Annotated in this window: 103 protein-coding genes and 5 tRNA genes; 59 read left to right on the top strand and 49 right to left on the bottom strand. The window is 65.9% G+C overall.

The genetic code is table 11. The annotated features are described in order from the left end of the window. The first annotated feature begins 365 nt into the window (after positions 1-365). Complete coding sequence (locus tag V6D91_RS11355; protein ID WP_347320606.1) at positions 366-3,188, top strand: ribonucleoside-diphosphate reductase subunit alpha; 2,823 nt, start codon at positions 366-368, stop codon at positions 3,186-3,188. Positions 3,189-3,214: 26 nt separating this feature from the next. Further along, positions 3,215-4,405 (top strand): ribonucleotide-diphosphate reductase subunit beta, encoded by a 1,191-nt coding sequence (locus V6D91_RS11350; RefSeq protein ID WP_347320594.1) that lies wholly within the window; start codon positions 3,215-3,217, stop codon positions 4,403-4,405. A 183-nt stretch (positions 4,406-4,588) separates the two neighbouring features. Here V6D91_RS11350 and ftsH read toward each other — a convergent pair whose 3' ends face one another. Next, the gene (ftsH, locus tag V6D91_RS11345; RefSeq protein ID WP_347320592.1) at positions 4,589-6,472 is read right to left on the bottom strand and encodes an ATP-dependent zinc metalloprotease FtsH; all 1,884 of its coding nucleotides are present in this window, start codon (positions 6,470-6,472) and stop codon (positions 4,589-4,591) included. Between the two features lie 182 nt (positions 6,473-6,654). On the opposite strand from ftsH, the gene V6D91_RS11340 reads away from it, so the two are divergent. Next, entirely contained in the window at positions 6,655-7,161 is a 507-nt protein-coding gene (locus tag V6D91_RS11340) for an Hsp20/alpha crystallin family protein (protein ID WP_347320590.1), read from the top strand. A 115-nt stretch (positions 7,162-7,276) separates the two neighbouring features. On the opposite strand, the gene V6D91_RS11335 is transcribed toward V6D91_RS11340, so the two are convergent. The 3 genes from V6D91_RS11335 to V6D91_RS11325 form a co-directional block, all read right to left on the bottom strand. Then, the gene (locus V6D91_RS11335) at positions 7,277-7,879 is read right to left on the bottom strand and encodes a YecA family protein (protein WP_347320588.1); all 603 of its coding nucleotides are present in this window, start codon (positions 7,877-7,879) and stop codon (positions 7,277-7,279) included. A 76-nt stretch (positions 7,880-7,955) separates the two neighbouring features. Next, positions 7,956-11,798 carry a methionine synthase gene (gene metH / locus V6D91_RS11330; protein ID WP_347320586.1) on the bottom strand — a complete coding sequence of 1,281 codons (3,843 nt, stop codon included), beginning with the start codon at positions 11,796-11,798 and terminating at the stop codon, positions 7,956-7,958. A gap of 267 nt (positions 11,799-12,065) precedes the next feature. Further along, complete coding sequence (locus V6D91_RS11325) at positions 12,066-13,001, bottom strand: zinc ABC transporter substrate-binding protein (protein WP_347320584.1); 936 nt, start codon at positions 12,999-13,001, stop codon at positions 12,066-12,068. Between the two features lie 79 nt (positions 13,002-13,080). On the opposite strand from V6D91_RS11325, the gene V6D91_RS11320 reads away from it, so the two are divergent. Next, positions 13,081-13,869, top strand: a complete 789-nt coding sequence (locus V6D91_RS11320) for an ATP-binding cassette domain-containing protein (RefSeq protein ID WP_347320582.1) — start codon at positions 13,081-13,083, stop codon at positions 13,867-13,869. Next, a complete protein-coding gene (locus V6D91_RS11315) occupies positions 13,865-14,662 on the top strand; it encodes a metal ABC transporter permease (protein WP_347320604.1) in 798 nt (265 codons plus the stop codon). The genes V6D91_RS11320 and V6D91_RS11315 overlap by 5 nt, the downstream gene beginning before the upstream one ends. An 18-nt stretch (positions 14,663-14,680) precedes the next feature. Here V6D91_RS11315 and V6D91_RS11310 read toward each other — a convergent pair whose 3' ends face one another. The 8 genes from V6D91_RS11310 to V6D91_RS11275 form a co-directional block, all read right to left on the bottom strand. After that, positions 14,681-15,022 (bottom strand): P-II family nitrogen regulator, encoded by a 342-nt coding sequence (locus tag V6D91_RS11310; RefSeq protein WP_347320579.1) that lies wholly within the window; start codon positions 15,020-15,022, stop codon positions 14,681-14,683. Positions 15,023-15,024: 2 nt separating this feature from the next. Beyond that, positions 15,025-18,126 (bottom strand): CusA/CzcA family heavy metal efflux RND transporter, encoded by a 3,102-nt coding sequence (locus V6D91_RS11305; protein ID WP_347320577.1) that lies wholly within the window; start codon positions 18,124-18,126, stop codon positions 15,025-15,027. A 3-nt stretch (positions 18,127-18,129) separates the two neighbouring features. Beyond that, entirely contained in the window at positions 18,130-19,284 is a 1,155-nt protein-coding gene (locus V6D91_RS11300; protein ID WP_347320575.1) for an efflux RND transporter periplasmic adaptor subunit, read from the bottom strand. Next, entirely contained in the window at positions 19,281-20,588 is a 1,308-nt protein-coding gene (locus V6D91_RS11295) for a TolC family protein (protein WP_347320573.1), read from the bottom strand. The genes V6D91_RS11300 and V6D91_RS11295 overlap by 4 nt, the downstream gene beginning before the upstream one ends. Positions 20,589-20,727: 139 nt before the next feature. After that, on the bottom strand, positions 20,728-21,033 hold the full coding sequence (locus V6D91_RS11290; protein WP_347320571.1) for a hypothetical protein: 306 nt from the start codon (positions 21,031-21,033) through the stop codon (positions 20,728-20,730). Positions 21,034-21,082: 49 nt separating this feature from the next. Next, the gene (locus V6D91_RS11285) at positions 21,083-21,532 is read right to left on the bottom strand and encodes a YcgN family cysteine cluster protein (protein ID WP_347320569.1); all 450 of its coding nucleotides are present in this window, start codon (positions 21,530-21,532) and stop codon (positions 21,083-21,085) included. Beyond that, positions 21,529-22,284 carry a lysophospholipid acyltransferase family protein gene (locus V6D91_RS11280; RefSeq protein ID WP_347320567.1) on the bottom strand — a complete coding sequence of 252 codons (756 nt, stop codon included), beginning with the start codon at positions 22,282-22,284 and terminating at the stop codon, positions 21,529-21,531. The genes V6D91_RS11285 and V6D91_RS11280 overlap by 4 nt, the downstream gene beginning before the upstream one ends. Continuing rightward, the gene (locus tag V6D91_RS11275; RefSeq protein WP_347320565.1) at positions 22,250-23,035 is read right to left on the bottom strand and encodes a GNAT family N-acyltransferase; all 786 of its coding nucleotides are present in this window, start codon (positions 23,033-23,035) and stop codon (positions 22,250-22,252) included. Before V6D91_RS11275 ends, V6D91_RS11280 begins: the two co-directional genes overlap by 35 nt. Before the next feature lie 166 nt (positions 23,036-23,201). Here V6D91_RS11275 and V6D91_RS11270 point away from each other — a divergent pair, with 166 nt between their 5' ends. From V6D91_RS11270 to V6D91_RS11250, 5 genes are read left to right on the top strand one after another with little or no spacing between them, the layout of a single operon-like run. Continuing rightward, positions 23,202-24,416, top strand: a complete 1,215-nt coding sequence (locus tag V6D91_RS11270) for a class I SAM-dependent rRNA methyltransferase (protein ID WP_347320564.1) — start codon at positions 23,202-23,204, stop codon at positions 24,414-24,416. A 14-nt stretch (positions 24,417-24,430) separates the two neighbouring features. Beyond that, positions 24,431-25,213: a prolipoprotein diacylglyceryl transferase gene (gene lgt / locus V6D91_RS11265; RefSeq protein ID WP_347320562.1), complete on the top strand. Its 783-nt coding sequence runs from the start codon at positions 24,431-24,433 to the stop codon at positions 25,211-25,213. Beyond that, positions 25,210-26,004 (top strand): thymidylate synthase, encoded by a 795-nt coding sequence (locus V6D91_RS11260; RefSeq protein ID WP_347320560.1) that lies wholly within the window; start codon positions 25,210-25,212, stop codon positions 26,002-26,004. Before lgt ends, V6D91_RS11260 begins: the two co-directional genes overlap by 4 nt. Positions 26,005-26,019: 15 nt before the next feature. Next, complete coding sequence (locus tag V6D91_RS11255) at positions 26,020-26,448, top strand: phosphate-starvation-inducible PsiE family protein (protein WP_347320558.1); 429 nt, start codon at positions 26,020-26,022, stop codon at positions 26,446-26,448. Between the two features lie 3 nt (positions 26,449-26,451). Continuing rightward, positions 26,452-26,994, top strand: coding sequence for a dihydrofolate reductase (locus V6D91_RS11250; RefSeq protein ID WP_347320556.1), 543 nt, complete (start codon positions 26,452-26,454; stop codon positions 26,992-26,994). Between the two features lie 79 nt (positions 26,995-27,073). Here V6D91_RS11250 and V6D91_RS11245 read toward each other — a convergent pair whose 3' ends face one another. Genes V6D91_RS11245 through V6D91_RS11205 form a run of 9 tightly spaced genes read right to left on the bottom strand, consistent with a single transcriptional unit; the run spans position 27,074 to position 35,753 of the window. After that, the gene (locus V6D91_RS11245) at positions 27,074-27,901 is read right to left on the bottom strand and encodes a symmetrical bis(5'-nucleosyl)-tetraphosphatase (RefSeq protein ID WP_347320554.1); all 828 of its coding nucleotides are present in this window, start codon (positions 27,899-27,901) and stop codon (positions 27,074-27,076) included. Between the two features lie 4 nt (positions 27,902-27,905). After that, entirely contained in the window at positions 27,906-28,538 is a 633-nt protein-coding gene (locus V6D91_RS11240) for a methyltransferase domain-containing protein (protein ID WP_347320552.1), read from the bottom strand. Continuing rightward, positions 28,538-28,924 carry a Co2+/Mg2+ efflux protein ApaG gene (apaG, locus tag V6D91_RS11235; RefSeq protein WP_347320602.1) on the bottom strand — a complete coding sequence of 129 codons (387 nt, stop codon included), beginning with the start codon at positions 28,922-28,924 and terminating at the stop codon, positions 28,538-28,540. The genes V6D91_RS11240 and apaG overlap by 1 nt, the downstream gene beginning before the upstream one ends. Positions 28,925-28,955: 31 nt before the next feature. Next, a complete protein-coding gene (gene pgl / locus V6D91_RS11230) occupies positions 28,956-29,690 on the bottom strand; it encodes a 6-phosphogluconolactonase (RefSeq protein ID WP_347320550.1) in 735 nt (244 codons plus the stop codon). A gap of 22 nt (positions 29,691-29,712) precedes the next feature. Next, the gene (gene rsmA, locus V6D91_RS11225; RefSeq protein WP_347320548.1) at positions 29,713-30,507 is read right to left on the bottom strand and encodes a 16S rRNA (adenine(1518)-N(6)/adenine(1519)-N(6))-dimethyltransferase RsmA; all 795 of its coding nucleotides are present in this window, start codon (positions 30,505-30,507) and stop codon (positions 29,713-29,715) included. A 5-nt stretch (positions 30,508-30,512) separates the two neighbouring features. Beyond that, positions 30,513-31,568 carry a 4-hydroxythreonine-4-phosphate dehydrogenase PdxA gene (gene pdxA, locus V6D91_RS11220; RefSeq protein WP_347320600.1) on the bottom strand — a complete coding sequence of 352 codons (1,056 nt, stop codon included), beginning with the start codon at positions 31,566-31,568 and terminating at the stop codon, positions 30,513-30,515. After that, positions 31,502-32,872 (bottom strand): peptidylprolyl isomerase, encoded by a 1,371-nt coding sequence (locus V6D91_RS11215; RefSeq protein ID WP_347320546.1) that lies wholly within the window; start codon positions 32,870-32,872, stop codon positions 31,502-31,504. Before V6D91_RS11215 ends, pdxA begins: the two co-directional genes overlap by 67 nt. A 13-nt stretch (positions 32,873-32,885) precedes the next feature. After that, complete coding sequence (gene lptD / locus V6D91_RS11210; RefSeq protein ID WP_347320544.1) at positions 32,886-35,093, bottom strand: LPS assembly protein LptD; 2,208 nt, start codon at positions 35,091-35,093, stop codon at positions 32,886-32,888. Positions 35,094-35,102: 9 nt separating this feature from the next. After that, positions 35,103-35,753: an adenylate kinase gene (locus tag V6D91_RS11205; protein ID WP_347320542.1), complete on the bottom strand. Its 651-nt coding sequence runs from the start codon at positions 35,751-35,753 to the stop codon at positions 35,103-35,105. Positions 35,754-35,849: 96 nt separating this feature from the next. On the opposite strand from V6D91_RS11205, the gene ppa reads away from it, so the two are divergent. The 9 genes from ppa (at position 35,850) to V6D91_RS11160 (ending at position 48,382) form a co-directional block, all read left to right on the top strand. Further along, positions 35,850-36,389, top strand: coding sequence for an inorganic diphosphatase (gene ppa, locus V6D91_RS11200; RefSeq protein WP_347320540.1), 540 nt, complete (start codon positions 35,850-35,852; stop codon positions 36,387-36,389). 222 nt (positions 36,390-36,611) lie between these two features. Next, entirely contained in the window at positions 36,612-38,429 is a 1,818-nt protein-coding gene (gene mrdA / locus V6D91_RS11195; RefSeq protein WP_347320538.1) for a penicillin-binding protein 2, read from the top strand. Further along, entirely contained in the window at positions 38,429-39,574 is a 1,146-nt protein-coding gene (gene rodA, locus V6D91_RS11190; RefSeq protein ID WP_347320536.1) for a rod shape-determining protein RodA, read from the top strand. The genes mrdA and rodA overlap by 1 nt, the downstream gene beginning before the upstream one ends. A 2-nt stretch (positions 39,575-39,576) precedes the next feature. Then, positions 39,577-40,596, top strand: coding sequence for a lytic murein transglycosylase B (gene mltB / locus V6D91_RS11185; protein ID WP_347320534.1), 1,020 nt, complete (start codon positions 39,577-39,579; stop codon positions 40,594-40,596). Beyond that, positions 40,593-41,372 (top strand): septal ring lytic transglycosylase RlpA family protein, encoded by a 780-nt coding sequence (locus V6D91_RS11180; protein WP_347320532.1) that lies wholly within the window; start codon positions 40,593-40,595, stop codon positions 41,370-41,372. The genes mltB and V6D91_RS11180 overlap by 4 nt, the downstream gene beginning before the upstream one ends. Positions 41,373-41,588: 216 nt before the next feature. After that, on the top strand, positions 41,589-42,977 hold the full coding sequence (locus V6D91_RS11175) for a TolC family protein (RefSeq protein ID WP_347320531.1): 1,389 nt from the start codon (positions 41,589-41,591) through the stop codon (positions 42,975-42,977). 10 nt (positions 42,978-42,987) lie between these two features. Continuing rightward, positions 42,988-44,076 carry an efflux RND transporter periplasmic adaptor subunit gene (locus tag V6D91_RS11170; protein WP_347320529.1) on the top strand — a complete coding sequence of 363 codons (1,089 nt, stop codon included), beginning with the start codon at positions 42,988-42,990 and terminating at the stop codon, positions 44,074-44,076. 11 nt (positions 44,077-44,087) lie between these two features. Then, a complete protein-coding gene (locus V6D91_RS11165; RefSeq protein WP_347320527.1) occupies positions 44,088-47,417 on the top strand; it encodes an efflux RND transporter permease subunit in 3,330 nt (1,109 codons plus the stop codon). A gap of 68 nt (positions 47,418-47,485) precedes the next feature. Beyond that, positions 47,486-48,382 (top strand): LysR family transcriptional regulator, encoded by an 897-nt coding sequence (locus V6D91_RS11160; RefSeq protein ID WP_347320525.1) that lies wholly within the window; start codon positions 47,486-47,488, stop codon positions 48,380-48,382. A 270-nt stretch (positions 48,383-48,652) separates the two neighbouring features. Here V6D91_RS11160 and V6D91_RS11155 read toward each other — a convergent pair. The 13 genes from V6D91_RS11155 to V6D91_RS11095 form a co-directional block, all read right to left on the bottom strand. Then, positions 48,653-48,728: transfer RNA gene (locus tag V6D91_RS11155), tRNA-His, on the bottom strand. Between the two features lie 11 nt (positions 48,729-48,739). Continuing rightward, positions 48,740-48,816 (bottom strand) — tRNA-Arg (locus V6D91_RS11150). 26 nt (positions 48,817-48,842) lie between these two features. Then, positions 48,843-48,919, bottom strand: a tRNA-Pro gene (locus tag V6D91_RS11145). A gap of 63 nt (positions 48,920-48,982) precedes the next feature. After that, positions 48,983-49,360, bottom strand: a complete 378-nt coding sequence (locus tag V6D91_RS11140; RefSeq protein ID WP_347320523.1) for a MerR family transcriptional regulator — start codon at positions 49,358-49,360, stop codon at positions 48,983-48,985. Further along, positions 49,338-49,640, bottom strand: coding sequence for an integration host factor subunit alpha (locus V6D91_RS11135; RefSeq protein WP_347320521.1), 303 nt, complete (start codon positions 49,638-49,640; stop codon positions 49,338-49,340). The genes V6D91_RS11140 and V6D91_RS11135 overlap by 23 nt, the downstream gene beginning before the upstream one ends. A gap of 4 nt (positions 49,641-49,644) precedes the next feature. Beyond that, positions 49,645-52,023, bottom strand: a complete 2,379-nt coding sequence (gene pheT / locus V6D91_RS11130) for a phenylalanine--tRNA ligase subunit beta (protein WP_347320519.1) — start codon at positions 52,021-52,023, stop codon at positions 49,645-49,647. Positions 52,024-52,034: 11 nt separating this feature from the next. Further along, complete coding sequence (pheS, locus tag V6D91_RS11125) at positions 52,035-53,042, bottom strand: phenylalanine--tRNA ligase subunit alpha (protein ID WP_347320517.1); 1,008 nt, start codon at positions 53,040-53,042, stop codon at positions 52,035-52,037. A 135-nt stretch (positions 53,043-53,177) separates the two neighbouring features. Next, positions 53,178-53,537, bottom strand: coding sequence for a 50S ribosomal protein L20 (rplT, locus tag V6D91_RS11120; protein WP_347320515.1), 360 nt, complete (start codon positions 53,535-53,537; stop codon positions 53,178-53,180). A 29-nt stretch (positions 53,538-53,566) separates the two neighbouring features. Beyond that, positions 53,567-53,761 carry a 50S ribosomal protein L35 gene (gene rpmI, locus V6D91_RS11115; RefSeq protein ID WP_347320513.1) on the bottom strand — a complete coding sequence of 65 codons (195 nt, stop codon included), beginning with the start codon at positions 53,759-53,761 and terminating at the stop codon, positions 53,567-53,569. A gap of 223 nt (positions 53,762-53,984) precedes the next feature. Further along, positions 53,985-54,527 (bottom strand): translation initiation factor IF-3, encoded by a 543-nt coding sequence (gene infC / locus V6D91_RS11110; RefSeq protein WP_347320598.1) that lies wholly within the window; start codon positions 54,525-54,527, stop codon positions 53,985-53,987. Positions 54,528-54,565: 38 nt separating this feature from the next. Next, positions 54,566-56,473, bottom strand: coding sequence for a threonine--tRNA ligase (gene thrS, locus V6D91_RS11105; RefSeq protein ID WP_347320511.1), 1,908 nt, complete (start codon positions 56,471-56,473; stop codon positions 54,566-54,568). A 118-nt stretch (positions 56,474-56,591) separates the two neighbouring features. Further along, positions 56,592-56,668 (bottom strand) — tRNA-Val (locus tag V6D91_RS11100). Between the two features lie 71 nt (positions 56,669-56,739). Beyond that, positions 56,740-56,824 (bottom strand) — tRNA-Leu (locus V6D91_RS11095). Between the two features lie 124 nt (positions 56,825-56,948). Here V6D91_RS11095 and V6D91_RS11090 point away from each other — a divergent pair. Beyond that, complete coding sequence (locus tag V6D91_RS11090; protein WP_347320509.1) at positions 56,949-57,305, top strand: dihydroneopterin aldolase; 357 nt, start codon at positions 56,949-56,951, stop codon at positions 57,303-57,305. Positions 57,306-57,340: 35 nt separating this feature from the next. Then, positions 57,341-58,507: an SAM-dependent methyltransferase gene (locus V6D91_RS11085; RefSeq protein ID WP_347320507.1), complete on the top strand. Its 1,167-nt coding sequence runs from the start codon at positions 57,341-57,343 to the stop codon at positions 58,505-58,507. Between the two features lie 16 nt (positions 58,508-58,523). On the opposite strand, the gene V6D91_RS11080 is transcribed toward V6D91_RS11085, so the two are convergent. The 4 genes from V6D91_RS11080 to V6D91_RS11065 form a co-directional block, all read right to left on the bottom strand. Beyond that, positions 58,524-59,603 carry a PA0069 family radical SAM protein gene (locus tag V6D91_RS11080; protein ID WP_347320505.1) on the bottom strand — a complete coding sequence of 360 codons (1,080 nt, stop codon included), beginning with the start codon at positions 59,601-59,603 and terminating at the stop codon, positions 58,524-58,526. Between the two features lie 59 nt (positions 59,604-59,662). Continuing rightward, on the bottom strand, positions 59,663-62,785 hold the full coding sequence (locus tag V6D91_RS11075) for an efflux RND transporter permease subunit (protein WP_347320503.1): 3,123 nt from the start codon (positions 62,783-62,785) through the stop codon (positions 59,663-59,665). After that, positions 62,782-63,873 (bottom strand): efflux RND transporter periplasmic adaptor subunit, encoded by a 1,092-nt coding sequence (locus V6D91_RS11070; RefSeq protein WP_347320501.1) that lies wholly within the window; start codon positions 63,871-63,873, stop codon positions 62,782-62,784. The genes V6D91_RS11075 and V6D91_RS11070 overlap by 4 nt, the downstream gene beginning before the upstream one ends. A 241-nt stretch (positions 63,874-64,114) precedes the next feature. Next, positions 64,115-64,594 carry a nucleoside deaminase gene (locus V6D91_RS11065; RefSeq protein ID WP_347320499.1) on the bottom strand — a complete coding sequence of 160 codons (480 nt, stop codon included), beginning with the start codon at positions 64,592-64,594 and terminating at the stop codon, positions 64,115-64,117. Between the two features lie 73 nt (positions 64,595-64,667). Here V6D91_RS11065 and V6D91_RS11060 point away from each other — a divergent pair, with 73 nt between their 5' ends. The 3 genes from V6D91_RS11060 (at position 64,668) to V6D91_RS11050 (ending at position 65,809) form a co-directional block, all read left to right on the top strand. Next, positions 64,668-65,222 (top strand): XdhC family protein, encoded by a 555-nt coding sequence (locus tag V6D91_RS11060; RefSeq protein WP_347320497.1) that lies wholly within the window; start codon positions 64,668-64,670, stop codon positions 65,220-65,222. Beyond that, positions 65,219-65,536, top strand: coding sequence for a multidrug efflux SMR transporter (locus V6D91_RS11055; RefSeq protein WP_347320495.1), 318 nt, complete (start codon positions 65,219-65,221; stop codon positions 65,534-65,536). The genes V6D91_RS11060 and V6D91_RS11055 overlap by 4 nt, the downstream gene beginning before the upstream one ends. Positions 65,537-65,608: 72 nt before the next feature. Continuing rightward, the gene (locus V6D91_RS11050; protein WP_347320493.1) at positions 65,609-65,809 is read left to right on the top strand and encodes a YjfB family protein; all 201 of its coding nucleotides are present in this window, start codon (positions 65,609-65,611) and stop codon (positions 65,807-65,809) included. A 91-nt stretch (positions 65,810-65,900) separates the two neighbouring features. On the opposite strand, the gene V6D91_RS11045 is transcribed toward V6D91_RS11050, so the two are convergent. Next, positions 65,901-67,127: a multifunctional CCA addition/repair protein gene (locus V6D91_RS11045; RefSeq protein ID WP_347320491.1), complete on the bottom strand. Its 1,227-nt coding sequence runs from the start codon at positions 67,125-67,127 to the stop codon at positions 65,901-65,903. 109 nt (positions 67,128-67,236) lie between these two features. Here V6D91_RS11045 and V6D91_RS11040 point away from each other — a divergent pair, with 109 nt between their 5' ends. From V6D91_RS11040 to V6D91_RS10995, 10 genes are all read left to right on the top strand, one after another. After that, the gene (locus V6D91_RS11040) at positions 67,237-68,193 is read left to right on the top strand and encodes a sigma-54 dependent transcriptional regulator (protein ID WP_347320490.1); all 957 of its coding nucleotides are present in this window, start codon (positions 67,237-67,239) and stop codon (positions 68,191-68,193) included. A 130-nt stretch (positions 68,194-68,323) separates the two neighbouring features. After that, the gene (locus tag V6D91_RS11035) at positions 68,324-68,683 is read left to right on the top strand and encodes a PilZ domain-containing protein (RefSeq protein WP_347320488.1); all 360 of its coding nucleotides are present in this window, start codon (positions 68,324-68,326) and stop codon (positions 68,681-68,683) included. Beyond that, positions 68,680-70,005, top strand: coding sequence for a peptide-methionine (S)-S-oxide reductase MsrA (gene msrA, locus V6D91_RS11030; protein ID WP_347320486.1), 1,326 nt, complete (start codon positions 68,680-68,682; stop codon positions 70,003-70,005). The genes V6D91_RS11035 and msrA overlap by 4 nt, the downstream gene beginning before the upstream one ends. 235 nt (positions 70,006-70,240) lie before the next feature. Continuing rightward, positions 70,241-71,644: a c-type cytochrome gene (locus V6D91_RS11025; RefSeq protein ID WP_347320484.1), complete on the top strand. Its 1,404-nt coding sequence runs from the start codon at positions 70,241-70,243 to the stop codon at positions 71,642-71,644. Positions 71,645-71,647: 3 nt separating this feature from the next. Continuing rightward, positions 71,648-72,892, top strand: a complete 1,245-nt coding sequence (locus V6D91_RS11020) for a hypothetical protein (RefSeq protein WP_347320482.1) — start codon at positions 71,648-71,650, stop codon at positions 72,890-72,892. Between the two features lie 120 nt (positions 72,893-73,012). After that, positions 73,013-73,318 carry a cytochrome C gene (locus V6D91_RS11015; protein ID WP_347320480.1) on the top strand — a complete coding sequence of 102 codons (306 nt, stop codon included), beginning with the start codon at positions 73,013-73,015 and terminating at the stop codon, positions 73,316-73,318. Between the two features lie 13 nt (positions 73,319-73,331). After that, a complete protein-coding gene (locus V6D91_RS11010; protein ID WP_347320478.1) occupies positions 73,332-74,747 on the top strand; it encodes an NAD(P)/FAD-dependent oxidoreductase in 1,416 nt (471 codons plus the stop codon). 8 nt (positions 74,748-74,755) lie between these two features. Then, complete coding sequence (locus V6D91_RS11005) at positions 74,756-75,451, top strand: c-type cytochrome (protein ID WP_347320476.1); 696 nt, start codon at positions 74,756-74,758, stop codon at positions 75,449-75,451. A gap of 73 nt (positions 75,452-75,524) precedes the next feature. After that, complete coding sequence (locus tag V6D91_RS11000) at positions 75,525-76,355, top strand: MBL fold metallo-hydrolase (protein ID WP_347320474.1); 831 nt, start codon at positions 75,525-75,527, stop codon at positions 76,353-76,355. Further along, positions 76,352-76,759, top strand: coding sequence for a NifB/NifX family molybdenum-iron cluster-binding protein (locus V6D91_RS10995; protein ID WP_347320472.1), 408 nt, complete (start codon positions 76,352-76,354; stop codon positions 76,757-76,759). The genes V6D91_RS11000 and V6D91_RS10995 overlap by 4 nt, the downstream gene beginning before the upstream one ends. Before the next feature lie 97 nt (positions 76,760-76,856). On the opposite strand, the gene V6D91_RS10990 is transcribed toward V6D91_RS10995, so the two are convergent. Both V6D91_RS10990 and V6D91_RS10985 read right to left on the bottom strand, forming a co-directional pair. Then, the gene (locus V6D91_RS10990; RefSeq protein ID WP_347320470.1) at positions 76,857-77,273 is read right to left on the bottom strand and encodes a hypothetical protein; all 417 of its coding nucleotides are present in this window, start codon (positions 77,271-77,273) and stop codon (positions 76,857-76,859) included. 89 nt (positions 77,274-77,362) lie between these two features. Continuing rightward, the gene (locus V6D91_RS10985) at positions 77,363-79,417 is read right to left on the bottom strand and encodes a TonB-dependent copper receptor (protein WP_347320468.1); all 2,055 of its coding nucleotides are present in this window, start codon (positions 79,415-79,417) and stop codon (positions 77,363-77,365) included. Between the two features lie 302 nt (positions 79,418-79,719). Between V6D91_RS10985 and gcvH the strand changes: the two genes are divergently transcribed. Next, positions 79,720-80,100, top strand: coding sequence for a glycine cleavage system protein GcvH (gcvH, locus tag V6D91_RS10980; protein ID WP_347320466.1), 381 nt, complete (start codon positions 79,720-79,722; stop codon positions 80,098-80,100). 3 nt (positions 80,101-80,103) lie between these two features. Continuing rightward, positions 80,104-80,463: a diacylglycerol kinase gene (locus tag V6D91_RS10975; RefSeq protein ID WP_347320464.1), complete on the top strand. Its 360-nt coding sequence runs from the start codon at positions 80,104-80,106 to the stop codon at positions 80,461-80,463. 6 nt (positions 80,464-80,469) lie between these two features. Here the strand turns inward: V6D91_RS10975 and mreD are convergent, their stop codons facing one another. From mreD to V6D91_RS10960, 3 genes are read right to left on the bottom strand one after another with little or no spacing between them, the layout of a single operon-like run. Beyond that, positions 80,470-80,949: a rod shape-determining protein MreD gene (mreD, locus tag V6D91_RS10970; RefSeq protein ID WP_347320462.1), complete on the bottom strand. Its 480-nt coding sequence runs from the start codon at positions 80,947-80,949 to the stop codon at positions 80,470-80,472. After that, positions 80,939-81,793, bottom strand: coding sequence for a rod shape-determining protein MreC (mreC, locus tag V6D91_RS10965; RefSeq protein ID WP_347320460.1), 855 nt, complete (start codon positions 81,791-81,793; stop codon positions 80,939-80,941). The genes mreD and mreC overlap by 11 nt, the downstream gene beginning before the upstream one ends. A 15-nt stretch (positions 81,794-81,808) precedes the next feature. Beyond that, positions 81,809-82,846, bottom strand: a complete 1,038-nt coding sequence (locus V6D91_RS10960; protein WP_347320458.1) for a rod shape-determining protein — start codon at positions 82,844-82,846, stop codon at positions 81,809-81,811. A 278-nt stretch (positions 82,847-83,124) separates the two neighbouring features. On the opposite strand from V6D91_RS10960, the gene gatC reads away from it, so the two are divergent. From gatC to V6D91_RS10910, 10 genes are all read left to right on the top strand, one after another. Next, the gene (gene gatC / locus V6D91_RS10955) at positions 83,125-83,412 is read left to right on the top strand and encodes an Asp-tRNA(Asn)/Glu-tRNA(Gln) amidotransferase subunit GatC (protein ID WP_347320456.1); all 288 of its coding nucleotides are present in this window, start codon (positions 83,125-83,127) and stop codon (positions 83,410-83,412) included. Positions 83,413-83,417: 5 nt separating this feature from the next. Beyond that, entirely contained in the window at positions 83,418-84,872 is a 1,455-nt protein-coding gene (gene gatA, locus V6D91_RS10950; RefSeq protein ID WP_347320596.1) for an Asp-tRNA(Asn)/Glu-tRNA(Gln) amidotransferase subunit GatA, read from the top strand. A 12-nt stretch (positions 84,873-84,884) separates the two neighbouring features. After that, positions 84,885-86,321, top strand: a complete 1,437-nt coding sequence (gatB, locus tag V6D91_RS10945) for an Asp-tRNA(Asn)/Glu-tRNA(Gln) amidotransferase subunit GatB (RefSeq protein ID WP_347320454.1) — start codon at positions 84,885-84,887, stop codon at positions 86,319-86,321. A gap of 1 nt (position 86,322) precedes the next feature. Continuing rightward, positions 86,323-87,258: an Hsp33 family molecular chaperone HslO gene (hslO, locus tag V6D91_RS10940; RefSeq protein WP_347320452.1), complete on the top strand. Its 936-nt coding sequence runs from the start codon at positions 86,323-86,325 to the stop codon at positions 87,256-87,258. Positions 87,259-87,272: 14 nt separating this feature from the next. Continuing rightward, complete coding sequence (locus V6D91_RS10935; RefSeq protein ID WP_347320450.1) at positions 87,273-90,659, top strand: glycoside hydrolase family 15 protein; 3,387 nt, start codon at positions 87,273-87,275, stop codon at positions 90,657-90,659. 12 nt (positions 90,660-90,671) lie between these two features. Then, positions 90,672-91,652, top strand: coding sequence for a glucokinase (glk, locus tag V6D91_RS10930; RefSeq protein ID WP_347320448.1), 981 nt, complete (start codon positions 90,672-90,674; stop codon positions 91,650-91,652). Continuing rightward, complete coding sequence (thiE, locus tag V6D91_RS10925) at positions 91,649-92,287, top strand: thiamine phosphate synthase (RefSeq protein WP_347320447.1); 639 nt, start codon at positions 91,649-91,651, stop codon at positions 92,285-92,287. Before glk ends, thiE begins: the two co-directional genes overlap by 4 nt. Positions 92,288-93,087: 800 nt before the next feature. Continuing rightward, complete coding sequence (hemL, locus tag V6D91_RS10920; RefSeq protein ID WP_347320445.1) at positions 93,088-94,368, top strand: glutamate-1-semialdehyde 2,1-aminomutase; 1,281 nt, start codon at positions 93,088-93,090, stop codon at positions 94,366-94,368. A gap of 109 nt (positions 94,369-94,477) precedes the next feature. After that, complete coding sequence (locus V6D91_RS10915; protein ID WP_347320443.1) at positions 94,478-95,044, top strand: hypothetical protein; 567 nt, start codon at positions 94,478-94,480, stop codon at positions 95,042-95,044. Between the two features lie 88 nt (positions 95,045-95,132). After that, on the top strand, positions 95,133-95,348 hold the full coding sequence (locus tag V6D91_RS10910; RefSeq protein ID WP_347320441.1) for a YMGG-like glycine zipper-containing protein: 216 nt from the start codon (positions 95,133-95,135) through the stop codon (positions 95,346-95,348). A 77-nt stretch (positions 95,349-95,425) separates the two neighbouring features. Here the strand turns inward: V6D91_RS10910 and soxB are convergent, their stop codons facing one another. The 4 genes from soxB to V6D91_RS10890 all read right to left on the bottom strand — a co-directional run bounded on the left by soxB (position 95,426) and on the right by V6D91_RS10890 (position 100,328). Continuing rightward, entirely contained in the window at positions 95,426-97,237 is a 1,812-nt protein-coding gene (gene soxB / locus V6D91_RS10905) for a thiosulfohydrolase SoxB (protein WP_347320439.1), read from the bottom strand. Between the two features lie 208 nt (positions 97,238-97,445). Beyond that, positions 97,446-98,291, bottom strand: coding sequence for a sulfur oxidation c-type cytochrome SoxA (gene soxA, locus V6D91_RS10900; protein WP_347320437.1), 846 nt, complete (start codon positions 98,289-98,291; stop codon positions 97,446-97,448). A 23-nt stretch (positions 98,292-98,314) separates the two neighbouring features. Further along, positions 98,315-98,695, bottom strand: a complete 381-nt coding sequence (gene soxX / locus V6D91_RS10895; RefSeq protein ID WP_347320435.1) for a sulfur oxidation c-type cytochrome SoxX — start codon at positions 98,693-98,695, stop codon at positions 98,315-98,317. Between the two features lie 181 nt (positions 98,696-98,876). Next, on the bottom strand, positions 98,877-100,328 hold the full coding sequence (locus V6D91_RS10890; protein ID WP_347320433.1) for a M48 family metalloprotease: 1,452 nt from the start codon (positions 100,326-100,328) through the stop codon (positions 98,877-98,879). Between the two features lie 28 nt (positions 100,329-100,356). On the opposite strand from V6D91_RS10890, the gene V6D91_RS10885 reads away from it, so the two are divergent. The 12 genes from V6D91_RS10885 to rimI all read left to right on the top strand — a co-directional run bounded on the left by V6D91_RS10885 (position 100,357) and on the right by rimI (position 111,514). Beyond that, positions 100,357-100,698, top strand: coding sequence for a rhodanese-like domain-containing protein (locus V6D91_RS10885; protein ID WP_347320431.1), 342 nt, complete (start codon positions 100,357-100,359; stop codon positions 100,696-100,698). Continuing rightward, positions 100,698-100,937: a sulfurtransferase TusA family protein gene (locus tag V6D91_RS10880; protein ID WP_347320429.1), complete on the top strand. Its 240-nt coding sequence runs from the start codon at positions 100,698-100,700 to the stop codon at positions 100,935-100,937. Before V6D91_RS10885 ends, V6D91_RS10880 begins: the two co-directional genes overlap by 1 nt. Before the next feature lie 67 nt (positions 100,938-101,004). Continuing rightward, positions 101,005-101,376, top strand: coding sequence for a DsrE/DsrF/DrsH-like family protein (locus V6D91_RS10875; RefSeq protein WP_347320427.1), 372 nt, complete (start codon positions 101,005-101,007; stop codon positions 101,374-101,376). Positions 101,377-101,754: 378 nt separating this feature from the next. Continuing rightward, entirely contained in the window at positions 101,755-103,032 is a 1,278-nt protein-coding gene (locus V6D91_RS10870; protein ID WP_347320425.1) for an outer membrane protein transport protein, read from the top strand. Between the two features lie 95 nt (positions 103,033-103,127). Further along, positions 103,128-104,081 (top strand): hypothetical protein, encoded by a 954-nt coding sequence (locus V6D91_RS10865; protein ID WP_347320423.1) that lies wholly within the window; start codon positions 103,128-103,130, stop codon positions 104,079-104,081. A gap of 394 nt (positions 104,082-104,475) precedes the next feature. After that, positions 104,476-106,179 carry an acetolactate synthase 3 large subunit gene (locus V6D91_RS10860; protein ID WP_347320421.1) on the top strand — a complete coding sequence of 568 codons (1,704 nt, stop codon included), beginning with the start codon at positions 104,476-104,478 and terminating at the stop codon, positions 106,177-106,179. 3 nt (positions 106,180-106,182) lie between these two features. Continuing rightward, positions 106,183-106,674 carry an acetolactate synthase small subunit gene (gene ilvN / locus V6D91_RS10855; RefSeq protein ID WP_347320419.1) on the top strand — a complete coding sequence of 164 codons (492 nt, stop codon included), beginning with the start codon at positions 106,183-106,185 and terminating at the stop codon, positions 106,672-106,674. Between the two features lie 228 nt (positions 106,675-106,902). Then, positions 106,903-107,919 carry a ketol-acid reductoisomerase gene (ilvC, locus tag V6D91_RS10850; protein ID WP_347320417.1) on the top strand — a complete coding sequence of 339 codons (1,017 nt, stop codon included), beginning with the start codon at positions 106,903-106,905 and terminating at the stop codon, positions 107,917-107,919. A gap of 130 nt (positions 107,920-108,049) precedes the next feature. Then, the gene (pssA, locus tag V6D91_RS10845; protein ID WP_347320415.1) at positions 108,050-108,790 is read left to right on the top strand and encodes a CDP-diacylglycerol--serine O-phosphatidyltransferase; all 741 of its coding nucleotides are present in this window, start codon (positions 108,050-108,052) and stop codon (positions 108,788-108,790) included. A 250-nt stretch (positions 108,791-109,040) separates the two neighbouring features. After that, the gene (locus V6D91_RS10840; RefSeq protein ID WP_347320413.1) at positions 109,041-110,585 is read left to right on the top strand and encodes a 2-isopropylmalate synthase; all 1,545 of its coding nucleotides are present in this window, start codon (positions 109,041-109,043) and stop codon (positions 110,583-110,585) included. Between the two features lie 12 nt (positions 110,586-110,597). Then, a complete protein-coding gene (locus tag V6D91_RS10835; protein WP_347320411.1) occupies positions 110,598-111,050 on the top strand; it encodes a hypothetical protein in 453 nt (150 codons plus the stop codon). Beyond that, a complete protein-coding gene (gene rimI, locus V6D91_RS10830; protein ID WP_347320409.1) occupies positions 111,047-111,514 on the top strand; it encodes a ribosomal protein S18-alanine N-acetyltransferase in 468 nt (155 codons plus the stop codon). The genes V6D91_RS10835 and rimI overlap by 4 nt, the downstream gene beginning before the upstream one ends. A gap of 68 nt (positions 111,515-111,582) precedes the next feature. Here the strand turns inward: rimI and V6D91_RS10825 are convergent, their stop codons facing one another. Continuing rightward, positions 111,583-112,152, bottom strand: coding sequence for a DUF302 domain-containing protein (locus V6D91_RS10825; protein ID WP_347320407.1), 570 nt, complete (start codon positions 112,150-112,152; stop codon positions 111,583-111,585). A 293-nt stretch (positions 112,153-112,445) separates the two neighbouring features. On the opposite strand from V6D91_RS10825, the gene V6D91_RS10820 reads away from it, so the two are divergent. After that, on the top strand, positions 112,446-113,108 hold the full coding sequence (locus tag V6D91_RS10820; RefSeq protein ID WP_347320405.1) for a DUF302 domain-containing protein: 663 nt from the start codon (positions 112,446-112,448) through the stop codon (positions 113,106-113,108). Positions 113,109-113,383: the final 275 nt, after the last annotated feature.

Raw genomic sequence — 113,383 nt, 5'->3', positions numbered from 1 at the left:
CCGATGATAGTGTGGGGCTTCCCCATGTGAAAGTAGGTCACCGCCAAGCACCTATCCCATAAACCCCCAGTCCTTAGACTGGGGGTTTTTCTTTTCTTTATCCAAAAATTTTATGGCTGCCCGACGCCTCTCCACCGGACTGTGCAGCCGTTGGCCATGCGACCTGTCCCGACGCCGTTCCCGCCTTTTTCCCCTGTCTTTTCCACGTTTATCTACAGGCTTGTGCACAGGTCTATGCACAGTATGTAGTGCTTGACGATGTGCATTGACACTATATGATGTGTTTTGTGGTTTCGTTTGGAGATGACGTGATGACCCCTGGCGCTTCGACTTCCAGCCCCGATCAAAAGACCCCTTCTGCCCTTGTGGCGACCGCGTCTGCGGTCGAGGCCGTGCTGCCTGCGCCGGGTCAGTTCCGCGTGATCCGCCGTAACGGCAAGGTCACGAGCTTTGACGCGAGCAAGATCAGTGTGGCGGTGACCAAGGCCTTCCTGGCCGTTGAGGGGGGCTCGGCGGCAGCCTCCATGCGTATTCACGAAACCGTGGCAGCGCTGACCGAGACGGTGGTCGCCGCGCTCAAGCGTCGCTCCCCGGGCGGTGGCACCTTTCATATCGAAGACATCCAGGACCAGGTCGAACTGGCCCTGATGCGTGAAGGCCATCATAAGGTTGCACGGGCCTACGTGCTTTACCGTGAGGCCCGTGCGCGCGAGCGTGCCGAGGAAATGGGGCAGGAGGCTGAAGCGGCTCCGGACGCTCGCGCCCTCAACGTGACCCTGCTCGACGGCACCATGGTGCCGCTGGACATGGAGCGGATGCGCACCCTGGCCCGCGAGGCCTGTGCCGGCCTGGAGGGTACGGAGGCTGCCCTGGTGCTCGAGGAAACCCTGCGCAACTTGTACGACGGGGTATCCGAGAAGGAAGTGAGTGCCGCCTTGGTCATGAGCGCGCGCACCCTGATCGAGAAGGAGCCGAACTACTCCTTCGTCGCCGCCCGCCTGCTGATGGATCAGCTGCGCACCGAGGCATTGACCTACCTCAACCTGACTCCCAGTCATGCCACCCAGGCCGAGATGGGGCAGCGCTACGGCGAGGCTTTCCGTGCCTTCATCCTCCGGGGGGTGGAGCACGAGCTGCTCGATCCGGAGTTGCGTAGCTATGACCTTGAGCGCCTGGGCAAGGCGCTGGATGCGTCGCGCGATCTGCAGTTCACCTACCTTGGCCTGCAGACTCTGTACGACCGCTACTTCATTCACCACCAGGGCCACCGTATCGAGTTGCCGCAGGTCTTCTTCATGCGCGTGGCGATGGGCCTGGCGATCAACGAGATCGACCGCGAGGCGCGTGCGATCGAGTTCTACCAGCTGCTGTCTTCCTTCGACTTCATGGGCAGCACCCCGACCCTGTTCAACTCCGGTACCCTGCGTCCGCAGCTCTCCAGCTGCTACCTGACCACGGTGCCCGACGACCTCGACGGCATCTTCGGTGCCATCAAGGACAATGCGCTCCTGTCGAAGTTTGCTGGCGGCCTGGGCAACGACTGGTCTCGCGTTCGCGCCCTCGGCTCTCACATCAAGGGCACCAACGGCAAGTCGCAGGGCGTGGTGCCCTTCCTCAAGGTGGCCAACGACACCGCCGTGGCGGTCAACCAAGGGGGCAAGCGCAAGGGGGCGGTCTGCGCCTACCTTGAGACCTGGCACCTGGACATCGAGGAATTCCTCGACCTGCGTAAGAACACGGGGGACGACCGCCGCCGTACCCACGACATGAACACCGCCAACTGGATCCCGGACCTGTTCATGAAGCGCGTGGTCGAGGAGCAGGATTGGACCCTGTTCTCCCCGGCCGACTGTCCGGATCTGCACGATTTGACCGGTCAGGCCTTCGAGAAGCGCTACGTCGAGTACGAGCGTATGGCGGACGAGGGGCGCATCAAGCTGTTCAAGCGCATCCCGGCGGTGCAGCTGTGGCGCAAGATGCTCTCGATGCTGTTCGAGACCGGGCATCCGTGGATCACCTTCAAGGATCCCTGCAACCTGCGTTACACCAACCAGCACGCGGGCGTGGTGCACTCCTCCAACCTGTGCACCGAGATCACCCTGCACACCAACGACCATGAGATCGCGGTGTGCAACCTCGGTTCGATCAACCTCGCCCAGCACGTGGACGAGGATGGCCTCGACATGCAGAAGCTGGAGCGCACCATTCGCACCGCCATGCGCATGCTCGACAACGTGATCGAGTACAACTACTACGCCGTGCCGCAGGCGCGTAACTCCAACCTGCGTCACCGCCCGGTCGGGCTCGGCATCATGGGCTTCCAGGACGCGCTCTACAAGTTGCGGCTGCCCTATGCCTCGCAGGATGCGGTCGAGTTCGCCGACACCTCGATGGAGGCCGTCAGTTACTTCGCCATCCAGGCCTCCTCCGAGCTCGCCGAGGAGCGCGGCAAGTACCACAGCTACGACGGCTCCCTGTGGAGCAAGGGCATTCTGCCGATCGACTCCATCGACCTCGTGGAGCAGGGGCGCGGCGGCTATCTCGAGCAGGACCGCAGCCAGACCCTCGATTGGGCCGGTCTGCGCCAGCGTGTGAAGAAGCACGGCATGCGCAACTCCAACGTCATGGCGATCGCGCCGACCGCGACCATCTCCAATATCTGCGGGGTGAGCCAGTCGATCGAGCCGACCTACCAGAACCTGTTCGTCAAATCGAACCTGTCGGGCGATTTCACCGTGGTCAACCCCTATCTTGCGGCGGACCTCAAGAAGCTCGGCCTGTGGGACGAGGTCATGGTCAATGACCTCAAGTACTTCGACGGCAGCGTGCAGCCGATCGACCGCGTGCCCGAGAAGCTCAAGCAGCTCTATGCCACCGCGTTCGAGATCGACCCGCGCTGGCTGGTCGAGGCCGGCTCCCGTCGGCAGAAGTGGATCGATCAGGCCCAGTCCCTGAACCTGTACATGGCCGAGCCGTCCGGGCCCAAGCTCGACAACCTCTACAAGCTTGCCTGGGTGCGTGGCCTGAAGACCACCTACTACCTGCGCGCCATGGGCAAGACCCACGTCGAGAAGACCACCCTGACCAAGCTCGACGGCAAGCTGCGCGGGGTGAGTGCCGATGCCGCCGAACCGGCCATGCCGAAGGCCTGCTCGATTCTCGACCCCACTTGTGAGGCCTGCCAGTAAGGCGGGCTGGATTGGAGGATATCATCATGCTGAACTGGGACGATCCCATTCCGAGCAAAAACCTCACCCCGGCGGAGCCTTCCGCCGCTCCGGTCCCCCCGGCCGTGGTCGAGGCCGCGCTGCGGATGCACGACTTCGATGAGCCGGCTCACGGTGAACAGCATGCCGCGAGCGGCCTTGACGCCATCGCCACCGGCGCTGCACGCGTCAGCGTCTCCGAGAAGCGCATCATCAACGCCACGGCGGACGTCAACCAGCTGTTGCCGATGAAGTACACCTGGGCGTGGGAGAAGTACCTCGCCGCGTGCAACAACCACTGGATGCCGACCGAGGTTTCCATGCAGGCCGACATCGCCTTGTGGAAGAGCAGGGATGGCCTCACCCCGGACGAGCGTGCCATGGTGCTGCGCAACCTCGGCTTCTTCGCCACCGCGGAGAGCCTGGTCGCCAACAACATCGTGCTCGCCATCTACAAGAACATTACCAACCCCGAGTGCCGCCAGTACCTGCTGCGCCAGGCCTTTGAGGAGGCGATCCACACCCACACCTTCCAGTACATCGTCGACAGCCTCGGCCTGTCGGAGGGCGAGGTGTTCAACATGTACCGCGAGGTGCCCTCCATCACCGCCAAGGATGCGTGGGCGCTCAAGTACACCAAGGGGCTGATGAATGGCGACTTCGACACCAGCACCACCGAGGGCGCGCAGAACTTCCTGCGCGATCTGGTCGCGTTCTACGTGGTGTTCGAAGGCATGTGGTTCTACACCGGTTTTGCCCAGATCCTGAGCCTTGGGCGGCGCAACAAACTCACCGGCATCGCCGAGCAGTACCAGTACATCATGCGCGACGAGTCGATCCACCTGAACTTTGGCATCGACGTCATCAACACCATCCGTCTGGAGAATCCGCAGCTGTGGACCGCCGCGTTCCAGGCCGAGGTGCTGGAGATGTTGCGCACCGCCTGCGAGCTTGAGGTCGCCTATGCCCGTGACACCATGCCGCGCGGCCTCTTGGGGCTGAACGCGGAGATGTGCGAGGAGTACATGCACTTCATCACCAACCGCCGTTGCAACCAGCTCGGCCTGCCGGAGCTGTATCCCGGGGCGACCAACCCCTTCCCGTGGATGAGCGAGGTCATCGACCTGAAGAAGGAAAAGAACTTCTTCGAGACCCGGGTGACGGAGTACCAGACGGGGGGGGCGTTGAGCTGGGATTGACGCCGAGGAGAGCAAAGAGAAGGCCGGGGAAACCCGGCCTTCGTTTTTTCTTGGAAGGTTGGAAGGGGCGACATGCTCGTCCGCGTGCAGGTGCGGGTGCCGGAGCGCCTCTCGCCCAAGGAGCGGAAACTCTACGAGGAACTGCTTGCCCTCGGTCGCCGGAGATGAAGGGGCATACAGGGCTCAGGTCGCTGCCTCGTCCGCCTGCTGTCCTGGCCTGCCGCCGAGACAGGCCTCGATCTCGCTGCGCACCAGGGTCTCCTTCTCCTCCAGTGCCGCGACCAACTGGTCCAGCTCGCCTCGGTGGGCGCGGATGACCTCGCGCGCGGTCTCCTCGGCCTTCTTCAGCAGGGCCTGCACCGCCTCGTCCACCGCCTGGGCGGCGTGTTCGCTGTAGCGCCGGGGCTGGGCGATCTCGAGGCCGAGGAAGGGATGCTCGTCGCTCTCGCGCAGGTCCACGGGGCCGATCTCGCGCGACATGCCCCAGCGCCCAACCATGGCGCGGGCGAGCTGGGTGGCCTGGTGGATGTCGTCGTCCGCCCCGGAGCTGACGTTGCCGAGCACGGCCTCCTCGGCCGCACGCCCGGCAAGGATCACCGCCAGGCGGTCGAACAGGTAGTCCTCGGGCAGGGTGTGGCGCTCGGTCTCGGGCAGCTGGTGGGTGCCGCCAAGGGCTCGTCCACGCGGGATGATGGTCACCTTGTAGAGCGGGTCGGCGTGAGGCAGGAAGTGGGCCACGAGGGTGTGGCCGGCCTCGTGCACCGCCAGGCGGTGGCGCTCATCGGGCTGGATCACGAGCGAGCGCACCCCGCCGAGCAGGATCTTGTCACGCGCCTCGTCGAAGTGCTTCATGCGCACCTGGAATTCATTGTCCCGTGCGGCGAGGATGGCGGCCTCGTTGACCAGGTTCTTGAGATCCGCGCCGGAGAAGCCGGGGGTGCCCGCAGCGATTCGGTCGAGATCCACGTCCCCGGCGACCGGGATCTTGCGCAGGTGCACCCTGAGGATGGCCACGCGGTCCTTGCGGTCCGGCAGCTCCAGGGTGACGTGGCGGTCGAAGCGGCCCGGGCGCAGCAGGGCAGGATCGAGGATGTCGGGGCGGTTGGTCGCGGCCAGCACGATGACCGCCTCGCGGCCGGTGAAGCCGTCCAGTTCGGCGAGGATCTGGTTGAGGGTCTGCTCGCGCTCGTCGTGCCCGCCGCCGAGGCCCGTGCCGCGGGTGCGGCCGATGCTGTCCAGCTCGTCGATGAAGACGATGGCAGGGGCGTTTTCCTTGGCGGCCTTGAACAGGCGGCGCACCCGCGAGGCGCCGACGCCGACGAAGATCTCAATGAACTCGGAGGCCGAGATGCTGTAGAACGGCACGCCGGCCTCACCGGCGAGGGCCTTGGCGAGCAGGGTCTTGCCGGTGCCGGGGGCGCCCATCAGCAGTACGCCCTTGGGCACCTCGGCCCCCAGACGGCGGAAGCGCTCGGGATCACGCAGGTACTCCACCAGTTCCGCCACTTCGCGCTTGGCGTTGTCCTGGCCGGCGACGTCCTCGAAGTTCACCTCGGGTACCTCGGCCTTCTTCACCGCCCCCTCGAGGAAGCCCTTCAGGTCGCCGGCGCCGCCGATGCCGGAGAGCGTGCGCTGGGTGCGCTGGTAGACCCAGTAGAAGAACAGGAACAGCAACACCCAGGGGAGGAAGACCGCCGCCAGGGCCAGCAGACCGCCCTGCGGGTCGTCCGCCTCGACGCTGACGGTCACGCCCTTCTCTTCCAGCAAGGGCAACAGCGTGTCGTCGCCTAGGTCGGGCAGGCGGGTGGAGACTTTCTGGATGAGGGCGCCCTGCGGGCCGAGAGGGCGGGGTGCGACGAGCCGACCTTGTGCCACCTTGCCGCGTAGTGAAACCTCGGCCATGGTCCCCTCGCGCACCAGCGCCTTGAAGTGCGAGTAGGGCACCGGCTGCACCGGCTCTAGGGGGGGCGGGCGCATGATGAGCCAGGCGAGGGCTAGCAGGAGCAGGGCGAGCGCGAGGTAGTTCATCCAGCGCGGCGGGGCACTCGTGGGCAGGGTTTCGCTCATCTCTGCGGGCGTTATCCGATGGGAGAAATTGGAGTCTAGTCGATGCTTCGTCCAGTCTCAGGACATCCTGCGGGGGCGTGTGGCGGAACCCAAGTACCTTTGCTAAATAAAGATGGGGTTCCAAGTCGTTCCCCCGCATTGAGCATTCGTTCGATCATCCACTGCATGTTGAGGATGTGACCATGGCTAAAGAAGAGAAGCAGAAGGGCACGGAAGTCGCAGTGCGCAAGGAGCCTTCCGTCCGGGCCCTTACCCCGTTCGAAGAGATGGAACAGCTGTTCGAGTCCTTTTTCCCGCGTCGTGGCTGGATGCGTCCGCTGTGGGAGCGGCCGATGTGGGGCGAGATGATGGCCACCATGGAAGCGCGCTTCCCGAAGATGGACGTCGTCGACCGGGAGAGCGAGATCGTGGTGCGTGCGGAGATTCCCGGTCTGAGCAAGGATGAGATCGAGGTGTCCCTGATGGGCGAGGATCTCGTCATCAAGGGGGCCAGCCGGCATGAGAAGGTCGCGGACGAGAAGGGCCGTTACCACCGGCGCGAAATCAGCAGCCAGTCGTTCGAGCGCTGCATCACCCTGCCCGCCGCGGTGGACGCGGAGAAGGCGACCTCCAGCTTCAAGGACGGCGTGCTCGAACTGATCCTGCCCAAGCGGGAGAAGGTCAAGCAGCACAAGATCGCCATCGGCTGATCGAGAGGCGCTTCGCCCCGACAGGTTTCGTGGGCGAGGATGAGAAGGCCCGGCAGCGTTTGTCTGCCGGGCCTTTCTTTATCGGGACGTCCTTACGGTCCTGGTCGCCGGAGTCTCAGTGCAGGTTGCCGGGGGCGGCCGGCTTGCGGCGCTCGGCCCAGTAGTCGCGGATGTCCAGGGCTGAGCCGCTGATCATGTCGAGGAACTCCTCGTAGTCCTCGGGGGAGTTCTGGATTTCGGCGAACTCGGGCAGCTGGCGGCCACCGCCGGCGATCATCGCGATCGGGTCGAGCAACTCGCCGTCCTCGGAGTCGAGCAGCGGCTTCCATGCGTCCTCGCGCAGCATGACGCCCTGCATGAAGCCCCAGCACCAGCCATCCGGGGTCATCAGCTCGGAACCGTCGTCCTGGACCTCGATGTTGAACATCGGCGCAAGCTCGTCCTGCTGGATGCCTTCGACGATGCGGGCGTTGAGGGCGAGGATCAGCCCCAGTACGCGCTCGACCTCGGCGGGGCTGTCGAAGACCGGGCCTTCGCCCTGCCAGACCACCGGCAGCCATTCACTCGGCGGCACGACCTCGGGGCCAACCGCTAGGGCGGTGAGGAAGCCGTCCAGCTCGGACAGGCTCATGCTCTCCTCGGGAACCTGTTCGGAGAGCAGGAAGTTCTCGAGTTCCTCGAGTTCGGCGTCGGTGATGGGGGCGGGGGTGTAGTTCATGCTGAGATCCACGGGGAGGGAGGGGGAGGGCGCGGCACGGGGAGGTCATGCCACGCCGTGGTATGGAGAATAGGGCTTAATCCGGATCGTAACCCAAAATCGGCGCGAGCCAGCGCTCGGCCTCGGCGAGACTCCAGTCCTTGCGGCGGGCGTAGTCCTCGACCTGGTCGCGGCCGATCTTGCCCACCCCGAAGTACTGCGCCTGCGGGTGGGCGAAGTACCAGCCGGAGACCGCGGCAGTGGGGTACATGGCATAGCTTTCGGTGAGTTTCAGACCAATGCGCGCGTCGGGTTGGAGCAGGCCCCACATCGTCCCCTTCTCGGTGTGGTCGGGGCAGGCCGGGTAGCCGGGGGCGGGGCGGATGCCGCGGTAGGCCTCCTTGATCAGCTCCTCGTTGCTGTAGTTCTCGTTCGGCGCATAGCCCCAGAATTCCTTGCGCACGCGCTCGTGCATGCGCTCGGCGAAGGCCTCGGCCAGGCGGTCGGCCAGGGCCTTGAGCAGGATGGCGTGGTAGTCGTCGTGCTGGGCCTCGAACTCGGCGAGTTTCGCGTCGATGCCGATCCCGGCGGTGACCGCAAAGCCGCCAAGATAATCCGGCACACCGCTCTCCTTGGGGGCGATGAAGTCAGACAGGCACAGGTTGGGCTTGCCCGCCTGGCGCTCCATCTGCTGGCGAATGTGGTGGAGCCTCGTGAGCACCTGGCTGCGGGTGTCGTCCGTGTACAGCTCGATGTCATCGAAGTCCACGCTGTTGGCCGGCCAGAAGCCGATCACGGCGGCGGCCTTGAGCCATTTCTCGCGCACGATCCGCTCCAGCATCGCCTGGGCGTCGGCGTAGAGCTTGCGCGCCTCGATGCCGACAATTTCGTCGTCGAGGATGGCCGGGAAGCGGCCGGCCAGCTCCCAGGCCTGGAAGAAGGGTGTCCAGTCGATGCGCTCCACCAGGTCTTCGAGCGGGTAGTCCTCGAACACCCGGGTGCCAAGGAAGCTCGGTTTGGGCGGCAGGTAGCCCGGGGTGGGCGGGGTGCAGCAGCCGGCTTGGCAGGTGGCCGCCCCCCTCTCCCCAACCCCTCCCCCGCCAGGGGGGAGGGGCTTGTCCTCCCCTCGCCCTTGAGGGGAGAGGGGGTGAGGGTGGGAGGCGGCGAAGCCAAACGCCAGCTTGAGCCGGTTCTGCCGCGCGGCCTCCAGGCTCACCCGCTTGCCCTCACGCCGGTTGGCCGCGCGTTGCTCGGCCAGCAGGCGGTATTCCTCGCGGATCTCGGCGGCGTACTGCTCGCGGTTGGCGCCCAAGAGGTTGGAGGCCACCCCCACCGCGCGCGAGGCATCCACCACGTAGACCACCGGATGGTCACAGACCGGGGCGATCTTGACCGCGGTGTGGATCTTGGAGGTGGTGGCCCCGCCGATCATCAGCGGGGTCTTGATGCCGAGGCGCTGCATCTCCTTCGCCACGTGCACCATCTCATCGAGTGAGGGGGTGATCAGGCCGGAGAGGCCGATGAGGTCGCAGTTCTCCTTCACCGCCGTGTCGAGGATGGTCTGTGCCGGCACCATGACCCCGAGGTCGATGACCTCGAAGCCGTTGCACTGCAGTACCACCCCGACGATGTTCTTGCCGATGTCGTGCACATCGCCCTTGACCGTGGCCATCAGCACCTTGCCGGCGGAGGTGGTCTGGCAGGTGCCCTTCTCGGCCTCCATGTAGGGCATGAGGTAGGCGACCGCCTTCTTCATCACCCGCGCGGATTTGACCACCTGCGGCAGGAACATCTTGCCGGCGCCGAACAGGTCGCCCACCACGTTCATGCCGTCCATCAGCGGGCCTTCGATCACGTGCAGCGGGCGCTCGAAGGCCTGGCGGGCCTCCTCGACATCCTGCTCGACAAAGGCGTCGATGCCCTTGACCAGGGCGTGTTCCAGGCGCTTGGCCACCGGCCAGCTGCGCCATTCCAGGTCCTCCTTGACCTCCGCGCCGGCACCGTGACCGCGGTACTTTTCGGCGATCTCCAGCATCCGTTCGGTGGCATCCGGGCGGCGGTCGAGCACCACGTCCTCGACCCGCTCGCGCAGCTCGGCGGGCAGCTCATCGACAATCGCAAGCTGGCCGGCGTTGACGATGCCCATGGTCATCCCGGCCTTGATGGCGTGGTAGAGGAAGACCGCGTGGATCGCCTCGCGCACCGGCTCATTGCCGCGGAAGCTGAAGGAGACGTTGGACACCCCACCGGAGACCATGGCGTGCGGCAGGTTTTGTTTGATCCAGGCGGTGGCCTCGATGAAGTCCACCGCGTAGTGGTTGTGCTCCTCGATGCCGGTGGCGATGGCAAAGATGTTGGGGTCGAAGATGATGTCCTCGGCCGGGAAGCCGACCTCATCCACCAGCACGCGGTAGGAGCGCGCGCAGATCTCGATCTTGCGCTGGTAGGTGTCCGCCTGGCCGACCTCGTCGAAGGCCATCACCACCACCGCCGCGCCATAGCGGCGCAACAGGCGGGCCTGCTCGATGAACTTCGCCTCGCCCTCCTTGAGCGAGATGGAGTTGACGATGCCCTTGCCCTGGATGCACTTGAGCCCCGCCTCCAGGATCTCCCATTTGGAGGAGTCGATCATGATCGGGACGCGGGCGATGTCCGGCTCGGCGGCGATCAGGTTCAAAAAGCGCACCATGGCCTCCTGGCCGTCGATCATCCCCTCGTCCATGTTGATGTCGATGATCTGCGCCCCGGCCTCCACCTGCTGGCGCGCCACCTCCAGTGCGGTGGTGTAGTCGCCCTCCTTGATCAGGCGGCGGAAGCGCGCCGAGCCGGTGACGTTGGTGCGCTCGCCGACGTTGACGAATAGCGACTCGGCGGTGATGTTGAACGGCTCCAGACCCGACAGGCGGCAGGCGGGTTCGGGCTTGGGCGGCACGCGCGGCGGCTTGCCGGCCACCGCCTGGGCGATGGCGCGGATGTGCTCCGGGGTGGTGCCGCAGCAGCCGCCGACGATATTGAGGAAGCCTGAATCCGCCCATTCGGCAATCTGCGCGGCCATCGGATCGGCGTCGAGGTCGTACTCGCCCATCTCGTTCGGCAGGCCGGCGTTGGGGTGGGCGGAGACGTAGAACTCGGAGACCCGCGCCATCTCCTCCACGTACTGGCGCAATAGGTCCGGGCCGAGGGCGCAGTTGAGGCCCATGGACAGCGGCTTTGCATGGCGCAGGCTGTTGTAGAACGCCTCGGTGGTCTGCCCGGAGAGGGTGCGGCCAGAGGCGTCGGTGATGGTGCCGGAGATCATCACCGGAAGTCGCAGGCCATCCTCGTCGAACACCTTCTCCACTGCGAACACCGCCGCCTTGGCGTTGAGGGTGTCGAAGATGGTCTCGATCAGGATGATGTCCGCGCCGCCCTCGATCAGGCCGCGGGTGGACTCGGTGTACGCTTCCACCAGCTGGTCGAAGCTGACGTTGCGAAAGCCCGGGTCATTGACGTCCGGCGAGATGCTGGCGGTGCGGTTGGTGGGGCCGAGCACGCCGGCGACGAAGCGGGGGCGGTCGGGCGTCTTGGCGGTCATCGCATCCGCCGCCTCACGCGCCAGGCGGGCCGCCGCGACGTTGATCTCGTAGGACAACTCCTCCATGGCGTAGTCCGCCATGGCAATGCGGGTGGCATTGAAGCTGTTGGTCTCGAGGATGTCCGCCCCGGCCTCGAGGTAGGCTTGGTGGATCTCGCGGATGATCGCAGGCTGGGTCAGCACCAGCAGGTCGTTGTTGCCCTTCAGGTCATGGCCCCAATCCTTGAAGCGATCCCCGCGGTAGGCTGCCTCGTCGAGCTTGTAGCGCTGGATCATGGTGCCCATGGCGCCGTCGAGGATGACGATGCGCTCGCGCAAAGCGGCGTGGAGCGCGGCGAGGCGCTGGTCGCGGGTGAGAGGGGACATGCCGGAAACCTGCCAGGATCGGTGGAGGGTCAAAACAGGTGGGCGATTGTAACAGGTCGGGCCCGGTGTGCCTTGGGGTTGGCGAGGGGAAAGTGCTGGGGGTGAGTGAGCGGGATAGGGCGTTGCCCCCTCTCCCTAACCCTCCCCCCGAGGTGGGGAGGGAACGTGCTATGTTCGGGCTGAGTGCTGCCGGAGGGGGCACGCCTTTCTCCCCTCCCCCTTGAGGGGGGAGGGGCCGGGGGAGAGGGTGAAACGCATATTGCCCGGTTAACGCGCCGCTGCCAGACAGGCCGTCAGGTTGTCGGCCAGCTGGCGCAGCAGTTGCTCGTAGCCTTCAAGCCCCGGCGGGAGCTGGGCGCCCAGGGGGTCGAGTACGCCGGTGCGGGCCGGGGTGCCCTCGATCAGGGTCTGCACCAGCTTGGGTTCGAACTGCGGCTCGCTGAACACGCATACCGCGCCGAGCTGTTTGATCTTCTCCCGCATGGCCTGCACCCGGCCGGCGGAGGCCATGGCCTCGGGGCTCACCAGGATGGAGCCAGCGGCACGCAGGCCGTAGGCGTGTTCGAAATACTGGTAGGCGTCGTGGAAGACGATAAAGGGCTTGTCGGCCACCGGCTCAAGCTTGCGCTCCAGTTCATCGTTGAGGGCGGCAAGGCGGCGGATGGCCTTCTCGGCATTGGCGGCATACTGAGGGGCGTGCTCGGGGTCGGCGGCGGACAGGGTGGCGCTGGCGGCGCGCACGATCATGCTGGCATTGGCCGGGGCGAGCCAGAGATGGCCATCGAAGCTGCCGCCGTGGTGGTGCTCGTCGTGCTCGTCACGCTTGGGGGCGGGGTGCTTTCTTTCCCAGTCGCCGCCGGTGCGGGCGGGGAGAAGCTCGATGTCCGGCAGGGTCGAGAGGGTGATGATGCGGGCGCTGGGGCGCAGGGTCTTGCTGGCCTTGGCCAGCGCGGTCTCGACCTCCGGACCGATCCAGAACAGCACGTCCGCCTTGTCCAGCGCCAGCCGTTCGGAAGGCTTGAGGGCGTAGGTATGGGGCGAGCTGCCGGGGGGAATAAGACGGATGGGTTCGCCGACGCCCTCCATCACCGCGCGCACCAGGTCGTCGATGGGTTTGATGCTGGTGGCGACCTGTGGGGCAGCCGCGAGCGGTGCACTGATGGCCAGGGCGAGGATGGGCAGTAGATGGCGGATGAATCGCATGGGGACACCTGTGTGTGCAACAATGACGTTACTTTATAACGCCACATCATAGCGCCAAAACGTGGCGATGGAGGCATGCATGGCGGATACCTCTTCTCTGATCCAGGCGGAAGGCGTGACTGTCGAGCGTGACGGAACACGCTTGCTCGACGGGGTTGGGCTTTCGGTCGCCCCGCGCCAGATCGTCACCCTGGTGGGGCCCAATGGGGCGGGCAAGACCACGCTGGTGCGTGTGCTGCTTGGGCTGATGAAGGCCGATGCGGGGCGGATCGAACGCCGCGAGGGGCTGGTGGTGGGCTACGTGCCGCAGCGCTTTCAGCCGCCCCCCTCCTTGCCGATGGACGTGGATGCCTTCCTGCGCCTGGCGGGGGCGAGCAGCGCCGGGCATCGGAGCGAGGTGCTTGACGGGTTGGGCGCGGGATACCTGCGGCAGCGGCAGCTGCGCGCGCTGTCCGGCGGCGAGATGCAGCGCATCCTGCTGGCGCGCGCCCTGCTGCGCCGACCGGACCTGTTGGTGCTGGATGAGCCCGCGCAGGGGCTGGACGTGCACGGCCAGCAGGAGCTGTATGCCCTGATTGCCCGCCTGCGGGATGAAACGGGCTGCGGTGTGTTGATGATCTCGCACGACCTGCACCTGGTCATGGCGGCGACCGACGAGGTGGTGTGTCTGGAGCGCCATGTCTGCTGCGTTGGCACGCCCGAGTCGATCAGCCGCCATCCCGAGTACCTGCGCCTGTTCGGCCCGGACTGGGAGGGGTTTGCGCTCTACCAGCATCGGCACGACCACCACCACGACCTCCACGGCAACGTGATTCCACACGGACAGCGGCATGGCCCGGAGTGTGGCAAGGAGTGCAGGCATGATTGAGTTCCCGGTTCCCGATTTCCTCGGCTATGCCCTGCTCGGTGGCGTGGGTGTGGCGCTGCTGGCCGGGCCGCTCGGCTGCTTCGTGGTCTGGCGGCGGATGGCCTATTTCGGCGAAACCCTGGCCCATTCGGCCTTCCTTGGGGTCGGCCTCGGCCTGCTCCTTCATCTTGAACCGATGATTGGCGTAGCGGCGGTGGGGGCGGTGATCGCCATCGTCCTGGCGCGCCGGCATCCGGCGGAGGGGCTGGCGGAGGACACCCTCCTCGGCCTGTTGGCTCATGCCAGCCTCGCCCTCGGTCTCGTCGTGCTGGCCTTCATGGAGGAGGTGCGGGTCGACCTGTTCGCCTACCTGTTCGGCGACATCCTCGCCCTGCGCCCGCAGGAGCTGCTGTGGATCGCTGTGGCCGACCTGCTGGGCCTCGCGCTGCTGGCCTGGCTGTGGCAGGGGCTGCTCAGCCTGACGGTGCACGAGGAGCTGGCCGCGGTGGAGGGGCGGCGGGTGATGGTCCTGCGCCTGGCCTTCATGCTGGTGCTGGCGGTGTTCGTTGCGCTGGCGATGAAGCTGGTCGGCATCCTTCTGACCGTGTCCATGCTGATCATTCCCGCCGCCGCTGCGCGGCGGCTGGCGCGCACGCCGGTGCAGATGGCCCTGGGGGCGGCCGGGATCGGCGCGCTGGCGGTTGCCCTGGGGCTCATGGCCTCCCTGCACTACGACACCCCTGCCGGGCCGTCCATCGTGGTGGCCGCAGCGGGGGTGTTCCTGGCCTTGCGCCTTATGCCGGCGCGGGGGTGAGGCGGCCCGTGATCGGGCTTAATGCGGGATATCCACCACCTCGATCTTCTCGGTGAGCTTGATCATGCGCTCGACCGAGGTCACCCACACCACCCCATCCCCGCGGTTGCCGGTATGCCCCACCTCCACCAGCACCTGGAGGATGCCCTCCACCAGCTCGTTGGGGCAGAGGATCTCGATCCGCACCTTGGGGGAGTATTCCGCCAGCTCGTCCTTGATGCTGCGCACCTCCCGCCGCTCGTTGGCCCCGGCGCCCTCAACGCGGGTGACGGTCATGCCGGGAAAGTCCTTGATGTGGCGGAAGGCCGCGCGGATCTTGGGCAGCCGGTGCGGCTGGACGATGGCTTTGATCTCTTTCATGCTCAGGCCTCCACGCGGCGCTCTTCAAAGAAACGATACAGGGTGGGTAGCACCACCAGGGTCAGCAGGGTGGAAGTGATCAACCCGCCGATCACGACGATCGCGAGCGGCTTTTGCACCTCCGAGCCAGGCCCTGAGGCAAACAGGAAGGGGATAAGTCCCAGCATGGCCACGGTCGCAGTCATCATCACTGGCCGGAAGCGCTGCTGGCAGGCCTGACGCAGGGCGTCCTTCTGCGCCAGGCCCTCGTCGCGCAGGCTGCGCACATAGGAGATCAGCACCACGCCATTGAGCACGGCAATCCCCCACAGGGCAATGAAGCCCACCGAGGCCGGTACCGAGAGGTACTCGCCGGTGATCAAGAGGGCAATGACCCCGCCGATGGAGGCGAAGGGCAAGACCAACATGATCAGGGTGGCCATGCGCACCGAGTTGAAGAGCATGAACAACAGGAAGAAGATCGCCGCCACGGTCGCGGGGATGATGATCATCAGATGCTTCATCGCCCGGTCCATGTTCTGGAACTGCCCGCCCCATTCGAGGTAATAGCCCTCCGGCAGGCTGATCTTGGCCGCCGTGGCGGCCTGCAGCTCGGCGACGAAGCCGCCGAGATCGCGCCCCTGCACGTTGACCCCGACCACGATCCGCCGCTTGGCATTCTCCCGGCTGATCTGCGCCGGTCCGTCCAGGACCTCGATGCGCGCCACATCCTCCAGCGGCACCCGCTCCCCGCCCGGGGCGATCAGCTGCAGACGGCGGATGCCGGCGATGTTGTCGCGGTACATCTCCGGGTAGCGCAGCAGCACGCCAAAGCGACGCTCGCCCTCGTACAGCTCGGTGGCAATCCGCCCGCCGATGGCGGTCTCGATCATGTCATTGACCTCGGCCACGTTCAGCCCGTGGCGGGCCAGGGCCTGGCGGTCGATGTCGATGTTCAGGTACTGCTGACCGGTGATGCGCTCGACGCGGATGTCGCGCGCGCCGGGGATGGTGCCGGCGAGGCGGGCGATCTCCTCGGCCTTGGCCTTGAGCAGCTCCAGATCATCGCCAAACACCTTGACCGCCACGTCCGAGCGCACCCCGGTGACCATCTCATCCACCCGGTCGGAGATCGGCTGGGCCATGACGATCTGCGCCCCGGGCAGCACCGCGAGCTTCTCGCGGATCGCCTCGGCGATGTCGTCCTGGGTCCAGCCTTCCGGCCATTGGTCACGCGGCAGCAGCGAGACGATCGGGGTGGACTCGTTCTGCCCCTGCGGGTCGGCCGGGCTCTCGCCGCGGCCCAGGCCCGAGATGGCCGATTTGACCCCCGGCACCTCGCTCACCCGCTTCATCGCCTCCATTTCCATCTTGATCGACTCGTCCAGGCTGATATTGGGCACGCGGATGATGTTCGGCACCAGCGACCCTTCCTTCATCTCGGGGATGAACGAGGTGCCGAGCATGCCAAACAGCCCGAGGGTGAGGGCCAAAAGCCCGGCCGCCGCGCCAATCACCGTGCGCTCATGCCCCAGGGCCCAGTCGAGCAGGGCCAGATACGGGCGCTTGAGCAGGGCAATGAGGCGCGTGTCGTGCTCCTTGCCGCCCTTGAGGATGTAGGAGGCGAGCACCGGGGTGAGGGTGAGGGCCAGCACCAGCGCCACCGCCAGGGCAATGGCGATGGTGTAGGCGAGCGGGGCGAACATCTTGCCCTCCATGCCCTGCAGGGTCATCAGGGGGAGGAAGACGAGGATGATGATCCCCACTCCGAACACCACCGGCGTGCTGACCTCGCGTGCGGCGCCGAGGATGACCCGCAGGCGGCTCTCGCCGCGGTTCTCCGGGCGGCCAAGGTGGGCATAGGCGTTCTCCACCATCACCACCGCGCCATCCACCATCAGGCCAATGGCAATCGCCAGACCCCCAAGCGACATCAGGTTGGCCGACAGCCCCACCTCGTTCATCACCATGAAGGTGACCAGCGGGGTGAGGATGAGGGTGGCGACCACGATCAGCGAGGAGCGCCAGTCGCCGAGGAAGACCACCAGCACGATGATGACGAATACCACCGCCTCCAGCAGCACCTTGACCACGGTGAACAGGGCGGCGTCCACCAGTTCGCTGCGATCATAGTAGGGAACGATCTTCAGCCCGCCCGGCAGCATGCCGCGCGCGTTGATCTCCGCCACGCGCTGCTGGATGCGGCTGACCACCTCCTTGGCATTGCCGCCGCGGATCATCATGACGATGCCACCGACGGCCTCGGTGTCGCCATTCTTGATCACCGCCCCGTGGCGCACCATGTGACCGATGCGCACGCTCGCCACATCGCGGATGTACACCGGGATGCCGTTGACCTCCTTGAGCACGATCATCTCGATGTCGCGCGCATCGCGCAGAAGGCCGACCCCACGCACCAGGTACTGCTCCGGCCCCTGCGGCAGGATGCCGCCCCCGGCGTTGGCATTGTTGCGCTGCAGGGCCTCCATCACATCCTGCAGGGTCAGCCCGTAGTGGCGCAGCAGCGAGGGCTGGGTCAGCACCTCGTACTGCTTGACGTAGCCGCCCTGGGAGTTGATCTCCGCCACCCCGGGGATGCCGCGCAGCAGGGGGCGGACCACCCAGTCCTGCACGATGCGCCGCTCCATCAGCTCCTGCTCGCTGAGGGCGCGCTGGCCGTCACTGGGATGCTCCAGGGTGTACTGGTACACCTCGCCAAGACCCGTGGAGACCGGCCCCAAGACGGGGGTGATGCCGGCTGGCAGGCGCTCGCCGACCTCCAACAGCCGCTCCATCACCAACTGGCGGGCGAAATAGACATCCGTGTCGTCGGTGAACACCAGGGTGATCAGCGACAGCCCGTTCTTGTTGAGCGAGCGCAGCTCGGTCAGCCCCGGCAGGCCGGTCATGGCAATCTCCAGCGGTACGGTGACCAGCCGCTCCACCTCATCCGGCGAGCGGCCGGGGGCCTCGGTGGCGATCTGCACTTGCACGTTGGTCACATCGGGGAAGGCATCCACCGACAGCTTCTGCACCGCGAACAGGCCGAAGGCCAACAGCACCAGGGCCAGCGCGGCGATGACGATGCGCTGCTCGAGCGCAAAGCGGATCAGACCATTGACCATGGCTTACTCCAGCTCCTGGCGGCGACGCTCGTTGTTGAGGTGGAAGGCCCCGTCGGTGACGATGCGCACCCCGGCCTCCAGTCCGCCGAGCACCGGGCGCCGGCCCTCCCGCTCGGGGCCTAGGGTGACCGGGGTGAGGCGGAAACTGCCATCCGTCTGTTCGACGAACACGTAGTCAAGGTTGTTCTCACGCACCACGGCGCGCGCGTCGATGACAGGCACGCGCTGTGCGCGGCCATGGATCTCCATGATCGCCAGCATGTCGGGCTTGAGGCGGCCATCGGCGTTGTCCACGTCCGAGCGCACGGAGATGGTGCGGGTCTCGGGATTGACCGTGGCGCTGATGTGGATTAGCTCGCCCACCCGCGGGGCATCCTCGTCCAGGGCCGGGAAGCGCAGTCGTACCTGCTGGCCCACGCCCAGGTCAGAGGCGGCCTGCTCCGGCACCTCCGCCACCACCCACACATGCGAAAGATCGGCGATGACGAAGGCATCGTCGGTGGCCTGCAACACCTGCCCTGGGGCGATGCTGCGGGAGATCACCGTCCCCGCAAGGCCCGCGGTCAAGGGGGCGCTGGAGTTGATCTTGCGGCTCTTGGCCAGTTGTTCGATGGCCTGCGGCGTCATGCCGAGCACCCGCAGCTGGTCGGCCAGGGCGCTGACCTCGAAGCTCACCTCGTCGTAATCGGTCTCGCGCCGCTGCAATTCAGCCTCGCTGATCGCGCCGATGTTCACCAGCGCGCGGGCGCGCTGCACCTCGCGTGCCTTGAGCTGACGGTTGGAGAGGGCCTTGAGGTAGGCCAGCTGGGCCTCGGCCAGCTCGGTGCTGTTGAGGATGGCGAGCACATCCCCGCGCTCGACCTTGTCGCCAGGCTGCACCAGGATGCTGCTGACCCGGCCGCTGACCGCCGAGCCGATGCGCGCCATGCGCCGCTCATCCAGCCGCACCGAACCCGGCACGCGCTCGATTTCACGCCACTCGCCGATCTCCACCGTAGCCAGGGTCAGGCGCTCGCGCAGACTGGCCGCTGGGGTGATGCGGTAGGGGTCCTGGGGGGCCGAGGCGGTGGGGGTGGCCGGGGGCGGCGGGGCGTCCTGGCAACCGGCGAGGATCAGGCTCAGGGTCAATACCAGCAGGGAGGACGGAAAGGCTTTCATTCGGCAGTCTCGGCAAGCAGGGGGCGGGTGGTCAGGCGTTCGAGCTCGACCAGGGCGGCATAGGTATCAAACAGGGCATGGACGCCATCCACGCGCACGGCGCGCAGGGTGCGGCGGGCATCGAGCACGTCCAGGATGACGCGCTCACCGGCGCGGAAGGCCTCCTCGGCCACCGTCAGGGCAGCCTTGGCCTCGGTCAGAAGGCCCCCTTCCAGGGCCTGCCACTGGGTCCGCGCCCGACGGTACTGGTAGAAGGCCTGCTCCAGGGCGCGTTCGAGTTGCAACAGCTCCAACCGCCCTTCCGCCAGGCTGCGGTCCAGGCGGGCCTCGGCCGCGGCCACCACCCCTTGCCGTTGATCGAACAGCGGCACGGGCAGCGCTAGGCCGATCAGCCAGGCATCACTGTCCGGGGCGCGTTCGAACTGGGCCTTCAGGGTGGGCGGCGGGAGGCGATCAGCACGCGCCTCCTCCACCCCCGCGCGGGCCGCGGCTACGCGTGCACGCGCCTGGGCGTACCGCGGATTGCCCTGCACCATGGCCTGATGCAGCTCGGCGAGCTCCAGCTTTTCCGGCGGCAGGCTTTTCAGCGGGCTGAGCGCACTACTCGCACGCCCGGTGAGATGGGCCAAGAGGGCCTGGCTGGCGCGCAGCTGGTCCTTCGCCGCCTCCACCTGGCGGGCGGCGGTCAGGGCCTCGGCCTCCGCCTTCACCGCCTCGTAGCGGGGGGACTCCCCCACCTGCACCTTGGCCTTGATCCGGTCGCGCACCCCGAGGATGTGCTGGTAATCCTCCTCCGCCAGGCGCAGCAGGTTCTGTGCGCGCAGAACCTCCAGGTAGGCGAGCTTGACCTGATGAGCAAGCTCCAGGCGGATGCGCTCGTAGTCCATCTTCGCCACCTCCACCTCCTGGCGGCCCGCCTCGAACCGCGCGGCACGGGCGGCGGGCCAGACCAAAGGTTGGGTCAGGCCGAGGTTGTGGCGCGCCCCCTCGGGCACGTCGTCGCGGCGGCCCTGCAACCGGCCGGTCAGCAGCTCCAGCTCGGGGTTAGGCAGTCGCTGGGTTTGCTCCAAGCGGGCCGTGGCCTCGTCCAGGGCGGCACGTGCCGCATCCAGGTCGGGGTAGCGGTCAAGGGTCAGGTTGATGGCACCAATGAGACTCAAGGTATTCAGCGCGGCGAGCGACGGTGGCTCAGTGAGGCCTGCGGGCTGGGCCAGAGCAGGGCTGGCAGACAGGGAGAGCAGCAGCAAGGTCGGGGCCAGTCGCGCTGCCGTCGGCAGGGCGCGGCCCGGGGAACGGAGGGTCATGTGTCCACCTGGTCGTCGTGGTCTTTATCTGGACTCGAGCGGATCAGACACGCTGTTGGCCGCCAGAGCACGGGGCAACATCAGGGTGCGGGACACCTGCGAGCGCGGCGTGCAGGCCGAGCTCCTGGAAGCACCCGGATCAGACCCGTCGGGGGGGAGGGGTGTCCAGGGCGATGGTGGTGGGCTGGAAGGGAGGGGCGAGAAGGGGCGAGGGGGGGCTGCACAGGCGGTCAGCCGCCGCCGCGAGGCCCAGGGGGAAAGGGTCATGATCCGGAGCATCGGGCAGCTCGATGCTGCCCAGCCCGGAGATGGTCTGCACCGAGTCCACCGTTTCCTCGACCAGCTCGACCTGACTCGTCAGGGTCGAGAGCAAGGCCACGCACAGCGCCAGCCACAGGGCGAGCAGGCGACGTGAGGTCTTGATGGGGGATGGGGGTGTGCGCATGACCATGGATTGTCCATGGCCGCAGCGTGGCAGGCAAGACCAACCGGAATCACTCGGTGGGCATCGGCCAATCCACGATGTGATCCTCCAGGGCATCGAGGGGGATGTCCCGTGCGGATAGGCAGCGGCCGGCCACCGAATGGCCGGTCTTGCGGGTGGAGTCCGGGTCGCCGCTGAGCAGCGGATGCCAGGCGGGCAGGGGACGGCCTTCGGCGAGGCAACGGTAGGCACAGGTGGACGGCAGCCAGTGGAAGCGCGCCACGTCCTGTGGGCGCAGCACGGTGCAGCCTGGCACGCGCCGCTGGCGGTTGGGGTAGTCCGTACAGCGCGCGCTGGCACAGTCCAACAGTTCACAGGCCACGTTGGTGGTGTACACCGTGCCGTCGTCCTCGTCCTCCAGCTTGTGCAGGCAGCACAGGCCGCAGCCGTCGCACAGGCTCTCCCACTCCTGCGGGCTCATCTCATCCAGTGTCTTGGTCGCCCACCACCGCGTGCTCATGTCCCCGCCTCGGCATGGTGGGCGAAGCCCAGCGCCTCGGCCACGCGGGTGTGGGCGAGAGAGGCGAGCTGGCTGCGCGAGTGGTCGGCGGGGTGGATGGGGGGCAGGAAATGCACCTCAACACGGATGCCGTCTTCGGCCACCACGCGGCGCAGGGTGTCCGTGACACTGTCGTTGCCGGTGTAGGCGGCACGGGGGTTGGGCTGCCCCTCGGCATCGAGGTAGCGGATGGCGACCGGCTGGATGGGGGAGCCTGCTTCCACCGCGGCCTGCAACAGGCGGGGATGGAAGCGTTTGAGGTGCAGGCCGTTGGTGGTGGTGGCCTCGGGGAAGAGCATCACCCCCTGCCCTTGGCGCAGGGCCCCGGCGATCTGCTGCGTGGCGTCCTGCTGGCCGTTGCCGCGCTGGATGAACAGGGTGCCGGCGCGGCGCGCGAGAAAGCCGATGAGCGGCCAGCCACCCACCTCGGCTTTCGACAGGAAGCGGGATCGATCGATCTGGCTCGCGAGCACCGGGATGTCCAGCCAGGAGACATGGTTGCTGGCATACAGCGCACCGGGCAGCGGCTGGCCATGGACCACCACGTCAAGGCCCAGGGCTCGGCACACCGCCGCATGCCAGGCGCGGATGACGCGGGCGTTGCGCGGGGCGAAGGGATCGCGGATGAAGAGGATGCGCAGGACGCCCCACACAAGCTGCAGGGCGACCCTGAGGGTCTTAAGCCACCTCGCGGGCGGCCGGGCGGGCTTCATGCTGGATGGGGGCCTGACGGAGGACGAAGTGGCGATGATAGCGTGCCTGCAGGCGATCGACATCGAGCAGGATGAAGATGTCGGCGCAGCCGAATTCGGGGTCCCAGCAGGGCTCGCCGCAGATCTGCGCGCCCAGGCGCATGTAGGCCTTGAGCAGCGGCGGCATGCGCACCTTGCCATCGGCCTGCACGGCGGCGTCGATCCTCGGCAGCGGCAGGCGGGGGACCACGCGCTGGTCTTCGGGGCTCAGGTGCTTTTCGCGCAGCTCGTCCAAGATCTGGCGTGCTGCGAGGCCCCCGTCATGCATCGGGATGCTGGCGCAGCCGAACAGGTGGCCGATGTGGTGGATCTCCATGAAGCGGGCCAGCCCCTGCCACAGCATGCCGATGGTGGCGCCGTTGCGATGTTCGGGGTGCACGCAGGTGCGGCCGATCTCCATCACCCGGCCGGGCAGGTGGTGGATCATGTCCATGTCGAATTCGTTGGCGGAGTAGAAACCGCCGGCGGCCCGGGCCTGGGTGTCGGTGAGGATGCGGGTGCTGGCGACCACGGTGTCGCTGTCTTGATCGATCACCAGCAGGTGATGGCAGAAGGGGTCATAGCGGTCGAATTCCAGGCCGTTTTCGACCTGGGCCTTGCAGCCCATTTCCTCAACGAAGACCTGATGGCGCAGACGCTGGCTGCGCTGAATGTCATCCGCATGCGCGGCGAGTTGGACCTTCAGGCGGGACTCATGGGCGTTCGTGGTCATGGCGCGGACCTCCGGATACAACTTGACAGGGCATGCTAGGCATCCCGCGTTGCACTTCCGTGGCAGACGGATGAAGGCCCGATGAAGGCGGTGGCCGGGGCATGGCGGGCCATCGCCCCGGGACGCATGCACGGGGTATGATGCAAAGTCGTAAGGAGCGACATGCATGACCTCACTGAACGCCGATGTCCCCAACCTGGCCCTGCTGCGGTTGAAGAAAAACGAGGACCGCCGCCTGCGTGCCGGTCATCCCTGGATCTACAGCAACGAGGTCGACACCCAGGCGACCCCGCTGACCGGCTTCGCCCCGGGTCAGCAGGTGGTGGTGGTGGCCAACAACGGCAAGGCGATGGGGCTGGCCTACGTCAATCCGCACTCCCTGATCGCCGCGCGCATGTTTGGCCGCGGCGAGCATCTGCTCGACCGTTCGCTGATCGTGCACCGGCTGAAGATCGCCCTGTCCCTGCGCGAGCGCCTGTTCCCGACGCCGCACTACCGCCTGGTGCACGGCGAGGCCGACGGCCTGCCGGGCCTCGTGGTCGACCGCTACGGCGACGTGCTGGTGGCGCAGGTCACGACGGCTGGCATGGAGGCGGTGCGCGAGGCCATCATCGAGGCGCTGGTCAAGGTGCTGCGGCCCACCGGCATCCTGCTGCGCAACGACACCCCCAGCCGCGAGCTTGAGGGGCTGGAGAAGGGCATCGAGCTGGCCTACGGCGAGGTGCCGGAGGAGGTCGATCTGATCGAGAACGGCGCGACCTTCCGCGTGCGCCCGTGGGATGGGCAGAAGACCGGCTGGTTTTTCGATCAGGCCGACAACCGCGTGCGCCTTGCGCGCTACGTCAAGGGCGCGCGCGTGCTGGACCTCTTTTCCTACATGGGCGGCTGGGGCGTGCAGGCCCTGCGCCACGGCGCGAGCGAGGCGGTGTGCGTGGATGCCTCTGCACTCGCCCTCACGCAGGCGCGCGTCAATGCCGGGCTGAATGGGGTGGGCGAGGGGCTGCGCACACTCGAGGGCGACGTGTTCGAGGTCCTGCGCGGCCTGCGTGAGGAGCGCGAGCGCTTCGACGTGGTCGTGTGCGACCCGCCGGCCTTCATCAAGCGGCGCAAGGACGTCGAGGCGGGGCTCGCCGCCTACCGCCGGGTCAACCAGCTGGCCATGCAGGTGCTGGCGCGCGACGGCATCCTGATCTCCTGCTCCTGCTCGCACCACCTGCAGCGCGACAAGCTGCCGGAGCTGATGTGGGCCGCGGCGCGGCATGTCGATCGCTCCATGCAGATCCTCGAATTCGGTCGCCAAGGGGCCGACCATCCGGTGCACCCGGCCATTCCCGAGACGGACTACCTGAAGGCCGTCTACACCCGCATCCTTCCCGCCTGACCACCGACTCCGCCATGCTCGTCTACCCGCACATCGACCCCGTCGCCCTCCAGCTCGGCCCGCTCAAGATCCACTGGTATGGGTTGATGTACCTGGTCGGCTTTGCCCTGGCCTGGGGCCTGGGCCGCCTGCGTGCCGAGGCCAAGGGCTTTGGCAAGGAGGAGCCGGGGGACATGCTGTTCTACATCGCGCTCGGGGTGATCCTCGGCGGACGGATCGGCTATGTCCTGTTCTACAAGTTCCAGAGCTTCCTTGCCGACCCGCTGATGCTGCTGCGGGTGTGGGAGGGCGGGATGTCCTTCCACGGCGGCCTGCTGGGCGTGATCCTGGCGATGGCCTGGTATGCTCGCCGGACGGACCGCCATTTCTTCACCGTGGCTGATTTCGTCGCCCCATTGGTGCCGCCAGCCTTGCTGGCCGGAAGGCTGGGCAATTTCATCAATGGCGAGCTGTGGGGGCGGCCGACCGAGCTGCCCTGGGGCATGGTGTTCCCGCATGTGGACAGCCTGCCGCGCCACCCCTCCATGCTCTATGAGGGCTTCCTCGAGGGCATCGTGCTGTTCGCCCTGCTGTGGTGGTTCTCGGCCAGGCCCCGCCCGCGGATGGCCGTCTCCGGTCTCTTTTTGCTGCTCTACGGTTGCTTCCGCTTTGCCGTGGAGCAGGTCCGGGAGCCGGATGCCCATCTCGGCTTCATCTTCGGGGGCTGGCTGTCCATGGGCATGTTGTTATCCTTGCCGATGATCCTTGTCGGGGCATCCTTCCTCATCATGGCTTACCGCAAGCGGCAGCACGCATGAAGCAGTACCTTGAACTGATGCGCCACGTGCGCGATCACGGCATCGAGAAGCACGACCGCACTGGCACCGGCACGCGCAGCGTGTTCGGTTACCAGATGCGCTTCGACCTCTCCGCGGGGTTTCCGCTGGTCACCACCAAGAAGCTGCATCTCAAGTCCATCATTCACGAGCTGCTGTGGTTTCTGCGGGGGGACAGCAACATCGCCTACCTCAAGGAGCACGGCGTCAGCATCTGGGACGAGTGGGCAGACGAAGCCGGCGAGCTCGGGCCGGTGTACGGCGTGCAGTGGCGCAGCTGGCCCGCGCCGGACGGCCGTCACATCGACCAGATCAGCCAGGTCATCGAGCAGATCAAAACCAACCCGGACTCGCGCCGCCTGATCGTCTCCGCCTGGAATGTGGGGGAGATCGACAAGATGGCCCTGCCGCCCTGCCATGCCTTTTTCCAGTTCTATGTCGCGGACGGCCGGCTCTCCTGCCAGCTCTACCAGCGCAGCGCGGACATCTTCCTCGGCGTGCCGTTCAACATCGCGAGCTACGCCTTGCTGACCATGATGGTGGCGCAGGTGACCGGCCTTCAGCCCGGCGAGTTCATCTGGACCGGTGGCGACTGCCACCTCTACCTGAACCATCTGGAACAGGCCGACCTGCAGCTCTCGCGCGAGCCGCTCCCCCTCCCGCGCATGCGGCTGAATCCAGCGGTGAAGGACATCTTCGCCTTCCGCTTCGAGGACTTCAGCCTCGAGGATTACCAGTTCCATCCCCACATCAAGGCCCCGGTGGCCGTCTGACGGAGCATTGAAGCCATGGCTGAGTCCGGTACGCGTATCCACAACAGCAGGGTGGTCGACCGCGTCGGCAACTTCATCACCTCCTTCCTGCATAACCTGATGCTGTTTGCCATCGCCGTCGCCACCGTCTGGTCGGCCTTCGGCGAGTTCGGCCATATCTTCATGGGTGAAGCGGCGCCGACGCTGAAGGACATCCTGCTGCTGTTCATCTACCTCGAAGTGCTGGCCATGGTGGGGATCTACTTCCGCACCCACCGCCTGCCGGTGCGCTTCCTCGTCTACATCGCCATCACCGCGCTGACCCGCGTGCTCGTGGTGGACATGAAGGCGATGAGCATGGAGGAAATCCTCGTCTATTCGGGTAGCATCCTTATCCTGACTGCAGCGGTGCTGGCGCTGAAATTCGGCTCCGCCCGCTACCCGAGCCAACCTCCGATCGAATAAGCCATGCGTGTCACCATCATCGCCGCCATGGACAGCCAGCGCCTGATCGGCAAGGGCGACGGCCTGCCCTGGCGCCTGCCTGCCGACCTGCGGCACTTCAAGGCCATGACTCTGGGCAAGCCGGTCATCATGGGGCGTAAGACCTTCGAGTCGATCGGCCGCCCCCTGCCGGGCCGCACCACCATCGTGATCACCCGCGATACGAACTACCATCCTGAGGGCGTGATCGTGGCGCACACCATCAATGATGCACTGGAGGCCGCGCGCGAAGTGGCGGGCGATGCGGGGGAGGCCATGGTGGCGGGTGGGGCGAACGTCTACTTCCAATTCCTGCCGCGCGCAGACCGCATGATTCTGACCCTGGTGCACGGCAGCTTCGAGGGGGACACCTGGTTCCCGGCCTATGATCGGCGTGACTGGGGCGTGATCCACGAGGAGCAGCACCCCGCGGATGACGAGAACAGCGTGCCCTATAGCTTCATCACCCTGCAGCGCCGTTATCCCCACGAGCGCGGGACGGGCACCGTCAGCTTCGGGCGCTGGTAACCCCTGGAGTGGTCAGTGAGTGGCCGGTCGTCAGGGAGCAGCGATCAACGGTTTGTTTCTCTGATCACTGACCGCCGGCTCAGCCCGGCTTCTGGTAGCCCGTGCAGTCCTCATGGGCCAGCGGCAGGCCTTCCTCGTCCAGTCGCACCGCGGTCAGCCTCCCGCCCCACAGGCAGCCGGTGTCCAGGCCGATGGCCCCAGGCAGGCGGATGCGGCCGAGGGTCGACCAGTGGCCGAACACCACCGTCGCGCCGAGCGGCGCACGTGGGGCGGCATACCAAGGGATCAACCCGTCCGGCGCCTGTTCCGGCGCGCACTTGTACTTGAATTCCAGCCGCCCGTCCGGGGTGAGGTAGCGCATGCGGGTGAGGGCGTTGACCGTGTAGCGCAGGCGCTCCAGTCCATCCAGGCCGGCATCCCAGCGGTCGGGGTGATCGCCGTACATCTCGGCCAGGAAGTCCCGTACCTCATCGCCCGCGAGCACCGCCTCCACCTCCCGCGCACAGGCCGCGGCGGTGGGGATGTCCCAGTCCGGTGGGATGCCCGCATGCGCCAGGACCGCCCGCAGGTCCGGCTCGTGGTGCAGCAGGGGCTGGCGGCGCAGCCAGTCGATGAGTTCGTCCCGGTCGGGGGCGGCGAGGATGGGGGTGAGGGTATCCTTGCCCTTGGTCTTCTTGCCCGCCAGGGCCACGGCCAGCAGGTGCAGGTCGTGGTTGCCGAGGACGGTGAGTGCTGCCTCGCCCAGGTCGCGCACGAAGCGCAGCGCTTCGAGGGATTGCGGGCCGCGGTTGACCAGGTCGCCGACCAGCCACAGGCGGTCGCGGGCCGGGTCGAAGGCGAGCCGCTCCAGCAGCCGCCGCAGCGGATCCAGGCAACCCTGCAGGTCACCTACGGCATACACGGCCATGTCCTTACTCCTTGCGCAGGATGATGTGGCGGAACCAGCCGCCGAGGAAGGCCGGTTCGTCATGCACGAGGGTAAGGCCGGGACATTGCGCCAGGATGTCTTCGAACACCACGTCCGTGCGGGTGGCGAGGTGACGGGTGAGGACGTTCAGGGCGCGGCGGAAGGGTGCGCGCTGGCCGGGGCGGAGGAACTTGTCGAGGATCAGGATCTCACCGCCCGGCCTGAGCACCCGCGCGGCCTCGCACAGTGCGCGAGCTGGGTCCGGCACCACGGCCAGAATCAGGTGCATGACGATGCGGTCGAATTCGCCGTCGTCGAACGGCAGGCTCATGGCATTGCCGCTCATCAGCCGGATCGGGCAGCCGCAGCGCTGCGCCCGGCGCCGGGCGCGCTCAAGCATGGCCGGGGTGATGTCGATGCCGGTGTAAGTCCCATCATGAGGCAGGAAAGGCAGGTCCAATCCGCTGCCCACCCCGACCAAAAGCACCCGCTTGCCTCCCCAGTCACGCAAAAGTTCGATGCTGCGCTGGCGGACGCGGCGGGTGGCGCGACTGTCGATCAGGGCGTCGTAGATCGGTGCCCAGAAGGTGTAGGCGCGTCGCAGGGGGAGCGTCGAAGGGGATTGCTCGTCGGCCATCAGTGCAGCACCCGGGGGATGGAGAGGGTGAAGCGCGGGATGGGCACCAGGAACCGCTCGCCCTCGTCGGTGACGAACAGGTAGTCGCCCTGCATGGTGCCGACCGGGGTGTCCAGCACGGCGCCGCTGGAGTAGGTGTAGCTCTCTCCCGGTTCGAGGCGCGGCTGGGCGCCCACCACGCCGGGGCCGCGCACCTCCTCGATGCGTCCGTCGGCGTGGGTGATGAGCCAGTGCCTCTCGAGCAGCTGGGCGGGCACATCGCCCACATTGCGCAGGGTGATGGTGTAGGAGAACACGTAGCGATGCTGCGCCGGGTCGGAGTGTTGCTCGAGGAAGGCGGGTTCGGGCGAGACCTCGATCTTGGCGGGGGATTCGGTGGTGTTCATGGTGTTCTGGGCTGGAATGACGACGATCATTCTAAACGCCCGCGGCCGGCTTGGCAGGGTAGGCCGCCTGGTCGACATGCCATTCGAGCGATGCCTGACGCTGCAGGCGGGCGATGGGCAGCAGGGAGCCGGGCTCGTGCAGGGCCTCGGCCAGGGCGGCCCGCTTGTCCGCCCCCGTGACCATGACGATGCGTCGGCGGGCGGCGGCGATGACCCGGCGGCCGAGCGAGATGCGACGATGGCCGACTTGCTCCTCCCGCAGCGCTAGGGCGAAGGCCTCGCGGTCTTCGAGCGCCGTGGTGCCCGGGAACAGGGAGGCGAAATGGCCGTCCGCGCCCATGCCGAGCAGAATCAGGTCGAAGGTCGGGATCGGCGCATCGCCCAGACGCTCCCGCAGCAGGCTGGCGTAGTGCGCGGCGTCCTGCTCGGGGCGCATCGGATCGCTCACCATCGGAAAGAAGAGGGGGGGATGGGGCAGACGGTCGAGCAGGGCCTCGCGCACCATCCGCGCATTGCTGTCCGCATGGTCGGCGGGGACGCAGCGTTCATCGCCCAGGTACAACTCGGTCTGGCCCCAGGGGAGGCGGTCGCGCCATGCCGGGCTGGCCAGTAGTTCATAGAGGATGCGCGGGGTGCGCCCGCCCGAGAGGGCAACGGTAAAGCGGCCGTGCTCCGCGATGGCCTCCTCTGCGAGCGTGGCCCAGCGCCGGGCTACGGCGGCGGCGAGTGCTTCAGGGCCGGGGTGGACGTGCAGTTCAGCGTGCATGGTGCCTGTCCGCCCGCGCCGCTCAGCCCTGGACGGCGGCGCTGGCTACCCGGCTGAGCGCCGCGAATTCAGTGAGGCTCAGGGTTTCCGGTCGGCGTTGCGGGTCGATGCCCGCGCTGGCGAAGCCGGCCTCGTCGACGAAGCCCTTCAGGCCGTTGCGCAGGGTCTTGCGGCGCATGTTGAAGGCCTGGGCGACCATGCGGCTGAAGATGTCCGGATGGCCCACCTCCACCGGCGGCTCAAGGTGGGGGGTGAGGCGGACGATGCCCGACTCGACCTTGGGTGGCGGGTTGAACGCGCCACGCCCGACGTGGAAGAGGTATTCGACCTTGGCATGGTACTGGGCCATCACCGACAGGCGGCCGTAGTGCTCGCTGTTCGGCGCCGCAGCCAGACGTTCGCACACCTCGAGCTGGAGCATGAAGGTCATGTCCTGTACCACCGGCCCCTGGGCGAACAGGTGGAACAGCAGCGGGGTGGAGATGTTGTAGGGCAGGTTGCCGATGATCCTGAGCCGCTCGCCCGGTGGGGCAAGATCGGCGAAGCGGAACTGCAACGCATCGGCCTGGTGGATGATGAGCTCGCCCTTGCCTTGGCAGGCGGCGGTCAGGTGCGGGATGACATCGCGATCCAGCTCGACCACCTCCAGCCTCTGGCAGCGCTCCAGCACCGGCACGGTGAGGGCACCGAGGCCGGGACCGATCTCGACGATGCGCTGGCCAGGCCGGGGGTCGATGGCCTGGACGATGCGGGCAATCACGCCGCGATCGTGGAGGAAGTGCTGGCCGAAGCGCTTGCGGGGGATGTGCGTGGTCATGCGATCTATGAGGCGGCCGAGGCCGAAACCATGGTGTGGGCCATGAGCACGGCCTGGCGCAGGCTGTCGATACGCGCGCGGCCGGTGCCGGCCAGTTCCAGCGCGGTGCCGTGGTCGACCGAGGTGCGCAGCAAGGGCAGGCCGAGGGTGATGTTGACCGCCTCACCGAAGCCCGCGTACTTGAGCACCGGCAGCCCCTGGTCGTGGTACATGGCGAGCACGGCGTCCGCATGCTGCAGACGGTCGCGGGTGAACAGGGTATCGGCGGGCAGGGGGCCGATAAGCTGCATGCCTTCGCTACGCAGGCGCTCGAGCACCGGCGCGATGATGTCGATCTCCTCGCGTCCCAGGTGCCCGCCTTCGCCCGCGTGCGGGTTGAGGCCAGCGACCAGGATACGCGGGCGGGCGAGGCCGAAGCGGGCGCGCAGGTCATGATCGAGGATGCGGCAGACCTGCTCCAGCAGGGCGGGGGTGATGGCATCCGCGACTTCACGCAGGGGCAGATGGGTGGTCGCCAGGGCAACGCGCAGATGCCCCGTGGCCAGCATCATCACCGGGTGCCCGCCGGTAAGATCGGCGAGGAATTCGGTGTGGCCGGTGAAGGGGATGCCGGCCTCGTTGATCACCCCCTTGTGCACCGGCCCGGTGACCAGCCCGGCCATCTCGCCCGCCAGGCAGGCGCGGGTGGCGGCGCGCAGGGTGTCGAGCACGTATTCCGCATTGGCCGGATCCAGCCGCCCCGCCACGGCGGGGGTGCGCAGGGGGACTGTGGCGATGCTCAGCTCCCCTGCATTCGGCAGGCGGGGCGGACGATGGGGGTCATGGGGGAGGAGGGTCAGCGGCAGGCCGAGACGGGCGGCGCGCTCGCGCAGAAGCCCGGGGTCGGCGAAGGCCACCAGTTCGACCGGCAGGGGCTGCTGGACGAGCTGGATGGCAAGATCCGGCCCGATCCCGGCGGGCTCGCCAGGGGTGAGGGCCAATTTCAGCGTGGTGGTCACTTGCCGGCGCCGTTGCCGATGAGGATCTCGGTGTAGGCCTCGTCCTTCAGGCGGCGCTGCCAGCGCTCGAGTTCTTCTTCGGCCTTGCGCCGGCCGATGGCCTCGCGCGCCTGCTGGCGCAGGAACTCGGCATTGCCGCTGGCGTCGCGGCGCTCGAGCACCTGCACGATGTGCCAGCCGAAGGGAGAGCGGAACGGTTCGCTCACCTGGCCGGGCGCGGTGGCGTTCATGACCTGCTCGAAGGCCTCGACCATCATGCCAGGGCGAGCCCAGCCCAGATCGCCGCCGCGCTCGGCGGAGCCCTTGTCATCGGAGTAGGTGCGCGCCAGGGCGGCGAAGTCCTCGCCCTTGAGGATGCGCTCGCGCAGCTCGGCGAGGCGACGACGGGCCTCGTCGTCGGAGACGTTCTCGCGTGGCTGGATCAGGATATGGCGGGCGTGGGTCTCGGTCAGCGTCGCGGCCTGGCCCTGCGCACCGCGCACCTCCGCCAGCTGGATGATGTGGAAGCCGCTCGGGCTGCGTAAAAGTTCGGACAGCTGGCCGGCCTTGAGGCCCTGCGCGGCCTCGGCATAGACGGTGGGCAGGCGGTCGAGCGGGCGCCAGCCGAGGTCGCCGCCCTCCAGCGCGTCGCGCGCGTCGGAGAAGCGGGCGGCCACGCCGGCGAACTCGGCCCCGCCCTGCAGCTCCTTCAGCGCCGCCTCGGCCTTGGCCCGTGCCTTGGCAATCTCGGCCGGGCCCGCGTTTTCGGGCAGGGCGACGAGGATGTGGCGCACATGGAATTCGCGCGCCTCGCCGGACTTGACCTGCCTGCTGGCGAGGAAGTCGTCGATCTCCTTGTCGGAGATCTGCATGCGATCGAAGACCTCGCGCTTGTGCAGGCGGCCCAGGATGATCTCCTGGCGTACCTGCTCGCGGAATCCCGCCCAGTCGGTACCCTCCTTCGCCAGGGCGGCACGGAACTGCTCGATGCTCATGCCATTGTCATTGGCGATGCCGCGCACGGCGTTGTCCAGGCTCAGGTCGTCGACCGTGATGCCGGTCAGCTTGGCGTATTGCAGCTCGGCGCGCTGGATCATCATGCGCTCGAGCACCTGCGGCAGCAGCACCTCGGTGGGCGGCACAGCGCGGCCGCTGGCGCGCAGGCGGTTGGTGATGCGGGCCATCTCGGCTGCCAGCTCGCGTTCGGTGATCGCCTCGTTGTTGACGATGGCGACGACGCGATCAAGGGGGATCAGTTCACCCTGGTCCTGCGCCTTCGGCGCGGCGACGGCGGCTGTGGAAGACTGGGGGGCGGCGTGCAGCGGGCCGCCGAGGGCGAGCAGGATGCCGGCCAGGCAGAGGGGCCGTGCGATCGGGAAGCGGGGCATGAATGGCGTCCGTTCAGGGGTGGAACGTAGAGAAGCCAAGAATATCACGTTCGAACTGCCTGTCAGCCTGCGAGCCGAGACCGCCCAGCCCCTTCAGTTCGAGCTGGATCAGCATGGCGCTGTCGAGCTTGATCTGGGTGGGGTCAGGGGTGTCGACCGCCCAGCGGCGAGCCCCCAGGCGCAGCCTCCAGCAGCAGCTGTCATATTCCACCCCGGCCAGCGCCTGGATGACCGCCTCGCCCTTGAGGTCATGCACCAGGCTGCCGAGCAGGCGCCACTGGCGGTTGATGGGCCAGGCGAAGGAGAGGCCGGCCTGTTCCAGATCGGGCAGGCCGGGGTCATCCTTGTGCTTCGCGTAGTGCAGGTTGAGCAGGCGCTGATCCGCCCCACGGTAACCGAGCAGGGCATAGGTCTGGGTGAGCTTGTCGAGTGCGGGGTCGGTCGCAGCAGTCAGGCGCAGGCGCCAGCTGCGGCTGAAGCCAAGGCCCAGTTCGCCCATGACCTCCCCAGCCCCGGCAGCGTAGCCTGTGCCCCCCGGAAGGGTGACCCGTTCATCCGCAAAGCGGTAGCGCTGGCCCAGGGCAAGGCTCATCCGCTCATAGCCCTCGCGGGTATCCAGGGCGCGCCAGGTCAGGGCGTAGCTGAGTGCATTGGCGTCGCCCAGCCGGTCGCGCCCAAGGAAGCGGTTGGGGGCAAAGAGGCGGGATAGGCTGGGGGTGGCCAGGCTCGTGTCGAACAGCGGGCCGTCCTGTTCGCGGTACGGGACGTAGAGGTAATACAGGCGCGGCTCGAGTTGCTGGTGGGTTTGTTCGCCGTAGCGATCGAAGAACAGCCGCGCGTCAAAGCTCGCGATGGGGGCCGTGCGGGTTTGCTGGGTGTCCTCGAGCTGGTAGCGCAGCGCATCGAATGCGAGGCGCGGGGTGATGCTGTACCAGCGCCCCTCGACGGGCAGGCTGATCGCCGGTACGAGAGCATAGCGCTCGCCTTGCGGCTTGAGCTCGAATTCGTGGGCAAATCGCACAGCCTCGCTCTCCAAGGTCAGGCGCAGCGGGCCTGCGTCTTCATGGCCGGTGAGCAGGAGTTGCGGCAGACGCCGGTAGGGGCGGCCGGCCTCGGTCACGTTGTAGGTGAGGGTCTGCCAGGCTTGGGCATTCAGCAGCAGGTTCCAGTGGCCGAAGCTGCGGGCGAGGCTGGCATGCGATTCAAGGTAGTCGGTGATGCTGCCCCAAGGGGTGAGGCTGAAGTCGCGCATGAAGTCCATGTCGGAGGCGCGGCGTACCGCCAGCGAGCCGTTCCAGTCGCCCAACCGGCTGTCGGCCCGGGCGTTCAGCAGGTAGCGGTGGTCGCTGCCGCGCTCGTCGTCGTGCGGCAGCCAGTCGAGGTTGAGCTGGCCGCGCCCTTCCCGCCACAGCTCGCGGTACTCGCCCTGGAGCATGAGGCCGCGCTTGCTCATCGGGCGCAGGGTGAAGGTGGCGTCGCGCTCGGGGGCGATGTTCCAGTACCAGGGCACCGCGACCTCGAAGCCCCGCTTGCTGGAAAAGCCGAGGTTGGGGTAGAGGAAGCCGCTGGCACGGCGGTCGTCGAGTGGGAAGTCGAGCCAGGGCGAGTAGAACAGTGGCACGCCCAGAAAGCGCAGGGTGGTGTCGCGTGCGACGCCGCGTCCGCGCTCATGGTCGAGCTCCATCCGGCGCGCGGAAAGTTCCCAGTCGCGCTTGGACTCGGGGCAGCTGGAGAGGGTGACGTCCTCGAGCCGGTCGTGCTGGGCATCCAGGCGGGTGATGGCGGTGCTGCGGCCGGAGAGGTGCCCCTGGGTGAGCCAGAAGCGGGCCCCCGTGAGCTCACCGCGATCCTCGCCGGGCCAGAAGCGGGCCTCGCGGGCGAACAGGATGCGGGTCGGGTCCCAGTAGCGCAGCTCCCCGCCCGCCGGGGCCTTGGCCTCGATCTGCTCGGGGTTCAGGGTGTAACGCACCCGCTCGGCCAGCAGGCGCTGGTCGGCGCGCTGCAGGCGAACATCCCCTTCGAGGGTGGCGACCTTGCCATCGTGGTGAGCGTAGTCGGCCTCCGCTGCTGCGGGGGCGCCAGGGGCTAGGGCAGGAAGGTCGGGCAGGGTGGGGGCAAATGGCGGACAAAGCCGGTACGGGTCATAGGCCCGTGCCGCCGGCATCAGGGTCAGCGCCAGCAGCAGGGCGAGGGGCAGGTTTCTCGGGCGCCCCGGGATCATCGGGGGGCGTCAGGCCAGGCGGTCGATGATGGCGCGGAAGTCCGCGAAGATGGCCTCCATGGAACGGCGGCCATCCACGGTGTGGAGCTTGCCCTCGGCCTTGTAGAAGTTGACCAGCGGAGCGGTCTGCGCCTCGAAGACCTGCAGGCGCTTGCCTACCGTCTCCTCGTTGTCGTCCGCGCGCTGGGTCAGTTCGCCGCCGCAGACATCGCACACGCCGGCCTTGCGTGGGGCATGGGTGTACTTGTTGTACACCGCGCCGCACTTGGCGCAGGTCATGCGGCCGGTTAGGCGCTGCATCAGATCCTCGAACGGCACATCCAGCAGGATGGCGGCTTGCAGCGGCTTGCCAAGGTCCGCCAGCAGGGCGTCCAGGGCGCTGGCCTGGGCGAGGTTGCGCGGGAAGCCGTCGAGGATGAAGCCGTTTTGGGTGTCGTCCTCGGCCAGGCGCTCGCGGATCATGCCGAGCACGATGTCGTCCGATACCAGCTGGCCATGGTCCATGGCCTCCTTGGCCTTGCGGCCGAGCGGGGTGCCGGCCGCCACCTGGGCGCGCAAAAGGTCGCCGGTGGAGATCTGCGGCACCTTGTAGTGCTCGACCAGGAACTTGGATTGCGTGCCCTTGCCAGAGCCGGGGGCGCCGAGGAGAACGATGCGCATGTCGAGAGTCCTGTGTTGGATCGGTCTGCCGCATGGTCGGCAGCTATTCAAACCGCTTATAATACACGCCTGATCCAACATCACGAGGCATTTGGCATGCAGATCGAGCACATCCCGGCGGGCAAGAGCGTTCCCGAGGACATCAACGTCATCATCGAGATCCCTGCCCAGGGCGCCCCGGTCAAGTATGAGATCGACAAGGAGAGCGGCGCGCTGGTGGTGGACCGCTTCATGGCCACCGCCATGTTCTATCCCTGCAACTACGGCTTCATCCCGCACACCCTGTCCGACGACGGCGATCCGGTCGACGTGCTGGTGGTGACCCCGACCCCGCTGATGCCCGGTGCCGTGATCCGCTGCCGCCCGGTGGGCATGCTGAAGATGAGCGATGAGGCCGGAGTGGACGCCAAGCTGGTGGCCGTGCCGTTCGGCAAGCTGACCCCGCTCTACGACCACGTGCAGGAGGTCACCGACCTGCCAGAGCTGCTGCGCGGCCAGATTGCCCACTTCTTCGAGCAGTACAAGGCGCTTGAGAAAGGTAAGTGGGTCAAGGTCGAGGGCTGGGCGGACGCCGCTGCCGCGCGCGCCGAGATCCTCGCCTCGGTCGAGCGCTACAAGGCCGGGGTGCTTGGTTAAGATGGCATTGGCCGGATGCCGCCCCTCCGGGGGCGGCACCCTTCGGGGGGCGGTCGTCCCTCGGGGGCGCCTTGCGGCGAATCCCGATGAGCGCCTGATCCCTCGCTCATGACCGATTCGTCCTGGGCGAATCAGGGAGGGGCCTGGCGGGGGCGATCCGCGGGGCGACGTTCATGGAGGGGCGGAGACCGATCTCCCAGGCCGATGGAGGACGGGGGGCACATGCGGGGCCTCGTCCTGCAGCGTGCCGTCATCGCCGGCCTCATCTGCTTTCTTCTGCTCGGCGCGGTGATCGCGCGCGTGGCCTGGCTGCAGGTCACCGCGCACGAGCGTTTCGCCAGCCTGGCCGAGCAAAACCGGACGCGCATCGAACCCATCCCGCCCGCGCGCGGCCTGATCTACGACCGCAATGGCGTGGTGCTGGCCGACAATGCCCCTGCCTTCCAGGTCGAGCTCGTCCCCGAGCAGGTGCCGGACATGGAGGCCACCCTCCAGCGTCTGGCCACCTTGCTCGAGCTGGATGAATCCGAGCTCGGGCGTTTCCGCAAGACCCTCAAGGCCAGCCGTTCCTTTGACAGCATCCCCCTCAAGCTCAACCTCACCGAGGAAGAGGTGGCCCGGCTGGCCGTCGAGCGCCCGCGCCTGCCGGGGGTGGAGGTGCAGGCCCGTCTGACCCGCGTCTACCCCCAGCGGGAGAAGGTGGCGCACGTGGTCGGCTATGTTGGCCGGATCAACGAGCGTGACCTTGCGACCATCGACCAGGAGGCCTACCGCGGCACCTCGCATATCGGCAAGACCGGGCTGGAGCGGTTTTACGAGGACCGCCTGCACGGCGAGGTCGGTTACCGCAAGCTCGAGGTCGATGCCCACGGTCGTACCCTGCGAGTGCTGGAGGAGGTGCCGGCCACGCCGGGCGAGGATATCCACCTGACCCTCGATCTGCGCCTGCAGGAGGTGGCCGAGGCTGCGCTCGGTGACTTCCTCGGCGCCGTCGTCGCCCTCGATCCGCGCAATGGGGAGGTGTTGGCCTTCGTCAGCAAGCCCGGTTTCGACCCCAATCTGTTCGTCAATGGCATCCGCGGCGGGGACTACAAGGCGCTGGTCGAGAATCCCGACCGGCCCCTGTTCAATCGGGCCCTTGCGGCGGCCTATCCGCCGGGGTCGACGGTCAAGCCGCTGATGGGGCTGGCGGGCCTCGAGCACGGCCTGATCACGCCCGAGTTCCGCATGTTCGCCGGTCCTTACTACCAGCTGCCGAACGACAGCCACCGTTACCGCGACTGGAAGAAGAGCGGGCACGGCTGGGTCGACCTCGACCGGGCCATCGCTCAGTCCTGCGATGTGTATTTCTACGACCTGGCGCATCGCATGGGCATCGATCGCATGCACGAGTTTTTTACCCGCTTCGGCCTCGGCCGGCCGACTGGCATCGACCTGCCGGGCGAGGTTTCCGGGCTCGTACCCTCGCGCGCCTGGAAGAGGGCGGCGAGAGGACAGTCGTGGTATCCGGGGGAGACCCTGATCGCAGGCATTGGGCAGGGGTACATGCTGGCGACGCCGCTGCAGCTCGCGCAGATGGTGGCGACCCTGGCCCAGCGCGGCCAGCCGGTGCGGCCGCATCTTGCCAAGGATGCCGTGGTCGAGCCCCTGGAGCCCATCGTGGTGCGCAAGGCGGCCCATTGGGATGCGGTGCTGGCGGGCATGGATCATGTGATCAATTCCGACTACGGCACGGCCAAGGTCATCCGCGGTGCTCCCTACCGCATCGCCGGTAAGAGCGGGACCGCGCAGGTCTTCACCGTGAAGCAGAGCGAGACCTATGATGAAAAGAAACTCTCGCGCAAGCTGCATGACCATGCGGTGTTCATCGGCTACGCTCCGGTGGAGGCACCGGCGATCGCGGTGGCGGCCTTTGTCGAGAACGGCCAGCACGGTTCGGGCACGGCCGGGCCGATCGTGCGCCGGGTCATGGATGCCTGGTTGTTGGGGGATTTCGCCCTCAAGGCGGCGGCGACCGATGAGCAGGGGGAGGCCGACTGATGTCGATACTGCGTGAAGGCTGGAACCGCGCGCAGCAGCCCTACCGCGAGGAGGAGGGGGTACTGTTCCGCTGGCTGCACCTGGACCCCTGGTTGCTGTTCGCCCTGCTCCTTTTGCTCGGGGTCAGTGTGGTGACGGTGTACAGCGCCTCGCATCAAAGCCTGCAGCAGCTCACCAGCCTGGGTATGCGCATCGGCCTCGGCCTTGCGTTGATGCTGATCATGGCGCGCATCCCGCCGCGCATCTACCAGTTCTGGTCGCCTTGGTTGTTCGGGGTGGGGCTCGTCCTGCTGTTCGCGGTCGAACTGTTCGGCCACATTGGCAAGGGGGCTCAGCGCTGGCTGGACCTCGGTTTTATCCGTTTCCAGCCGTCCGAGATCATGAAGCTCGCGGTGCCGATGATGGCGGCCTGGTACCTGGCGCACCGGCCGCTGCCGCCGCGTCCTCTCGATGTGCTGGTGACCCTGGTGCTGGTGCTGGTGCCGATGGGGCTGATCGTGCTCCAGCCCGATCTCGGCACCGCCCTGCTGGTGGGGGCGGCGGGCATCTTCGTGCTGCTGCTCGCGGGCCTGTCCTGGCGCTATATCGCCGGCGGGCTGGTGGCCCTCGCCGCGATCATCCCGGTGATGTGGAACTTCGTCATGCACGACTACCAGCGCCAGCGGGTGCTGACCCTGCTGGACCCGGACGCCGATCCGCTCGGCACCGGCTACCACATCATCCAGTCGAAGATCGCCATTGGCTCCGGCGGCGTGTTCGGCAAGGGCTGGCTGAACAGCACCCAGGCCAACCTGAGCTTCCTGCCTGAGGGGCACACCGACTTCATCTTCGCGGTGTTCGCCGAGGAGTTCGGTCTGATCGGCGTCTTGCTGCTGCTCTCGCTGTACCTGTTCATCGTCCTGCGTGGCCTGGTCATCGCCGTCAACGCCCCGAGCATCTACGGGCGCTTGCTCGCAGGCAGCCTGAGCCTCAGTTTCTTCGTCTACGTATTCGTCAATACCGGCATGGTGACCGGCCTCCTGCCCGTCGTTGGCGTGCCGCTGCCGTTGGTCAGCTACGGAGGGACGGCCATGGTGACCCTCATGGCGGGTTTCGGTATGCTCATGTCCATCCACAGTCATCGACCCTTCCTCGCCAGGCGCTGACCATGCATCGACTGCTTCCGACCGTGCTGATCCCCGCCGTCATGACGAGCTTGCTGGCGAGCTGCGCCACGCTGGCGTCCCAGGGGTTCGCCGGGCGTGACGACGTGCAGGCCTTTGCGCGTGAGATCAGCGAGCGCAACGGCCTGGACGAGGCGGGGGTGCGCGCGGCCCTGGCCTTGGTGCGCCCACAACCTTCCATCATCGAGGCCATGAGCCGGCCGGCCGAGGCCAAGCCGTGGTACCAGTACCGGCCGATCTTTCTCACCGAGAAACGCATTGCGGACGGGACTGAGTTCTGGCGTGAGCATGCCGACAGGCTCGCGCAGCTTGAGCGGCAGTATGGCGTGCCGGCCGAGATCCTGGTCGCCATCGTCGGCGTGGAGACCGGCTACGGGCGCAATGTGGGCCGCTATGCCGTGCTCGATGCGCTCGCCACCCTGGCCTTCGACTATCCGCCGCGCGCCCCCTTCTTCCGCAAGGAGCTGGAACAGTTCTTCCTCCTGGCCCGGGATGAAAAGGTGTCGCTCACCGAGGTGAAAGGCTCCTATGCCGGCGCGATGGGAATGCCGCAGTTCATGCCCTCGAGTTACCGCAACTTCGCGGTCGACGGCGATGGCGATGGTCGCCGCGACCTCTGGTCGAGTGCCGATGATGTGCTGGCGAGCGTCGCCAACTACTTCGTGCGCCACGGCTGGCAGCCGGGTGGCGAGGTGGCCTGGCCGGTCGAACTGGCCGAGCCGGCGCGCCTGGAGGGGGTGATGAACCGTGGACGCGATCTTGCCGCCAAGACCAGCCTGGGCGAGTTGCGCAAGGCCGGCGTGTCGCTGCCGCCGGGCGACGATGCCACACCCGCCATGCTGATCCCCTTCCGGGAGGAGGCGGGTGAGACCTTCTGGGTCGGTCTGCCCAACTTCTACGTCATCACCCGTTACAACCACAGCGCGCACTACGCCATGGCCGTCTGGCAGTTGGGGCAGGCGATCCGTGAGCGCATGAAGGGCGCCGAGGCTCGGGCGTCATGAACGCGGGGAGCAGGGTGGCGGTGCGTTCCCTGGCGCTGGCGCTCCTGGGGGGCATGCTTGGCCTGTCGGGCTGCTCCTCCACACCGACGACCCGCGATGCGGTGCCGCGCGCGGAGGCCTACAGCAAGTACGGCAATCCGGCCTCCTACGAGGTGCTTGGCCAGCGCTACGAGGTGATGAAGGATAATCGCGGCTACCGCGAGACCGGCATCGCCTCGTGGTACGGCCCCGGTTTCCACGGCAAGCGTGCCTCGGCGGGGGAGGAGTACGACATGTACGCCATGACCGCCGCACACAAGACCCTGCGCATTCCCTGCTACGTCGAGGTGACGAACCTCCAGAACGGCAAGCGCGCCGTGGTGCGGGTGAACGATCGAGGCCCCTTCCACGACAACCGCATCATCGACCTCTCCTTCGCTGCGGCCCAGAAGCTCGGGGTGGTCGGTACCGGCACGGCCCTGGTCGAGGTGCGCCACTTGGACGTGGATCAGGCGCCGCCGCCGCAAGAAAGCGCCCCCGTCCAGCTGGCTACGCCAGTGCCGGAGTGGGGACGTAACGTGTTCCTCCAGGTCGGGGCGTTCTCCGATGCGACCAACGCCGAGCGCCTGCGCCTCCGTCTCGCCTCCGCCCGCATCGACCAGGTCGACGTGGCCCGCCGCCCCGACGGTCTGCACCGCGTGCGGATCGGTCCGCTGGGTTCGGTGGAGCAAGCCGACGAACTCGCGCGTCAGCTGGATGCGCTGGGGGTGAGCAGCCGGCACATCGTGCTCGATTGAGGTGCCCTCTTCGTGGATCGGTCCCGGTCCGCCCTCCTGTCTTCGCAGGATCTGCCCGGCTGCGGCATGTGTTCCTCCACAGTGGGCTTCCATGTGCTTTAAACATGGAGGACACACCGGCGGGGCATAATATTGTTGCCTGTCTCCATAGATTTTAAGTATATTAGCCGTCACTAATTTACCGGAGCCGCGCAGGCGGTGCGAGAAGGACCCGACATGATTGAGAAACAAGCCCTCCGGCCCCTGGTTCTCGGCGTGATGTTCGCCATGCTGGGGCAAGCCGCTCAGGCCGAAACGCTGAGCTTCCAGCAGTGTGTCGAGCGCGCGCTGAGCCAGAATCCGGACATCGAGGTCAGCCAGGCGCAGATCAACCAGGCTCAGGCCGCCGTGCGCCAGGCCGAGGCCAACCACATGCCGAAGGTGAACCTGTCGATGACGGGGACCTACACCAACGACGCCCTCAACGCTTTCGGCCTCAAGCTCAGTCAGCGCCAAGCCACCTTTGGCGACTTTGGTGCCGGTGAATTCAATCCGGCCGATCCGAACGTCCTCAAGATCGCCCCGCGCGATCTCAATCACCCCGGCGGTACCGGCAATATCAACACCCGCATCGAGGTGCTGGTGCCGGTCTACAACGGCGGCATGGTCGAAAGCTACGTGCGCCAGGCACGCGCCTACACCCGCGCGGCCCAGGCGGGCGATGCCCATGCCCGGCAAATGTTGATCAAGAATGTCTTGATGGCCTACCAGGGGGTGCATACGGCACGTGCCTATGTGAAGGTGGGCGAGCAGGCGCAGGCGGCCTCCGAGGAGTACGTGCGCATCACTGAGCGCCTGCTGCAGCAGGGCATGGCGGTCAAGAGCGACGTCCTGACCGCCAAGGTTCATCTGGATGATGTGAAGCTGCAGCTTGCCCGCGCACGTAACGCGGAGGCTGCTGCCCTCGACCAGCTGCACCTGCTGCTCGGCATGCCGCTGGAAGCCCCGCTTGATGTCGGTCCGGAGCTCGCGCCGCTGCCGCTGCAGGGGGGGCTGCCCGAGCTGCAGCAAAAGGCGAAGGACGGTCATCCCGCCCTGCAGGCCATGCGCCATCAGCTCGAGGGCGTGACCGCCAACGTCGACGTCGCCCGTGCCGGCCTGCTGCCGCAGTTCAACGTCATGCTGCGCCAGGACTGGAACGACCAAGCCCTCGGCTTCGAGTCATCCTCCTACACCGTGGCTGGCGTGCTGTCCTGGAATGCTTTCGATGCCGGCGGCACCAGCGCGGCCGTTGACCGTGCCCAGGCCGCGCGCATCGAGACCGCGGCCAAACTGCGCCAGGCGGAGGAGGGCATCCAGTTCCAGGTGCGCGAGGCGCTGCGCAAGTCGCGCGAGGCCGACGAGGCGGTGGTCGCCCGCGAGCTCGCGGCCGAACAGGCCGATGAAGCCCAGCGTCTGGTGAAGAAACGTTACGAGAACGGGCTCGCGACCATGGTCGAGTTGCTGGCCGCGCAGACCCAGCTCGACAAGGCCCAGGCCGACTTGGTCGCCGCCCGTTACGAGCAGGTGGTCCAGCGCGCCGAACTCAAGCGCGCGGTGGGCCTGCTCTCGGTCGAACAACTCTAAGGACTGTCCCATGCGCATGTCATCGACTCTTGCTCTCACATCTCTCGTCCTGCCGCTGGCCCTGCTGATGGGGGGCTGCTCGTCCGACGAAAAGGCCGCTGCACCGACCCAGGTGGTGCGCGATATTCCCGCCTCGATTGAGACCGCCCGCCTGGTCGATATGCCGATCCTGGCCCCCACGGCCGGTACCGTGGTGCCCCTCGAGGCGGTGCAGCTGTCCTCGCGGGTGATGGGCTACATCCGTGCGCTCAAGGTCGTCGAGGGGCAGCTCGTTCGGCAGGGTGAGCTTTTGTTCGAGATCGACCCGGTCGACGTGCAGGGCGCGGTGGCCCAGGCCCAGCAGGGTCTGCTGCAGGCCGAGGCGGCGCTGAAGGATGCAAAGGCCGACTACGAGCGCTTCGAGAAGCTGTACAAGGATGAGGTGATCAACCGCCAGCAGTTCGAGAAGATGAAGCTCAACTACGATGTGGCGCAGAGTCGCGTAGCCCAGGCCCGCGCCGGTCTTGCCCAGGCGCGCGGCCAGTTCGAGTACACCCGCGTCACCTCGCCGATCAATGGCGTGGTCACTGCCAAGTTCGCCAACGAGGGCGACATGGCCGCGCCCGGCCACCCGGTGGTCGCGTTGGAGGACGCCTCTCGCCTGCAGGTGCAGACCGCAGTGCCGGAGGCGATCTTCCGTCAGCTCAAGCTGGGCGATGCGGTGCAGGTCGAGGTGGAGGGCTACCCCCAACCGCTGCGCGCCAGCGTGGCCCGTTTGAGCCCTGCGGCTGATCCCGTGGCGCGTACCTACCCGGTCAAGCTGGACATCACTGCCGAGGGGCTCAAGAGCGGCAGTTTCGCCCGCGTGCTGTTTGCCACTGGCAGCCGCCAGGCCCTGGCCGTGCCCGCCGAGGCGGTGGTTGACCGGGCCGGGATCCGCGGGGTGTTCGTGGTGGATGCCCAGGGCCTCGCCCAGTTCCGCATGGTGCGCACCGGCAGCCGCGTGGATGGTCTGGTCGAGATCGTGGCCGGGCTGATGGCTGGCGAGCGGGTGGTCACCGATGGGGTGAAGCAGCTCCAGAACGGCGACCGGGTCATCGCAGGTAAGGCCAAGGACTGACGGGGTAAGCCATGCACAACACCATGCCTACCGCGGTGCCCGCTGAGGGGGCCGAGCCGCTGAACATCGCGGGCAAGCTCGCCCGCATGTTCTTGCACTCCAAGATCACCCTCCTGATCATCATTGCGCTCTTTCTTACCGGCCTGCTGGCGCTGGCGGTGACCCCGCGCGAATACAACCCGAAGATCGTCGTGCCGGCGGCCAACATCATCGTCGCCAAGCCGGGGGCCAGCCCCGACGAGGTGCGCCGGCTGATCGTGCGCCCCTTGGGCGCGATCATGAACGCCATGTCGGGGGTGGACCACACTTACGGCTATGCGACCCAGGACATGGGCCTTGTGACCGTCCAGTTCAAGGTCGGTGAGGACCAGGAGGACAGCCTGGTCAAGCTCTACAACCAGCTGATGCAGAACATGGACCGCATGCCGGCCGGCACGCTGCAGCCGCTGGTCAAGCCGATCAACGTGGATGACGTGCCCATCCTCACCATCGCCCTGGGCTCCGCGCAGTATGACGACATGCAGCTGCGCGAGATCGGCTCCCGCCTGATCGAGCATCTGCGCAATGTGCCGGGCGTATCCTTCACCGAGGTGGTCGGCGGCCGGCCGCGGGCGGTCAATGTGTGGCTCGACCCGCAGCGGCTGGAGGCGCGTGGCCTGACCCTCGACCAGGTCAGCATGATGCTGCAGGGGACCAATGTCTCCGCCCCCCTGGGCGAGCTGGACATGGACAACCGTGCCATCCCCCTGCGTCTTGAGGGCTTCCTGCGTACGGCCGAGGAGGCGGGCGACATCGTGGTTGGCGTCTCCAAGCAGGGGCGGCCGATCTATCTCAAGGACGTGGCACGCATCGAGGACGGCCCGGCGGAGGTCGAGCAAGTGCACCGCCTGGCCTACGGCCCGGCGCACCCGCAGGCCGAGGGCGACCGGCGCGCCGGCAGCGAGATGCCGGCCGTGACCCTGGTGATTGCCAAGAAGGCCGGCACCAATGCCGTGGTGGTGGCCGAGGCCGTGCTCGCCAAGCTCGAAGAGCTCAAGCGCCAGGCCCTGCCGGCCGGGGTGGACGTGGTGGTCACCCGTAACGACGGCGCCAAGGCGGATGAGGCGGTGAACACCCTGATCGAGCACCTCGGCATCGCCGTCGGCTCGGTGATCCTGATCCTCATCCTGTTCCTCGGCTGGCGCGAGGCGGGCATCGTCACCCTGACCGTGCCGCTGATCCTGTTCGTGGTGCTGGCGGTCGGCCTGGTGTTTGGCCAGACCATCAACCGCATCACCCTGTTCGCCCTGATCCTCTCGCTGGGCCTGTTGGTGGACGCAGCGATCGTGGTGATCGAGAACATCCACCGCCACATGCACTCGGGCCAGATCACCGACTTCTCGGCGACCCTCATCCGTGCCACCAACGAGATCGGCAACCCCACCAACATCGCCACCATCGCGGTCATCCTCGCCTTCATCCCCATGGCCTTCGTGACCGGCATGATGGGGCCGTTCATGCGTCCCATCCCGTTCAATGTCCCGGTGGCGATGATCGCGTCCCTGGTGATCGCCTACATGGTGGTGCCCTGGGCCACCCGCCTCTGGCTGGGCAAGAAGGTCGCCACCATGCAGGCGCTGGCGGCCACGCCGAGCCTGGAAGAGCGTGGGCATGATAAGAAGGACGTGCTGCATCGCCTCTACGTCGGCGTGATCACCCCGCTGCTGAACCGGCGTGCCCTGCGCTGGATCACCATGCTGGTGGTCATCGCCCTGCTGTTCGGTGCCATGCTGATGCCCGCCTGGCAGTTCATCCGCCCCGCAGGCATGAATGGCCCGCTCTCGCCGCTCGGCGTCGAGCTGAAGATGCTGCCGAACGACAACACCAGCACCCTGCTGCTGCAGGTGGACATGCCGGCGGGGACCTCGCTGGCGGCCACCGATCAGGTGGCGCGCGCGGTGGGCCAGGTGCTGGCCCGGCAGCCGCATGTGACCGACTACAGCACCTTCACCGGTATGACTGCGCCGATCGACTTTGCCGCCCTGGTGCGCGGGGACATGATCAAGCGCGGCAGCAATCTCGCCCAGATCCGCGTCAACCTGGTCGGCAAGCACGAGCGTTCCGAGAGCTCGCACACCATCGCCGAGCAGCTCGACGTGGCGCTCAATGAGGTGCGTGCTGCCTTTCCGCAGGCCAAGCTGAAGATCTACGAAACCCCGCCGGGGCCCCCGGTGCAGGCGCAGATCCTCGCCGAGCTCTATGGCCCGGACTACGACAAGCTGCGCGAGGCGGCGCCCCATGTCGATGCGGCCTTCGCGCAAATCTTCGGCATGATCAATGTGGACGATTCGGTCACCGCGCATGCCGAGAGTCTCCACATCCATGTCGATGCCGAGAAGGCCATGCTCTCCGGCATCGCGCCGGGGCAGGTGGCGAAGCTGTTGCGCGACTACGTCAGTGGGCTTTCCATCGGTACCCTGCATGTCGAGGGTGCGCGCGAGCCGGTGGACATCACCCTGCGTCTGCCGCGCGAGCTGCGCACCGATCCGGCGAGCCTGCTGACCCTGCGTATCAGCAACCCGCAGGGCGTGCAGGTGCCGCTGTCGGCCATTGCCACCGTCGAGCGTGTCACCCAGGCCAAGCCCTACTACGGCCGTGACCAGCATTCGATGGTGATGGTGGGCGGTGAGCTTTTGCGTTCGAGCCCGGTCTATGCCGTCCTGAGCCTGGACAAGATGCTCGATGGGGTGGAGCTGCCGAACGGGGTGAAGTTCACCACCGGCAACCTCGGCTTCGTCCAGGCCCAGCCGAAGGACGTGATGGAGTACACCCTGCTGTGGGGTGGCGAGATGCGCCTGACCCTGGACGTGTTCCGCGACCTTGGTTCGGCCTTCATCGTCGCCATCATCCTGATCTACCTGATGCTGGTGGCGTACTACAAGTCGTTCATGTTGCCGTTCATCGTCATGGGCGCCATCCCGCTGACCATGGTCGGGATCTTTCCGGGCCACTGGTTCACCGGGCAGGCGTTCACCGCGACCTCGATGATCGGCCTCATCGCCCTGGCGGGGATCGTGGTGCGCAACTCGCTGCTGCTGATCGACTTCATCCTCGACTACCGCAGGCAGGGCTACAGCCTGGAGGCGGCGGTGATCGAGGCGGGTGCGGTGCGCTTCCGCCCGATCCTGCTGACGGCGCTGGCGATCATCCTCGGCTCCTTGATCATGATCACCGATCCGGTGTTTGGCGGTCTGGCCGTGTCGCTGATCTTCGGCACCTTCGCCTCCACCCTGCTGACCCTGGTGGTGATCCCGCTGATGTACTGGTGGTGGCAGCGTCCTTCCCGAAAAGTGACTGGATAAACACGCCTTATCTTGGGGCGTGAAATTCGATACACTCATGGTCGTCTCACTCATCCGTGGAAGAAAAGATGGCGGATCGCAGACTTAAGGTCTTCTACACGGTCGCCCGGCTGCTCAGCTTTACCAAGGCGGCCGAGTCCCTGCACATGACCCAGCCGGCGGTCACCTTCCAGGTGCGCCAGCTCGAGGAACACTTCGATACCCGCCTGTTCGATCGCACGCACAACCGCGTGACGCTGACGGATGTGGGGCAGGTGGTGTATGAGGTGGCCGAGCGCATCTTCGAGCTCTACGATGAGATGGAGCGGCGGGTGCGGGAGATGACTGGCGAGATGGGCGGTTCGCTCAACATCGGTGCCAGCATGACCATTGCCGAGAACATGCTTCCGTCCCTGCTGGGGCAGTTCAGGAAGAAGCACCCTGATCTCAACGTGCGCCTGAAGGTGGGCAACACCGAGTCCATCGTCTCCATGGTCGAACACAACGTGATCGATCTTGCCATCGTCGAGGGGACGGTCACCAACAAGAACCTGCTGGTCGAGCACTGCCGCAGTGACGAACTGGTCGTCATCATGCCGCCGGATCACCCCTTGGCGAAGCACAAGAGCCTGACCGTCGACCAGCTGATGCCCTACCAGTTCATCTGCCGCGAAGAGGGCTCGGGCACGCGTGAGGCCATCCTGAACTACCTGAACGAGCAGGGGTATCCGGAGGGCTGGACCGTGTGCATGGAGCTCGGCAGCCCCGAGGCGATCAAGGGCGCGGTCGAGGCGGGTATGGGGCTGTCGGTGATGTCCAAAGCCGGTATCACCAAGGAGCTCAAACTCGACATGCTCACCGCCGTGCCGCTCGACCCGCCGTTGCTGCGCGACTTCTCCTTCGTCCGGCAGCGCCACAAGTTCCGCCTGCCGGCGATGGAGGAACTGCTCGAGTTCTCGCGCCACTTCTGCCAGAAGGAAGGCTGAGGCGAGGGCGGATCGTTCGCTCTCCCAAGGGGCTGGAAAGGCAGCCAAGAGCGGCTGAGTCAAAATCAGCCTAACGAGTCCTGGATAAGGACAATGCCCGCATCGCAAGATGCGGGCATTGTTATGTATGGGCCTTCTGCAGGTTCTTCGCGAAAGTTCGGGTTATCCTGGACCTTCGCGTGGCTGGAGACGTCGGCGAAGAAACAGGCAGGGTATGGCATGCATCGTCACCTTCGATGAAGGGCGGTGCGGGATAGTGGGGGGAAGGGGTGGGGTGATCGATGGGATTCGAACCCACGACAACCGGAATCACAATCCGGGGCTCTACCAACTGAGCTACGACCACCATAGAGAACATGGCGCACCCGGCAGGGCTCGAACCTGCAACCCTCGGCTTAGAAGGCCGATGCTCTATCCAGTTGAGCTACGGGCGCAGTAGAGACGGTAAGTATTTCCAATGTGGTCGGGGTGGAGGGATTTGAACCCCCGACAGCCTGCTCCCAAAGCAGGTGCGCTACCGGGCTGCGCTACACCCCGGATCAGATCTACTTGCCGAGTTTGCGTTTGAGCTGCGCATTATAGTGACTCATGCACAGGGCGTCAATCTTTGCGCTGCAATCCCTCGCGCAGCAGGGTGAGCACGGACTCCACGCGCAGGATCATGTCGCGCAGCGAGCCGGGTGAGGCGTGTCCTTCGCTCTCGGCACCATCGAGCTGCTGGCGCGCCCCGCTGATGGTGAAGCCCTGGTCGTAGAGCAGGGTGCGGATGCGGCGGATCAGCTCGATGTCTTCACGCTGGTAATAGCGCCGGTTGCCGCGCCGCTTGACTGGGCTGAGCTTGGGGAACTCCTGTTCCCAGTAGCGCAGCACATGCGGTTTCACGGCGCACAGCTCGCTGGCCTCGCCGATGGTGAAATAGCGCTTGCCCGGGATGGCGGGCAGCTCGTCGGTATCCTCAGGCCGTTTCCGTGCTTGCATGTTCCTCGACCAGCGACTTGAGTTTCTGACCGGCGCGGAAGGTCACCACGCGGCGCGCGGAAACCGGAATCATCTCGCCGGTCTTCGGGTTGCGACCGGGGCGCTCGTTCTTGTCGCGCAGGTGAAAGTTGCCGAAGCCGGACAGCTTCACGTCCTCGCCCTCGGCGAGGGCATTGCGGATCTCCTCGAAGAACATCTCGACCAGGTCCTTGGCCTCGCGCTTGTTGAGACCGAGTTCCTCGTAGAGGCGTTCGACCATGTCGGCCTTGGTCAGGGCCATAGCGTTACGTCCTCAGGGTGATGCCAAAACGGGACTGCAGCCGGGCGAGCATCGCCGCGATCAGATGGTCCACGTCGATGTCGCCAAGAGTGCGCTCATTGTCCTGCAAAATCAAGCGGATAGCGATGCTTGCGAAAGTATTGGGTACGCCTTGGCCACGGTAGACGTCGAACACCTCGACCTCGCGCAGGAAGACCGGTGCCTCCTCGCGCAGGCAGGTCAGCACCTCGGCTGAGCTCACCGCCTCCGGCACCAACAGGGCAAGGTCGCGACGGATGACCGGGAAACGCGACACGGCCTGGTAGCGCGGTACGCGGCGCTGCAGCAGGAGGGCCTGGTGCAGTTCGAACAGCAGGACCTGGCCGGGAAGATCGAGCGCCTTCTCCAGGCTCGGATGCAGCACGCCCGCCCAACCGAGCTCCTCGCCATCGAGCAGGAGGCGGGCGGACAAGCCCGGGTGCAGGGCAGGGTGGTTGGCGCGGGTCCATTGCACCCGGCGCTGCAGCCCGCCGAATTCGAGCAGGGCCTCGAGGTCGCCCTTGAGGTCGAAGAAGTCGGCCCGGCGCGCTTTCTCGCCCCACTGCTCCGGCAGTGCATCACCGTACACGAGGCCGGCGAACATCGGCTCCTGCTTGAGCCCGTCCTCGCCCTGCACGAAGCGCAGGCCGCTCTCGAAGATGCGCACGCGCTCCTGCTGGCGGTTGAGGTTGTGGCGCAGGGTGTGGATCAGCCCGGCCCACAGGGTGGTGCGCATGGCCGCCATCTCGCTGGAGATGGGATTGGCCAGCACCAGCGGGGGCTGGTGCGGGGTCAGCTTCTCGAGCAGCGGGGTGTCGACGAAGCTGTAGGTGATCACCTCGCGGTAGCCGAGGGTCACCAGGCGCTCGCGCAGCGCATCCAGCCCCAGGCGCTGCTCCGGACGGGGCTGGATGGCCAACTCGGCGCTGGGCAGGCGGGCCGGCAGCTTGTCGTAGCCGTGCAGACGGGCCAACTCCTCGATCAGGTCGACCTCGATGGCGATGTCGTGGCGGTGGCTGGGGGCGATCACGCTCCAGCCTTCTCCAACCGGCGTGAGCTGCATGCCGAGGCGGGTGAGGATGCCCTCCACCTCGGCATCGGTCAGGGTGAAGCCGAGCAGGCGCTCGATACGGGCACGCCGCAGCAGGATCGGGCGGCGCGTGGGCAGGTGCTCGGGGTGGCTAACCTCGACCACCGGGCCCGGGGTGCCACCGAACAGCTCGCAGAGCAGTTCCGTGGCCCGCTCGATGGCGGTGCGCGGGAGTTCCGGGTCGGTGCCGCGCTCGAAGCGGTGCGCGGCATCGGTGTGCAGGCCCAGGCGGCGGGCGCGGCCGGCCAGGGCCTCGGGGCTGAAGTAGGCGCTCTCCAGTACGATGCGGGTGGTGCCGGCTCGCACCCCGGAATCCTTGCCGCCGATGATGCCGGCGAGGGCGACCGGGCCTTGGCCATCGGCGATCACCAGCATGTCAGCTTCGAGGTTCAGGGTTTTGCCATCCAGTGCGGTCAGGCTCTCACCCGCGCGGGCCAGACGGACCTCAAGACCGCCCTGCAGGCGGTCGAGGTCGAAGGCGTGCAGCGGCTGGCCGAGTTCCAGCATGACGTAGTTGGTCACGTCCACGATCGGGTGGATCGGACGCAGGCCACAGCGGCGCAGGCGCTCGCTCATCCACAGCGGGGTGGTCGCGTCCGTCGCCAGGCCCTCGATGACGCGGGCGCAGTAGCGCGGACAGGCCGCAGGGGCGCTGAGGGTCACGCGCACGGCGGCGTCACTGCGAGCCGGCACGGGGGCCAGGGTGGGGCCCCCCAAGGGCAGGCCGTTCTGCGCCGCCGTCTCGCGCGCAAGGCCGAGGATGCTCAGGCAGTCCCCACGGTTGGGGGTCATGCCGAGCTCGATGACATGGTCATCGAGGTCGAGGTAGGTGCGCAGATCCTCGCCCACCGGGGCGTCCGCCGGCAGTTCGAGCAGGCCATCGGGGTAGCCGGCCAGGCCGAGCTCGTCCGCGCCGCACAACATGCCGAAGGACTCGACGCCACGCAGCTTGGCCTGCTTGATGGCCAGCCCTCCCGGCAGCTGGGCGCCCACGCGGGCGAAGGCGGCCATCAGGCCGGCGCGCGCATTCGGCGCGCCACACACGACCTGCACGGGCTGGCCTGAGCCGTCATCGACCTGGCAGACGCGCAGCTTGTCGGCGTCCGGATGCGGCTCGGCCTTGAGGATGCGGGCCACCACCACGCCCGAGAAGGGGGGGGCGGCGGGTTCCAGGGCATCCAGCTCCAGGCCGGCCATGGTCAGCTGGGCGCCGAGTTGTTCGGCGGAGAGCGCGGGGTTGACCCACGCGCGCAGCCAGTGTTCGGAAAAACGCATGGTGGGGTCTCTTAGGCGAACTGTTCGAGGAAGCGCAGGTCGTTCTCGAAGAACAGGCGCAGATCGTCGATGCCGTAGCGCAGCATGGTCAGGCGTTCGATGCCCAGGCCGAAGGCGAAGCCCTGGTAACGCTCGGCATCGATCCCGACCGCGGCCAGCACGTTGGGATGCACCATGCCGCAGCCGCCGATCTCCAGCCAGCCGTCACCCCAGCTCATGTCCATCTCGGCCGAGGGCTCGGTGAAGGGGAAGAAGGAGGGGCGGAAGCGCACGGTCAAATCATCGCGCTCGAAGAAGCGGCGCAGAAACTCCTGCACCACCCCCTTCAGGTGGGCGAAGGTGATGCTCTCATCCACCCACAGCCCCTCGATCTGGTGGAACATGGGCGAGTGGGTGGCATCGGAGTCGCAGCGGTAGACCCGGCCGGGGGCGATGATCCGCAGCGGCGGTTGCTGCTGCTCCATCGCCCGGATCTGCACCGGCGAGGTGTGGGTGCGCAGCAGGGTGTGGGCGTCGAAGTAGAAGGTGTCGTGCATCGCCCGCGCCGGGTGGCTCTCGGGGATGTTGAGCGCGGTGAAGTTGTGGAAGTCATCCTCCACCTCCGGGCCCTCGGCCACGGTAAAGCCAAGCTGGCCAAGCAGGGCCTCGATGCGGCGCAGGGTAAGGGTGACCGGGTGCAGGCTGCCCATGGCCTGACGGCGGCCGGGCAGGGTGATGTCCACCGCCTCGCTGGCCAGGCGCTGGGTCAGCTGTTCCGCCTCGAGCGCCTGCCTGCGCGCCTCGAGCGCCTGCTCGATTTTTTGGCGCAGGGCGTGGAGGGCCGCCCCCTGGGTGCGCTTCTCCTCGGGGGGCAGCTTGCCCAGGCCCTTCATGGCCTCGGTGAGCAGGCCCTTCTTGCCGAGGAAACGGACGCGGATGGCATCCAGCGTGGCGAGCTCCGTGCTCGCTTCGATCTCGGGCAGCGCGGTGTCGATGGCCGCGTGAAGTGTGTTCGGATCAATACTCGTATCGACGGTCATGCAGGCGACCTTCAGCAGGCATGGATTGATGGAAAACGCCAAGGTGAACCGGAGTTTTTCATCAACCCACGAGGGACAGACAAAAAAGGGGAGGCCCTAAGGCCGCCCCCTCTTGCATGCGAACGTGTGCCGGGCTCAGGCGGCGAGGGCTGCCTTGGCCTGCTCGGCCAGGGCCGCAAAGGCCGCCTTGTCGTGCACGGCGATGTCCGCCAGGACCTTGCGGTCGATCTCGATGGACGCCTTCTTCAGGCCGTTCATCAGGCGGCTGTAGGACAGGCCGTTGTTGCGGGCCTCGGCATTGATGCGCACGATCCACAGGCTGCGGAACTGGCGCTTCTTTTGACGGCGGTCGCGGTAGGCGTACTGGCCGGCCTTGATGACGGCCTGCTTGGCGACGCGGAACGTACGCGAGCGGGCGCCGTAGTAGCCTTTGGCCTTGGCGAGGATCTTCTTGTGCTTGGCGCGGGCGATGACGCCACGTTTGACTCGTGCCATGGTGTGGTCTCCTTAACTAAGGCCAGTAATCAGGCGTAGGGCAGCATGCGAACGAGCTGCTTGACGTCGCTCTCGTGGACGTAGACCGGGGCGCCGAGCTGGCGCTTGGTCTTGCTGCTCTTCTTGGTCAGGATGTGGCGCTTGAAGGCGGACTTGCGCTTGAAGCCGCAGGCGGTCTTCTTGAAGCGCTTGGCCGCGCCGCTGTTGCTCTTGATCTTGGGCATCGTTTACGACTCCAGTTTCAGTGTTTCAAAATCCCGTGGCGCCGGAGCGTCAGCGCTGCAGGGCTGGGCCAAAGGCCCGGGGTGTCCGCAGGGCGGAGCACCGGGTCGGCCGGGGTTCACCGGCCTGACGAGATCCGGATGGCCGTCAAACGGCGTTCCGGGTCATCCAAAAATGAGACGCCCCTCGGGAGGGGCGTCGGGGGCATCGCCTCGGCCTGCACGATCAATGCTTGCGCGGGGCGACCACCATCACCATCTGCCGCCCCTCGAGCTTGGGGCGCTGCTCGACAATGGCTAGGTCGCCGAGGTCCTTCTCGATGCGGTCATACATCTGCATGCCGATGTCCTGGTGGGCCATCTCGCGCCCGCGGAAGCGGAGGGTGATCTTGGCCTTGTTGCCTTCTTCCAGGAAACGCACCACGTTGCGCATCTTGACCTGGTAGTCAGCTTCTTCGGTGCCAGGACGGAACTTGACTTCCTTGACCTCGATCACCTTCTGCTTCTTCTTGGCCTCGGAAGCCTTCTTCTGCTGCTGATAGCGGAACTTGCCGAAGTCCATGATCTTGCACACGGGCGGCTGGGCCTGCGGCGAAATCTCGACCAGGTCAAGCTCTGCCTCTTCCGCCATGCGCAGTGCTTCATAGCGGGAGACAATGCCCACCTGGTTGCCTTCGGCATCGATCAGGCGGACTTCACGGGCAGTAATTTCCGAGTTCAGGCGTGGTTCGTCGTCTTTTTTCTCACGCCCAGGAGGTGCAAAAGCGATGTCGGTATCCTCAAGTCATTGATCAAGCCAGCGTCGCATCAATGGCGCCGGTCGACTTCCTCACGCAGTCTGGCAATGAAGTCATCCAGGCCCATGCTGCCGAGATCCTCGCCGCTACGCGTGCGGACAGAGACCTGACGCTGTTCCACTTCGCGATCCCCAATTACTACGAGGTAGGGGATGCGCTGCAAAGTTAATTCGCGGATTTTAAAGCCGATCTTCTCGTTGCGCAAATCCGCGCGGGCGCGGAAGCCTGCGGCGCGCAGGGTCTTCTCGACTTCCTGCACGAACGGGGCCTGCCGGTCGGTGATGCCCATGACCGCCACCTGCTCGGGAGCAAGCCAGAGCGGGAACTGGCCTGCGTAGTGCTCGATCAGGATGCCCACAAACCGCTCCAGGCTGCCGAGGATGGCGCGGTGCACCATGACCGGGGTCTTCTTGCTGCCGTCCTCGGCCACGTATTCGGCGCCCAGGCGACCGGGCATGGAGAAGTCGACCTGGATGGTGCCGCACTGCCAGTTGCGGCCGATGCAGTCTTTGAGGGTGAACTCGATCTTCGGGCCGTAGAAGGCGCCCTCGCCCGGCTGCAGGCGGTAGTCCAGACCCTTGGCCTCGAGCGACTTGGCCAGGGCGTCCTCGGCCTTGTCCCACAGCTCATCCGCGCCTACGCGCTGCTCCGGGCGGGTGGAGAGGGCCATGGTGATGTCGGTGAAGCCGAACGTGCTGTAGACGTCGAAGGTCTGCTCGATCAGCGAGGCGACCTCGGTCTGCAGCTGGTCCTCGGTGCAGAACACGTGCGCATCGTCCTGGGTGAAGCGGCGCGCGCGCATCAGCCCGTGCAGGGTGCCGGACGGCTCGTTGCGGTGCACGGTGCCGAACTCCGCGATGCGGAAGGGCAGGTCGCGGTAGCTCTTCAGGCCCTGGTTGTACACCTGCACATGGCCGGGGCAGTTCATCGGCTTGATCGCGTAGTCGCGCCCCTCGGTGTGGGTGGCGAAGATCATGTGGCCGAACTTGTCCCAGTGGCCGGATTTCTCCCACAGTGAGCGGTCGAGCACCTGCGGGGTGTTGACCTCGAGGTAGTCGTACCTGGCAAGGTGGTTGCGCATGAAGCCTTCCACCTGGCGGAACAGACGCCAGCCCTTGTCGTGCCAGAACACCATGCCCGGCGCCTCTTCCTGGAAGTGGAACAGGTCGAGCTGCTTGCCGATGCGGCGATGGTCGCGCTTCTCGGCCTCCTCCATGCGGTGCAGGTACTCGTCCAGCTCCTTCTTGCTGGCGAAGGCGACGCCGTAGATGCGGGAGAGCATGGCGTTCTTGGAGTCGCCCCGCCAGTAGGCGCCGGCGACCTTGGTCAGCTTGAAGGCACCAAGATGGCCGGTGGAGGGCACATGCGGGCCGCGGCACAGGTCGGTGAAATCACCCTGGGTGTAGAGCGAGAGCTCCTCGTTGGCCGGGATGGACTCGATGATCTCCGCCTTGTAGTGCTCACCGAGGCCCTTGAAGTACGCCACGGCCTCGTCGCGGCTCATCACCTGGCGCGACAGGGGCTGATCGGCCTTCGCCAGTTCGTGCATGCGGGCCTCGATCTTCTCGAGGTCGTCGGTGGTGAAGGGCGGCTCGATGGCGAAATCGTAGTAAAAGCCGTTCTCGATCACCGGGCCGATGGTCACCTGCGCCTGAGGGTAGAGCTGCTTGACCGCCTGCGCCAGCAGGTGGGCGGTGGAGTGGCGGATCACATCCACCCCTTCCGCATCCTTGGGGGTGAGGAAGCGCACCGTGGCGTCGTGGCTGATGACGCGGCTCATGTCCATCAGGCGGCCATCCACCTCGGCTGCCACGCAGGCCTTGGCCAGACGCGGGCCGATGCTTACGGCAATGTCCATCAGGCTGATGGGGTGGTCGAACTGGCGCTGGGAGCCATCGGGAAGGGTGATGTTCGGCATGTCGAGTTCCTCGGTTCAGTGGCGACCCCTACCACGGGCCGCGTAACACACAAAGGACGCCTGCGCGGCAGGCATGCCGCACAAACGAAAAGGGCGCAGCCTTGGCTGCGCCCGGAATTGGTAGGCGCGATTGGAATCGAACCAACGACCCCCACCATGTCAAGGTGGTGCTCTAACCAGCTGAGCTACGCGCCTGAAATCGAAACCCGGCAGGGCCGGGTCGTCTGGTCATTTGGGAAACCGATCAGATCGCTTTCCGAAATCTTTGGTGCCTAGGAGAGGACTCGAACCTCCACGGTGTTACCCGCTAGTACCTGAAACTAGTGCGTCTACCAATTTCGCCACCTAGGCAATCAGTGGATGCGCATTTTAGAGGGTTCCGCGGGGGTGTCAAGGGGGCTCCGGCAAACAGTGATCTATTTTTTTGCGGCCGGTATAGTGAGCCGCGTCGTCAAGACCCGAGCAAGGCCAACGCATGGACATCGTCTTCATCTCCGATCTGCGCATCGAAACCATCATCGGCATCTATGACTGGGAGCGGGTGACCCCGCAGACCGTGCGCCTGGACCTGGACATGGCCTGGGACAATCGTGCCCCGGCCGAGCATGACGACATTGCCCGCGCGCTGGACTACAAGCAAGTCTCCAAGCGCCTGATCCAGTTCGTCGGTGAGAGTCGCTTCCTGCTGGTCGAGACCTTGGCCGAGCAGGTCGCCGCGATCGTGCGGGACGAATTCGGCAGCCCCTGGGTTCGCGTGCGCGTGACCAAGCCGGGGGCGGTGAAGGGCGCAGCCGGGGTGGGCGTACAGATCGAGCGGGGCAGCCGGCTGTGAGGTGCGAGACTCCGCGTGCGCGGCGGAACGATGGGTTGCCCCCCCTCCCGCCCGAGGTCTTGGCGCACGGCGAGCAGGTGCTCAAGCACCTGCAAGGCCGCATCGAGGCGGCAGGAGGGGCGCTGGATTTCGCCGACTTCATGCGCGAGGCGCTGTACGCGCCGGGGCTGGGGTACTACGCGGCGGGACTGCCGAAGTTCGGCGCGGCAGGGGACTTCGTTACCGCTCCCGAGGTCTCGCCGCTGTTCGGCCGAGCCCTGGCGCGGCAGGTGGCGGAGGTGCTGGAGCGGCTTGGAGCAGGCGACGTGCTGGAGTTCGGCGCCGGGTCCGGAAGGCTTGCGGTCGAGCTTCTGCTCGAGCTGGAGCGGCTCGGTTGCCTGCCTGCGCGCTACCTGATCCTGGATCTCTCTGCGAGCCTGCGTACGGTGCAGCGCGAGCGCCTTGAGGCGTCAGCCCCGCACCTGCTCGAACGGGTGGAGTGGCTCGAGGCCTGGCCCGAGGACTTCACCGGCGTCATCGTCGGCAACGAGGTGCTCGACGCCCTGCCGGTGCGCATCCTCGAGGTCGGCGGGGAGGGGCCGGTGCGCCTGGGCGTGACGCTGGAGGAGGGCAGGCTGGCCTGGACCCGCCTGCCGGCGCTGGACGCGGACCGTGCCGTGCTGGCCGAGATCGAGGCCAGCCGCGGCGAGTCCTTCCCACCCGGTTACCGGGTCGAGTTCCATCCGGAGCTGCCGGGCTGGGTCGCGGGCCTCGCCCATACCCTGCGGCAGGGCGTCGCCTTGCTGTTCGACTACGGCGGTAGTCGGAGCGAGCTGTACGCCCGGGAGCGCTGGATGGGCACCCTGCGCTGCCACCTGCGCCACCATGCGCATGACGACCCGCTGCTCCACCCGGGGCTGCAGGACATCACCGCCTGGGTGGACTTCTCCCGCGTCGCGGCTGCAGCACAGGATGCAGGGCTCGCGGTGCTCGGCTACACCATGCAGGCGCATTTCCTGCTCGGCTGCGGCCTGGCCGAGGTCTACGAGCAGGCCTTCGCCAAGGCTGGGGGTGAGGCCGAGCAGCTGCGTCTGGCGCAGGGCTTCAAGACCCTGATGATGCCGGGCGAGATGGGCGAGCGCTTCAAGGTCATCGCCCTGGGCCAAGGCGTGGACGGCCCGCTTGCGGGCTTCACCCTGCGGGACTTCCGCGACCGGTTGTAAGGCCGCCTTGCCAGTCTTATTCGAACAGCCCCATCTGTCCTGTCGTGTCCGGCACCCTGAAGTGTGAGACGTCCAGCGGCGGCAGGTGCCCGAAGCCGAGCCGGCGGCGGGCGATGTCGAAGCGCTTGCGCAACAGCTCCGCCCACAGTCCACGGCCGGCCATGCGTTCGCCGAACGCGGACTGATAGGCCTTTCCGCCGCGCATCTCACGCAGGCGTGACCAGACATGCTCCGCGCGCAGCGGGGCGTGCGTCTGCAACCACTCCGCGAACAGCCCCTCCAAGTCGTGCGGCAGGCGCAGCAGGACATAGCCTGCGCTCTCGGCGCCCGCCTCGCGGCTGCGTTCGAGGATGGCCTCCAGCTCGTGGTCGGTCAGCGCGGGGATGACGGGCGCCACCAGCACCCCGACCGGCACTCCAGCCTCGCGCAGGCGGGCGATGGCCGCGAGTCGGCGCTCCGGGCGCGCCGCGCGCGGTTCCATGCGCCGGCACAGCTCGTCATCCAGGGTGGTGATCGACAGCATCACCTGCACCAGGTTGCGCTGCGCCATGCGGGCGAGGATGTCGAGATCACGCTCGATCAGTGCGGACTTGGTGACGATCGACACCGGATGACCGAAATCCTCCAGCACCTCCAGCACGCGGCGCGTCAGTTGGGTGCGGCGCTCGACCGGCTGCCAGCCGTCGGTGTTGATGCCAAGCGCGAGTGGCTGGCAGCGGTAGCCAGGTTTCGACAGCTCCTTGCGCAGCAGCATGGGCGAGTCCGGCTTGTGGAACAGGCGGGTCTCGAAATCGAGGCCGGGCGATAGGCCAAGATAGGCATGGGTTGGGCGGGCGAAACAGTACACGCAGCCATGCTCGCAGCCGCGGTAGGGGTTCACCGAGCGGTCGAAGCCGACGTCGGGCGACTGGTTGAAGCTGATCACGCTGCGCGCGGTGTCGATCCCAAGCGTGGTGGTCGGTCCGGGTTCTTCGCTCAGGGCGTCGAGCAGCCCCCAGCCGTCGTCTTCCAGCGTGCTGGAGTACGCGCTGTAGCGGTTGTCCGGGTTGGAGAGGGCGCCGCGCCCGCGCGGCGGCTTGGGAGGGATGATTGCCATGCCATCAGGATCGGTTGAATGCCCATTGGACGGTCCGCCTCCCTCCGGGTTCCAGACGATCAGGCCGTCTCGCCGGCAAACGCCGCGCGCCCCTTCACCGTCCTGAACCAGACCGTGTACAGCGCCGGCAGGAACAGCAGGGTCAGCACGGTGGCGACGAACAGGCCGCCCATGATCGCCACCGCCATGGGGCCGAAGAACACGCTCTGCGAGAGCGGGATCATGGCCAGGATGGCGGTCAGGGCGGTGAGCATGATGGGCCGGAAGCGACGCACGGCGGCCTCGATCACCGCCTGCTGAGGCACCAAGCCCTCGCGGATATTGCGCTCGATCTGGTCCACCAGGATCACCGAGTTGCGCATGATCATGCCCGAGAGGGCGATGGTGCCGAGCATGGCGACAAAGCCGAACGGGCGGTCGAACACAAGCAGGAACAGCGCCACGCCGATCAGGCCGAAGGGCGCGGTCACCAGCACCATGGCGGTGCGCGACAGGCTTTGCAGCTGGATCATCAGCAGGGTCAGCATGGCGACGATGAACACCGGGAAACTCGCGCCGATGGAGGCGTTGCCCTTGGCGCTCTCCTCCACCGTGCCGCCGGTCTCGATGCGGAAACCGGGCGGCAGACGGGCGCGGATCGGTTCGAGCAGGGGCTCGATCTCGGCGGTCACGGTCGGGGCCTGGATGTGGGTGTAGATGTCGCCGCGCACGGTGATGGTCGGGACGCGGTTGCGGTGCCAGACGATGCCCTCCTCCGGCACGTACTCGATACGCGCGACCTGGGAGAGTGGCACGCGGGTGCCCTGGGTGGTCGGCAGGTTCAGGCCGGCGAGGAGGCTTAGGCGCTCGCGCTCCTCCATGCCCCCGCGCAGCAGGATGGGGATGGTCTGGTCGCGCTCGCGGAACTCGCCGACGGGGATGCCGTTGAGGGCCTGCTGCACGGCCTGGGCGATCTGCGCGCGGGTGAGGCCGAGACTGATGGCCTGGGGCGTGTCGATCTTCAGCACGATGCCCTTCACCCGTTCGGTCCAGTCCAGATGCACATTCACCAGGTGAGGGTGGGCGCGCATCACCGCCGCCACCTCTTCGGCGATCTTGCGCAGCTGCCCAAGGTCGTCGCCCGAGACGCGGAACTGCACCGGGTAGCCGACCGGGGGGCCGTTCTCCAGACGGATCACCCGCCCGCGCACCGCGGCAAACTCGCTGCCCTCATCGAGCAGGGTGATCAGCTTGCCGCGCAGGGCCTCCCGGTCGGGAATGCTCTTGGTGGTGATGACGAACTGGGCGAAGCCGATGTCGGGCAGCTGCTGGTCAAGCGGCAGGTAGAAGCGCGGCGAGCCTTCACCCACGTAGGCCACGTAGTTGTCGATGTGCTGGCGCTGGGTGGCAAGGAAGCCTTCGAGCTTGTGGCTGACCGCCTGGGTGGCCGCCAGCGACGCGCCCTCCGGCAGCTTGAGGTCGACGATCAGCTCCAGCCGGGTGGCGTCGGGGAAGAATTGCTTCTCGACCAGGCCAAACAGGCCGATGGAGCCGATAAAGGCGGCCACGGTAAGCACGATCACCCGCACAGGGTGCCGCACACAGGCCTCGATCAGGCGGCGGAAGCGGGCGAGGAAGCGCTCGGCGAGGGCGTGCTGGGCCGTGGTGATGGGCGCAAGCCAACGGCCGATGGGGCCGGGCGGGCGCCTGGCCGCGCCGCGCTCCGCCAGCAGATGGTAGCCAAGGTAGGGGATGACGATGACCGCGGCCAGCCAGGAGAGCAGCAGGGCGATGGTCACCACCTGGAAGATCGAGCGGGTGAACTCGCCCACCGAGGACTGCGCCAGGGCGATCGGCAGAAAGCCCGCCGCGGTGATCAGGGTGCCGGTCAGCATCGGGAAGGCGGTGGTGGTGTAGGCGAAGCTCGCCGCCTTCATCCGCTCCATGCCCTCGTGCATCTTCACCGCCATCATCTCCACCGCGATGATCGCATCGTCCACCAACAACCCCAGGGCGAGGATCAGGGAGCCGAGCGAGATCTTGTGCAGGCCGATGTCGAACAGGTGCATGACCAGGAAGGTGCCGGCCAGCACCAGCGGGATGGACAGGGCCACCACCAGCCCTGCGCGCAGGCCGAGGCTCAGAAAGCTCACCGCCAGCACGATCACCACGGCCTCGGCGACCACCTTGAGGAACTCGTTGATCGAGCGCTTGACGGCCGCCGGCTGGTCGTTGACCCGATGCAGCGCCATGCCCACCGGCAGCTGCTGTTCGATCCGCGCCATGGCCGCCTCCAGGGCGCGGCCAAGGGCGATCACATCCCCGCCCTTGCGCATGGCCACGCCGATGCCGAGGGCCGGCTCGCCCATGAAGCGGAACAGGGCGGGGGGCGGATCCTCGTAGCCGCGTTTGATCTCGGCCACCTCGCCCAGGCGCAGGGTGTGGCCGTCGATGCGGATCGGCAGCTCGCGCAGGTCATCGAGGGTGCGGAACGCCCCGTCGGGGCGCACGAAGATGCGGTCGGTCGGGGTGTGGTAGGCCCCCGTGGCGGCGATGACGTTCTGCCCACGCAGCACCTCGATGAGCTGCGGCACGGAGAAGCCGAGGTTGGCGAGCCGGCTGTTGGAGAGCTCGATGAACACCCGCTCCTTCTGCTCGCCCAGGATCAGCACCTTGGCCACATCCGGGACGCGCAGCAGTTCCTTGCGGATGGCGTCGGCCGCATCCCGCAGCTGGGCGGGGCTGAAGCCATCGCCGGTGAGGGCGAAGATGTTGCCAAAGGTGTCGCCGAACTCGTCGTTGAAGAATGGCCCCTGCACCCCCTCCGGCAGGCTCGCGCGGAGGTCGCCGACCCGTTTGCGGATGTCGTAGAACATCCCCGGCATGGCCATTGAGGGGGCGCTGTCCTTGGCCATGACGAAGATGTTGGCCTCGCCGGGGCGGGAGAAGCTGCGCACGATGTCCACGTGCTCGGTCTCGAGGATGACCTTCTCGATCCGATCCACCACCTGCTGTTCCATCTCGCGCGCCGTGGCCCCGGGCCAGGCGACCTTGACCAGCATGACCTTGAAGGTAAACGGCGGGTCTTCCGACTGGCCGAGCTTGCCGTAACTGAACACCCCCAATGCCAGGGTCAACAGCATCAGGTAGAGCACGAAGCTCGGGTGACGCAGCGCCCAGTCGGAGAGGTTGAAGCCCTTCATGGGGTGCGACCTTTGAACGGGCCATCGTAGGGCACCGGGCGGACGGTCTGGCCCTCACTCAGCCTATGCACCCCGGCGGCTACGACGCGCGCACCTTCGGTCAGGCCGCGCACCAGGAGGCCGTCCTCGCGAAAGGCCAAGACCTCGATCGCGTGCAGGGTCACCCGCTCGTTCGCGTCCAGTACCCAGACGGCGGTGGAGGTCCCCTGCTGGAACAGGGCCGAGGCGGGCAGCCAGTGGGTGGCCTCACCCCGCGCAGCGGGCAGGAGGACTTCGGCAGTGAGGCCAAGGCGCAGATCCTGTGGCGCACCGGGTAGGGCCACCTTCACCAGCACGCTGCGTGTGGCGTCCAGGGCGGGGGCGATCTCGCGCACCTGGCCGTCGCGCAGCGGCTCGGGCGCGGACCCGAGCCGTACCTGGAGCGGTGTGCCCACCGGCATGGCCTGGGCCGTGGCCTCGCCGACCCGCACATGCACCTCGCGCTCGCCATCGTAGGCCACGCTGAACACCGGCTGCCCTGCGGCCACCACCTGGCCGACCTCGGCCGCGACGCGGGTGATGATGCCCGGCCGGTCGGCCAGAAGCTGGGTGTACTGCGCCTGGTTTTCGGCCAGGCTGACTTGGGCACGGGCGGAGCTCACCCGCGCGGTGGCGGCATCGAAGGCGGCCTGGGCCTGGTCGAGGGCCGATTTGCCGATGAACTTCTGCGCGTACAACGGCTTCAGGCGCGCCAGTTCGTTGCGGGCCTGGGTGAGTTCAGCCTCCGCCGCCGCAAGGTTTGCGCGGTGGCTTGCGAGTTGCAGATCGAGGTCGCGGGTGTCCAGCCGCGCCAGCACCTGCTCGGCCTGCACATGGCTGCCAAGCTCGACCCGGCGCTCACTGACCTTGCCTGGGATGCGAAAGCCAAGCGCAGCCTCATGCCGGGCCTGCACGGTGCCGGAGTAGGCCGTGGCCGCAGCCGCGGCCTGTCCGCTCACGGTCCAGACCTGGGCCGGGCGGATGACCTCGCGGGGGGCTTCAGGCTCTTTGCAGGCGGCCAGCGCGGTGAGGAGAATCAAGGCCAGGGCCTTGCGGGCCGGGGAGATCATGTTGGGCGCTCCATAGGGAGGTTAGGTGATGGCTTGGGGAGGTTGAGTTCTCATCAGACCCTTATCGCGGCGACACGTCGCTCCCACCCGCAGCAGTTTCGTAGGAGGCCCGTCCTCGGGCCGATCTGCCGACCAGGTCGCGCCGAGGGCGGCGCTCCTACGACGCCTCGCGTGACCCGTGGGAGCCGCGTGTCGCGGCGATGAGCCATGGAGTCAAGGCTGCAGTGGACGGGGGTGAGCGTCAATAGGGCACGCGGTCCTGCTTCGCCAGCCAGGCATCGAAGGGCTGGGCGGCTTCGGGCAGAGGATGGTGGTGCAGGCAGGTGCAGGCGGCGGGGGAGGGAGCGCCGTAGAGGGTAAGGGCGATGGGGGTGTCGTCGAAGCCGGCGCGGGTGGCCTCTTCGTGGCTGGCGGCGTAGACGATGCGCGGGATATGCGCCCACAGGCTGGTGGCCAGGCACATGGGACAGGGCTCGCAGCTGGTATACAGCACGCAGTCGTCGAGGTGGGGGCGAGCAAGGGTGCGTGCGGCCGCGCGGATGGCGTTCACCTCGGCGTGGGCGCTGGGGTCGCAGTCGCGGGTGACCGTATTCTGTCCGCGCCCGACCACCTGCCCCTGGCGCACGATGACGGCGCCAAACGGCCCGCCGCCCGCCGCGACCGAGGCGGTGGCAAGCTGGATGGCCTCGCGCAGGAAGGATGCATCGTCAGGCGGCGTCATGGTCTTTTCCTCGGGCGGGCTTGTTGAGAGGATAGGCGGCCTGCGATCTTTCTTCACGTCACTGGAGCCGTTCGTGAGCGAACCCGTTGTCCCCCAGGTGGTGATTCTCGGCAGCCGGGCCGTGGCCCGCACGCTTGCGGCCTTCGTCGCGGCCATGGGCTGGCCGCTGACGGTGTGGGAGCGGGACGTGGGCGAGCACGCCTGGCCCGCGGGTACGCGCACGGTGGCCCGGGTGTTCAGCGAAGCGCCCGAACCCTTGCCTGCCCACACCTTTGCCGTCATCGCACGTGGACATGAGGGCGACCCGGAGTCGGTCGAGGCCCTGCTACGTGCCGGCGCAGAGCGGGTCTTTCTGGTGGCCTCGGCCCGGCGGGCCGAGGGCGTGCTCGAGCAGGTGGCCCGGCGGCTGGAAGATTCCGCCCTGCTTGCGCGCGTGTCAGCCCCGGCTGGGCTTGACCTGGGTGGGCAGGAGACGGCGGCCATCGCCCTCTCTCTGGTGGCCGAGATGCAGTGGCGTGCCGCAGGCGGCCTGGGTGAGCTGCGCCCGCTGACCGAGCTGCGCGCCGCGCGCCTCGAGCGCAGCCGTACTGGCCAGCGCGATCTTGCCTGCCCGGGACAGCGCGCATGAGCTGGGCCTACCTCTTGATTGCCGCCCTGTTCGAGATCGGCTGGCCGGTCGGCTACAAGCTCTCCACCCTGCCCGGCCTGCGCTGGATCGGGCTGGGTGTGGCCCTGGTGTGCATTATCCTGAGTGGCATCTTTCTCTGGCTGGCGCAGCGTGAGATCCCGATCGGCACGGCCTACGCGGTGTGGACCGGCCTGGGCGCGGCGGGGACCTTCCTCGTGGGCATGGCGTTCTTTGGCGAGCCGGCCAGCCTTATGCGTTATCTCGGGGTGATCCTGATCCTCTCCGGGGTGATCGTGCTCAAGCTGGCGGGTTGAGGGGATCACTGGTTTCTCGGCCCCTGAACTACGCTATGCTCTAATTAATTCAGCTCTTGATGGAGAGAAACCGTGGAGACCAACAACCTCACCGCTTACGCCACGGATGTCTCGACCGCCCGCATGCTGCAGTCCGTGGACATCGCCATGCAGAAAAAGGCCATGGAGATTCAGGAGCAGACCGCAGCCCAATTGATCCAGGCGATCCCGCCGCAGCCGAACCCGGCGGCCAATCCGCCGAACCTTGGCCAGAACGTGGACTACTTCGCCTGAGAAAGCCCTGAATAAAGGGTTCTTACCTCCCCCTTGAGGGGGAGGGGTAGGGGAGAGGGTGGTCACCTGTTGAAGTTCTAATCCCCTCTGCTTACACATGCTCGCCCTTTAGCTGCTTCAGAGCTTTGATCCGTTCCTGCGCCAGGGCCCGCCCCAGCGCCTCCCCACGCAAGCCCTTCTCCAACAGCGGCTGAACCGCCACCCTCTTGACCACCGCGAGTGCCTGGCGCAGGAACGCCGCCTGCGGGTAGGGGCGATCCTCGAAGCCCGTCCGCCCTCGGGCATCGGCCTCGCAGGCGAGCAGGAAGTGCGCGAAGCGCTCCGGGCGGCGCAGGGCATCCAGACCTTCGAGCAGCTTGAGCAGGGTGGAGGGGCGCAGCTCGAAGGCCTTGTGCGCATGGGTGTGCCAGCGCGCGGTCATGATCGCCAGGTCGCGGTCATGCGCCGGCAGGCGCAGGCGCTCGGCCAGGCGCTCCACAAGCTGCGCGCCACGGCGCTCATGGCCGTAGTGATGGGGCCAAAGCTCGCGGGGCGTGCTGCCCTTGCCCAGATCGTGCAGCAGGGCGGCAAGGCGGGTGGGGCCATCCGCGCCCAGGCGCACCGCCTGCTGCAGCACCATCAGGCTGTGCAGGCCGGTGTCGATCTCTGGGTGATGCTGCTCAGGCTGGGGCACGCCGAACAGGGCATCGAGCTCCGGCAGCAGGCGCGCCAGTGCCCCGGTCGCGCGCAGTACCTCGAAGAAGCGGGCGGGATGATCGGTGGCCAGCGCCTTGACGATCTCCTGCCACACCCGTTCTGGCACCAGGGCATCGATCTCGCCGTTTTCGACCATTTGGCGCAGCAGGGCGAGGGTCTCATCTGCCACGCGAAAGCCTAAGGGGGCGAAGCGCGCGGCGAAGCGGGCCACGCGCAACAGGCGTACCGGGTCCTCGACGAAGGCGGGGGAGACATGGCGCAGCAGGCGGGCCTCGAGATCCTTGCGCCCGCCGAAGGGGTCGATCAGCTGGCCATCCTCGGCCTGGGCGATGGCATTGATGGTCAGATCGCGGCGAGCCAGGTCTTCCTCCAGGGTCACATCCGGCGCGGCATGCACGGTAAAGCCATGGTAACCCCGCCCGGACTTCCGTTCGGTGCGGGCCAGGGCGTATTCTTCCTGGGTGTCGGGATGGAGGAACACGGGGAAGTCCTTGCCGACCGGGCGGAAGCCTTGTGCCAGCATCGCCTCCGGGGAGGCGCCCACCACGACGTAGTCGCGCTCCCGCACGGGCAGGCCGAGCAAGGCGTCGCGTACCGCGCCGCCGACCAGATAGATCTTCATTCCCCGAATAGTCTCCAATGAAAACACACGGTTGTGGTATAAAATTGAGTTATATCGCTCAGTCGCATGGCATACTGTGCCCAACAGTTTGCTTGATGTGGAGGCTCGCATGAACTCCTTTGCACGCATCGTCACCCAGTCCCCGCTGCTGGAAACCGTCATCCGTTCCGCGCAGATCGTCGCCCGCACGGATGTGACCGTGCTGTTAACCGGCGAGACCGGCACCGGCAAGGATCTGATGGCCCGCGCCCTGCATGAAGCCAGCCCGCGGGCGGATGGCCCCTTCGTCGCGCTCAACTGCGCCGCCCTGCCGGAGTCGCTGGTCGAGTCCGAACTGTTCGGCCACAAGCGCGGTGCCTTCACCGGTGCGCTGGAGGATCGCCCGGGTCATGTGCGCAGCGCGCACGGTGGCACCCTCTTCCTCGACGAGGTGGGCGAACTGCCGCTGGCCGCACAGGCCAAGCTGCTGCGTTTCCTCGAGTCGGGCGAGTGCATGCCGGTGGGCGACAGCCGGGTGGTGAATGTGGATGTGCGGGTGATCGCCGCCACCCACCAGGATCTTGCCGCGCTGGTGCGCGAAGGGCGTTTCCGCGAGGACCTCTACTACCGCCTGCAGGTGGTGCCGCTGGAACTGCCCGCCCTGCGCGAGCGTAGCGGTGATATCGACATGCTGCTCAACCGTTTCCTGCTGCACTTCGCCGGCGAGCATGGAGTGCCGATGCCGCAGCTTTCCCAGGAGGTGCGCGCCGTTCTGCGTCGCCACCGCTGGCCGGGCAACGTGCGCGAGCTCCGCAACCTGGCCGAGCGCCTGGTGGTCCTGTTCCACGGCCGCACCGTGGAGCTGGGCAACCTGCCGCGCGACATCACCCAGGCCGCGGCCAAGGTGACCATGGGGGGCAATGGCTTCCTCCTGCCGGAGGAGGGGGTCGACCTTGAATGGCTGGAGTCGGAGATGATCCGCCAGGCTCTGGAGCGTTCGCGCGGCAACAAGAGCCGTGCTGCCCGCCTGCTCGGCATCACCCGCGACACGCTGCTCTACCGCCTCAAGAAATTCTCCCTGGCCTGACGGGCCGCGCCGGGCATGGTCTTCCATGCCCGTTTTCACCATGCCTGCCACCAAAAGCCTTCTGGGCTGCTAAGGTATCTTCTGTACCCACCTCGAAGACCGGGCCATGCGGCCTGGAAGGATGGCGCGGATGGTCGAACAGGCTCATGACGCACATCGAGATGCGCGTCGGCGTCATTGGGTCACCGCTGTTCAGGTGATCGATCTTGCCACGCACACGGCGGTGCAGTGCCGATCGCTCGATGTCTCCGAAACGGGCGTGCGGCTGGTGAGCCCAACGCCCTTCACCCCTGAAGCCTTCGTCCTTTTGACCTTGCACCTTCCCGGGGTGCCGGGCCTGTTTGACCTGCATGGTCAGATCCGCTGGTGCGAAAAGCGGGCCGAGGATTATCTCGTCGGCGTGGTGGTCGATCTTGCCACGGCCGAGATTTCCCATGTCCCCCGTCCGGGGTTCTGGGCGCGCCTGAAAAAGCGCCTGGGTTGGAGATGACCGGGAACATTGGCAGGGTGCCATGGTCTCCCGTGAAATGGCACAGGGGCATGATCATGGGCTCAATGATTCTTTTCTTGATCGGTTTTTTAGGCATGAGCGCTTCGATGCAGATACAGGCGGCAAGCTCGGAATCCATCGTTCTGGGGATGGGGTGCTTCTGGGGGGCGGAGAAGCGCATGTCCGAGATCCCGGGGGTGCTGGATGTCGAGTCCGGTTATGCCGGCGGCGACGCGGAAAAGGCGGGCTACTACGACGTGCTCGGCCTTGAGAAGGAACTCCGGCGAGGCGCAGCCCGGATGCGGAACCACGCCGAGGTGGTGAAGGTGACCTTCGATCCGGCCCGGGTGAGCCTTGAAACCATCCTCGCCCGCTTTTGGGAGAACCATGACCCGACCCAGGGCGACCGGCAGGGCAACGACGTCGGCAGCAATTACCGCAGCGCCATCTACTACACCTCCGAGGCGCAGAAGGCAGTGGCGCTGAAGACGCGCGAGGTCTACCAAGCGGCGCTCACTCAGGCCGGATTCGGACGCATCACCACCGAAATCGCCCCGCTGCGCAACTACAACCGCGCCGAGGACGAGCATCAGGACTACCTGAAGAAGCATCCCCAGGGCTATTGCGGCCTGGGCGGGACCGGCGTGGCCTATCCGGGCGGTTCGACCAGGACCGCGCCGCCCCCGTTGGATGCGGCCAAGCTGAATTTCGACCGCCAGCTGATCGTGTTCGAGGCGGAAGCCTGCCCGTTCTGCAAGCAGTTCCATGCCGAGGTCCTGGACGGATGGAAGGCCGCAACGCCGGTGGTTGCGACCCTCAATTCGAACCCGCCCAAGGGGTGGAGGCTCGAGAAGGCGCTGTTCGCCACCCCCACCATCGTGCTGTTTGAAAAGGGCAGGGAGGTCTCGCGCTATACCGGCTACAACGGCGACAAGGAGCGCTTCTGGAAGTGGCTCGGCTTCCAGCTGCTGTCGCCGGAGCAGCAGCGGATCGCCTTCGAGCAGGGGACCGAGCGCCCCTTCACCGGCTCGCACCTGGACGAAAAGCGCCCGGGGACCTTCGTCGACCCCATCACCGGCGCGCCGCTGTTCCGCTCGGATGCCAAGTTTGACAGCGGCACGGGCTGGCCGAGTTTCTTCAACCCCGTCGAGGGGGCGATCACGCTGCACGAGGATCTTTCGCACGGCATGCGCCGCGTCGAGGTGCGTAGCGCAAGCTCGGGCATCCATCTTGGCCATGTGTTCGACGATGGTCCGCCACCGACCCACAAGCGCTACTGCATCAATGGCAATGTGCTGAAGTTTGTCCCGGATCAGGACTGACGCAGGCCCAGGTTTCTGGCTGACGCGAGGCGACCTTCAGGTCGCCTTTCTGATGTGTGCGCCCGCGGATGTGTGAAATGACACAGCTTTGCTTGCGTCATATGCCGCAGTCATAGGGAAGTTTGCGCGGCATATCGATTAAAAATCAGTGGCTTAGGTTTTGGCATAAAGGATGCTTTTGGGTTTGTTGACCGGCTTATGGCCGGGTACATCCCATACAACCTAGGAGTCACGCATGGACCTGATCGGTCTTTATCCCACCTGGTACGAGCCGGGGATCGGGAGCGGCTGGGTGGTCGGCCTCATCGCCACCGTCCACGTGCTGTTCTCGCACACCTCGGTCGGTGCTGCGCTGTTCTTCATGGCCCTCGCGACCATCGCCTACCGGCAGAACAGGCCGGAGCTTCTTGACTTCATCAAGAAGTACGGCCTGTTCCTGCTGGTGTTCTCGTACGTCTTGGGCTCCATCACCGGCCCCGGCATCTGGTACTCCACCACGGTGGCTAGCCCGCGCGGCATTTCGGCCCTGATCCACAGCTTCGTGTGGAAGTGGGCGACCGAGTGGGTGTTCTTCGTCATCGAGGTGGTCGGGGTCTACATGGTCACCTACCTGGTCGGTAAGGTCGATCAGAAAACCCACCTGCGTCTGACCATCATCCTGGGCCTGGCTTCCTACACCACGATGATGATCATCCTCGGGATCCTGAGCTTCATGATGTGGCCGGGCAAGGAGGCGTGGTTCGCCGAGGGCGGCTACCTGAAGGGCTTCTATGGCAGCAACACCTTCGCCCAGCTGGCCATGCGCACGGCCTTCATGTTCGCCATCACCGCCGTGGTGGGCAGCATCATCACCGCAGGCTTCAAGGATCAGGCCTTCCGTGCCCAGATGAACCGCTGGCTGGCCATCATGGGCATCGTAGCGACCGTGATCGGTGCATCCCTGTTTGGCTGGTACCTGGACACCCTGCCCGAAACCGCCCATCTGGTGATGGAAAACCGTCTGCCCGCGTGGTTCTCCACCAGCCTGTATGCCGTGCTCGGCGGTATGTTGGCCTACTTCGCCTTCATGCTGCTGACCCCGCGCATGATCACCACCGCCGTGGCCGGGGTGGCCACCGTGGCCATGCTGGTGTTCGGCCTGTGGCCGGAGGAAGTGGCGCGCGAGTCCATCCGCAAGCCCTATGTCGCCGGTCAGTACGTGTACTCCAACCAAGTCATCGCACGCGATGTGCCGGGCATGGGCATCAAGAGCGAAATCCCGGTACTGGAGGCGCATGGCTGGTTGAAGACCGATGTGTTCATGCCGGTGGAATTGCGTGAGGTCACCCCCCACAACGCCGCGCGCGTGGGCGAGGCGCTGGCCATTACCATGTGCTCCAACTGCCATTCGCTCTCTGAGACTGGCATCCGTCCGCTCAAGAACTACCTGGGTGGCAATACCGACGTGGGGGCGATCAAGACCTATCTGCAGGCTGCCCTCACCACGGGCAACACCCTGTACATGCCGAAGATGCCGATGAAGGACGAGGAGGCTGAGGCCTTGGCCGTATACCTCGCCACCCTCACCGACAAGACCGTGGCCAGCCGCTACGCCGCCGAGAAAGGCGCCGTGGCCCAGGCCGTATCCACCAAGGAGTAACCCGTGGACGCACAAGCCCTGTATGCCCTGCGGGACGTCGCCGGCGTCCCCACCCACCCGGTGGTCTTTCTGATCCTCGGGGTGGTGACCTTTGCCCTGCACATTGCCGCTGTGCAGATCATGCTCGGCGCCTCCGGCCTCACCATCTGGGGCGCGCTGAGCCAGGATGCGCACAAGCGCCGTCTGGCCCAGTCCATGGTCATGGTGGCCAAGTTCATGCTCTCGGTCGCCATCCTGGTCGGGGTCGCGCCACTGCTGTTCGTGCAGGTGATCTACGACCCCTTCTGGTACACCTCCAACGTGCTCTCCGCCTGGTGGGTGATCGGTTTCATCATCATCCTCACCGTGGCGGCCTTGCTGTGGTTCTTCTTCAATGCCAAGAACTACAAGCTTGGGGATGCCTCCCAGAAGGTCTTCTGCCCCGGTTCGGCCATCCTCGCCGTGGCCCTGCTGCTGGTGGTGGGCTTCATCATGCACGTGCTGACCAACCAGATGCTCTCGCCGGAGAAGTGGCTGGAGTGGTATGCACCGGGTGGGGTGATCGACTCTTCCGGCCGCAGCCTGCATGACTTCAACCTGGCGCGTTTCCTGTTCTTCATCAGCCTGAGCGTGCCGGTCATCGGCGCGGTGCTGGTGGGCTATCGTCGCTTCTACCTGCCGCGCCTGGGCGATGAATCCCTGAAGATGAGCCGTGAATACCTCGACTGGACGGGGCGCCTCGGGCAAAGCCTGATCCTGTTCGGCGGGGTGGTCAGCGTGGTCATCGGCGCCTGGTGGATGGCCACCCTCCCGGAAAAGGCTGCGGGCTTCGCCCTCTCCCCGTGGGTCATCGTCTCCCTGGCCATGCTGCTTGCGACCGTCGGCTTTGCCCAATGGGTGCGCATGGGGCGCATGGATACCCTCTGGGCCTATGCCGTGTTGCCCGTGGGTGCCGTGGCCCTGATTGTGGTCGCCGCGGCGCGTGAGGCCCTGCGCTGGAGCATCCTGATGGGTGTGCATGGCTACAACGCCATGGATTACCCCATCAACATGGACTGGTACAGCACCATCCTGTTCTTCGTCACCTTCCTGATTGTCGGTGGCGGAGCGCTGGCCTACATGGTGACCGTGGCTTGGAAGGCCGGGCAGACCGCAGGAGTCTACACCCCCAGCCCCTTCATCACCCGGATGGGCAATATCGCCATCGGCCTGATCGTGCTGTGGATCGTCCAGTACTTTGCTGTGGGTTTCTATACCTGGCTGAGTTAATAAAACTTATCCATGTATAAATAAATAAATACCCATAAGACTTGATCCCCGTGGGCGCAGATAGAAAAATGCGCCCGCATTTATGCACCCATTAAAAACCCAAACGAAACGGGGTATTGAATGTTCAAAAAAATAACCCTCGGCCTGGTTCTGGCCGGTTCGATGACGGGGGGCTTGGCTTCAGCCGAGCCCAGTGGCGAGATGTTGGCGCAGACCTGCGCGGGCTGCCATGGAACGCAGGGGAGGCTGCAGCACGCCTCGGCGTTCATGCCGCTGGCGGGGATGAGTGAGGCGAGCTTTGTGAAGGCCATGCAGGACTTTCAGAGCGGTGCGCGGCCGAACACGCTGATGGGCCCGATTGCGAAGGGTTTCAGTGAAGCCGAGATTCGGTCGATGGCATCGTACTTTGCCAAGCAGCCGAAGTGAGGGAGGGGAGAAGATGAACAACACTGTGAACGCCTTGGAGCGTCGTCACTTCCTCAAGCTTCTGGGCGCCTCGGCGCTGGCGGGGGCTGGGATCTCGGGCAAGAGCGCCTTTGCGGGTACGCAACCGCACGTGGTGGTGATTGGCGGCGGGGTAGGCGGGGCGACCTTTGCCAAATACCTCAAGCTTGCGGACAAGGGCATCAAGGTCACCATTGTCGAGAAGGAACGCCAGTACCTGCGTCCGTACGGCTCCTCGGAAGTGATCACCGGCCACCTCACGATGCAGGACATCACCATCAGCTATGACGCCCTGCAGAAGAACTACGGCATTGAATTCGTGTTCGACACCGTGACCGGGATCGACTTTGAAGGCAAGGTGGTCAAGACCGCGGGCGGCGTGAACCTCAGCTACGACCGCCTGGTGGTCTCCCCCGGCATCAGCTTCAACTACGCGGCGATCGAAGGTCACAGCGAAGAAGTGGCCAACACCGTCATGCCGCACGCCTGGATCCCGGGCAAGCAGACCGAACTGTTGGCCAAGCAACTCAAGGAACTGCCCAAGGGCGGCACCGTCCTGCTGAGCGTGCCGCAGAACCCCTACCGCTGCCCGCCGGGGCCGTACGAGCGCGCCGGGCTGATTGCCCAGTACCTCAAAGAGCACAACCCGACCGCCAAGGTCATCATCCTCGACGCCAAAGACGGCTTCACCACCGACCTCACCATGCTCCAGGCGTGGAACCGTCTGTACGGCTTCAACATCCCGGAAGGCTTCAAGGGCTACAGCGTGGAAGGCCTGAAGGCGGCCGGCTTCACCGAAGACGAAGCCAAGCGCCAGCTGGCGGCATGGAAACCCATCAAGCACGACAAGCCGGGCATGATCGAATGGGTCATGGGCAGCCAGGGTGGTCGCGTGATCAAGGTCGACCCGTCGACCAAGACCGTCTACACCGAGAGCGGCGAATACAAGGGCGACATGATCAACATCATCCCGCCGCTGAAGGCCGGCAAGCTCGCGCTGGACACCGGCCTTGCGGACAGCACCGGCTGGTGCCCGGTGGACCGCAAGGCCTTCGAGAGCACGCTCCACAAGGGCGTGCACGTGCTTGGCGACTCCAGCATTGCGGATGTGATGCCGAAGTCGGGCTACTCGGCGAACAGCCAGGCCAAGGTCTGCGCGCTGCAGGTCAAGGCGCTGCTGGCGGGTCAGGAGCCTGCGGAGCCGGTGTGGCAGAACACCTGCTACGCCCTGGCGGGGAACCAGACCTACGGCCAGTTCGTGGCGGACGTGTTCCGGATCAAGGACGGCAAGATTGCGCGCATGGCGAACCCGCGCTACCTGCCGCTGGACGCGACCCCGGTGCAGAACAGCCTGGCGGCGCTCTACACCCACGCCTGGATGAAAACCTTCACCGACGATTGCTTTGCATGAGGCCCCTGATGCGCAAGACCCCTCTGATCCTGGGCGGCATGCTGGCCGCCACCCTGAGCTTGCCTGTGCTGGCAGGCGAACATCAAGCCAAGGCTGAACCCTGGAGTCCCGCGACCCTCATGCAGGCCCTGCAGTCCATGCCCAAAGGCGATGCTGCGCGTGGTCAGAAGCTGCACGAAGGGCAGTTCTGTGCCTCCTGTCACGGAACGAAGGGCGAGTCGACCACGGCCAACTGGCCGTCGCTGGTCGGCCAGCGGGCTGAGTACACCTACAAGATGCTGCTCGACTACAAGAGCCATCGCCGTGCCGAAGATGAGCGTGGGCAGCTCATGACGCATGTGGCGCAATTCCTGAGCGAGCAGGACATGGCTGATCTCGCCGCCTTCTATGCGGGCCAGGCGCTGCCTGCCATGCACGGCGGTAAGGACAACGCCGTGGCGGAGAAGCTGGTGCGTCAAGGTGATCCGACTCGTCTGGTGACCCCCTGCGCGGCCTGCCATGGCCTGCAAGGGCAGGGCGGGGTGAATGAGACTCCGGCCCTGGCCGGTATGACGCCGGAGTACTTCGAGCGCACCATGAAGCTGTACCGCGATGGTCAGCGTCACAACGACTCCATGCAGGCCATGCGCGCCTTCGCCAAACCGCTCACCGATGCGGAGATCAGTGCCCTAGCGCGTTACTACGCCAGCCCGGCATCCCATTGATGCATCATCATAAAAATTTATGAGATGATCACAAGGCCCCTCGAGGGCCTTGTGTGTTTCTGGAGGTTCGATGATGGACAGGCTTGAAATCACGGTGCTGGTTGAGAACCAGCCCGCCGGGCGTGGGCTGTTGGGCGAGCATGGCATCGCCTTTCATGTGCAGGCGGATGGGCGGGCCCTGCTGTTCGATACCGGTCAGGGGTTGACGCTGACCCACAATGCCGCAGCGCTTGATCTCGATCTTGCAAGGCTTGAGGCCATTGTGCTCAGTCACGGGCATTACGATCACACGGGCGGCCTGTCCGCCGTCTTTGAGCGTTGTGGCGCGGTCGATGTCTATCTGCATCCCGAAGCGCTGCAGCCGAAGTTCAATCGCGAGGGGAAGGACATCGGCGCCCCGCTGGAGGCTTTGACGGCCCTTGGGCGGGCGCGGGCCGTGCGTGCCACGGACAAACCCACCGAGATCCTGCCGGGCGTGTTCGCAACCGGCCCCATTCCGCGGCGCAACGCCTTCGAGGACACCGGAGGCCCGTTTTTCTGCGATGCCGGGCGTTCGCAGGAGGATACCTTGCCGGATGACCAGGCCATGTATGCCTTCACCCCGCAGGGCGTGGTCGTCCTTCTTGGCTGCTGTCATGCCGGCGTGGTGAACACCCTTGAGTACATCGTCGAGCTGACGGGCGGGGCGCCCATCCATGCCGTGATCGGTGGAACCCACCTGTTGCGGGCGAATCAGGAACGGCTCGAGCACACGGCGGGCTTGCTGGAGCTTCTGGGGGTGAAGCTGATCGCGCCCAATCACTGCACGGGCCTGAATGCCCAATGCTTCCTGCGCACCCGTTTTCCAGAGCGTTTCCACGAGGCTCCGGCGGGGCAGCGTTTTATTTTCGGAGTGAATCCATGATGACAGAGACGACCCAGCTCATTGCCGTCACCAGCCAGAATCGCCGCACCGTCACCGGTCATGCGGGGCGCTGCCGCAAGTTCTGGCTCTATCCCGTCACGGAGGGTGGGGTGGGTGAGCGGCGATTGGTCGAACTGGGGTTGGAGGAGAGCTTCCACGCCACCCCGGGTGGCTTGCCCAAGGCCCTGGAGGGGATTACGGCGCTGATCAGCCAGGGGATGGGGCAGGGGATGGTCATGCGCCTGGAGCGGCTTGGTATTCGGGCGTGGATCACGGGCATCGAGGATCCGGATCTTGCCGTACAGGCCTTTCTGCGTGGCGAGCCGGGGCTTTCTCCCGAAGACCATGCCTCTGGGCACGATGCGCATGACCATGAGGAAGGGGATTGCGGCTGCGGTCATTGACCACCGGGCCGGTCAAGTTTCCTCTTCCACCAAGAAATAAAAAAGGCGTCAGACGCACTGACGCCTCGATGTCCTCGGCTTACGCCGCAACGCTCCCTTACTTGGCCCGGTAGGCGGCCACCACCTTGTCGAACTGCTCGGCCGTCAGCAGCTGGCGCAGGAAGTCGGCGCATTTGCTGCGCATGGTCAGCAGCTGGGTTTCACTGGCAGCGATCTTTTCGATCAGGGCCATGCGCTCGTCCTCCGGCTTGCCGGCCAGGATGGCCTCACGCAGTTGGGTGCGCAGTTGGACTTGCTCGTTCTCCAGGGCCTTGCGCTTGGCTGGGGCCTCTTTGATCCAGGCCTCCAGTCTGGCGCGCTGCTCCTCGGAAAGACCGAGGTCCATGCCTTTGGCGAGGCCGACCAACTCCACCACGGGGCTCGCGAGGCTGATGGCCGGCTCGGCCAAAACGGACGGTGCGCTGGCCAAAAGACTGGCGGTCAGCAGGAGGGAGGGGATGAGGTGTTTTTTCACGAGACTCTCCTTGAGAAACATAAGGCCCTGACTGTCAGGTCAGGGCCTTGGGGGCTGCAGGAATGGCCCGCAGGCCATTCAGCAGGGGGTTAGAAGCGGGTATCCAGCCGCGCCCAGACAATGCGGCCGGGCTCATAGATGCGGTCGCTCGGGTTGCCGAACACCCCGGCATAGGCGCGGTTGACGTGCTCGGCGTACAGACGGTCGAACACGTTGTCGATGCCGATCTTCAGCCGGGTGGTGCGGGTGAAGTCGTAGCCGCCGTAGAGATCGAGCACGGCATATTCCGGGGTCTGGATGGTGTCCAGCCCGCTGGCGGTGTCGATCTCGTGCTGCTGGGCGGCAAAGCGCACCCGCCCGCCGGCATGCCAGTTGGCGCCGGTGTAGTCCGCGCCGACGCGGCCGTTGAGCGGCGGGATCTGGGCGATGCTGCGCCCGTCGGTGTCGTTCTGCCCGTTCACGTAGGCCAGCGCGCCGTAGGCATGCCAGCCGGGGGCGAACATCCACTGGCCGGCGAGTTCAGCGCCGAACAGGGTGGCATCGACATTGCGGTAGATGGTGGCGGTGTTGGCCACGCCGGCGACCTTGCCGTTGTTGATGTCACGCAGCACGTAGTTGCTGACATCGTCATAGAACACCACAGCCTCCCACTTGATGCCGTGGGCCTTGCCGGAGAGGCCGACATCCAGCTGGTGGTGCACCTCGGGGTCGAGCGCGGGGTTGCCGAGCCAGCTGATACCTGTGGGGCTGGCCTTGAGCACATAGCGCTCGGTGGCATCCGGCTGGCGTACGCTGCGGCTGACCCCGGCGAAGGCGGTCAGGCTCTTCGAGAGGTCATGCTCGTAGCGCAGCAGGCCGCCGATGGCGGTATTGTCCTGGTCCTTCTTGGCCTCTTCGCGGATGTTCACCGGAACCATCATGTGGGTGGCGATGGTGTTGGCGAGGTTGTTGTCGATGTTGGCGGTCACGCTATCCACGCGCAGGCCGGCCTTCAGGCGCTGATGGGGGCTGATGCCATACAGTCCTTCGACGAAGCCGCCCATGCTCGAGAGCTCGGCCGCAGGCCAGAGCCAGAACAGCTTGTTGGCCGGGGTGGCGGGGTTCATCACCCAGCCCTCGCGGTCCACCTTCTGCATGTCCAGGCCGTAGTCGAGCTTGAGGTTGCCGGCCGGCTTGGAGGTGAGGGTCAGGCGCGCACCGTCGGTGGTGACCTCGGAGGGGGCGGCGCGGTACATGGCCGGGTTTGAGTTGGTGCGCAGGCTGTAGTTGTCCATCAGGTGCTCGACCTTGGCGTGCCAGGCCTCCGCCTTCACCCCATCGATGGCCCCGCCCAGGTTCTGGTTCCAGTACTTGAGGCGGTAGGCGTTCATGTCGTCCTTGGGGGAGTCCATGTCCGCACCGGCATAGAGGGTGTCGTCCTGGCGGCTGGCCTCGAAGGTGCCTTCCACGCCCGCGTGGTCACTGATGCGGTAACCTGCGACCACGCCACCGCTGGTCTTGGTGGTGGCGGAGGGCACGGTGCGGCCCGCGCCATCCTTGTAGCTGTCGGCATCCAGGTACTCACCGAAGGCGCGCAGATACGCCTTACCGTTGCTGAACAGGCCATCGGCATAGACCGCGCCGTTGACGCCATTGGAGCTTGTCGCCACCCCGGCCTGGCCTTGCAGACCGGGCTTGGCGGCGCGGCTTGCGGTGTCGCGCTCGAACAGCACGGTGCCGCCACTGCCGCCCATGCCGTGCTGCACGCTCTGCACGCCCTTCTCCACCACCACGCGGTCATAGGTGTTGAGGCTGGCGAAGCTGGTGGGCGGGTCCATGCGGTTGGGGCAGCCGCCGTGCACGTAGCCGCCATCGAGCAGGACATTGAGCTGGGTGGCGCTCTGGCCGCGGATGATCGGGTCCACACCGTGCTGGCTCATGCGGCTGGCGGAGACGCCGTTGACTTCGCGCAGGGCCTCACCGGCATCCGCGGGGATGCGGGTGTCGATGTCGGCGGCGGTGATGACCTCGACATTCGGGGTGTCGCCGAGGGCGCCGGCCTGGATCTGGAGGGGAGCCAGTTCGTCGGCCTGGACTGCGCCGATGACGGCGGAGGCAAGGATGCCGAGGGTGATCGGGTGCGGACGGAAACGGGCGAGATGCACGGGCGTGACTCCTTGATGATCCATGTTATGCAGTGGTCCTATTATCCATAGAAAAGATGAGTCTTATATTTGTTTTTTTAATGTGGTGACGGGAGCTCTCATGGGGTGTGTGAATTCACACACAGGGTGCGAGGCAAAGGTCACGAAATCTCCCCGGGTCTTGCTTGCCGGCCGTGATGTCTTGAACCCGGATGGTCCATTGGACCGGCCTATGGATTCGCCCCCCGCGTTCCATAAGGACAATCCAGGTTGAAACATTTGTGTGGCATGATTTCGCCCAACCTCAAATACTGGAGAGAGCCATGAGCGAGCTGCCCGAGAACCTGCTCTACACCGAAGGTCATTCCTGGCTGCGCCAGGACGATGATGGTCTGCTGACCTTGGGGATCACCGAGCACGGCCAGTCGCTGCTGGGCGATCTGGTCTATGCCCAGTTGCCCGAGGTCGGTGCGCAGGTCGAGGAGGGTGGGGTGCTGGCGACGGTCGAGTCGGTCAAGTCCGCCTGGGACGTGCAGGCACCGGTGGGGCTGGAGGTGGTCGAGGTCAATGGTGAGCTTGCCACCAGCCCGGAGCGCATCAACGAGCAACCTTATGGCGAGGGCTGGATCGTGCGCTGTCGTGCCTTGGGCACCCTGCCTCCGCTGATGGATGCGGCGGCCTACCACGCATTTATCGGCGAATGAGCCGTGGCCTCAGAGAACACCGGGCTCAGGCGCGTGCTGCTCGCGGCGCGCTATTCCTGGCAGGGGCTGACGACCTGCTACCGTAAGGAGGCGGCTTTCCGCCAGGAACTGTGGCTGGCCCTGCTGCTCGCCCCGCTCGCTATGTGGCTGGGCAAGGATGGCGTGGAGCGCGCGCTGCTGATCGGTAGCCTGATGTTGGTGCTGGTGGTCGAACTGCTCAACACCGGGATCGAGAACGTCGTCGATCGCGTCGGTTCCGAGCCGCACAAACTCTCCGGCCGGGCCAAGGACATGGGGTCGGCGGCGGTGTTCGTCAGCCTGCTGACGACGGCCATGGTGTGGGGTTTGATCCTGATGGATTGAGCCGGGTCAGCTCAGGCAGCGTTCGCAGCGATGCAGCAGCACCCTCAGCAACGGCCAGACCATGAGGGTGCTGATGACCGGCAGGAAATCATGGGCGGTAACTCGGCCGGCGGTCAGCCGGTCGCCCAGCCACAACTCCCCCAGCTCGTACAGAAATACCAGGCCGGCGATCCACAGCGCCTGCTGGGCAACCGGCAGGGTCCGGAGCAGGCGCTGCAGCGCCAGGACAGGTGTGACCACCAGCGTGAACAGGGCGGCGTGGGTGCCAAGGGGGGAGGGCTGGATGGCGTCCAGCACGAGTCCCATCAGCCATGCCCCCGCCATGCCTAGGATTGCAGGCTGCAGGATGCTCCAGTAGAGCACGACCAGCAGCAGCCACGGCGGCTGCAGCTGGGCAAGGGGCTGCGGGAAGGGGAGGAGTTCCACCACCAGCGCTAGAAGCAGGCTGAGCGGGACCATCAGCCAGGTCCACGGGTCAGGGCGCATGGGCGGGGATGTCCATGGAGGACGCGTTGCGCATCCAGACGAGGATGACTTCGCGGACATCGTCGACCGGTGCGAGTGGGCGGGCGCTGATGCTGGCAAAGACCCCGCTCTGGGTCTGCTCGATCACGCTCACGCTCGCCACCGGATAACCTGCTGGAAAGGTGCCGCCGAGTCCTGAGGTGACGAGCAGGTCGCCTTCCCGCACGTCTGCATTGTTGGGCAGGTGGAGGATCTCCATGCGCTCGCCCTGCCCGGTGCCGCGGGCGATGGCGCGCTGGCCGGTGCGGGCGATGCGCACCGGGATGGCATGCGTGTCGTCGGTCAGCAGCAGGACCTCGGCGGTGCGCGGCCCGACATGCACGACCTGGCCGAGCAGGCCCTCGGCCGCGAGCACCGCCTGGCCGATGAAGACGCCGTCGCGGCTGCCGCGGTTGATGAGGATCATCCGCCGGCGCGCATCGCCCTTGACCGGGATGCTTTCGGCCAGCAACAGGTCCTGCTCCAGCGGCTGCACGGCCCGCAGGAGGTTGCGCAGGCGGCGGTTTTCCTCCTGCTGGGCCCAGAAGGTTTGCATCTGCGCTTTGAGCAGCAGATTCTCCTGACCGAGCCGGGCGAGCTCGTCCTGCATCGCGGCGCGGCTCTGCATGGCCTCCGCCGTGCCGCGCCAGAGCTGGGCGGGCAGGGCGGCCAGGCGCTGGACCGGTTCCGCACCGGCCATCAGCCAGCCACGTACCTGGTCGAGCAGGTGCAGCCTGGCATCGGCGAGGTAGAGCCCGAGGGAGGCGAGCAGGAGCACCGCCAGCCAGACCGGGCCGGGACGCCCCTTGATGAAGAGTCGGGCCACGCGGCGGGCGTTGGATTATTCGGCGGAGAACAGGGTGCTGTGGCGTTCGTCGATCAGCTCCAGCACCTTGCCGCCACCGCGCGCCACGCAGGTGAGCGGGTCGTCGGCCACCACCACCGGCAGGCCGGTCTCTTCCATCAGCAGGCGGTCGAGGTCACGCAGCAGGGCGCCGCCGCCGGTCAGCACGATGCCGCGCTCGGCGATGTCGGAACCCAGCTCCGGCGGGGTCTGCTCGAGTGCAGTGCGCACGGCCTGGACGATGCCGTACAGCGGCTCGTTGAGGGCCTCGAGGATCTCGTTGCTGTTGAGGGTGAAGCTGCGCGGCACGCCCTCGGAGAGGTTGCGGCCCTTGACCTCGATCTCGAGCAGTTCCTTGCCGGGGTAGGCACAGCCGATGTCCTTCTTGATCCGCTCGGCGGTGGCCTCGCCGATCAGCATGCCGTAGTTGCGGCGCACGTAGCTGATGATGGCCTCGTCGAACTTGTCGCCGCCGATGCGCACCGAGGCGGAGTAGACGATGCCATCGAGCGAGATCACCGCCACCTCCGAGGTGCCGCCGCCGATGTCGACCACCATGGAGCCGCGCGCCTCGTCCACATTGATGCCGGCGCCGATGGCCGCGGCCATGGGTTCCTCGATCAGGTAGGCCTTGCGCGCCCCGGCGCCGAGTACCGACTCGCGGATGGCGCGGCGCTCGACCTGGGTGGCCCCCACCGGCACGCAGACCAGCACGCGCGGGCTCGGGCGCAGCATGCTGTTGCTGTGCACCTTGCGGATGAAGTGCTGCAGCATCTTTTCGGTGACGTGGAAGTCGGCAATCACCCCGTCGCGCAGCGGGCGGACGGCGGTGATGTTCTGCGGGGTGCGGCCGAGCATCTTCTTGGCCTCGATGCCGAAGGCCTGGATGGAGCGCTGGCCGCCGTCCTGGCGGATGGCGACCACCGAGGGTTCGTTGAGGACGATCTCCTTGCCCCGCACGTAGATCAGCGTGTTGGCCGTGCCAAGGTCGATGGAGAGGTCGGTGGAGAAAAGACCGCGGAGATTACGGAGCATGGCGAGATATTGACTTGACGGGTATTGATGGAGGGCATTGCGCGTGGGATTAACCCAAGCGTGGAACTCTATCAACCCCCTTCGCCTTGGGCAAGGTTCCGGGCCTGTGCTAAATTCACGCACCATTCCGCCCATCCTTCGCGCCCGGAGCACGGATGTCCCGGTGCGTCCCAGCGGTGAGAGCCGCTGGAACGCGGTGCCGAAGGCGGGTGTGCATCATCCCCGAACCCGTCCGGGAAGGATGGGGTCGGCGTTTTTCCCAAGAAGCAGAGCCGCCGATGATGATCGCCCCTTCAGAGGTGAAGAAGATCGCCCGTCTCGCCCGCCTGGCCATCGACGAGGCCGAGGTCGCGCGTTACGCCCAAGACCTGTCCGGTATCCTCGACCTGGTCGAGCGCATGAACCAGGCTGACACGCAGGGGGTGGAGCCCATGGCCCATCCCCTTGACATGGCCCAGCGCCTGCGCCCGGACGCGGTGACCGAAACCAACCAGCGCGAGCTGTTCCAGCTCAACGCCCCGGCGGTTGAGAACGGTCTGTTTCTGGTGCCGAAGGTGATCGAATAATGAGCCTGCATCAGCAATCCATCGCCGAACTGCGCGGCATGCTCGACCGCAGGGAGGTCTCCTCGGTCGAACTGGCGCAGCATTTCCTTGCCCGCATCAAGGCGCATGATCCCGCGCTCAACAGCTTCATCAGCGTGACCGAGGATGAGGCGCTCAAGGCTGCGCTGGCCGCGGACCACCGCATCGCCGCGGGCCACGCCGAACCACTCACCGGCATCCCGCTGGCGCACAAGGACATCTTCTGCACCTTGGGGGTGAAGACCTCCTGCGGCTCGCGCATGCTCGACAACTTCGTCGCGCCCTACAACGCCACCGTGGTCGAGCGCCTGAATCAGGCCGGCACGGTCATGCTCGGCAAGCTGAACATGGACGAGTTCGCCATGGGCTCGACCAGCGAATCCAGCTTCTATGGCCCGACCAAGAACCCTTGGGATCTTTCCGCCGTGCCCGGCGGCTCCTCCGGTGGTTCCGCCGCCGCGCTTGCCGCGGGGCTCACCCCACTGGCGACCGGCACCGACACCGGCGGCTCCATCCGCCAGCCCGCCGCCTACTGCGGGGTGACCGGCCTCAAGCCGACCTACGGCCGCGTGTCCCGCTTTGGGATGATTGCCTATGCCTCCTCGCTTGACCAGGGCGGGCCGATGGCGCGTTCGGCGGAGGATTGCGCCTGGCTGCTCAAGGCCATGGCCGGCTTCGATGCGCTCGACTCCACCTGCAGCGAGCAGCCGGTCGAGGACTACACCGCGAAACTCGGCGAGGATGTCGCCGGGCTGACCATCGGCCTGCCGCGCGAATACTTCGGCGAAGGTCTGGATGGGGAGGTGGCCCGTGCCATCGACGAGGCGGTGGCCGAGTTCCGCAGGCTGGGCGCCGAGGTTCGTGAGGTTAGCCTGCCGAACAGCGAGCTCGCCATCCCGGCCTACTACGTCATCGCCCCGGCCGAGGCGTCCTCCAACCTTTCCCGTTTTGACGGCGTGCGCTTCGGCCACCGCTGCGAGGCGCCGAAGGACCTTGTCGACCTGTACGAGCGCTCGCGCGCCGAGGGCTTCGGCAGCGAGGTCAAGCGCCGGATCATGATCGGTGCCTATGCCCTCTCCTCCGGTTATTACGACGCCTACTACCTCAAGGCGCAGCGCATCCGCCGCCTGATCGCGGACGACTTCCGCCGCGTGCTCAGCGAGGTGGACGTGATCATGGGCCCGGTGGCGCCGCACGTGGCCCCGGACCTCGGTACCTCGCTCAAGGACCCGGTCGCCATGTACCTCTCCGACATCTACACCGTGCCGGTCAACCTCGCCGGCCTGCCGGCGATGTCCATCCCGGCGGGCTTCGCGCACGGCCGCCCGGTCGGCCTGCAGATCATCGGTCGCGCCTTTGACGAGGCCCGCCTGCTGAACATCGCCCACCGCTTCCAGCAGGCCACCGACTGGCACCGCCAGATCCCTGCCGCCTTCGCGTAAGGACCAAGACCAATGCAATGGGAAACCGTCATCGGGCTTGAGATTCACGCCCAGCTTGCCACCAAGAGCAAGATCTTCTCCGGGGCCTCGACCGCCTTCGGCGCCGAGCCCAACACCCAGGCCTGCGCGGTCGATCTGGGCCTGCCTGGCGTGCTGCCGGTACTGAACGAAGAGGCCGTGCGTTGTGCTGTGACCTTTGGCCTGGCCATTGGCGCCGAGGTCAACCGCCGCTCCATCTTTGCGCGCAAGAACTACTTCTACCCGGACCTGCCGAAGGGCTACCAGATCAGCCAGTATGAGCAGCCCATCGTCGCCCGTGGGGAGCTTGTGATCGAGCTGGAGGGTGGCAGCAGCAAGGTGATCGGCATCACCCGTGCCCACCTTGAGGAGGACGCCGGCAAGTCGCTGCACGAGGATTTCCACGGCATGACCGGCATCGACCTCAACCGCGCCGGCACGCCGCTGCTCGAGATCGTCTCCGAACCGGACCTGCGCTCGGCCAAGGAGGCGGTGGCCTATGCCAAGGCGATTCATAGTCTCGTCCGCCATTTGGGCATTTGCGACGGCAATATGCAGGAAGGCTCCTTCCGCGTGGATGCGAATGTCTCCGTGCGCCTCAAGGGACAACGCGAGTTCGGCACCCGGGCCGAGATCAAGAACGTCAACTCCTTCCGTTTCCTCGAGCGGGCCATCAACTTCGAGATCGAGCGCCAGATCGACGTGATCGAGGGCGGCGGCAGCGTGGTGCAGGAGACCCGCCTGTACGACCCGGACCGCGACGAGACCCGTTCCATGCGCGGCAAGGAAGAGGCGCACGACTACCGCTACTTCCCCGACCCGGACCTGTTGCCGGTGGTGCTGGAGGAGTCCTTCATCGACAAGGTGCGTGCGAGCTTGCCGGAGCTGCCGGCCGAGAAGAAACAACGCTTCATCACCCACTACGGTCTGCCAGCCTACGATGCGGCCTTCCTGACCGCCGACCGCGCCCTCGCCGACTACTTCGAAGAGGCGCTCAAGGTCGGGGGCTGCGAGCCCAAGCTCGCCGCCAACTGGGTGATGGGCGACGTCTCCGCCGCGCTCAACAAGGCGGGGCTGGAGATTGGCGCCTGCCCGGTCAGCGCGGCCATGCTCGGCGGTCTGCTCAAGCGCATCGCCGACAACACCCTCTCCGGCAAGCTCGCCAAAGAGGTGTTCGAGGCCATGTGGGCGGGTGAGGGCGACGCGGACGCCATCATCGAGAAAAAGGGCCTCAAGCAGATCACCGACGAGTCCGCCATCGAGGCGCTGGTGGACGGTGTGCTGGCGCAGTTCCCGGCCCAGGTCGAGGAATTCCGCTCCGGCAAGGACAAGGTGTTCGGCTTCCTCGTTGGCCAGGTGATGAAAGCCGCCAAGGGCAAGGCCAATCCGGCCCAGCTCAACGCGGTGCTGAAGAAGCGGCTGGAAGGATGAGATGATCGAACGCGATCTCCTCCACCGTTTCATCTTCACCCATGCCGAGGATGAATACGCCCCCGGCACCCCGCAGGCCTCCTATGCTGGCGGAGCGCGCGGCGAGCTGGTGCAGCTGGAGGCGGCCTGGCAGTCCATCCTCTCGCGCAGCGACTACCCTCCCGCCGTGGCCCGCTTGCTGGGCGAGACGGCGGTGGCCGCCGTGCTGCTGGCGGCGACTCTCAAGATTGACGGCAAGCTCACCCTCCAGGTGCGGGCCGATCAAGCGGACGACATGAGCCGCCCCGGGGTGCACCTCTTGGTGATGCAGGTGACCTCCGCGCGCGAGCTGCGTGGTCTGGCCCGCTGGCACGGCGAGGTGGAAGGGGAGGGACTGGCCCTGATGGGCAACGGTCGCCTGGTCATGACCATCGAGACCGCGCGCGGGGAGCGCTACCAGGGCATCGTGCCCCTGGAGGGGGTGAGCCTGGCCCAGGCGTTGGAGGGTTATTTCGCCCGCTCCGAGCAGTTGCCGACCCGCCTGTGGCTTACGGCCGGCCCCACCCGCGCCGCCGGCCTCCTGGTGCAGAAGCTGCCAGGGCATGACAGCCCGCAGGACGACGAGGACTGGAACCGCATCGTCGCCCTCTCGGACACCGTCACCCCCGAGGAGCTGCTCGATCTTCCGGCCGAGACCCTGCTGCACCGCCTCTACCACGAGGAAGACCGGCGCGTATTCGACCCCGAGGGGGTGCGCTTCGCCTGCTCCTGCTCGCGTGGGCGGGTGGCGGAGATGCTGCGCAGCCTGGGCAAGGATGAGGTCGAGGACATCCTCGCCGAGCAGGGTAAGATCGAGGTCCATTGCGAATTCTGCAACGCAGGGTATACCTTTGATGCCGTGGACGCGGCGGCGTTGTTCGTCGAATCACCGCATCCGGGGGCTCAAGGCATTCACTGAATAGGGGCGGCGACATGGCCAGCGACTCCTCCTCTCCCGAGGCCAAGCCGGGCCAGGGCCCATGGATCGGGCATCCGCATGATCCGGATGATCGGGGGCCGCCCCTCCATGGTCAGCCCCCTTCGGGCGGGCTTACGCCAGCTTCGCGTTCGTCCAAGGGTGATCCCCGGTATGTTTCCGAGCCATCGGTCCTGCATCGCCTGCGCGGGTACGACGCGGAGATCGAGCGGATCATCCTCGCCCGCCAGCACCCGGTGACCGGCCTGTTGCCGGCCAGCACCGCCGTCACCGCCCATGGCGACTACACCGACGCCTGGGTGCGCGACAACGTCTACAGCATCCTCGCCGCCTGGGGCCAGGCGCTCGCCTACCGTCGTGCCGCCCTGGAGCCCGCCCGCACCTACGCGCTCGAGCAGAGCGTGGTGAAGCTGATGCGCGGCCTGCTGTTTGCCATGATGCGCCAGGCGCACAAGGTCGAGCGCTTCAAGCACAGCCAGGACCCGCTCGATGCCCTGCATGCCAAGTATGACACCCGCACCGGCGGGGAGGTGGTGGGCGATGAGGCCTGGGGGCATCTGCAGCTCGATGCCACCTCGATCTTCCTGCTGATGCTGGCGCAGATGACGGCCTCCGGCCTGCGCATCATCTTCAACCAGGACGAGGTCGACTTCGTCCAGAACCTCGTCTACTACATCGGCCGCGCCTACAGCACGCCCGACTACGGCATCTGGGAGCGCGGCAACAAGATCAACTGCGGCATCCGCGAGCTGAACGCGAGCTCCATCGGCATGGCCCTGGCGGCACTCGAGGCGATGAGCGGCTTCGACTTGTACGGTGGCGAGGGGGATGAGCGCTCCACCATCCATGTCCTGCCGGACGAGATCGCGCGCACCGAGATCACCCTCAAGTCCCTGCTGCCGCGTGAGTCCAATTCCAAGGAGGTGGATGCCGCGCTGCTCTCGGTGGTCGGCTTCCCGGCCTTTGCGGTGCGCAACCTGGCCCTGCTCGACGCGACCCAGCAGGCCATCATCGACAAGCTGCAGGGTCCGTACGGCTGCAAGCGCTTCCTGCTCGACGGTCACCAGACGGTGCTGGAGGATCCAAGCCGACTGCACTACGAGCCGCACGAACTCAAGCGCTTCGAACACATCGAGTCCGAGTGGCCGCTGTTCTTCACCTACCTGCTGCTCAACCACCTGTTCTTCGGCCGCCAGGAGCAGGCTCGTTTCTATCGCGAGTCTCTCGAGCGTCTTGCCATCGAGCAGGACGGCCTGCGTCTGCTGCCAGAACTGTATTTCGTGCCGGCCGAGCGTATCGAGGCCGAACGGCACAACTCTGGTAGCCAGCCGCGCCAGGCGAACGAGAACCTGCCGCTGGTTTGGGCGCAGAGCCTGTTCATCCTGGGCAAGCTGATCCAGGACGGCCTGCTGCACCCTGCAGACATCGACCCCCTCGGCCGCCGCCTGCGCCTCGGTCGCCGCTACCATCGCCCGGTTCAGGTGGCGGTGCTGGCCGAACATGCCGAGGTCCAGGAGCGGCTCGAGTGGAGTGGCATCCGCGCCGAGATTCTGGAGCAGGTGAGTCCCCTGCGCGTGGCCCACTCGCGCAAGCTCGTCGAGCTGTTCGGCATGCTCGGCTGCAACCCCAAGCTCACCCTGAGCGGCCGCCCCCCGCGGCGTATGCGCATCCTCACGACCTCGCGCCCCTATGTCCTGGATGGCCAGCAGGTGCTATTCGTGCCGCAGCAGCTCGACCGGCAGGATTTCTATCTCGGCCGCGACAACGTCTATCTTGCCGGCAAGCTGCGCTCGGAGATCGGTTTCGTGCACCGCTACTGGCGCCAGCCCGGCATGCCGCTGGTGGTGCTGTGGATCACCAGCGACATGCTGGATGCGGCGGATTCCGAGGTGCTGCTGGACCTTCTGCGTGACGTGCAGGCCGGCAAGGTCGACGGCTACCCGGTACGCAGCGGGCGGCTGCTTCAGCTCATCCAGAATACGGCTCCCGAGCGTATCGCCATCCGCCATGCTCTCGATCTGACGGAGGATGGACTGCCGCGCAGCCAGGCGCTCCTCACCCTGCTGCCGGTGGGGGAGCAGGCGCCGCGCCCGCTGACCGATGCCGAGCTGCATGCCCTCGAACTCGAGGCGCCCAGTGAGGCCCTGCTTACGCGCCTGGCCGGTAGCGGCAATCCCTATGCCCAGATCGAGCTGCTGGTGACCCTTCATGCCCGTCATGGCGGCGAGTATGTCACCCCCCTGCGCCATCCCCTGCTCGGCCATGAGCTTTCCCTGCGCGAGCTGACCGAGTGCGTGTTCGAGCGGGCAGGGCGCTTGCAGCTGTGGGGGGTGTTGCGGCGCGCCGCCGACCTTTTGGACAAGGTCGATGCCCAGCTCGAGGTCGCGGTCATGGACATTCTGGTGCGGCAGAAGCAGCTGGCGGTCGGGCGCGCCTACAGCCGTCGCGCCATCATCCGCGAACCGTTGGGCAATGCTGAGATCTTGGGCATGATCCGCACCTTCTGTGGCCAGGACGAGCGCGAGCGTATCCTGACCCAGGAGCTCATCATCCACCTCGGGCAGATCGCCAAGAACGAGTCGCACCTGATCCGCGACATCCTCACCCTGCGCGTGGGGCACCTGCTCCAGCTCTTGATTGCGGGGCTGGCGCGCGAGCGTGCCCTGACCCTCGATGCCGCCTTCGACGCCCTGCTGGACAAACCGCCGCACCGCCTGTTCGCCCGCCTGCGCGATACCTTGCTGCACTTCGGTGACGAGCAGCGCCGTCTCGGGCGTACCGAATCGCTGCATATCGTCGGCACGCCAGCGGAGGTGGTCCCCGTGCAATTCGGTGCCGGTCCGGATGTCGCCCAGGTCGTCGAAGACTGGCTGCATTGGCGGCAGGTGCAAGGGGCGATTGGCCGCCTGCCGGACCGTTTCTATCCCCAGGTGTGGGAGCTTTTGCGCCACTGTCGGGGCCTGGTCATTGGTGACCGCTACAACCGCAAGAACCGGCTGGACAGCGAGCAGCTCCTGTCGGAGAGTACGGCCTGGGAGATGAACTTTGCCCTGCGCGTCGACCATCTGCTCAACAAGATCGCCGCCGCTGAATATCGCCAGCTGGTCATCGAGGGGTTGGGGGCGTTGCTCATGATCATGCAGGCCAACCCGAACCTGCGCTTCGAGGACGACCTCGTCATGGACGTGTTGATCGGCCACGCCGTGAGGCTGGCTTGGCTCGCGGGGCATCCCGAGGATGCGGGGCGCTACGGCGAGGTGCGTGATCTGGCCTGGGAGGCCTTCTATCGGCGCCCGCCTGCCGAAGTGGCGGCCTTCGTGACTCATGCGCTCGAGTTCCTGGTGGCCGAAGGTTCGGCGGCCAGCTTGGTTTTGACGGCCTAGAGGAGGGGCGGGATGTTTCTTGCCGGCGATATCGGCGGCACCAAGACGGTGCTCGCCCTCTACATCCTGCGGGGCGGCGAACTGGTGCGCGAGCGCGAGGTCAGCGTGCCCAGCCGCGACCATGCCGCCTTCGAGGATATCCTCGATGCCTTCCTTGGCCTTGATCGCCCAAGCTTGCGCGCGGCGGCCTTTGGCGTGGCCGGGCCGGTGGTGGATGGGCGCTGCCAGACCACCAATCTGCCGTGGGTGCTGGAGGAGGCCGCGCTGGGTGCGCGCCTCGGCTGCCCCGTGCGCCTACTCAACGACCTCGAGGCCGCGGCGCTCGGTATGTTGTACCTCGCCCCCGAGCAGCGCCTGCCCCTCTCCACCGCCCGGCGCGGCCGAGACGGTATGACCGCCGTCATCGCCGCCGGCACCGGCCTCGGCGAGGCCCTGCTGTTCTGGGATGGGGTGCGCTACCATGTGCAGCCCACCGAGGGCGGGCACTGCGATTTCGCCCCCAACAACGCGGAAGAGGATGCCCTCCTGGTCTGGTTGCGCGAGAAGCTGGGCGGGCATGTGAGTATCGAGCGTGTCCTCTCCGGCCCCGGTCTGTTCAACATCTGGAGCTTTCTGCACGACACCCGCCGCGTGCCGATGGAGGATGTGACGGTTCAGACCATCACCGCCGCCGTTGACCCGAGCGCGGCCATCGCCCGGCTGGCCCTCGATGGCGCGGATGCGGCCTGTATCCATGCCCTGACCCTGTTTTGCCGCATCTATGGCGCGGAGGCCGGCAACCTCGCCCTCAAGAGCCTGGCCCGTGGCGGCGTGCTCGTGGGCGGAGGCATTGCACCCAAGATCCTGCCCTTTCTCAAGCAAGGGGCCTTCATGGAAGGCTTTCTCGACAAAGGCCGGTTCCGTGATCTTTTGGCCAGTATCCCGGTCGAGGTGGTCTTGGAGCCGCGTGCGCCGCTGATTGGCGCGGCCCACGCCGCGAGGTCGCTGGCATGAGGCGCAGGAGGGAGGCGCTGCGCGGCCTCTACGTCATCACCGACACCGCCCTCATCCCCGACGACCAGTTCGCCGACCGGGTCGAGGCCGCCCTGCGCGGCGGGGCGCGCATCGTCCAGTACCGCGACAAGCGGCCGGAGCCGCGATTGCGCGAGCGGCTGGCGAGTGAGGTGGTGCGCCTGTGTCGGGAGTATGCTGCCCTCAGCATCATCAACGACGACGTCGAACTGGCGGCCCGGATCGACGCGGACGGGGTGCACGTCGGCAAGGAGGACGCCGCCCTGGCTCATGCACGAAGCCTGCTTGGACCCGAAGCTATCATTGGTGTGTCGTGCTACAACCGGCTGGAGCTTGCGCTGGAAGCGGCGGCGCAGGGCGCCGATTACGTCGCCTTCGGCAGTTTCTTCCCCTCCCGCGTCAAGCCCGAGGCGGTACCGGCGGCTCCTGCGCTGCTGCGGCAGGCGCGCGCTCGCCTCGACCTGCCGCTCTGTGCCATCGGCGGCATCACTGCGGAGCGCGCGGGGCCCTTGATCGAGGCAGGGGCCGACATGCTGGCGGTGATTTCGGATATCTTTGCCGCTGATGACATCGAAGCTGCCGCCGGGCGGTATGCGCCGTTGTTTGCACCGCAGTGAGGCGGTGGTCAGTTCTTTGTGTCAACAAAACCAAGGTTTTCTGGAAACATAGCGCCCCTCTCCCTCAGGGAGAGGGGCTGGGGGGTGAGGGTCGAACTCCCCCCTTGGGGCCGCCCTGGACTGGCCTGCGGAGGCCGGGTGAATGGGCCAAGGATGGCCCATTCAGCCCTGTCGTGACAGGATGTCACGTCAGGGCGGCCCGGCTGGAGCAGGTCAGGCCAGGGTTTGCCCGAAGGGCCGGCCCCGCGGGGGCGTGTTCTTTGGGTTACTTTTCTTGCACGAGCAAGAAAAGTAACTCGCCCGCTTGCACGGGTGCATGTTCGAAGAAACAAGCTTCAAAGCGGGCGAAAAACCACTTCAACGGTTGTTCAAAGCCGCTTGGGGATAGGCTTGTAGGGCTGTTTCGCCCGCCTCCAAGGTTGGGACTTCGTCGAGTCGCTCGTTGTGGCGGGCGAGCCCCTTTTCTTGTTCGCGTTCGATGCGGGGCGAAAAGAACGCGCCCCCGCAAGGCCGCCCTTCGGGTTCCCGTGCTGCCAGGCCGTTCAAGGGGGCCGCTTTGACGGGGCATCCTGCCCCGGCAAAGCTGAACCGGCCCTCCTTGGCCGGTTCACCCCCTTGCCCAACCTGGCATCACGGCGGCCTTGAGGGGGAAATTTTCCCTCACCCCCAGCCCCTCTCCCTGAGGGAGAGGGGCGCTATGTGTCCAGAAAACCTTGGTTTCGTTGACCCCCTGCACACGCCACACGGCCCCGGCAAAATGCCCACAGACCGTGTTTTGACCCATCCAAGGAGCATGCCCCATGTCCCGCTCACACGAGCTCTTCATCCAGGCCCAGAAACATATCCCCGGCGGAGTGAACTCCCCCGTGCGCGCCTTCCGCGGCGTGGGCGGTGAGCCCATCTTCTTCGAGCGCGCCCAAGGCGCCGCGCTGTTCGACGTGGACGGCAAGCGCTATATCGACTACGTCGGCTCCTGGGGGCCGATGATCGCCGGCCACACCCATCCGAAGGTGATCGAGGCGGTCAAGAGCGCTGCCGAGCGCGGTCTGTCCTTCGGTGCCCCGACCGCGATCGAGACCCGCATGGCTGATCTTTTGTGCGAGATCGTCCCCTCGCTGGAAATGGTGCGCATGACCAGTTCCGGCACCGAGGCGACCATGAGCGCCATTCGCCTGGCCCGGGGCTATACCGGGCGTGACACCATCATCAAGTTCGAGGGCTGCTACCACGGCCACGGCGACTCGCTGCTGGTGAAAGCCGGTTCCGGCATGCTGACGCTGGGCGTGCCAAGCTCTCCGGGCGTACCGGCGGCGTTGGCACAACACACCCTCACCCTCGAATACAACAACCTGGCCCAGGTCGAGCAGGTGTTCGCCGAGAAGGGGGGTGAAATCGCCTGCGTGATCGTCGAACCGGTGGCCGGCAACATGAACTGCATTCCGCCGAAGCCCGGCTTCCTCGAAGGGCTGCGGGCGGTGTGCACCAGGTATGGCGCGGTGCTGATCTTCGACGAGGTGATGACCGGCTTCCGCGTCGCCCTCGGTGGTGCGCAGGAGCATTACGGGGTGATGCCGGACCTCACCACCCTGGGCAAGGTGGTGGGTGGCGGTATGCCGGTCGGCGCCTTCGGCGGCCGGCGCGAGATCATGGAGTACATTGCCCCCCTCGGCCCCGTCTACCAGGCCGGCACCCTCTCCGGCAACCCGGTCGCCATGGCGGCAGGTCTGGCCACCATGGAGCTCATTATGGAGCCGGGCTTCTACGAGACCCTTGCCGCGCGCACCCAGAACCTTTGCGATGGCCTGCGCGAGGCGGCCAAGGAAGCGGGCATCCCGTTCACCACCAACAACGTCGGCGGGATGTTCGGCTTCTTCTTTACTGACAAGGGTGCGGTGGAGACCTTCGCCGACGTGGGCCAGTGCGACATCGAGCGCTTCAAGCGATTCTTCCACGCCATGCTGGACGAGGGAATCTACCTCGCGCCGAGCGCCTTTGAAGCCGGTTTCGTTTCCGGCGCGCACAGCTGTCAGGACATCGACACCACGGTCGAGACGGCGCGTCGGGTGTTCAAGACGCTCTGATTCTCGTCCGCTCCGAGATCCAACCCCGCCGCGGCGGGGTTTTTTATTTAATCAAATGGGCCTATAAACAGGTTTTCTTTCCATTCATCGGGAGATGATGATGCGCCGCATGCTCGCTGCCCTGATCCTTTTGCCTGCCCTGGCCATGGCCGACGAGGCGGTCAAGACCATCAAGGTGGGGGACCCTTTGCCGGGGTTCAAACTCAACGACCAGCATGACAGGCCCCTGTCGCTGGGGCTGGATACGCGCGCCGTCTTGTTCACGGCCGACAAGACGGCGGGTGACATGCTCAATGGCCTGCTCAAAGAGCGCCCGGCCGAGTTCATGCCGCAGCGCAAGCTCGTTTACATCGCCGACATCAGCCGCATGCCCGGTTTGGTCACCAGCATGATCGCCTTACCAAGGATGCGTGAATACCCTTACCGTATGGCCGTAGCCAGCGAAGAGGGGCAAACGGCCATGCTGCCCCGCGCCGAAGACAGTGTCACGGTGATCCTTCTGGAGGAAGGGAAGGTCAAGGAGCTGCTTATGTTCAAGGAAACCGAGGTGCAACCGCTGGCGGCCTTGCTCGATGGTTTGCCCATCGTGCCCGAGTCTGCATCCCCGGCGGCCGGTGAGCGCAAAGGCTCCCGTCTGGTGCCCCACTCGGTCTCCGATGTCGTTGGTGGTCGATGAGCCGTGTGCTGCTTGACAAGCGCTTGAGTCGATCCAAATACTCGAATCCCTTATACAGCAAGGGGAGGACGTGAAGATGAAGCGATTCATGAGTGCTTGGATAGGCTGGCCGCTGGCGGTGGTGCTTCTCGCCGGTTGTTCCAATATGACCCCGCGTCAACAATCGACGCTCAGCGGTGGTGCCATCGGTGCCGCCGCAGGGGCGGGGGTGAGTGCCATCTCCGGAGGCAACCCGGTTACGGGGGCGGTGGTGGGCGGTGCGGCGGGTGCCGTGATCGGCAACCTCAAGGATCAGAAAAAATGAATGGCCGCCGCTGAGGGTATGAAAATAAGAAGCCCCGCTTGGCGGGGCTTCGTTTTTGGAGGCGCGATGCGGGAGCGTCAGGCGTTGGGGTAGCCCGGAGCCACGCCGGGGTTGCCTTCCATGCCGACCAGCTTCGGCGAGTTGACCTCGACCTTGGTGATGTGCTTCTTGGAGGTCAGGTACTGCTCCAGCACGTCCCAGATCATCTTGCCGGTGTCGCCCGGGATCTCGCCCGGCTTGGCGACGGAGGCCCAGCCCGCAACCTTGTAGGTCTTTTTCGGATCGAGCGGCTTGCCGTTGAGGGTCAGCTGGCTGATGCGCTTGCCGGAGTCACCATTCGGCGCTACGGCGTACTTCAGACCGCCGACGCGAACCATGTCGCCGCCCTGCTGGTAGTACGGATCCGGGTTGAAGATGTTGTCGCACACATCTTCCAGGATTTCCTTGATGCGCTCGCCGGTGAACTCGTTCACGGTGACGTTCGGGTAGGTCAGGGCGCACTGGGTCATCATGTCTTCATAGGTGACGTCTGCGCCCGGAACCAGGGAGGTGCCCCAACGCACGCCGGGGGAGAAGGCGATTTCGGCGCCCATGACTTCCATCAGGCCATCGACGATCAGCTGGTCCCAGGTGCCGGAGAAGTTGCCGCGGCGGTAGAGGGTGACGTCGTTCTTGGCCAGCACCTTGTTCAGGCGCTCTTCGGCGACGAATTCCTTGCCCTGGAACTTGATCGTCTGCTTGTGCATCTTGTCGATCAGTTCCTGCATCTCCTTGTCGGCCTCGATGAAGTTCGAGAACACCGGCAGCAGGCGATACTGGAAGCCAGCGACCTTGTTGCCCTTGACGTCCAGGTCCAGCACGCCGAGGAACTTGCTGTTGGAGCCGGCGTTGCAGACCAGGGTCTGGCCGCCGCCGTTCTTCACCAGGGTCGGGTAGGGGACGGCGTCGTGGGTGTGGCCGCCCATGATGGCGTCGATGCCGCGCACCTTGCTGGCCATCTTCAGGTCCACGTCCATGCCGTTGTGGGACAGCACGATCACGGCCTGGGCGCCTTCGGCGCGGGCCTTGTCGACGGTCTCCTGCATCTCGGCGTCCTTGATGCCGAAGGACCAGCCTTCGGTCATCCAGGCCGGGTTGGCGATCGGGGTGTACGGGAAGGCCTGGCCGATGATGGCGACCTTGACCCCGTTCATCTCACGGATGACATAGGGCTTGAAGACGCGCTCGTTGAACTCGGTCTCGAACACGTTCTGGGCGACGAAGTCCATGCCCGCAGCCTCGAGCTGCTTGATGCCCTCGACCATGCGCTCCTTGCCATAGGTGGCCTCCCAGTGGGAGGTCATGACATCCACGCCGAGCTTCTTGGAGGCGTCGATCATGCACTGGGCGTTGGTCCACAGGGCCAGGCCGGTGCCTTGCCAGTTGTCACCGCCGTCCAGCAGGATGGCGCCCGGACGGGAGGCCTTGAGCTTCTTGACCAGGGTGGCCAGGTGGGCGAAGCCGCCGACCTTGCCGTACTTCTCGGCCGCCTCGGCGAAGTTCAGGTAGGTGAAGGCATGGGCCTCCGGGGTGTTCGCCTTCAGACCGAAGTGTTTGAGGAACTTCTCGCCCACGAGGTGCGGAACATTGCCCTTCATGTCGCGTACGCCGAGGTTCACGGACGGCTCGCGGAAGTAGACCGGGCGCAGCTGAGCGTGGCAGTCGGTCATGTGCAGGATGTGCACGTTGCCGAACTTGGGCACTTCATACATGTCGGCGGAAGCCATGTTGGACTTCACGCTGGACGCGACTTTCTGGGTACCGGTCTCGGCCTGCGCGGTGCCGAGGTTGATGCCGGCGGCGCTAGCCACGGCGAGCATTTGCATGAACTCGCGGCGGGAAAGGTTCATCGTGGATGTCTCCGTATGTTCACAGCTCAAGTGAGCGCATCAAAAACTGGATGCCTGCCAGACCGGGGTCAGGGCGGACATTGGCCGCTGATCATATAAGAGCGGGCCTCTCCGCGCCTCTAAAAAAAATCCTGCGCGGATAAGAGGTCGTAATGGCAGGCGAAAAAAAACCGGCCGTGAAGGCCGGTTCGGGTCGGGGGCAGGGCACTTACTTGCGCACCGCCGGGCCGGTGATTTCCAGGCCGTTGTCGATGTAGGCGAGGAAATACTCCAGGTTGCGATACTCGTCGCCATAGCGCTTGTAGGGTTTGGCGCGGGTGTCGCGCACGCAGCCGAAGAAGCGGTCGTTCAGGGTCACGATGCCATCATCCTTGAGACGCCAGACCGGAAAGTGCGCGGTCTTGCCGATGCCTGGGCTGAGGGTCTCGGAGCGGGCGTTTTGGCCGGAATGATACTGGTGGCAGTCGGCGCAGGAGAGGTTCAGCTGACCGGTCTTGCGATACCAGTGGCGCTTGCCATCCTCGAACGCGGCCAGGGCCTTGTCGTTCGGAATGGTGACGTTCACCTTCATGCCGCGGGATTCACTGGCAAGATAAGCGGATACAGCCTTCAGTTCCTTGCTCTTGTCGTCGAACTTGGTCTCGCCGTAGGCCTGGGCACACTGGATCAGGTCGGCCTCGAGGTTGCGCACCTTGCCGGTCTCGGTGTCGAAGAACGGATACTTGGCGCGCAGGCCCTTGGCGTCGCCGAGACAGTCCTTGAGAGATTTGCCGTTTGCCAGCGGCTTGCTGTAGAACGCCTGGCCTTCTTTGATGGCTCCCTCATACGGCGGGAACTCGTTCATGGCCTCGAATTGGGCGCGGGCATCCGCGTTGAGCGCGTAGACGCCATAGATGTAGTCCGCAGGCTTGATGTCCGGGAAGCGCTTGTAGAAGAAGTCGCGGAACTCCTTGGCCTGGGCCTCTGCGGAGGCGGCCGCGTCGGCGGCGTGCAGCGCGGGGGCGGTCAGGCCGAGGGCGAGGGCGGCGGCAGTGATCTTAAGCAGGGTTTTCATCGTCTTGGTCCTCTCCGCGTCTCTTACAGGCTGTGGATGAAGTCCACGACCTTCTCCAGCTCATCCTTGCTCAGGATGCCGTAGGCACCGATCGGCGGCATGATGGTGTGCGGGCCGAACTTGGTACGCGGGTCGTAGATGACGTCGTACAGGGCCTTGCGGTCCGGATAACGCTGCTTCATGGCGATCAGCGGGGGGCCAATGGTGCCGGGCTGGTCACCGCCCATGATCATGTGGCAGGCCAGGCAGTTGCCCAGGCCGCGATCGAAAGCAATCTCCTTGCCAGTCATTTCCTTCTTGGGTTCTTTCTTCTCGTCCGCCATGGCCGGGGTGGCCAGGGCAAGGGCGCCCATCAGCGCAGCGGCGGATACGCTGGCCGCCAGGATGCGGTCGATTTTCCGCATGGCTTCCTCCTTTGGGGGTGGTGGGTTGGCGCCTTCTCCCGTTCCACGCATCACTCGGGCCGCGGAGGGCGCTCTTTAAACTGCTTTCCTCAAGCAGTTGCAGGATAAACCGACCTCATGGTGAGGCAAGGAAAAATATTTTATCCCCGTATGGTCAGGCGCGATGCGCCCTGGCGCGGTGTCACGAGTGCTGATCCTTGCGGCGGCGTGCCTCGATGATTTCGGTCTCCACCCGCTCGATCAGGGCATCCAGCCGCTGGCGCGAGATGGCATCTCCCTGGCTTAGGGCGCGTGCCGTTTCCAACTCCGCGCGGGCCTCGGGCAGGCGCCGCTCTTGGATGAAGAACAGGCCCATGGCCTCATGGTGTTCGGCGCGACGGCCTGCGCGCAGGGCCGCGTCGGCGAAGGCCTGCAGCAGGCCGGTGTGGCTTGGGTTGTCGCGCAGAGCCTGGCGCAGCAGGCTGTAGGCGCGTTCCGGATCCTTCGCCATCCACAGCTGGCCCAGTTGCATGGTTAGCAAGGGGTGGCCGGGAAACAGGTCAAGTTGCGCGCGGAGTACCTCGATGGCCTGGTCATCCTGGTTCAGCTGGCGGCGGGTTTCTGCGAGCAGGGTGCCGATCCAGAGGTTGTCCGCTGCCTTGCCATACAGCTCGAGCAGGATCGGCAGGGCCTCTTGCGGGCGTCCGGCTCGGTTCAGGAGCAGGGCGCGCTGGTAGCGCTCCACATCGTCCCCCGCCGCCTTGCTCAGCCGCCCGGCCGAGGTCAGGGGGCGGGGGTCGAGCAGGGCAGCCAGGGTGGCCTTGGCATAGGCATAGTCCGGCTGGTTGAAAACCTTGCTGGGACGGGCAGCGCGGGCGCGACTGGCGGCCTCGGCGATGCGGTTGGTGGTGACGGGGTGGGTACGCAACAGCTCGTTATGCACGTAGAATCCGTCGCCCTCCTGGCGGGCGAGCTTCTCGAAGAAACTGACCATGCCCTGTGGGTCGAAGCCCGCGCCGGAAAGGATCTGGATGCCGATGCGGTCGGCCTCGTACTCGTGGTCGCGGGTGAAATTGATCTGCTGCTGGATCGCGCCGGCCATGCCCAGGTTGACGGCGGCGGCAGCGGCCTGGGGGTTCGAGCCGCCCACCAGGATGGCCGCGGCGAGTGCCGCGAGCGCGGTCAGGTTCATGCTGGCCCCGCCTGCGATCATGCGTGCCACGTGGCGTTGGGTGACGTGCGCCATCTCGTGCGCCATGACCCCGGCCAGCTCGTTCTCGTTGTCGGTGTGCAGGATCAGGCCGGAAAAAAGGCTGATGTGCCCCCCGGGAGCGGCGAAGGCGTTGATCGTGTCATCCTGGATGATGGTGAAATGGAACGGGTAGGCATTCCAGGCGCTCGCCGCGGCCAGGCGTTCGCCGAGTGACTGGACGTAGTGGTTGAGCAGGGGATGGGTGATGAAGGTCGCCTTGCGCTTGAGGGCTTGCATGAAGCCGTCGCCCATGGCTAGCTCTTCTGCCAGGCTGATATCGCGGTCGATGGCCTCGCCCATGTCGGGCAGGTTGTCGTACGGGCCGGCGAGGGCTGGCTGGGCAGCCATGATGAGCATCCCGGCCAGTGCGCCGGCAAGGCTGCCCGCGAGCGGGCGATGCAAAGAATTTTTCAATCGAGGCACTTTCAAAATGTTTTCCATCGAGCATGTGGATGCGCGCGAACTTTCGACCTGGCTTGCGGGGGAAAAATTCCTGCTGCTGGACGTTCGCACCCCGGGCGAGACCGCCTACGGCATCATCCCGGGAGCCAAGCTTCTCCCGCTTCATCTTCTGCCACTGAACGTCGACAAGCTCAAGGGGCAGGACAAGATCGTCGTCTATTGCCAGAGCGGCGCGCGTTCCGCCCAGGCCTGCGCCTTCCTCGCGCGGCAGGGGATCGAGAATACCTACAACCTGGCCGGTGGCATCATGGCCTGGGCGGGGGAGCGACTGCCCATCGTTGCCCCCGAGGCCGACAGCGCGCTGCTGTGATGGACCGCCCCTTTGATGCCGAGCTGGACGCGCGCGGCCTGCCATGCCCCATGCCCCTGCTCAAGGCCAAGCAGGCCCTGGCGGGGCTGGGGGCGGGGCAGGTCCTTCTCGTGCTCGCCACGGACGAGGCAGCGCCCCGCGATTTCGCCGCCTATGCCGAGGCCACGGGGCACCGGCTCGATCAGGTGGAATATTTGGGCGATGTGATCCGTCTCCACCTACGCAAGCGGGTGGGCTGAACGCAGCTTGTCCCCTTCGTTCTCTCCGGCCTGAAGGGCTGTGAACATCGATCTCCAAGGTCTGCCCATGTCCCGCAAACGTCTCGCCCTGCTCATCACCCGGGCCACGCCAGAATCTGCCTATGCGCCGCTGATGATGGCGGCAACCGCCGCGGCCATGGACTACGAGTGCAAGCTGTTCTTCGCCTTCGGCGGGCTGGAGTTGTTGCGCCCGGCGCCGCGCCTCGAGGTGCCGGGGCCCATGGCGGACGCCGTCCCCGATCTGGTCGAACTGCGTGCCACCTGCCTGGAGCAGGGGGTGGAGATGATTGCCTGCTCCGCCTCGCTTTCCATGGGCGCGCTCACTCGCGAGCAGCTCATGCCCGAAGCCACCGTGGCCGGCATGGCCACCTGGCTTGCCTTCGCATCGGGTGCCGAAATCCAGCTCAACTTCGGCTGAAATCCGGCCTGATACAGTCATTCAAAAATTTGAAAGGTGCGTGTCAGGGCGCGTCTTTCCTGAGTCTTTTGCTCAATCGCTCAGGATCGGTTCTGTTTTCTCTTTAATAACCTTTGATAATGTGGCATGGAATAGCCTGATGATCTCGTTGATCCATTGAAAATCAAAGGGTTGTGTCTTTTTGTGTTGTGCTTGGTGGCGCGCCTTGCCCGGTCTTGATGTCTTTTTGATGAATATCAATAAATTCTGATGCTCCTGGCGCGCGTTTTACGGTTTTGACAAGTATCCGTGTCACCTGCGAAGGTTCCGCGCAGCCTCAAACGGAGGCCGTCAACTGTGCATCTGCGACAAACCAAGTAAACAACTAAGGAGCAAGGCATGACATCCACGCTGAAGCGTTCGATTCTCGCCACCGCCGTTGCCACCCTTGTGGCCGCCCCCGCTTATGCGACCAACGGTATGAACATGGAGGCCTTCGGCGCCAAGGCCGGTGGCATGGGTGGTGCCTCCATGGCCTACGACTCGGGCAACTCCGCCATGATGAACAACCCCGCCACCCTGGCCCTGAAGAGGGAAGGTTGGGATGTCGGCGTGGGGCTGACCCTGCTGCAGCCCAATGTCGAGACCCGACTGGGCGGTCCTGGCGGCATGGGGTTTGCCTCCGGCGGTGACTCCTACCTCATGCCTTCCTTCTCTTTGGTGCGCAAGCAGGGCCCCTTCGCCTACGGCATCGGCGTGCTGGCCCAAGGTGGCATGGGTACCGAGTACGATGGCAGCCTGACCGCGGCCCTGACCAGCATGATGAGCGGGGGGGCGTTTTCCCTCAATCAGCCGCAGCGCTCCGAACTCGGCTTCATGCGCGTGATGCTGCCCTTGGCTTACCAGGTCAACGATTCGCTCGCCGTTGCAGGCCAGCTCGACTATGTCCGCGCCACCTTGGACCTGCAAATGCTCGACCCCAACTCCGGGGCCTACGTCAATGTGTCCGACAGCAGTGATTTCAATGGGCGGATGAAGGGCGACGGCTTCGCGTTCAAGCTGGGCGCGCACTACAAGATCAACAAGGCCTTCGCGCTGGGCGCCACCTACCACAGCAAGACGCACATCAGCGACCTGACCGGCAATGGCACCTGTCTGAGCATGAGCATCCCGGGCTGCGATGGCCAGACCTCCATTCCGTATCGCGTCGCCGACTTCCAGTGGCCGGAGACCTATGCGGTGGGCATGGCCTGGAACGTCACCGACAAATTCATGCTCGCGGCCGACATCAAGCGCCTGATGTGGTCCAAGACCATGAAGACCTTCAACTTCGGTCCGGATGGCATGGTCGGTTCCATGGACCAGAACTGGGACGACCAGACGGTCTACATGATCGGCGGTCAGTACATGGTGGCTCCGGGCGTGGCCCTGCGCGCGGGCTTCAACTACGCCAAGAACCCGATTCCTTCGGACACCGTCAACTACCTCTTCCCCGCCATTACCGAGAAGCACTACACGGTGGGTGTGGGTTGGAACATCGGCGGCGGTCATTCCCTTGCGGCGTCCTTCATGTACGCCCCGGAGGTCGAGCAGGCCGGCACCGGGCCGATGAATACCGGCATGTCGGTCTCCCACAGCCAGACCGTCTGGCGCGTGAACTACAACTACCACTTCTGATGTCACGTCCAGCGGCATTGATCGCTTGACGAAATCGAGCTCGAGGGCGGCGCAAGTCGCCCTTTTTCTTTGCTTGGAGAAAATCGATGAAATTGATGCCTGCATTGAAAGCCAGTTTTTCCGCCTGTGCTCTGGGAATGGTGCTGGCCGCCAGTGCTCACGCCGAAGAATTGCTCAAGCCCTTCCTGGCCGCGCCGGACCAGCGGGAGGATTTCCGCACGGTGAGCGACCAGCTCAAGAAAAAGCTCAAGGAGTCCGGCTTCACGGTGGTGGGGGACTACGCTCCGTATGACAAGACGCGCGTGCTCGTGCTGACCAGCGACGCATTGAAGAAGACCGCCGCGAAAACCGACCGCGGGGCCTATGGCGCCGTCATGCGCGTGTCGCTGGCGGATACGGGCGGGGCGGTGCAGGTGGCCTGCACCAACCCGGCCTACCTGGCCGCCGCCTTCCGCCTGCAGGATTTATTGGCGAAGACGGCCGAGGCCTTGGAGAAGTCCATCGGTTGCAAGGAGCCGTTCGGTGCGAATGGCATGAGCGCCAAGGATCTGGCCAATTACAACTACGCCGTGGGCATGGAGTACTTCGACGATGCCTACGATCTCGGCAAGTTCGGCAGCTTCGAGGAGGCGGTGAAGTCGATCGAGGCCAACCTGGCTGACAGGAAGGGCGGGGTGGAGAAGGTGTATCGGGTGGATATCCCGGGCAAGCAGCAGGTGCTGTTTGGCGTGGCCATGCGTACGGAGGCGGCCGGGGGCGACAAGTACGGAGATGATGCCTTCCAGATGGGGATGATCGATGTCGAGCCGCGCAAGCGGGCGGCCTACCTGCCCTACGAGATCCTGGTCAGTGGCAACAAGGCCGAGGCCCTGCACATGCGTTACCGCATGGCGCTGTACTTTCCTGACCTGTCGATGATGGGCTCGGGGCCGAGCTTCTTCAAACTCAGGTCATCCCCGGACGCTGTGTTGCAGGCCTTGCGCAAGGTATCGGGAGGCAAGGTGGAGGAGCCGACTCAGGCCGCAGGCTGGGGCGCGCCGGGGTCCTGATCGGGGCGTGGGCGCGGGCCCGGGGGCGCCTCTGAAAGACCATCCAGCCCCAAGGCTGGCGGATCAAGGCAGGATGCGTACAATACGGTCTCTTTCGCATCCGAATTGTGCGCGGCTTCTCCCGCGGTGGGGTCCGGCCATGGACTCCGCCTCGTGGGGAACGCTGCGCATCCTAACAGGATGTTGAAAAAGGGCATCGTGCCCTTTTCAACTCGCCCCGTCGCGGCACATGTCCGCGACGGGCTCCGAAGATCAATCGCTTATTGTGATTGATCTTCGTGCAAGCCATCCATGGCTTGCCTTAACAGGCTGTTGAAAGCGTTTTTCAACGGCCTGCTAATGCCGCTCCTGGCGGCGTTGTTCGAGTCCGCGTTTACTTGGGGAGTCACCATTCGTGGAGTTGTTGTCCGGCGCAGAGATCTTTGTCCGCTGCCTGCAGGAAGAGGGCGTCGATGTCGTCTTCGGTTATCCTGGCGGTGCGGTATTGCACATCTATGACGCCCTGTTCCAGCAGGAGCAGGTCAAGCATGTGCTGGTGCGCCACGAGCAGGGTGCCACCCACATGGCCGATGGCTATGCGCGTGCCACCGGTCGCCCGGGCGTGGTGCTGGTGACCTCGGGCCCTGGGGCAACCAATGCCGTCACCGGTATCGCGACGGCGAATATGGACTCCATTCCGCTGGTGGTCTTTACCGGCCAGGTGCCGACCAGTCTGATCGGCAACGACGCCTTTCAGGAAGTCGACAACGTCGGCATCACCCGTCCGTGCGTGAAGCACAATTTCCTGGTCAAGGATGTGCGCGACCTCGCCGCGACCATCAAGAAGGCCTTCTACATCGCCACCACCGGCCGCCCGGGCCCGGTGCTGGTCGACATTCCCAAGGATGTGACCGATCCGAAGGTCAAGATTCCCTTCGAATACCCGAAGTCGGTGTCCCTGCGCTCCTACAACCCCACGGTGAAGGGGCATGGCGGGCAGATCAAGAAGGCGGTCGATCTGATCCTCTCCGCCAAGCGGCCGATGATCTACACCGGCGGTGGGGTGGTGCTGGGCCATGCCTCCGAGCAGCTCACCCGCTTCACCCGCAAGCTGAACTACCCCATCACCAACACCCTGATGGGCCTGGGCGCCTATCCAGCCAGCGATCGCCAGTTCGTCGGCATGCTCGGCATGCACGGTACCTACGAGGCGAACATGGGTATGCATCATTGCGACGTGCTGATCGCCATCGGTGCGCGCTTCGATGACCGTGTGACCGGCAACCTCGCCAAGTTCTGCCCGACCGCCAAGATCGTCCACGTGGACGTCGATCCGGCATCGATCTCCAAGAACGTCAAGGTGGATGTGCCCATCGTCGGTCAGGTGGGCGACGTGCTCAACGAGATGATCCGCCTGATGGAGCACGAAGGCCGCACGCCGGATCAGGAGGCGCTGGCGGCCTGGTGGGCGCAGATCGAGGAGTGGCGCGGCCTCAACTGCATGAAGTACCAGTGGAGCGATGAGGTCATCAAGCCGCAGTACGTGGTCGAGAAGCTGTGGGAGGTCACCGGCGGTGATGCCTACGTGACCTCCGACGTGGGCCAGCACCAGATGTGGGCCGCGCAGTACTACAAGTTCGACAAGCCGAACCGCTGGATCAACTCCGGTGGCCTCGGTACCATGGGCTTCGGCCTGCCTGCGGCGCTCGGGGTGAAGATGGCGTATCCCGAGGCCGAGGTCGCCTGCGTGACCGGCGAGGGCAGCATCCAGATGAACATCCAGGAGCTCTCCACTGCCCTGCAGTACCACCTGCCGGTCAAGGTGATCAGCCTCAACAACCGCTACCTCGGTATGGTCCGTCAGTGGCAGGAGTTCTTCTACTCCGGCCGCTATGCGATGAGCTACATGGAGGCCCTGCCGGACTTCGTCAAGCTGGCCGAGGCCTACGGTCATGTCGGCATGCTGATTGACAAGCCGGCGGACGTGGAGGGGGCGTTGCGGGAGGCCTTCAAGCTCAAGGATCGCCTGGTGTTCATGGACTTCCGCACCGATCCGACCGAGAACGTCTACCCCATGGTCCCGGCCGGCGCCGGCCTCAACGAAATGATCCTGGTGTAAGCCATGCGTCACATCATCTCGCTTCTGATGGAAAACGAGGCCGGGGCGCTCTCCCGTGTCGCTGGCCTGTTCTCCGCGCGCGGTTACAACATCGAGTCGCTGACCGTTGCGCCGACCAACGACGCCACCCTCTCGCGCATGACCATCGTCACCCGTGGCGATGACCAGATCATCGAGCAAATCGTCAAGCAGCTGAACAAGCTCATCGACGTGGTCAAGGTGCAGGACATCCAGGAAACCCCGCACATTGAGCGCGAGCTCATGCTGATCAAGCTCCAGGCTGTCGGGCCCCAGCGTGAGGAGGTGTTCCGCCTGACCGAGATCTTCCGCGGCCAGATCGTCGATGTGACCGATTCCACCTACGTGGTGCAGCTGACCGGGCCGGGGAGCCGCCTGGATGCCTTCATCGAGGCGGTCGGGACCATCCCGGTCATCGAAATGGCCCGCTCGGGCGCGCTGGGCCTGTCCCGCGGCGCGCGCGGCATGCACGTTTAAGCTTTGGAAGGTGAGGGCAGGAGCCCCTCCCCCTTGATGGGGGAGGGGATGGGGGAGAGGGTGATAACGCTTGCGGATCAAGCCCCCTCTCCCTAACCCTCCCCCGCCAGGGGGGAGGGGATGAGGTCCATGACAAACTGAACTGACCTTCCAGAATCATTGAGGTTGAAGGCGCATGCCTTAAAGCCGCCCTACCAACACTGTTTCTATTTACGACGGAGTTCCGCCATGCAGGTTTATTACGACAAAGACTGTGACCTCTCCATCATCCAGGGGATGAAGGTCGCCATCATCGGTTACGGCTCCCAGGGGCATGCCCACGCGCTGAACCTGCGCGATTCCGGCGTATCCGTCACCATCGGTCTGCGCCCGGGTTCTGCTTCTGCGGTCAAGGCGCAGAACGAGGGCTTGGCTGTGAAGAGTGTTCCGGAGGCCGTCGCCGCTGCGGATCTCGTCATGCTGCTGGCCCCGGACGAGCATCAGGCCGCCATCTACGCCAATGACATCGAGCCGAACCTGAAGCAGGGCGCCACCCTGGCCTTCGCCCACGGTTTCAACATCCTCTACAACCAGATCGTCCCGCGTAAGGATCTCGACGTGATCATGGTCGCACCCAAGGCCCCGGGCCACACCGTGCGCTCCGAATTCGTCAAGGGCGGCGGCATCCCCGACCTGATCGCCGTCCATCAGGACGCTTCCGGCCGCGCCAAGGCCACCGCGCTGTCCTACGCCTCCGGTGTGGGCGGCGGCCGCACCGGCATCATCGAGACCACCTTCAAGGACGAGACCGAGACCGACCTGTTCGGTGAGCAGGCCGTGCTCTGCGGCGGTGCGGTGGAGCTGGTGAAGATGGGCTTCGAGACCCTGGTCGAGGCGGGCTACCCGGCCGAGATGGCCTATTTCGAGTGCCTGCACGAGCTGAAGCTGATTGTCGACCTGATGTACGAGGGCGGCATCGCCAACATGAACTACTCCATCTCCAACAACGCGGAGTATGGCGAGTACGTGACCGGCCCTGAGGTCATCAACGAGCAGTCCCGTGCCGCCATGCGCAATGCCCTCAAGCGCATCCAGAACGGTGAATACGCCAAGATGTTCATCCAGGAAGGCCGTCTGAACTATCCGTCCATGACCGCCCGCCGCCGCCAGAACGCCGAGCACGCCATCGAGCAGACCGGCGCCAAGCTGCGTGCGATGATGCCCTGGATCCAGAAAAACAAGATCGTCGACCAGACCAAGAACTGACCGAGGGTCGGATCGCTCCCAAGGCCGCCAGCGTGCGGCCTTTTTTGTGGCCGAGTGATGGATCAGGACTTAAACTCATCTTCCTGCCCATGCCTATCCCTTAAAGCACCGTATGGATTCCAACCCTGACATGGTCCACGAGCCCCTTGAGCGCCCACGTGGCAAGGCCATCTACCTTCTGCCCAACCTGATCACCACGGCGGCGCTGTTCTCCGGTTTCTACGCCATCATCGCCGCGACCCACGGCAAGTTTGAGCAGGCGGCCATGGCCGTCTTCCTGGCCATGGTGTTCGACGGGCTGGATGGGCGCGTGGCGCGTCTGACCCATACTCAGAGCGCCTTCGGCGTGCAGTACGACAGCCTCTCGGATGTCATCGCCTTCGGCGTTGCCCCGGCGGTGGTGGTCTACCTGTGGGCGCTCTCAGGCATCGAGGGGCGCTGGGGCTGGGTGGGGGCCTTCGTCTACGTCGCCGGGGCGGCCCTGCGCCTGGCGCGCTTCAATGTGCAGGTTGATACCACCGACAAGAGTGTCTTCATCGGCTTGGCTAGCCCTGCGGCGGCCGCGCTGGTGATGGGCATGGTCTGGGTCGGGGTCGAGAACGCATGGGAGGCATCCAGCCATGCGGGCTGGGTGTGGCTTGTGACCGTCGGGGCGGGGTTGTTGATGGTCAGCAGCCTGCCGTACGCCAGCTTCAAGGGGTTCGACCTGCGGCGGCGGGTGTCCTATTTGAGCGTGCCGCTCATACTCATCGTGTTCGCCCTGGCCATGCGCGATTTTGCCCTCACCTTGTGGGGCATCTTCCTCGTCTATGCGCTGTCCGCGCCGGCCTATGTGTTGTACCGCCGCGTGGTGCGGCTTGCTCGCTCTTGAAGTGGGTCTTGGGTTGCCTTTATATTCGAAACCATGAACGGTCATCTCCGCCATGCCTCTGCCCTTCGCTCCCGGGCCTCTCTGCTAGGCCTGCGACTGCTGCCGCGCCGCGGCAACTGAATCTCCATGCCTGGCGAGGCCCAATACGCACCCACCGAATTCAGAATCTCCCGCCCCGAGGCTCGGCGCACCCTTGGTACGTTGCGCGAGCGAACAAGCCTGGGGCCGTGAAATCGCAGGAATCAAGTTCATGAGTAACAACAAGCTCATCATTTTCGACACCACCTTGCGCGACGGCGAGCAGAGCCCCGGCGCGTCCATGACTCGCGACGAGAAGCTCCGCATTGCCCGTGCACTCGAGCGCATGCGGGTGGATGTCATCGAGGCGGGCTTCGCGGCGGCGAGTCCGGGTGACTTCGAGGCGATCAAGGCCATCGCCGAAACGGTCAAGGAGTCCACCGTCTGTTCGCTGGCGCGGGCGAGCGAGAAGGACATCCGTGCGGCCGGCGAGGCCATCCGCCCTGCGGCGCGCGGGCGCATCCACACCTTCATTGCCACCAGCCCCATCCACATGGAGAAGAAGCTGCGCATGAGCCCGGACCAGGTGGTCGAGGCGGCGGTGCGGGCGGTCCGGCTTGCGCGTGAATACACCGACGACGTCGAGTTCTCCGCCGAGGACGCCGTGCGCTCGGAGATGGACTTCCTAGTGCGCATCTTCGACGCGGTGATCCAGGCGGGGGCCAAGACCATCAACGTCCCCGACACCGTGGGTTATGCCCTGCCCGATCAGTGGGCCGCGCGCTTCCGCGAGCTGATCGAGCGTGTGCCAAATTCGGACAAGGTGGTGTGGTCCACCCACTGCCACAACGACCTGGGCATGGCGGTGGCCAACTCGCTGGCCGCGGTCATGGCCGGCGCGCGCCAGGTGGAGTGCACCATCAATGGCCTCGGCGAGCGTGCGGGCAATGCCTCGCTCGAGGAAGTGGTGATGGCGGTGCGCACCCGCCGCGACGCCTTCCAGATCGAGACCGGGATCGACACCACCCAACTCGTGCCCACCTCCAAGCTCGTCTCCAGCATCACCGGCTACCCGGTGCAGCCGAACAAGGCCATCGTCGGCGCCAACGCCTTCGCCCACGAGTCGGGCATCCACCAGGATGGGGTGCTCAAGCACCGCGAGACCTACGAGATCATGCGTGCCGAGGATGTGGGCTGGACCACCAACAAGCTCACCCTCGGCAAGCTCTCCGGGCGCAACGCCTTCCGCACGCGCCTGCAGGAGCTTGGCGTCGAGCTTGAGAGTGAAGAGGCCCTCAATGCCGCCTTCGCCCGCTTCAAGGAACTCGCGGACAAGAAGCGTGAAATCTACGATGAGGACCTGCAGGCGTTGGTGACCGGTGTGGGTGAGGAAGCGGTCGAGACCCTGCGGTTGATCTCGCTCAAGGTCTGCTCGGAGACCGGCGAGACCCCGCACGCCCAGGTGGTGCTCAGCGTGGATGGCGAGGAGCGCCATGCCGAAAGCGTCGGCGGCGGGCCGGTGGATGCGGTGTTCAAGGGCATCGAGTCCATCGTGCAGAGCGGAAGCGCCCTGACCCTCTACTCGGTCAATAACATCACCAGCGGCACCGATGCCCAGGGTGAGGTGACGGTGCGGGTGGAGAAGGACGGGCGCATCGTCAACGGCCAGGGCGCAGACACCGACATCGTCATCGCCTCCGCCAAGGCCTACCTCAATGCCCTCAACCGCCTGCGCCAGCCGGAACAGCGTCAGCATCCGCAGCTTGGGGATGTTTGAGGGCGCCGTCTGATGTCCCTCTTGCGGGAGGCCGTGCTGGCCGAGCTAGGCATTCCCCGCTGGCGTGTGCGGCCCGGCATCGCCTTTCCCGGCGGACCCGTGCAAGATCGCGGCGAGGCGCCCTGCCTGCCGCGGGTTGATCCGTCTGCGGGAGCCGCCTGTGGCGGCGATGTTACGGTTGCGCAGGCCCCATCAGAGCCGCAGGTCGTGGATATCCTGTTGCAAGCCGAGGCCGCGACGGCGGCGGAAGTTGAACTATTGGCGCGCATGGCTGAGGCGGTGCGCGGCCTGCGGCCTGGCCTGCGGGTGGCCACTGCGGCCTTTGCGGACTCCTCCCTGCAGGGCAGGGTGAGCGTGCGCCTGGACGGGGCGGGGCTGCCGAGCCTTGCGGCCATGGTCGCCGATCCTGCCCTCAAGCGTCCGGTGTGGCAGGCCCTCAAGGACGCGGTGGCCCGCCTGCCGTGAGTTCCGCGTTCGAAACACTGCGCATACGCCCCTGGCGTGCATCGGATATTGGCCCCATCGCTGCCATCGAACGGCAGGCCTATCCCTTCCCCTGGCCCGAGGGTGTCCTGCTGGACTGCTTCGAGGCTGGTCATCACGGCTGGGTGGCGGGAGAGCGGGGCGGTCGGGTGGCGGCCTATGCCATTGTCCAGCCCATCATCGATGAGGCCCACCTGCTGAACATCTGCACCGCCCCGGACTGGCAGGGGCAGGGTGTAGGGAGGGGGATGCTGCGCTGGGTGATGTCAGCCTGTCGCGAACTGGGCATGCAGCGCATGCTGCTCGAGGTCCGCGCCTCCAACCTTCCTGCGCTCCACCTCTACCGCAGCGAGGGCTTCACTGAAGACGGTGTACGCAAGGGCTACTACCCGGCCAGTGGTGGCCGCGAGGACGCCATCCTCATGAGTCGTTTCCTGAATGCCTGAACCCTACAAACGAAAAGCCCCGCCGAGGCGGGGTTCGTGCAGTCTGATGAGCTGACGTCAGGTCAGGATCAGAACTCGCCCTTGGCGCCGGCCTGCATCATCTTCCAGATGGTGTCGCGGACCTTGATAGCCTCGGTGCGGAACGGCTCCGGCATCATCTTGCCGCCATGGACGAACATGTCCATGTTCAGGCTGTACAGCCACAGCTCACCCTTTTCATCCTCGACCACGGAGATGCGGCAGGGCAGGTAGGCTGAGAAATAGGGGCTGAAATCGGTGGCCTGACGCGCAGTGATCGGGTTGCAGAACTGGTAGATGTGCAGGTAGCGCTGCTTCTGGCCGGTGCGGGCCTCGATCTCCTTGGAGAGCGGCATCTCGCCCACGTTCAGCAGGCCGGTGCCCAGCGCGGCGGACTTGAAGGCCTCGCCGATGTCATCGGTGCTGACGCCCTTGTTGACCTTGACGCGCCAGACGGTCGCGGCTCCCAGGTCTCCGCCGCTTTCGACGAAGTTGTTGTACAGGTCCATGTAGGTGTCCATGGCCTGCGGATCAAGGTTGTCCTTGATGGACAGGAAGCCGCAGCCACTCAGGGAGAGGGCGGCGGTCGCTGCGATCAGCAGTTTGGCGAAGGGCTTCATGGGCGCGTGATCCTCGTTGTTGTTCGGGAATGGATTGCCCTGCGGGGAGGCAATCGTGCGGGGGGAGTCTAGAAGCCCCGGGATCATTAGTACAAGCTAATTTAACTTTCTGTTCATAAAGGCGCTTGATCTAAAAATCAACCTGATGAACGCATGAAAACCATGCTTTGAATGTGTTTAAGAACATTAACAATTACTTTTGTGTATTTGGCATAAAAAGTTATTGATTGGGCTGTTCCTACGCATACGCTAGGCTACCGCGGTTCAAAAAAAGACAGATTGAGGAGTCCTGCATGGTTCGCAACATTCTCGCCCTGATCGGCGTCATCGCCATCGCCGCGGGTGGCTTTTTCATGGTCAAGATGCCCGGCATGATGCAGCTGATGCCAGGCATGCTGAGCCCGGAGATGGCGCCCATCGTCGAGCGGATCAACAAGGATGCCGCCGGGATGGTGGCCGCCGCCAAGAACCTGGCCCCGGGCGCTGCCGAAGAAACCGCCACCATGCTCGGTCGCTGGGTGGAGAGCAAGGGCGAGATCGCCTACACCACGACCTGGGAGCGCAAGGTCAAGGACGGTGTCACCCTTAACGATATCCAGGATGCGCTGGCCTCCGTCGCCACTGAACGCAACATCAAGGCCGTGGGCGAGCTGCCGCTGTCCGAGGAGCTGAAGGCGCGCGGCATCGAGTCCGGCGTGCTGAAGGTGTTCTCCTACTGCAACCCGGAAACGGCGCGCAAGATGACCAACTTTGCACCGCACATGGCCGCCTACCTGCCGTGCCGCATCGTGGTGGTCGAAAAGGCCGACGGCCTCTGGTTGTACACCCTCAACATGGACATGATGCTCAAGATGGGCCAGTCCCTCGAGGGCAACCCGGAGCTGAAGGAAGCCGCCATGGCGGTGCGCGACACCATCTGGGAAATGATGGAGCGCGCTTCCAAGGGTGAGATCTGATGTGATGCTGGAGATGGGCCGTCCATGGCCCACTCCGGCTCGCCGTGGCAAAACACGCTGCGGAAACCCGCGAACGGTTCCTCCTGAGCCGTACGATGCCTCCGCGTAGCCCGGCCATGTGCCGGGTTCTTTTGTTTCGCATCCGACACGAGATGCGTGCTCTTCAGACTGTTTCAAAAGGGCTGTCCTGCCCTTTTGAAACTCGCCTCGTCGCGGTGCGCGCCCGCGACGGGCTCCGAGAATCAATCACTTATTGTGATTGATTCTCGCGCGAG

It is taken from the genome of Thiofaba sp. EF100 (assembly GCF_039822285.1).
GTDB lineage: Bacteria > Pseudomonadota > Gammaproteobacteria > Halothiobacillales > Halothiobacillaceae > Thiofaba.
The sequence above is the reverse complement of the archived record's forward strand: the minus strand, read 5'-3'. Positions and strand labels throughout refer to the sequence as shown.

Excerpts from the sequence above, each read along its gene's own strand:
- soxB (WP_347320439.1), bottom strand. The coding sequence starts at position 97,237 with ATGAACCTTTCCCGCCGCGAGTTCATGCAAATGCTCGCCGTGGCTAGC.
- V6D91_RS11165 (WP_347320527.1), top strand. The coding sequence starts at position 44,088 with ATGCACAACACCATGCCTACCGCGGTGCCCGCTGAGGGGGCCGAGCCG.
- glk (WP_347320448.1), top strand. The coding sequence starts at position 90,672 with ATGTTTCTTGCCGGCGATATCGGCGGCACCAAGACGGTGCTCGCCCTC.
- thrS (WP_347320511.1), bottom strand. The coding sequence starts at position 56,473 with ATGCCGAACATCACCCTTCCCGATGGCTCCCAGCGCCAGTTCGACCAC.
- V6D91_RS11350 (WP_347320594.1), top strand. The coding sequence starts at position 3,215 with ATGCTGAACTGGGACGATCCCATTCCGAGCAAAAACCTCACCCCGGCG.
- V6D91_RS11245 (WP_347320554.1), bottom strand. The coding sequence starts at position 27,901 with ATGGCCGTGTATGCCGTAGGTGACCTGCAGGGTTGCCTGGATCCGCTG.
- ilvC (WP_347320417.1), top strand. The coding sequence starts at position 106,903 with ATGCAGGTTTATTACGACAAAGACTGTGACCTCTCCATCATCCAGGGG.
- pssA (WP_347320415.1), top strand. The coding sequence starts at position 108,050 with ATGGTCCACGAGCCCCTTGAGCGCCCACGTGGCAAGGCCATCTACCTT.
- V6D91_RS11160 (WP_347320525.1), top strand. The coding sequence starts at position 47,486 with ATGGCGGATCGCAGACTTAAGGTCTTCTACACGGTCGCCCGGCTGCTC.
- V6D91_RS10865 (WP_347320423.1), top strand. The coding sequence starts at position 103,128 with ATGCCTGCATTGAAAGCCAGTTTTTCCGCCTGTGCTCTGGGAATGGTG.
- V6D91_RS11135 (WP_347320521.1), bottom strand. The coding sequence starts at position 49,640 with ATGGCCCTGACCAAGGCCGACATGGTCGAACGCCTCTACGAGGAACTC.
- pheT (WP_347320519.1), bottom strand. The coding sequence starts at position 52,023 with ATGCGTTTTTCCGAACACTGGCTGCGCGCGTGGGTCAACCCCGCGCTC.
- V6D91_RS11015 (WP_347320480.1), top strand. The coding sequence starts at position 73,013 with ATGTTCAAAAAAATAACCCTCGGCCTGGTTCTGGCCGGTTCGATGACG.
- V6D91_RS10995 (WP_347320472.1), top strand. The coding sequence starts at position 76,352 with ATGATGACAGAGACGACCCAGCTCATTGCCGTCACCAGCCAGAATCGC.
- V6D91_RS11300 (WP_347320575.1), bottom strand. The coding sequence starts at position 19,284 with ATGAAAGCCTTTCCGTCCTCCCTGCTGGTATTGACCCTGAGCCTGATC.
- V6D91_RS11055 (WP_347320495.1), top strand. The coding sequence starts at position 65,219 with ATGAGCTGGGCCTACCTCTTGATTGCCGCCCTGTTCGAGATCGGCTGG.
- ftsH (WP_347320592.1), bottom strand. The coding sequence starts at position 6,472 with ATGAGCGAAACCCTGCCCACGAGTGCCCCGCCGCGCTGGATGAACTAC.
- V6D91_RS11010 (WP_347320478.1), top strand. The coding sequence starts at position 73,332 with ATGAACAACACTGTGAACGCCTTGGAGCGTCGTCACTTCCTCAAGCTT.
- V6D91_RS10875 (WP_347320427.1), top strand. The coding sequence starts at position 101,005 with ATGTCCCGCAAACGTCTCGCCCTGCTCATCACCCGGGCCACGCCAGAA.
- V6D91_RS11040 (WP_347320490.1), top strand. The coding sequence starts at position 67,237 with ATGAACTCCTTTGCACGCATCGTCACCCAGTCCCCGCTGCTGGAAACC.
- V6D91_RS10825 (WP_347320407.1), bottom strand. The coding sequence starts at position 112,152 with ATGAAGCCCTTCGCCAAACTGCTGATCGCAGCGACCGCCGCCCTCTCC.
- gcvH (WP_347320466.1), top strand. The coding sequence starts at position 79,720 with ATGAGCGAGCTGCCCGAGAACCTGCTCTACACCGAAGGTCATTCCTGG.
- mreD (WP_347320462.1), bottom strand. The coding sequence starts at position 80,949 with ATGCGCCCTGACCCGTGGACCTGGCTGATGGTCCCGCTCAGCCTGCTT.
- V6D91_RS10935 (WP_347320450.1), top strand. The coding sequence starts at position 87,273 with ATGGCCAGCGACTCCTCCTCTCCCGAGGCCAAGCCGGGCCAGGGCCCA.
- V6D91_RS11290 (WP_347320571.1), bottom strand. The coding sequence starts at position 21,033 with ATGCGCACACCCCCATCCCCCATCAAGACCTCACGTCGCCTGCTCGCC.
- V6D91_RS11215 (WP_347320546.1), bottom strand. The coding sequence starts at position 32,872 with ATGCCCCGCTTCCCGATCGCACGGCCCCTCTGCCTGGCCGGCATCCTG.
- V6D91_RS10880 (WP_347320429.1), top strand. The coding sequence starts at position 100,698 with ATGGACCGCCCCTTTGATGCCGAGCTGGACGCGCGCGGCCTGCCATGC.
- gatC (WP_347320456.1), top strand. The coding sequence starts at position 83,125 with ATGATGATCGCCCCTTCAGAGGTGAAGAAGATCGCCCGTCTCGCCCGC.
- rodA (WP_347320536.1), top strand. The coding sequence starts at position 38,429 with ATGTCGATACTGCGTGAAGGCTGGAACCGCGCGCAGCAGCCCTACCGC.
- V6D91_RS11070 (WP_347320501.1), bottom strand. The coding sequence starts at position 63,873 with ATGATCTCCCCGGCCCGCAAGGCCCTGGCCTTGATTCTCCTCACCGCG.
- V6D91_RS11035 (WP_347320488.1), top strand. The coding sequence starts at position 68,324 with ATGGTCGAACAGGCTCATGACGCACATCGAGATGCGCGTCGGCGTCAT.
- V6D91_RS11250 (WP_347320556.1), top strand. The coding sequence starts at position 26,452 with ATGCGTGTCACCATCATCGCCGCCATGGACAGCCAGCGCCTGATCGGC.
- V6D91_RS10915 (WP_347320443.1), top strand. The coding sequence starts at position 94,478 with ATGCTCGCTGCCCTGATCCTTTTGCCTGCCCTGGCCATGGCCGACGAG.
- apaG (WP_347320602.1), bottom strand. The coding sequence starts at position 28,924 with ATGAACACCACCGAATCCCCCGCCAAGATCGAGGTCTCGCCCGAACCC.
- V6D91_RS11045 (WP_347320491.1), bottom strand. The coding sequence starts at position 67,127 with ATGAAGATCTATCTGGTCGGCGGCGCGGTACGCGACGCCTTGCTCGGC.
- lgt (WP_347320562.1), top strand. The coding sequence starts at position 24,431 with ATGCTCGTCTACCCGCACATCGACCCCGTCGCCCTCCAGCTCGGCCCG.
- mrdA (WP_347320538.1), top strand. The coding sequence starts at position 36,612 with ATGCGGGGCCTCGTCCTGCAGCGTGCCGTCATCGCCGGCCTCATCTGC.
- pgl (WP_347320550.1), bottom strand. The coding sequence starts at position 29,690 with ATGCACGCTGAACTGCACGTCCACCCCGGCCCTGAAGCACTCGCCGCC.
- metH (WP_347320586.1), bottom strand. The coding sequence starts at position 11,798 with ATGTCCCCTCTCACCCGCGACCAGCGCCTCGCCGCGCTCCACGCCGCT.
- mltB (WP_347320534.1), top strand. The coding sequence starts at position 39,577 with ATGCATCGACTGCTTCCGACCGTGCTGATCCCCGCCGTCATGACGAGC.
- V6D91_RS10840 (WP_347320413.1), top strand. The coding sequence starts at position 109,041 with ATGAGTAACAACAAGCTCATCATTTTCGACACCACCTTGCGCGACGGC.
- V6D91_RS11000 (WP_347320474.1), top strand. The coding sequence starts at position 75,525 with ATGGACAGGCTTGAAATCACGGTGCTGGTTGAGAACCAGCCCGCCGGG.
- V6D91_RS11325 (WP_347320584.1), bottom strand. The coding sequence starts at position 13,001 with ATGCGATTCATCCGCCATCTACTGCCCATCCTCGCCCTGGCCATCAGT.
- V6D91_RS11255 (WP_347320558.1), top strand. The coding sequence starts at position 26,020 with ATGGCTGAGTCCGGTACGCGTATCCACAACAGCAGGGTGGTCGACCGC.
- gatB (WP_347320454.1), top strand. The coding sequence starts at position 84,885 with ATGCAATGGGAAACCGTCATCGGGCTTGAGATTCACGCCCAGCTTGCC.
- V6D91_RS11180 (WP_347320532.1), top strand. The coding sequence starts at position 40,593 with ATGAACGCGGGGAGCAGGGTGGCGGTGCGTTCCCTGGCGCTGGCGCTC.
- V6D91_RS11340 (WP_347320590.1), top strand. The coding sequence starts at position 6,655 with ATGGCTAAAGAAGAGAAGCAGAAGGGCACGGAAGTCGCAGTGCGCAAG.
- V6D91_RS11205 (WP_347320542.1), bottom strand. The coding sequence starts at position 35,753 with ATGCGCATCGTTCTCCTCGGCGCCCCCGGCTCTGGCAAGGGCACGCAA.
- soxX (WP_347320435.1), bottom strand. The coding sequence starts at position 98,695 with ATGCGGAAAATCGACCGCATCCTGGCGGCCAGCGTATCCGCCGCTGCG.
- hslO (WP_347320452.1), top strand. The coding sequence starts at position 86,323 with ATGATCGAACGCGATCTCCTCCACCGTTTCATCTTCACCCATGCCGAG.
- V6D91_RS10870 (WP_347320425.1), top strand. The coding sequence starts at position 101,755 with ATGACATCCACGCTGAAGCGTTCGATTCTCGCCACCGCCGTTGCCACC.
- msrA (WP_347320486.1), top strand. The coding sequence starts at position 68,680 with ATGACCGGGAACATTGGCAGGGTGCCATGGTCTCCCGTGAAATGGCAC.
- lptD (WP_347320544.1), bottom strand. The coding sequence starts at position 35,093 with ATGATCCCGGGGCGCCCGAGAAACCTGCCCCTCGCCCTGCTGCTGGCG.
- V6D91_RS11295 (WP_347320573.1), bottom strand. The coding sequence starts at position 20,588 with ATGACCCTCCGTTCCCCGGGCCGCGCCCTGCCGACGGCAGCGCGACTG.
- ppa (WP_347320540.1), top strand. The coding sequence starts at position 35,850 with ATGCAGATCGAGCACATCCCGGCGGGCAAGAGCGTTCCCGAGGACATC.
- V6D91_RS11065 (WP_347320499.1), bottom strand. The coding sequence starts at position 64,594 with ATGACGCCGCCTGACGATGCATCCTTCCTGCGCGAGGCCATCCAGCTT.
- rpmI (WP_347320513.1), bottom strand. The coding sequence starts at position 53,761 with ATGCCCAAGATCAAGAGCAACAGCGGCGCGGCCAAGCGCTTCAAGAAG.
- rsmA (WP_347320548.1), bottom strand. The coding sequence starts at position 30,507 with ATGACCACGCACATCCCCCGCAAGCGCTTCGGCCAGCACTTCCTCCAC.
- V6D91_RS10910 (WP_347320441.1), top strand. The coding sequence starts at position 95,133 with ATGAGTGCTTGGATAGGCTGGCCGCTGGCGGTGGTGCTTCTCGCCGGT.
- hemL (WP_347320445.1), top strand. The coding sequence starts at position 93,088 with ATGTCCCGCTCACACGAGCTCTTCATCCAGGCCCAGAAACATATCCCC.
- thiE (WP_347320447.1), top strand. The coding sequence starts at position 91,649 with ATGAGGCGCAGGAGGGAGGCGCTGCGCGGCCTCTACGTCATCACCGAC.
- V6D91_RS11275 (WP_347320565.1), bottom strand. The coding sequence starts at position 23,035 with ATGACCACGAACGCCCATGAGTCCCGCCTGAAGGTCCAACTCGCCGCG.
- V6D91_RS11270 (WP_347320564.1), top strand. The coding sequence starts at position 23,202 with ATGACCTCACTGAACGCCGATGTCCCCAACCTGGCCCTGCTGCGGTTG.
- V6D91_RS11335 (WP_347320588.1), bottom strand. The coding sequence starts at position 7,879 with ATGAACTACACCCCCGCCCCCATCACCGACGCCGAACTCGAGGAACTC.
- V6D91_RS11260 (WP_347320560.1), top strand. The coding sequence starts at position 25,210 with ATGAAGCAGTACCTTGAACTGATGCGCCACGTGCGCGATCACGGCATC.
- V6D91_RS11285 (WP_347320569.1), bottom strand. The coding sequence starts at position 21,532 with ATGAGCACGCGGTGGTGGGCGACCAAGACACTGGATGAGATGAGCCCG.
- V6D91_RS10885 (WP_347320431.1), top strand. The coding sequence starts at position 100,357 with ATGTTTTCCATCGAGCATGTGGATGCGCGCGAACTTTCGACCTGGCTT.
- pheS (WP_347320517.1), bottom strand. The coding sequence starts at position 53,042 with ATGACCGTCGATACGAGTATTGATCCGAACACACTTCACGCGGCCATC.
- V6D91_RS11075 (WP_347320503.1), bottom strand. The coding sequence starts at position 62,785 with ATGAAGGGCTTCAACCTCTCCGACTGGGCGCTGCGTCACCCGAGCTTC.
- rplT (WP_347320515.1), bottom strand. The coding sequence starts at position 53,537 with ATGGCACGAGTCAAACGTGGCGTCATCGCCCGCGCCAAGCACAAGAAG.
- soxA (WP_347320437.1), bottom strand. The coding sequence starts at position 98,291 with ATGAAAACCCTGCTTAAGATCACTGCCGCCGCCCTCGCCCTCGGCCTG.
- ilvN (WP_347320419.1), top strand. The coding sequence starts at position 106,183 with ATGCGTCACATCATCTCGCTTCTGATGGAAAACGAGGCCGGGGCGCTC.
- V6D91_RS11170 (WP_347320529.1), top strand. The coding sequence starts at position 42,988 with ATGCGCATGTCATCGACTCTTGCTCTCACATCTCTCGTCCTGCCGCTG.
- V6D91_RS11310 (WP_347320579.1), bottom strand. The coding sequence starts at position 15,022 with ATGAAAGAGATCAAAGCCATCGTCCAGCCGCACCGGCTGCCCAAGATC.
- V6D91_RS11320 (WP_347320582.1), top strand. The coding sequence starts at position 13,081 with ATGGCGGATACCTCTTCTCTGATCCAGGCGGAAGGCGTGACTGTCGAG.
- V6D91_RS11090 (WP_347320509.1), top strand. The coding sequence starts at position 56,949 with ATGGACATCGTCTTCATCTCCGATCTGCGCATCGAAACCATCATCGGC.
- V6D91_RS11280 (WP_347320567.1), bottom strand. The coding sequence starts at position 22,284 with ATGAAGCCCGCCCGGCCGCCCGCGAGGTGGCTTAAGACCCTCAGGGTC.
- V6D91_RS11025 (WP_347320484.1), top strand. The coding sequence starts at position 70,241 with ATGGACCTGATCGGTCTTTATCCCACCTGGTACGAGCCGGGGATCGGG.
- V6D91_RS11080 (WP_347320505.1), bottom strand. The coding sequence starts at position 59,603 with ATGGCAATCATCCCTCCCAAGCCGCCGCGCGGGCGCGGCGCCCTCTCC.
- V6D91_RS11005 (WP_347320476.1), top strand. The coding sequence starts at position 74,756 with ATGCGCAAGACCCCTCTGATCCTGGGCGGCATGCTGGCCGCCACCCTG.
- V6D91_RS10960 (WP_347320458.1), bottom strand. The coding sequence starts at position 82,846 with ATGCTCCGTAATCTCCGCGGTCTTTTCTCCACCGACCTCTCCATCGAC.
- V6D91_RS11140 (WP_347320523.1), bottom strand. The coding sequence starts at position 49,360 with ATGCAAGCACGGAAACGGCCTGAGGATACCGACGAGCTGCCCGCCATC.
- V6D91_RS10835 (WP_347320411.1), top strand. The coding sequence starts at position 110,598 with ATGTCCCTCTTGCGGGAGGCCGTGCTGGCCGAGCTAGGCATTCCCCGC.
- V6D91_RS11240 (WP_347320552.1), bottom strand. The coding sequence starts at position 28,538 with ATGGCCGACGAGCAATCCCCTTCGACGCTCCCCCTGCGACGCGCCTAC.
- V6D91_RS11305 (WP_347320577.1), bottom strand. The coding sequence starts at position 18,126 with ATGGTCAATGGTCTGATCCGCTTTGCGCTCGAGCAGCGCATCGTCATC.
- V6D91_RS10820 (WP_347320405.1), top strand. The coding sequence starts at position 112,446 with ATGGTTCGCAACATTCTCGCCCTGATCGGCGTCATCGCCATCGCCGCG.
- V6D91_RS11175 (WP_347320531.1), top strand. The coding sequence starts at position 41,589 with ATGATTGAGAAACAAGCCCTCCGGCCCCTGGTTCTCGGCGTGATGTTC.